We start from the raw sequence: 115,343 nt of genomic DNA, 5'->3' as shown, positions 1-115,343 counted from the left end.
CTCGCTGGAGGTCCACGCCGGGGAGATCACCTGTGTCCTCGGCGACAACGGCGCCGGCAAGTCGACACTGATCAAGACCATCGCCGGCCTGCACCGGCACGACGACGGCACGCTGCGCCTGGACGGCGTGGAGACCCGCCTGTCCTCCCCGCGCGAAGCCCTGGACCGCGGTATCGCCACGGTCTACCAGGACCTCGCGGTCGTCCCGCTCATGCCGGTGTGGCGCAACTTCTTCCTGGGCTCCGAGCCCCGCAAGGGCTCCGGCCCCCTCAAGCGCCTCGACATCGACCTCATGCGCCGCACCACCCGCGAGGCCCTGCTGCGCATGGGGATCGACCTCCGGGACGTCGACCAGCCCATCGGCACCCTCTCCGGCGGCGAACGCCAGTGCGTGGCCATCGCCCGGGCGGTCCATTTCGGCGCCAAGGTCCTGGTCCTGGACGAGCCGACGGCGGCACTGGGTGTGAAGCAGTCCGGTGTGGTGCTCAAATATGTGGCCGCGGCACGCGACGAGGGCTTGGGCGTTGTGCTGATCACCCACAACCCGCATCACGCGTACCTCGTCGGCGATCGTTTCGTACTGCTGCGACGTGGCGCGATGGTGGGCAACCACACACGGGACGAGATCACGCTCGACGAACTGACCCGGCAGATGGCGGGCGGCTCCGACTTGGACGCGCTGCGCCACGAACTGCGGCGGGCCTGAGGCGCGGCGGACCCCGAACCGCGGCGGACCCCGAACCGCGGCGGAGCCCGGACTGCGGCGGAGCCCGGACTGCAACGGACCCCGAACTGCGGCGGGCCCGAAGCTGCCGGGGCCGGCCGGGAGCGGGCCGTGGGGAGCGGGGCCGTGCCGACCGGCGGCTCCGCCGCGTGGGTGCGGTCCGCCACCGCGCACTCGCGTCCGGCGGCGGTCGCGCACCGGAGCCCTGCGGCAGTCGTGCACCCGGGCCCGGTGACGGTCCCGCACCCCCTCTCCCGCCCCGTACAGCACCGCTATCCCGGGTGAGGCAGAATCGACGCCGATGAGCACCTACCGCGACCTCACCGCCCCCATCGGCTCCCGTCGAGCCCCTGTGCTCCGTACGGTCGGGACAAGGGAACGCCGATCCCATCTGACCGCACCCCGGGTGCCGACGGTGGGCATCGACATCGGCGGCACCAAGGTCATGGCGGGCGTCGTGGACGCCGACGGCAACATCCTGGAGAAGCTCCGCACGGAGACCCCGGACAAGTCCAAGAGCCCCAAGGTCGTCGAGGACACCATCGCCGAGCTGGTCCTGGACCTCTCCGACCGGCACGACGTGCACGCGGTCGGCATCGGCGCGGCCGGCTGGGTCGACGCCGACCGCAACCGCGTCCTGTTCGCCCCCCACCTGTCCTGGCGCAACGAACCACTCCGGGACCGCCTCGCCAGCCGCCTGTCCGTGCCGGTCCTGGTGGACAACGACGCCAACACCGCCGCCTGGGCCGAGTGGCGCTTCGGCGCCGGCCGCGGCGAGGACCACCTCGTGATGATCACCCTCGGCACCGGCATCGGCGGCGCCATCCTGGAGGACGGCCAGGTCAAGCGCGGCAAGTTCGGCGTCGCCGGTGAGTTCGGCCATATGCAGGTCGTGCCCGGCGGCCACCGCTGCCCGTGCGGCAACCGCGGCTGCTGGGAGCAGTACAGCTCCGGCAACGCCCTCGTCCGGGAGGCCCGGGAGCTGGCCGCCGCCGACTCCCCGGTGGCCTACGGGATCATCGAGCGAGTCAAGGGCAACATCGGCGACATCACCGGCCCGCTGATCACCGAGCTGGCCCGCGAGGGCGACGCCATGTGCGTGGAGCTGCTCCAGGACATCGGTCAGTGGCTCGGCGTCGGCATCGCCAACCTCGCCGCCGCCCTCGACCCCTCCTGCTTCGTCATCGGCGGTGGCGTCAGCGCCGCGGACGACCTGCTCATCGGCCCCGCCCGCGACGCCTTCAAGCGTCACCTCACCGGCCGCGGCTACCGCCCCGAGGCCCGCGTCACCCGCGCCCAGCTCGGCCCCGAGGCCGGCATGGTGGGCGCGGCCGATCTGGCCCGGCTGGTCGCCCGCCGCTTCCGCCGGGCCAAGCGGCGCCGGGTGGAGCGGTACGAGCGCTACGAGCGGTACACCCAGGCCCGCCGCGACCAGGACAGCGCATGACGCCCTCGCTGCCCCACCAGGGCGGTCCACCCGACGAGCCGCGACGGCCCGCCGAGGACCCGAGACACAAGGCCAGGCGCCGGGCGCTCACCCTGCTGATCATCGGCCTGCTCATCGGCGTGCCGGCCGGATACCTGGTGATCTCCGCGAACCAGAGCCGCAACAGCGGCAAGGACAAGGAGGCGAAGTACTCCGCGACCGGCCTCACCCAGGGCTGGCCGTCCAAGGTGCAGCGCCGCCTGTACCAGGTGAGCGTCCCGCATCCCGCCGAGGACATCGCCTACTACGAGACGAACAACTGGAAGACCAGCCGCCTCTACGTCCAGTTCCGCACCAACGCGGCCGGCCTGGACGGCTTCCTCGAGACCATGGGCGCCCGCCGGGACGAGCTGAAGAAGGACGACATCGCCATCGGTGACCGCGACCAGAAGGTCAGCGGCTGGGACTTCACGGGCCCCGGCCCGTGGCTGGGCCTCACCCACCAGCAGAAGAACCCGGCGCCCACCCAGGACGTGGTCGTGAACCTGTCCGACGTCAACCGGCCGATGGTGTTCGTCGTCTCCCGTACGGTGCCGTGAGCCCCGCCCCCGGCCGCGCCCCGGCCGGTCCCCGGAGCCGACTGTCAGACCCCGCCCGTAGAGTCGAAGACGGCTGATCCGACACACGGGCGGGAGGTGGCAGGACGTATGAGCGGCGGCACGGCTGCGGCGACACAGCGCACGCAGGAGCCCCGGCGGACCGGCGACGCCGTCCCGGTGCGCCTCGCGTCCGTCTACCTGCCCGCGCCCCTCCCGCGCGCGGGCCGCATCGCCTTCTGGGATCCCGACGGCGACGCCCCGCCCTCCGGGGGCGCCGGGGAGGGCGACCCCGCCGAGCTGACGGTCGTACGACGGCACGGCGCCGGAGTGCGCCGCCGGCAGGTGCCCGCACTGACCCTGCCGCTCGCCGAGGCCCTGCCCCTGCTGGTCCGCGCCCGGCGCGACCCGGCCGCCCACCCCGCCACGGCCTGCTGGGGTGCCGCCGCCCAGCACGCCCTGCGTCTGGTCGCCCGCGGCCGCCTGCTGCCGGGCCTGACCCCGAGCGGCCACGACGCCTGGCGGGCCGGGCCGCTGGAACCGGACGACATCGCGCACCTGCGCGCGATCGCCGCCGCCCTCCCTCCCGAGGGCCACGCCGTGCCGCTGCCCGATCCCGGCCCGCTGCGGCTGCCCGAGCCGGAGGCCCTGATCCGCTCCTTCCTGGACGCGGTCGCCGACACCCTGCCCCGCACCCCCGCCGCCCCCTACACCTCCGGCCGGCCCTTCGCCGCCCGCGAGCCCCAGGCCCTGCCGCACGCCCACGAGTGGGCGGCCGAGGTCGCCGCCGGCATGGACGCGGGCGTGCGGATCTCACTCCGCCTCGACCTGTCCGCCTACGACGTCTTCGACGCGGGCGCGAGCGACGGCGCGCGTGCCGCGGGAGCGGCGATCGTGCAGGTGCACAGCCTCGCCGACCCCACCCTGATGGCCGACGCGGCGGCCCTGTGGGCGGGGGAGGCCGACCTGGCGTTCGGGCCCCGCGCGCGTGTCGACGCGGCTCTCGCCGTCCGCCGGGCGGCCCGCGTATGGCCGCCCCTGGACCGGCTCGCCGAACAGGACGTGCCCGACGTCCTCGCCCTGTCCGAGGAGGAGCTGGGCGAGTTGCTCGGCGCGGCGGCCGGCCGGCTCGCGGCCGCCGGAGTCGCCGTGCACTGGCCCCGGGACCTCGCTCGCGACCTGACGGCCGCGGCCGTGATCCGCCCCGCGCCCGGCTCGGCGACCGACGGCACCGGCTTCTTCGAGAGCGAGGACCTCCTCCAGTTCCGCTGGCAGCTGGCGCTCGGCGGTGAACCGCTCAGCGAGGCCGAGATGGACGCGCTCGCCGAGGCCCACCGCCCGGTCGTACGGCTCCGGGACCGCTGGGTGCTCGTCGACCCCGCCCTCGTCCGCAAGGCCCGCAAGCGCGAACTCGGCCTGCTCGACCCGGTCGACGCCCTGTCCGCGGCGCTCACCGGCGAGGCCGAGGTGGACGGCGAGACCGTCGACGCCGTCCCCGTCGGAGCCCTGGCCGCCCTCCGCGGCCGCCTCACGGCCGGCCTGCGTCCCGCCGATCCGCCCCCCGGCCTCGACGCCACCCTCCGCGACTACCAACTGCGGGGCCTCGCCTGGCTGGATCTGATGACCTCCCTCGGCCTCGGCGGCTGCCTCGCCGACGACATGGGCCTCGGCAAGACCGTCACGCTCATCGCCCTGCACCTGAAGCGGGCCCGCACCGAACCGACCCTCGTCGTCTGCCCGGCCTCCCTCCTCGGCAACTGGCAGCGGGAGATCACCCGGTTCGCGCCCGGCGTGCCCGTCCGCCGCTTCCACGGCCAGGGCCGCACCCTGGACGGCTTCGACGGCGGCTTCGTCCTGACCACCTACGGCACCATGCGCTCGACCGCCGCCCATCTCGCCGAGCAGCCCTGGGGCATGGTCGTCGCCGACGAGGCGCAGCACGTCAAGAACCCCTACTCGGCCACCGCCAAGGCGCTGCGCACCATTCCGGCTCCCGCGCGCGTGGCGCTCACCGGCACCCCCGTGGAGAACAACCTCTCCGAACTGTGGGCGCTGCTCGACTGGACCACCCCCGGGCTCCTCGGCCCCCTGAAATCCTTCCGGGCCCGCCACGCCCGCGCCGTGGAGAACGGCGAGGACCAGGAGGCGGTGGAGCGCCTGGCCCGTCTGGTGCGGCCGTTCCTCCTGCGCCGCAAGAAGTCCGACCCGGGCATCGTCCCCGAGCTGCCGCCCAAGACCGAGACGGACCACCCGGTGCCGCTCACCCGGGAACAGGCCGCGCTGTACGAGGCGGTGGTGCGCGAGTCGATGCTGGCCATCGAGACGGCGGAGGGCATCGGGCGCCGTGGCCTGGTGCTGAAGCTCCTGGGCGCGCTCAAGCAGATCTGCGACCACCCGGCGCTGTACCTGAAGGAGGACGCGCGCCTGGACCGGCCGGCGGCCCGTTCCGGTAAACTCGCCCTCCTCGACGAGCTGTTGGACACCGTGCTCGCCGAGGACGGCTCGGCGCTCGTCTTCACCCAGTACGTCGGCATGGCCCGTCTCATCACCGCCCATCTGTCCGCCCGCGCGATCCCCGTGGACCTCCTGCACGGCGGCACCGCGATCCCGGAGCGCGAGCGGATGGTCGACCGCTTCCAGAACGGCGAGACCCCCGTCCTGGTGCTGTCCCTGAAGGCGGCCGGCACCGGCCTGAACCTCACCCGCGCGGGCCACGTGGTGCACTTCGACCGCTGGTGGAACCCAGCGGTGGAGGAACAGGCCACCGACCGCGCCTACCGCATCGGCCAGACCCAGCCGGTCCAGGTCCACCGCCTGGTCACGGAGGGCACGGTCGAGGACCGTATCGCCGAGATGCTCACCGCCAAGCGCGCGCTGGCCGACGCCATCCTCGGCTCCGGCGAGGCGGCCCTCACCGAGCTGACCGACCGCGAACTGTCCGACCTGGTTTCCCTGCGGAGGACACCATGACGGACCCGCACCACCTCCGCCCCGCCGACGCCGCCCGCCAAGCCCTGCGAGCGGCCCGCAAGCGAGCGGAGACGGAACGCGGCGCCACGGACGGCGTGACGCCGAGCGGGGATCGGCCGACGCCGGGTGCGGCGCCGGCGATGCCGGGCACGGGCCGGAGGACATCGGACACGGACGAGGCGTCGGGTGCGGGGCGGGAGGCATCGGATGTGGATGGGGCGCCGGGTGCGGGGCGGGTCACGCCGGGGGCGGACGGGGCGGCGTCGGATGCCGATGTGATGGCGCAGTACGCGTCGGCGCAAGGTGCGGATCGGATGGCCCCGGGGGCGAACGGGGCGTCGCAGGGCGTGGATCGGACGACGCCCGGTGTCTCGGCGCCGACGGCCGACTCGGGTACGTCGACGGCTGCGGCCGATACCGGAACCGGGACGCCGAGGCCTGACGAGTCCGATACCGGAGCCGGGACGCCGAGGCCTGACGAGTCCGATACCGGAACCGGGACGCCCAAGGTCCCCGTCGGCGTCCCGTCAGCTGCGCCTGGTGCCGGCGCCGCGCCACCCGCGCCCGGTGCCTCCGCGCCCGATGACGCCCTGGAGCAGGCAGCCTCGGCTCCCGCGCCGGAGGCCGGACCCGGCGGGGCCGGGGGCGGTCGCCGCCCCGGTGACGTCGCCCGAGAGGCGCTCCGCGCGGCTCGGAAAGAGGCGGCGCTGCGTGCCGAGGCGGCAGAGCCCCGGCGCGAGCAGCGCGTAACCGGGCGACCCGGCGCCGGCGCGCCGCACCCCCGGTCCGCCGCCGGACAGGAGGCCCGGCCGGTCCGGGCCAAGGCCGCCCAGGAGATGCGGCACTACTTGGCGAACGCCTTCCGCATGCCCAGCTGGGCCGACACGTCGGACGCGAGCGAGGAGCCGAGCACCGACGCCGGCGCGGGCATGCCCACCGCCCCGCGTACGCCCGCCGACCTGCGTACGCCCGCCGCCCCGCGTACGCCCGCCGCCCCGCGTACGCCCGCCGACTCGCGTGCCCCGGTCGACCGGCACGCACCTACCGACCCCCGCCCATCACCCTCCGCCTCGCCGCCCTCGCCCACGGGGTCTCCGGCTCCGGCCTCCGGGCCCTCGGCTTCGCCGTCGGGTTCTTCGGCTTCGGTCTCCGGGTCTTCGGCTTCGCGGTCGGGTTCTTCGGCTTCGGTCTCCGGGCCCTCGGCTTCGCCGTCGGGTTCTTCGGCTTCGGTCTCCGGGTCTTCGGCTTCGCGGTCGGGTTCTCCGGCCCCGGCCCCGGCCCCTGAGCCTTCGGCTTCGCGGTCAGCGTCTCCAACTCCGGTTCCCGAGTCTCCGGCTGCGCGGTCGGTGTCTCCGACCCCCGTGTCCGAGGCGCCGTCTCCGGCCTCCGCGCGCCCCGACCCCGCGTCCTCCACCCCCGCGCGCCCCGACCCCGCGTCCTCCGACCCCGCGTCCTCCACCCCCGCGCGCCCGGCTTCCGTGCCCACGTCCATGGCCGCCCCCCACCGTGACTCCGAACTCCGGCGCACGTTCGCGGCGTTCGCGCCTCGTCGGGCCGGGGGTGGTGGGGTGTTCGCCGGGACCTGGTGGGGCAACGCATGGGTCGAGGCGTTGGAGGAGGGCGCGCTGGATCCGAAGCGGCTGGCGCGCGGACGCGGTTACGCGGAGCAGGGGCATGTCGACGCGATCACCGTCACCCCGGGACTGGTGCTGGCGTACGTTCGCGGGAGCCGGCCGCGCCCGTACCGCGTGCAGATGCGGGTGCGCACACTGGAGGACGAGGACTGGACGCGGTTCCTGGACGCGGCCGCCGACCGGCCGGGCCATATCGCCGCCCTGCTCGACAAGGAGTTGCCCCAGTCCCTCGCCGACTGCGGCGTCCCCCTGCTGCCCGGCCCCGGCGACCTCGCCCCCCGCTGCAGCTGCCCGGACTCCGGCCACCCCTGCAAGCACGCGGCCGCCCTCTGCTACCAGACGGCACGCCTGCTCGACGCCGACCCGTTCGTCCTGCTCCTGTTGCGCGGCCGGGGCGAGAAGGACCTGCTCGACGCGCTCTCCCGGCGCAGTGCCGCCCGAGCGGCCCGCGCCGCGCAGGAGCGGCAGCCGCAGTCCTTGCCCGGTGTACGCGCCACCGACGCCCTCGCTCCGCGGCAACTCCCGCCGCCGCCGGCGCCGTTGCCGGTGCCCGCGCACCCCGAGCAGCCGCCGGTGTATCCGGCGGCGCCCGGCGGCCCCGACCCCTTCGCGCTGGACCAGCTGGCGGCCGACGCCGCCACGCGAGCGCACGCGCTGCTCGGCACCGGGCGCGACCCGGTCGGCGAACTGACGCTCTGGCAGGACGCGGTGCGGCTCGCCGCGGCCCGCCCCGGTTCCGGCCTGACCGCTGCCACCCGCACGCTCTACTCCACGCTCGCGGCGGCCGTCGCGCGCACCCCGGCCGACCTCGCGCGTGCCGTCGCGGCCTGGCGGCAGGGCGGTCCGGAGGGGCTGGCCGTCCTGGAGGACCCATGGGATCCGCCCGCCGGGCGCTTCGACCGGGCCCGCCCGCTGCTGCTGGCCGCCGACCTCCCGGCGTTCCGCCCCTGGCGCAACCGTCTCACCCACCCGCGCGGTCACGTCCAGCTCCGCCTCGGCCGTGACGGCCTGTGGTACGGCTATGAGTCCGAGCCGGGACAGGACGACTGGTGGCCGCGCGGCACCCCCGACCTGGACCCGGTGGGCGCCCTCACCGGTCTCGGCGCTCCGGACGAGGTCTGAGCGTCACCCGTCACGGCCGGCCGACGCGTCAGCCGAGCCGGGAGTACGGAACGCCGGCTCGCAGCTTCCCGGCGCGGCCGACCTGCGGTCGGACCGGACGAGAGGGCTCGGGTGAGGAACGCGGGTCGCTGACGTGAGCGGCACTCCCGTCCGCACCGGAGCGAGTCCGGGGGGCGGGCCGATTCCCCCGGTGACCGCCACAGGCCCGTCGCCGCGCGCCGTGCTCAGTGGTGGAAGGGTCGCGGTCCGGTGTGGGCGGGCGCGATGCCGTGTTCGTGGCGGCTGGTTCGGCGTCCCTGTTCGTCGCCGCGCGCCGTGCTCAGTGGTGGAAGAGCCGCAGTCCGGTGTGGGCGAGCGCGATGCCGTGTTCGCGGCAGGCGGTCTCGACGTCGTCGGATCGGATGGAGCCGCCCGGCTCGGCGATGTAGGAGACGCCGTGCCGTTGCGCGTGGTCGACGTTGTCACGGAAGGGCAGCGCGCCGTCGGAGACGAAGGACACGCCGGTGAGGGTCCCCAGCCAGCGCGCACGCTCCTGCGGGCCGAGCGCGGTCGCCGGTGTGCCGAGCACCTCCGCCAGACGGTTCTCCTCGTCCGGGGTCAGATCGCCCTCGATGAACCGGACCTGCCAGTTGATGCGGTCCTGCCGTTTGACGCCGGGCCTGAAGTCCAGAGCGCGGACGACCGGGTGGCGTCGCAGCCACCAGGTGTCGGCCTTCGCCCCGGCCAGCCTGGTGCAGTCGACCCGGGACTGCTGGCCGGCACCGATGCCCAGGGTGACGCCGTCGCGCACGTAGCAGACGGAGTTGGACTGGGTGTAGCGCAGTACCGCGAGGCCGAGCAGCAGGTCGTCCGTCGCGGCGGCCGGCAGCTCGCCGTGCCGCAGGGTGAACAGGTCCCGGGTCAAAGGGACTTGGTCCCGGTCCTGGGACAACCGGAGCCCGAACACCTCGCGGCTCTCCCGCGGCGGTGGTGCGAACGTGCCGTCGGCCTCCAGGACCAGGAAGCGGCCGTTCTTCTTCTTGCCGAGTCTCTCGGCGGTGCCGGGGGCGTAGCCGGGCGCGATGACGCCGTCGCAGATCACCCGGGCCAGCACGTCGGCGAGTTCGTCGTCGACCGGGTGGGAGACGGCGGCGAAGTCCCCGTAGGAGGATTTGGGGTCGGCGTCACGGGCGCGCAGGTAGGCGCTGGCGAGTTCACCGACAGGGGCGTCCCCCAGGCCGTACAGCTCTCTGGTGGCCTCGTCGAGGGAGCCGGACACGGCAGCGCCCGCAGGCGACACGTGCTTGAAGGAGGCGGCGGCCGGCTTGCCGAGCGCGGTGCTCGCCTCACCGACGAGCTGCCAGGCGTTGAGCGCGTCCAGCATGTTGATGAAGGACGGTTCGCCGTTCAGCAGGCGGACGGGCCAGGCCCCGGGCCGTACCGGCGCCACCTCGGTGCGGCGCTGCTGCGGATTGATCCCATAGCGAAGCTCCACGTCATGACTCCCTCGTAAGGACATCGTTGACGGGAGCACCCAGGCGGGCGGCGCTCGCATCGGAGTGCTGGGGCCGCTCCCCGGTGGTTGTCCACCTGCGCCAGTTGCGACCGCCGGCAACTCTACAGCGGACACCGGGTAGTTGATCAAGGGGTTTGGCGGAGACTGTGATGTGTTCGACGTGGGCACGGGATCCCGCCGACCCCAAGAGACCTTCAAGTCCCCAGGTCCCCCAAGAGTCGACGCGCGTTGAAGATCGGCGCGACCGGCGTGCCCGGCGGGTCGGTGACAGCAGAAGGCACTTGACAATGACTCGAAATCCCGGGTTGGTTAGCGGTGGCCACGGCGCGGTTCGTACCCGGTGGCCCATGAGCTCGGTATGCGAACGACGGGGGAATGACGTGTTTGTGGTGAGTCCGAGATGATCCGGCAGAGCGGGATCCCGTCGGCGCAGAGACCGGCGAGCGCAGCCGCCTAAGCTCCTTCCGGCCCGGGGGAATGAACCGCCCGGGTAGCGACGTCATGCCATCTGGCTCCTTCCGCCGTCAATGTCGACGGCGGCTTCACCCTGCACTCCGCGCTGCGTGGATGCGGTGTTCCGGTACTCCATGCGGTGAGATTCCGGGCTGGTTCGGAAGACAGCAGGAGAGAAATGAGTACTTACGTTTTCCCTGGGCAGGGTTCGCAGCGCAAGGGCATGGGTCGTGCCCTGTTCGACGAGTTCCCGGATCTGACGGAACGTGCCGGCGAGATTCTCGGCTACTCGGTGAAGAAGCTGTGCACCGAGAATCCGAATCAACTGCTGAACGAGACGCAGTACACTCAGCCGGCCGTCTACGTCGTCAATGCCCTCACGTATCTGAAGCGCACGAAGGAAACGGGGCTTGTTCCGGAGTACGTCGCCGGGCACAGTCTCGGCGAGTACAACGCCCTGCACGCCGCCGGAGTCCTGGACTTCGAAACCGGGCTGCGATTGGTACGCAAACGCGGAGCGGCCATGGGCCGGATCGAGGGAGGTGGCATGGCGGCCGTCACCGGTCTGGATCGTGCAGAGGTCTCCAGGGTGCTCGACCAGCACGATCTGACCGATGTCGAGGTGGCGAACGACAATGCGCCGACCCAGGTGGTCGTGTCCGGCCTGAAAACCCGGATCACCGCGGCCCGAGAGGTTTTCGAGGCCCTGCCCGGGGGCGTCGCATTCACCGAACTGAAGACCAGCGGCGCCTTTCACAGCCGGCACATGGCTCCGGCGCAGGAGGAATTCGCCCAGTACCTGGCGGACGAGTCGCCACGATTCTCGGCGCCGTCGATCCCCGTGATCGCGAACGTGGACGCCAAGGAGTACGACCTCTCGCGGGTCGAGACGTGTCTGACCGAACAGATCACCCGGCCCGTCCGGTGGACGGAGACGGTCCGCTGTCTGCTCGCCGCCGGCCAGGAGGAGTTCGTCGAGGTGGGCACGGGCCGGGTGCTGACCTCGCTGATCGAGCGGATCCGTACGGCGGCCGAGAGTCACTGACCGGACCGGCGGCGGCCCCGGGGCCGAGCGGCTTGGACGAGAGAGGAAACCGATGAGGTCTGCTGGGATCGAAGCCATGAACGTCTTCGGCGGCACGGCGTATCTGGACGTCATGCAGCTCGTGGACCACCGCCGGCTGGACAGAGGGCGCTTCGAGAACCTGCTGATGAAGCAGAAGGCGGTGGCGCTGCCCTGCGAGGACCCCGTCACCTTCGCCGTCAATGCCGCCAAGCCGATCGTCGACGCGCTGACCGACGCGGAGCGGGCGCGTATCGAAATGGTCATCACCTGCACGGAGTCGGGCATCGACTTCGGCAAGTCGCTGAGCACCTATGTGCATCACCATCTCGGGCTGAGCCGCAACTGCCGCCTGTTCGAGATCAAGAACGCCTGCTACTCCGGGACGGCGGGCTTCCAGACGGCCGTCAACTTCGTGCTCGCGGCGGCCTCGCCCGGTGCGAAGGTACTGGTCGTCACCACCGACATCTCACGCTTCACCGTGGTGGACGGCGGAGACGCGCTCACCGAGGACTGGTCGTTCGCGGAGCCCAGCTCGGGCGCGGGCGCGGTCGCCATGCTCGTCGGTGACGCGCCGGCGATTTTCGAGGTGGATGCCGGGGCCAACGGCTATTACGGCCACGAGGTGATGGACACGTGCCGGCCCACGGCGGACAGCGAGGCCGGCGACGCGGACCTGTCCCTGCTCTCCTATCTCGACTGCTGCGAGCAGTCGTTCTTGGAGTACCGGCGCCGGGTGGCGGATGCCGACTACCGGGAAACCTTCCACCACCTGGCCTTCCACACGCCGTTCGGAGGAATGGTCAAGGGTGCCCATCGCACCATGATGCGGAAGATGACGAAGACTTCGCGAGCCGAGGTCGAGGCGGATTTCCAGGAACGGGTGGAGCCGGGCATCCGTTACTGCCAGCGCACCGGAAACATCATGGGCGGCACCGTGTTCCTCTCGCTGGCGAGCACGATCGACAACTGTTCCATCGATGCCCCGCGACGCGTCGGAGTCTTTTCCTACGGCTCCGGATGCTGTTCGGAGTTCTACAGCGGTGTCATCACGCCGGAGGGCCGGCAGCGGCTGCTCGGCATGGAGATCGCCAGGCATCTCGACGGGCGTCACGCGCTGACCATGGCGGAGTACGAGGAATTGCTGACCGGCGGCGGAGCGGTGGCTTTCGGCACCCGCGACTGGAAGCTCGACCCCGGCACACTGCCCGCCGGAATGGCGGACGGTCAGATGGCCGGCCAGCTGATTCTGCAGGAGATCAACGAGTTCCATCGAGAGTACGTCTGGGCCTGATCGGGCCGGCGGTGAACGAAGCAGGACGATGAGGGGATCAGAAGCCGTGCAGCAGGACGAGATTTTCGAAATGGTGAAGGCGCACATCTACGAGGTCCTGCCCGATCTGGAGGGTAAGGACATCAGCCGGGAGGACCGGCTGGCCGATCTCGGGGCGAATTCAGTGGACCGGGCCGAAGTGGCCATGCTCGCCATGGAATCCCTGTCTCTGCAGATGGCCCGGATCGAACTCGCGGGCGTGCGGAACATAGGTGATCTGGTCGATGTCCTGCATGCCAAATCGAATGCCTGACGGGCTCGCCATCACCGGCTGCGGTGTGGTCACGGCGGTCGGCACGGGAAAGAAGGATTTCGCGTCCGCGCTGTTCTCCGGCGCCGGGAACTTCGCCGCCATGAGCCGCCCCGGCAGGCGCGCGGATCAGGAGGTGCTCGGCGCCGAACTCCCGGAACTCGCCCTCCCGGAACGCTTCTCCAAGAAGCTGCTGCGCACCGTGTCCCTCTCGGGACGGGCCGCGCTCCTCGCCCTGGACGAGGCATGGGAGGACGCTCTGCTGGCGGGGGCCGACCCCGAGCGCGTGGGCCTGGTCGTAGGAGGCTCGAACGTCCAGCAGCGGGAGCTGGTGCTCAAGCAGGACGCGTACCGGGGCAGGACGGCCTACCTGCCGCCCTCGTACGCACTCTCCTTCATGGACAGCGACCTGTGCGGGCTGTGCAGCGAGCAGTTCGGCATCCGCGGTACGGCCTGCACCGTGGGCGGCGCCTCGGCCAGTGGGCAGATGGCGGTCATCCAGGCGGCGCAGGCCGTGCGTTCCGGCGCCGTGGACGTGTGCGTCGCGATCGGGGCGCTGGCCGACCTCTCGTACTGGGAGTGCCAGGCGCTGCGGTCGATCGGCGCCATGGGATCCGACCGCTACGCCGGCCGACCGGACCTGGCGTGCAGGCCGTTCGACGCACTGAGCGACGGTTTCATCTACGGGGAGGCGTGCGGCGCGGTGGTCGTCGAACGGGCCGCGACCGCGGCTGAGCGAGGAGCGCGCCCGTACGCCGCGCTGACCGGATGGGCCGTGGCGCTCGACGCCAACCGGAACCCGGACCCCTCCGTCACGGGTGAGAGCCGGGCGATCCGGCAGGCTCTGGCGCAGGCCGGCTGGGAGCCGGGAGACATCGACTACGTCAACCCGCACGGCACGGGATCCGGCGTCGGTGACCCGGTGGAGCTGTCGGCGCTGCGCGCCTGCGGACTGGCCGGGGCGTACCTGAACGCGACCAAGTCGATCACCGGACACGGTCTGAGCGCGGCGGGCACCGTGGAGATCATCGCCACGCTGCTGCAGATGGAGGCCGCCACCCTGCACCCGACGCGGAATCTGCAATCCCCGATCGACCCGGAGATGAACTGGGTGCGGGAGCGGGCGGTGCCCCGGCAGGTCGGCCGCGCGCTGACGTTGAGCATGGGGTTCGGCGGCGTGAACACCGCGCTGTGCCTGCAGAACACGAACGGCTGAGGGGGAGAGGGAATGGACACGGTTCCCGTCGGCATAGAAGCACTCAACATCTTCGGGGGCAGCGCCTGCGTCGACGTCGCGGAGCTGTTCGAGCACCGGCGCCTGGACTCGGCGAAGTTGAGCGAACTGATGGTGCACCAGAAGACGGTCGCGCTGCCGTTCGAGGACCCGGTGACGTTCGGGGTCAACGCCGCCAAGCCGCTCGTGGACGCGCTCGGCGAGGCCGAACGGGACCGTATCGAGATGCTCGTCACCTGCACCGAATCGGGCCTCGACTTCGGCAAGTCGATCAGTACCTACCTCCATCACCACCTGGGACTCAACCGCAACTGCCGGCTGTTCGAGGTGAAGGGCGCCTGCTACGCCGGTACCGCCGGACTGCAGACGGCCGTCGACTTCGTCCGGTCCCGTACCTCACCGGGGGCCAAGGCACTGGTGATCGCCACCGACGTGGCGCGCCACCCGGTCCCGGAGGACGCCGGGGCCCTCACCATGGACTGGGCCTTCATGGAGCCGACGTCCGGGGCCGGTGCCGCCGCCGTACTGGTCGGTGACGACCCCCGGGTGCTCCACCTCGACGCCGGCGCGTACGGCGCCTACGGCTACGAGGTGATGGACACCTGCCGTCCGACGCCCGACGGGGAGGCCGGGGACCCCGATCTGGGGCTGCTGTCCTACCTGGACTGCTGCGAGCAGACCTTCCTGGCCTACCGGGGCCGGGTCCCGCAGGCGCACTACCGTGACACCTTCGACTACCTGTCCTTCCACACGCCCTTCGGCGGCATGGTGAAGAGCGCCCATCGCACCATGATGCGGAAGTTCGCCAAGGCCGCACGCGCCGACATCGAGGCCGACTTCGAGGCGCGGGTCAGGCCCGGCCTGCGCTATGCCCGATACACGGGCAACATGATGGGCGCCGGCGTCTTCGCCTCACTGGCCGCCACCATCGAGCACGGCGGCTTCGACGAGCCACGCAGGATCGGCTGCTTCTCCTACGGATCCGGCTGCTGCGCGGAGTTCTACAGCGGAGTGGCCACCTCTCAGGGCCGGGACGCCCTGCGTGAACTCGGTGTGGAACGGGCCCTGCGGCGGCGGTCCGTGCTGCCGATGGACGCGTACGACCAGGTGCTGCGGGACAGCGCTGCCGTGGCGTTCGGCACCCGCAACGTCCAGCTCGATCCCCAGCGCTACGCCGAGGAACTCGGCGCCGGGCAGGGCACACCCGGCCTGGTCCTGGAGCGTGTCAGCGAGTTCCATCGCGAGTACGGATGGACGGCATGAACTATCGGACGATCAAGGTCGAGACCACCGGCACCGTCTGCCGCATCCGCCTGGACCGGCCGAGCGCGAAGAACTCCATCAACGCGGTTCTCGTCGCGGAGTGCCTGGACGCGCTGGACCGGTGCCAGGACCACGTCACGGTGGTGGTCCTCGAAGGACTGCCCGACTACTTCTGCTTCGGCGCCGACTTCCAGGAACTCACCGCGACCCTCGCCGAGGGCGAGCAGGCGGAGCAACGCCCCGAGGCGCTGTACGAGTTGTTCCTGCGGCTGGCGACCGGCCCCTTCGTCACGGTCTCGCACGTACGCGGAGTCGCCAACGCCGGCGGCGTGGGCCTCGTGGCGGCCAGCGACATCGTCATCGCCGACGCCACCGCGCGGTTCAGTCTCTCGGAACTGCTCTTCGGGCTCTACCCGGCCTGCGTGCTGCCTTTCCTCATCCGGCGCTGCGGCTTCCAGAAGGCCCATTACATGACGCTGATGACGATGCCGTTCGACGCGTCCGCGGCGGTCGCCTCCGGGCTCGTGGACGTGACGGGCGAGAACAGCGAGGCACTGCTGCGCAGACACCTCGCCCGGCTGAAGTGCCTGCCCAAGACGGGGATCGCGCGCTACAAGCGCTATCTGCACGCGCTGGACGACGGGCTGACCGCGGCGCTGCCGACCGCCTCGGCGGGGAATCGGGAGGTCTTCTCCGACGAGCGGAACCTCACCCTGATCCGCCGCTACACCGAGGAAGGCGTCCTGCCATGGGAAGCGTGACCGGACCGGTCGTCGACCTCCGCGAGGCCGGCCCGGGCATCGCCCTGCTGACCATGCGGGACCCGACGCACAAGAACGCCTTCACCGAGGAGATGGTGGACGGGCTGCAGCACGCGTTCGCGGCGGTGGGCCGTGACGACACCTGCAAGGTCGTCGTCATGACCGGGTACGACAGCTACTTCTCCTCCGGGGGCACCCAGGACGGTCTCCTCGCCATTCACGAGGGCCGCAGCCGTTTCACCGACCTGAACCTGTACAGCCTGGCCCTCGCGTGCGAGGTGCCCGTCATCTCGGCGATGCAGGGGCACGGAATCGGCGGCGGCTTCGTCATGGGGCTGTACGCGGACTTCGTCGTGCTGAGCCGCGAGAGCGTCTACACCGCCAACTTCATGCGGTACGGCTTCACCCCCGGCATGGGCGCCACCTGCATCCTGCCCCGGAAACTGGGTCTGCCGCTGGCCCAGGAGATGCTGCTGAACGGCGCCGGCCACCAGGGCGGTGAACTCGCCGCCCGGGGCGTGCCGTTCCCCGTCCTGCCGCGCAAGGACGTCCTGCCCGAGGCACTGCGGCTGGCCAGGGAGCTGGCCGACAAACCGGCCGTGTCCCTGCGGGCGCTGAAGCAGCATCTCGTGGCCCCGATCCGCGAGGAACTGCCGGGCGTCATCGAGGCGGAACTCGCCATGCACGAGTTGACCTTTCACCGCGAGGAAGTCCGGCAGCGGGTCACCGATCTGTTCGGAGAGTGAGAGAGATGCGGACCAAAGACCTTCTGCTGGCTCTGCAGTCCGGCAAGATCGGCCTCGACGAGGCCCGGGACGTCCTGACGTCTCAGCCGGGCGGTGCCGGCCCTGCCGGGGAACCCCTCGCCCCGCCGGAGGCGGTCGCACCAGGACCGGCGACGCCCCGGGGGGCCTACGCCGTCATCGGTATGTCCGGCCGCTATCCCGGCGCCGAGGACCTCGGCCGGTACTGGCGGAACCTGCGCGCCGGGAAGTCGTCGGTCGCAGAGGTGCCCGCCGGACGCTGGGACACCGGCGCGTACTACGACCCACGGCGCCGGCAGCCCGGCAGGACCGACTGCAAGTGGCTCGGAGCGCTTTCGGACGTCGACGCCTTCGATGCGGCGTTCTTCGGCATCCCGCAGGCCGAGGCACACGCGATGGACCCGCAGCACCGGCTCTTCCTCCAGGAGGCGTTCCACGCCTTCGAGGACGCCGGTTACGGCCGCGAGCGGCTCGACGGCCACGAGTGCGGCGTCTACCTCGGGCTCGCCAGCCACGAGTACGAGAGCCTGCTCGCGCGGCACGCCCCGGGAGCGGTCGGCGCGACCGGTACCAACGGGGCCATCGCGGCCGCCCGCATCGCCTACCACCTCGGTCTGACCGGCCCGGCCATGGCGGTGGACGCGGCCTGCACCTCGTCCCTCGTCGCCGTGCACCTGGCGTGCCAGGCACTCGGCTCGGGTGAGACCGATCTGGCCCTGGCCGGTGGCGTGAGCCTCTACCTCGGCCCCGACCGGTACGTGAGCATGAGCGCCGCGGGGATGCTGTCCCCGACCGGGCAGTGCCGTCCCTTCGACGCCCGGGCCGACGGCTTCGTACCCGGTGAGGGCGTCGGCGCGCTCGTGCTCAAGCGCCTCGACGACGCCGAGCGGGACGGCGATGCCATCCACGGCGTCATCCTCGCGACGGCCGTCAACCAGAACGGCAGCACCAACGGCATCACCGCACCCAGCAGACGCAGCCAGGCCCGGCTGATCGGACGGCTGTACGCGGCCCGCGGCATCGATCCCGCCGGTATCGGCTACGTGGAGGCCCACGCCACCGGTACGACGATGGGCGACTTCATCGAACTCGACGCCCTGTCCTCCGTGTTCAGGAAGAGCACCGAGGAGCGCCAGTTCTGCGCGGTGGGCTCGGTCAAGGGCAACATCGGCCACGCGACCGCTGCCGCGGGCGTCGCGGGGCTGCACAAGGTCCTGCTCTCCCTGCGGCACCGCACGCTGGTGCCCACGCTCCACGTGGAAGAGCCCAACCAGCACTTCGACTTCGCCTCCTCCCCCTTCTACCTGAACACGCGGACCCGGCCCTGGGACGCCCCCGCCGCACACCCCCGCCGGGCCTGCGTCAGCGCCTTCGGCTTCAGCGGCAGCAACGCCCACATCGTGCTGGAGGAGTACGTCCCCGCCCCCGCACCGCGGCACCGCGGCACCGCCGGCGGCCGGCACCTGTTCGTGCTGTCCGCCAGGACGCCGGACGCGCTGACCCGGCAGGCCGGCCGGCTGCGCGACCACCTGGCCGAGGCACCCGGGGCCGACGTCGCGGCCACGGCCCACACCCTTCAGACCGGGCGCGAGGCCATGGACGCGCGGGTGGCGTTCACCGCCGCCTCCCACGAGGAACTGCTCCGGGCGCTGGACGCGTATCTGCGGGCGCCCGAGGGCGAGCCCGGCGCCGCGGCCGACGGGGTGTTCCGCCCCGCCCCGGCCGGCGGACGCCGGCTCGTGCCGGAGCACGAACGGCATCGGTGGGCGGCGCGGGCCACACTGCCGGAGCTGGCCCAGGCCTGGGTGGACGGCGCGGACTTCTCGGCCGGCGAGTGGTCCCGGCTTCACGACGGCACACCACGCCGCGCCCACCTTCCCGGCTATCCCTTCGCGCAGGAGAAGTACTGGTACACCGCCATCGCCCCGGCTCACAAGCACCGGCCCGCCCACGACTCCGGCACGAGCCGGGCCGCGGAGGAGCCCGGCACGTACCGGGGCGCGGAGGAGCCGGGCGCGAGCCGGGCCGCGGAGGAGCGCCGCACGAGCCGGGGCGCGGAGGAGCGGGGCGCGGCCGGTGACAGCTCGCACTTCCGCTCCGAGGACCCGTACGTGCGCGACCACACCGTGGCCGGCGTGCCGACGTTGATCGGCATGACCCATGCGAGCCTGGCGCTGGACTGGTTCTTCGACCGGTTCCCGCAGCACGACGCGGCCCGGCTGAGCAAGCTGACCTTCCTGCGCGCGGTGGAGGTGCCCGCGGGCACCCGGGCCGAGGTCCGGTTGGAGACCGAAGAGGCCGCGCCGGGAGCGGATGTCCACGTCCGCGCCGTATACCGTCACGGTCCGCACGAGCCGTGGGTCGCGGCCGCCGAGTGCCGCCTGCGGGAGGCCGGGCCCGAGCCGGCGACGCCCGGCGGCACGGCGGGGCCGGCCGGTCTCCCGCCGGTGGACCCGGAGCTGCTGTACGGACGGAACCCGGCGATCGGGATCGGAGACACCTTCAGGACCTTCGCCGAGCTGTACGCCGGCGAGGGGACGGTGGTGGCGGCCGTGGACACCACGGGTGACGGTGCACGGGGCCGGGCCCTGGACCCGTTGCTCGTGTACAGCGCCTTCCAGGCGGCGCTGCTCTTCCTCGGCGAGGACGGTGCCGCCGCGGGCTCGGCCGGATACCTGCCCTTCGGCATCGAGGAAGTGCATGCCCGGCGGGCCGCGGCGACCGGCCGGGTGTGGCTGGCCGTTCGGCTGCGCCGCGACTCGGGTGAACTGATCGTCTTCGACGCCGACCTGACCGACGACAGCTCCCAGGTGGTGGCCCGGCTGACCGGCTGTTCCATGAAGCGCATCCGCACCGCGCCGGACGCCGCCCCCACGCACGGTGATCTGCTGCCCGGTATCCGGCGCTATCTGACCGACAAGCTGGTGGCGCTGCTCGACGACCCGGCACACGAGGTGGACCCCCGGGTCAACCTGATGGACCTCGGCGCCACTTCGGCCCAACTGGTCGCACTGACCAAGGACATCGAACAGGACACCGGCCTGGACCTGAGCCCCGCGCTGTTCTTCGAGTACCCGAGCCTGGCGCAGCTCGCCGACCACTTCCACCGGGACCACCGGGAGGTGTTCGCGGCCCGGCTGGACCGGGCGCGAACACCGGCGGGGACCGCCCCTGCGCACCCGTCCCGGGTTCCCGCCCCGGCGGACACCGGGCACGAAGCCGTCGCACATGAAGCGGTCGGACATGAAGCCGACGGGCACGAAGCCGCCGGGCGCAGAGCCGTCGGACATGAAGCCGACGGGCACGAAGCCGCCGGATACGAAGCCGCCGGGCGCAGAGCCGTCGGACACGAAGCCGGCGGGCACGAGGACATCGCCGTCATCGGGATGCACGCGATGCTGCCCGGCGCCTCGAACCTCGACGAGTTCTGGCGGAACCTGGTCGACCGCACCGACGTGATCAGCGAGATCCCGCGGGACCACTGGGACTACCGCCCGTGGTTCGACGCGACGGAGGGCGCCCGCGACAAGACGTACTGCAAGTGGGGCGGGTTCATCGAGGACGTCGACGCCTTCGACGCGGAGTTCTTCCGTGTCTCGCCCCGCGAGGCCGAATGGATGGACCCGCAGCTGCGCCTGCTGCTCCAGAGCGTCTACGCGACGGCCGAGGACGCGGGCGCCGCCGCACGGCTCCGCGGCAGTGACACCGGCGTGTTCGTCGGGGTCTGCTGCCACGACTACCTCGACGTGATCAACGAGCGGCGGCTGCCCGTCGAGCCCTACGCCGGCCTGGGCAACCACCACACGGTCCTCGCCAACCGGGTCTCCTTCGCCTTCGACCTGCACGGCCCGAGCGTTGCCGTGGACACCGCGTGCTCCTCCTCGCTGGTGGCACTGCACCAGGCCTGTCAGGCGCTGCGCGGCGGGGAGTGCGAGACGGCGTTCGTCGGCGGAGTGAACCTGCTGCTGTCGTCGTACCACTACCGCTTCTTCAGCAGTGTCGGGGCGCTCTCGCCGACCGGCCGCTGCCACACCTTCGACGAGACGGCCGACGGTTACGTACCGGGCGAGTGCATCGCCAGTGTGCTGCTCAAGCCGTTGAGCCGGGCGGTGGCGGACGGCGACCGGATCCACGCGGTGATCAAGGGCTCGGCGGTCCGGCACGGCGGATACACCCCCTCCTTCACGGCACCCAGCGTCGAAGGCGAGGAGAACGCGGTCGTCAGGGCCTGGCAGGACGCCGGGGTCCCGCCGGAGACCATCAGCTACATCGAGGCGCACGGCACCGGCACCAAGCTCGGCGACCCCATCGAGATCACCGCGCTGAACCGGGCCTTCAGGCGCTACACCGAGCGCGAGCGGTTCTGCACCGTGGGATCGGTCAAGGCGAACATCGGGCACACCGAAGGCGCGGCCGGCCTCGCCGGCCTGCTGAAGGTGATCCTGCAGCTGCGCCACCGGCAGATACCCCCGCTGCCCCGGCTGCGTCAGCACAACCCGCTGATCAAGTGGGACGGTGGCGCGCTGCGGGTGAACCCCGGGACACAGGACTGGGTCGCCCCCGACGGGGCTCCCCTGCGGGCAGGCATCAGCTCGTTCGGTATCTCGGGCGCCTACGCGCACGTGGTCGTCGAGGAGCATGTGCCGGCCGCGGGCGACCGGCCCCGGCCCGCGGCACCCGCGGGTGCGGTCCTGCCGGTGGCCGTGGTGCTCTCCGCACGGGACGAGGACCGGCTCCGGGAGCGGGCTCGGCAGCTGGCCGGCGCCCTGCGCGACACCCCGCTGACCGACGCGGACCTGCCCGACCTCGCGTACACCCTGCAGACGGGACGGGAGGCGCTGCGCGAGCGCATGGGCTGTGTCGTCTCCTCGGTCGGCGAACTGGCGGCGATCCTGGACGGGTTCGCCGCGGGCCACGCCGACGGGAGGGTCCATCGGGGCCGGGCCGCCGCCGGCGCCGGGTACGGCGCCGTGGCCGGCCGGGTGACGGCCGGAACGCCGTCCCCGCAGGAGTACGCGGCGCTGCTGGAGACGTGGGTAGGGGGTGGAGCGTACGACTGGGAGTCGCTCCACCGGGAATCCCGGCCACGGCTCATCGGCCTGCCGACGTATCCGTTCGCCCGTGACCGCTACTGGCTCGCGGACGCGGTGGACGCGGCGGAGTCGGCGGAGTCGGCTCATCCGGCGAACGCGGCCGACCCGGTGGGCACCGCGGAGCCGGCGGACACCGCGGCCGTCGGCCCGGTTCCGGACGGACCCGGCGCGGACCACCCGATGCTGCCCGCCGCGGACCCGGACAGCGGGCACGGAAGGTTCCGCCCGGAGTTCGCCGGCACCGAGTTCTTCCTTGCCGATCACCGGGTGCTCGGACGCAGGATCCTGCCCGGGGCCGCACACCTGGAGCTGGCCCGGGCCGCCGTGCACCGGCACCGGAGAGCCGCCGGACCGCAGGACCGTCGCCTGCGCCTCGCGGACGTGGCCTGGACGGCGCCCGCCGTCGCCGAGGAGGGACCGCTGCGCCTGGAGGTGACGCTGACGCCCGGGCCCGACGGCGGCACCGGTTTCGCCGTGCACGGAGCGCCCGCCGCGCCCGGCGCGACCCCCGTCCTGCACTGCCGCGGCCGGGCGGTGCCGCTGACCGACCGGGAGGCCGTACCGGACACGCTCGACCTGGCCGCGGTCCGCACGGCCTGCTCGGTCCGCCGGCTGACGGCCGAACAGTGCTACGACGCGTTCGGCCGGGCGGGAATGGAGTACGGACCCGCGTTCCGCGGCATCGAACACATCGACGTGGGCACCGCCCAGGCCCTGGCCCGGCTCCGGCTGCCCGACGAGGTGCGCGACACCGCCGCCGCGTACGAACTGCATCCGAGTCTCGTCGACTCGGCGCTGCAGGCGGTCGTCGGCCTGATGCTGCCGTCCGACGGGACCGCCGCGGACCTCGACGGGCCCGCCCTGCCGTTCTCCGTGGACGAGGTCGACGTACTCGCCCCGAGCCGCACCGCCCGCTGGGCCCGGGTACGGGAGCGATCCGGCACGAAGGCGCTGCGGACGTTCGATGTCGACGTCTGCGACGAGGACGGGGTGGTGTGCGTCCGCATCCGGGGTGCGGCCTGCCGCACCCTGCGGGAGCCGGCGTCCGCCGCACCCGACCGACCCGGCGACGAGGCGCCGATGGAGACCGTCCTCGCCGCCCCGGTGTGGGACGCGGTGACGCTCGACGACGGCGTCCCGGCGGCACCCGTCGAGGGCCGCACAGTACTCGCCTGCGCGGACCGGGCGACCAGGCAGGCGCTCGCGGCCGAGTTCCCGGACGCCACCGCACTGGAGATCCCGGCGGACGCGTCGGTGGCCGCGCTGCGCGAACTGCTCCGCGGATGCGGGCCCGTCGGCCATCTCGTCTGGGTGGCGCCCCTCGGCACGGTCGCGGCGGACGGCTGGGGCACCGTGCCGCCGGCGCAGCGCGAAGGCACCCTCCAGCTGTTCCGCCTGATCAAGGCGGCACTCGAACTGGACTACGCTCAGCGCGAGTTGACATGGACCGTGGTGACCCGGCAGAGCGAGCCGTGCGGACCGTACGACACCGTCGATCCGACTCACGCGGGCGTGCACGGGCTGGCCGGCTCGCTCGCCGACGAGCAGCCCGGCTGGCGGGTGCGGACCGTCGACCTGCCGGCCGACGGCCGGTGGCCCGACGGCGCGCTGCTCCGGCTGCCCCCGGAGACGGGGGCGGACGTGCTGGCCCTGCGGTCCGGCGCCTGGCACCGCCGCAGGCTCATCCCCGTCACCGGCGGGGCGCCGGGAGCGCGCACCGGCTACCGGCACGGCGGCGTCTACCTCGTGATCGGCGGGGCCGGGGGGCTGGGCGACACCTGGTCCGAGTACCTGGTCAGGACCTACCGGGCCCAAATCGTCTGGATCGGCAGGCGGCCCCAGGACGCGGACATCACCCGGAAACTCGACCGGCTCGCGCGCCTCGGCCCACGGCCCCTCTACCTGCAGGCGGACGCCACCGACGAGGAACAGCTGAGCCGCGCCCGCCGGGTCACGCTCGATCGCTTCGGCGCCCTGCACGGAGTGGTGCACGCGGCGATCTCCCTCCTCGACCGGAGCCTGGCGCAGATGTCCGAGGAACGCTTCCGCGCCGGATACGCGGCGAAGCTGGACGTCGGGGTGGCCATGGCGCGGGTCTTCGGCGGCCTGCCGCTCGACTTCGTCCTGTTCTTCTCGTCCATGGCCTCCTTCGTCAAGGGCGCGGGACAGGCCAACTACGCGGCCGGCTGCGCCTTCAAGGACGCCCTCGCCCACCGGCTCGCACAGGACTGGCCCTGCGCGGTGAAGGTCGTCAACTGGGGCTACTGGGGCAGTGTCGGGGTCGTGGCGTCCGCCGCGTACCGCGAGCGGATGGCACGGGAAGGGATCGGTTCCATCGAACCGGCCGAGGGCATGGCGGCCCTGGAGTTCCTGCTGTCGTCGCCCTTCGACCGGCTCGCCCTGCTGAAGGTGGCCGATCCGGGCCGTGTCGGCGCACTCGACATGACGCAGTGCCTGACCGCGACGCCGGTGGAGGAGGGACCCGCGGCCCCGCCCGGCCCCGAGTCCGTCCTCGAGGAGCTGCGCGAGCTGGCCGGTGCCCGGATCGGGGAACGGATCCAGGCGCCGGACGACGCGCGGGAGCTGACCGCGTACGGCTTCGGGCCGGCGCAGCTGACCGAGCTGGCCGAGCGGATCGGCGAACGCTACCGAATGCACCTGACCCAGGCGGCATTCATCGACCACCCGACTCTCCCCGAGCTGGCCCGGCACATCGCCGGCCGGTCGACGGGACACGCCGCGGCCACGTCAGTGGACGCTTCCACCGGAGGGGTGACGCAGTGAGTTCGACGCCAGGTCCGCAGCAGCACATGGAACGGCTGCTGCGGCGACTGCTGCGGGCCCAGCTGGCGGAGCTGGGCGCCCCGGACGGGGCACAGCTCGACGACGTCATGACGGGTACGGCCATCGAACCGGCCTACCGTGAGTGGACGCGAGAGACCCTGCGGGTCATCTCCGCGCCGGGCGACGGCGACGGCGGCGCGGGGCCGGGAGCCGCGGCCGGCCCGTGGCAGGAGTGGGACCGGTCCCTGCCCCGCTGGGCCGCCCTACCTCAGCTGCGGGGACGGGCCGCGCTGCTCGACCGCACGGTGCGCGCGCTGCCGGACATCCTCACCGGACGGGTGCCGGCCACCGAAGTGCTCTTCCCCGACTCCTCACTGCATCTCGTGGAGGCGGTCTACAAGGACGACCCGGCCGCCGACGCGGGACGGGAGGCGCTGGCCGCCGAGGCCGCCGCCCGGGTGGCGGGACTGGTGGCCCGGCGGCCCGGCGCGCCCGTGCGCATCCTGGAGATCGGCGCCGGGACCGGCGCGACGAGCGAGGCCGTACTGGGCCGGCTCGCGCCCTTCGCCGACCGGATCGCGGAATACACGTACACCGATGTCTCCCCGGCCTTCCTGACCCGTGCGGAACGGGCGTACGGCGCGGACCGTCCGTTCCTCGTCTGCCGGACCTTCGACGTGGAGCGGCCACCGGAGGAACAGGGTCTGGCCGCCGGCGGGCACGACCTGGTGATCGCGGCGAACGTGCTGCACGCGACCACCTCCGTGCGCGCGGCTCTGCGGCACGCCAAGGCGCTGCTGAGGCCCGGTGGTCTGCTGCTCGTCAACGAACTGACCGGCAACACCCTGTTCGCCCATCTCACCTTCGGGCTGCTGGAGGGGTGGTGGCGGTACGAGGATCCGGAGCTGCGGCTGCCCGGCTGCCCGGGCCTGAGCGTGGACACCTGGAAGCGGGTGCTGGCGGAGGAGGGACTGAAGCTCGTGCTGTCCCCGGACGTCCCCGGTGCGGAAGCCGGACAGCAGCTGCTGGGCGCCGAGAGCGACGGCTTCGTACGGCGCGGAGGTCCGCCGGCGGAGCGGAGCGGGCGGCGGGAGCCCGTACGGATCGCACCCGGCCCCTCGACGGCGGACGCGGCCCCCGGGCCGGACGCCACGGACGTCGCACCGGGCGCGGACACCGTGGAGGTCGCACCGGGCGCGGACACCCCTGGCGTCGCGCACCGTGCGGAGGCGGCGGACGCGGCGGCGAGCCTGGTGACGCGGTATCTGACGACACTGGTCGCCCAGGCGCTCAAGTACCCGGTGCACAAGATCGACCCCACCGAGCCGCTCCAGAGCTACGGCATGGACTCGCTCGTCGTGACCCAGCTCGGCGCCGAACTGCGCGGCCGGCTCGGCAAGGTGAGCAGCACCGTGTTCTTCGAGTACCAGACGATCGAGGAGCTGGCCGGGCACTTCCTCGCGGTGCACGGCGCCGGGCTCCCCGCCCTGCTCGGCCTGACCGAACCCGCGGCCGCCCCCGACCGGCCGCGGGAACGGCCGCGGCCGGAGCGCGCCCGCGAACCAGCGCCGGGGACCGCCCGGCCGGCGGACCTCGACCCGCAGGACATCGCGGTGATCGGCTTCGCGGGCCGGTACCCCGGCGCCGAAGACGTCCACGCGTTCTGGCGCAACCTGCGCGACGGCCGCAGCAGCATCTCCGAGATACCGCGCGAGCGCTGGGACTGGCGGGAGTACTACAGCGCCGAGCGCGGCGCCCCCGGCACCATGTACACGAAGTGGGGCGGTTTCCTCACCGACATCGACGCCTTCGACCCGCTCTTCTTCCGTATATCGCCCGCGGAGGCGGAGCGGATGGACCCGCAGGAGCGGCTGTTCCTCGAGACCGCGTACACGGCCGTCGAGGACGCCGGGTACACCCCCGCCGGGCTCTCCCGCAGCCGCCGCGTCGGTGTGTTCGTGGGCGTCATGAACGGCAACTACGCCACCGGCGCCCACTACTGGTCCGTGGCGAACCGGGTCTCCCACACGCTCGACTTCCGCGGCCCGAGCCTGGCCGTGGACACCGCGTGCTCCTCCTCGCTCACCGCCGTCCACCTCGCCGTCGAGAGCCTGCGCGGCGGCGGCTGCGAGGCCGCCGTCGTCGGTGGCGTCAACCTGATCGTCGACCCGGTGCACTATCTGCGTCTCAGCTCTCTGACGATGCTCTCCGCGGACGAACGGTGCAGGGCGTTCGGGGACCAGGCCGACGGGTTCGTCGACGGGGAGGGCGTCGGAGCCCTCGTACTGAAGCCGCTCGCGGCCGCCGTGGCCGCCGGCGACACCGTCCACGGCGTCATCAAGGCCAGCAGCCTCAACGCGGGTGGCCGCACCAGCGGTTACACCGTGCCCGACCCGCGGGCCCAGGCCGAGGTCGTGGCGGAGTGCCTGGAACGCGCCGGGCGCGACGCCCGCGCCGTCAGCTACGTGGAAGCCCACGGTACCGGCACGGCGCTCGGCGACCCCATCGAAGTCGCCGGCCTCACCAGGGCGTTCGAGCAGCACACCACGGACCGCCGGTACTGCGCGATCGGCTCGGTGAAGTCGAACATCGGACACCTGGAGAGCGCGGCCGGGATCGCCGGCGTCACCAAGGTCCTGCTGCAGCTGCGGCACGGACGCATCGCGCCGTCCCTGCACGCGCGGACACCGAACCCCGAGATCGACTTCGCCGGCACGCCCTTCGTCCTCCAGCAGGAGGCCGGTGTGTGGCAGCGGCCCGTGCTGGAGGGCGGCGAGCATCCGCGGCTCGCGGGTGTCTCGTCGTTCGGAGCGGGCGGGGCCAACGCCCACGTGCTGATCGAGGAGTTCATCGCGCCGTCCGTCTCCGGCCCGGACACCACCACCGCACCGCCCCCGCACGCCCGGTTCGCCGTCGTCCTCTCCGCCGCCGACGGCGACCGGCTGCGGGAGAGGGCCCGAGCGCTGCTGGCCGCGCTGCGCGACCCCGACCGGGGTTACACCGACGGCGACCTGCCCGGTGTGGCGTACACCCTGGGGACCGGCCGGGAGGCCCTGGCGGCACGGCTCGCCTTCATGACCGGGTCCCTGGACGAACTCGCCCGTACGCTGCAGTGCTTCCTGGACGGGGACGAGCAGCCGGGGCTCCACCAGGGCTTCCGCCCCGCGTACGAGGACAGGGAGGACCACGGCTCCTCCGGCAGGGGCGTCGAGCGACTGATGGAGGCGGGGGAGCACGACGCGGCGCTGGCGAAGTGGGTGCGGGGAGCCGACGCCGACTGGGAGCGCTGCTTCCCGGAGCCCCGGCCCCGGCGGATCTCGCTGCCCGGCTACCCGTTCGCCCGCGGCAGGTACTGGATCTCGAGGCGCGAGGAGACCGCACCGCCCGTACCGGGCCCGGTCCCCGCCGCACCGCCCGGGCCGGCCGCCGCGTCCGGGACCGCCGTGACACCGGGACCGGCCGTGGTGTCCGAGCCGGCCGGGGACCCGGCGTTGCTGCTCGTCCCGGACTGGACCGCCAGGGCGGCCGGGGCAGACCCCGGCACGGAGCGGTTCGCGCACCATGTCGTCGTCCTCTGCGGGGACGGTCTGCCCGGCACCCTTGCGGACCACCGGGGGGTGCGGGACGGGAGCGTACGGCTGACCGTGCTGCGCTCCGCCGAACAGCGGACCGACCGGCGCTTCGAGGACCTCACGGTGCAGCTGGCCCGGACCCTGCAGGACGTGCTGCGCCGTGCGCTGGGCGGCCGGTCCCTGGTCCAGCTCGTGATCCCCGGCGAGGGGCGGGACGCCGCGCTGTGCGCGCTCTCCGGGATGCTGCGGTCCGTCACGCTGGAGAACCCGAGGGTGGTCACCCAGCTGATCGAGGCGGGCGACCGGGCGGACCGGCTGAGCGTGATCCTCGGAGAGAACGCGGCGTGCGCCGGGGACCGCCACGTCCGCTACGCCGACGGGCAGCGGTGGGTGATCGGGTACCGGCAGCCCGACGAACCGGCCACCGTCCCGGTGCCGTGGAAGGACCACGGCGTCTATGTGATCACCGGTGGTGCGGGCGGGATCGGGCTTCATCTGGCCCGGGAGATCGCCCGGCGCACGAGCGGGCCGCGGATCGTGCTCACCGGACGTTCGGACCCCGACGGGACCCGGCCGCGGGACGCGCTGCGGGAGCTGCGGGCGCTCGGCGCGGACGCCGACTACCGGAGGGCCGACATCACGGACCGGGAGCAGACCGCCCGGCTGACGGCCGAGGTGCGCACCCGGTTCGGCGGCCTGGACGGAGTGATCCACTGCGCCGGAGTCCTCGGCGACGGATTCCTCCTCGGGCGGACGGACGCCGAGGTGCGCCGCGTCCTGGCCCCGAAGGTGACCGGCCTGGTCAACCTGGACGAGAGCACGAGGGACGACACCCTCGACGTCTTCCTGGCCTTCTCGTCGGGTGCCGCCGTCCTCGGCAACGCGGGACAGGCGGACTACGCCGCCGCCAACGGCTTCATGGGGCACTACGCCGCCCACCGCAACCGGCTGGCCGCCGCCGGGGAACGGCACGGCCGCGCGCTGTGCGTCGACTGGCCGCTGTGGCGCGACGGCGGCATGCGCATGGACGAAGAGACACAGGAGCGGCTGCGCGCCTCGACGGGGGTGGCCGCGCTGGAGACCGAGAGCGCTCTGCAGGCGCTGTACCGAGGACTGGCCGCGGGATGCGAGCGGCTGGCCGTGTTCGCGGGAGCCCGGGACAAGATCATGGACCATGTGAACGACACCGCCCCGCGGAGCCCGCGGGCGGAGAGGACCGCCGGCGGGCAGGGCGCGTTGCGCGAGGCGGTGGTGCGGCGGTTGAAACAGCAGTTTGGTGACATCGTCAAGCTGGCCGGCGAGGACATCGACGCACGGGCGCCCCTCGAGACGTACGGCATCGACTCCGTGATGATCACCCGGTGGAACCGGATGCTCGAGGACGCCTTCCCCGACCTGCCCAAGACACTGTTCTTCGAGCGCCGTACCGTGGCGCTCGCCGCCGACTACCTGCTCGCGGAGTTCCCCGCACAGTGCGCCGCCTGGACGGACACTGCACCGCCGGCCCCGGCCCCGGCCCCGGCCCCGGCCCCGGCCCCCGCCCCCGCCCCCGACGGAGTCCGCGCGTCCGCCCCCGCCGGCGTGCCGGAGGCGGCCGGTGAGCCCGTCACCCGGCCGGCGCCCGCTGTCCCCGCCCGTGCCGCGGCGCGGGAGCCGATCGCCATCGTCGGTATCTCCGGCCGGTATCCGCGGGCGGACGATCTGCGGGAGTTCTGGGAGCGACTGGCCGCGGGCGACGACTGCGTCACCGAGGTCCCCGCCGACCGCTGGCCGTTGGAGGGCTTCTACCACCCGGACCCGCAGGACGCGGTGGCCCGGGGCATGAGCTACGGCAAGTGGGGCGGCTTCCTCGACGGGTTCGCCGAATTCGATCCGCTGTTCTTCCAGATGTCCCCGCGCGAGGCCCGTCTGATGGACCCGCAGGAGCGGCTGTTCGTCACCGCGGTCTGGGAGGCGATGGAGGACGCCGGATGCACGCGGGAGCAGCTGGCCCGCCGCTACGAGCGCAGCGTCGGCGTGTTCGTCGGCATCACCAAGACCGGCTACAACCTGTACGGCCCCGCGGCACGCGCCGCCGGTTGGCGCGGGGAGCTGCACAGCTCCTTCGCCTCGGTGGCCAACCGCGTCTCGTACCTCCTGGACGTGCAGGGGCCGAGCATGCCGATCGACACCATGTGCTCCTCCTCGCTCACGGCCCTGCACGAGGCCTGTGAGCACATCCTCCGGGAGGAGTGCCGCATGGCCGTCGCCGGCGGCGTCAACCTCTATCTGCATCCGTCCACCTACGTCGGCATGTCGGCTCACCGGATGTTGTCCACCGACGGCCGCTGCAAGAGCTTCGGCGCCGGCGCCGACGGTTTCGTGCCGGGCGAGGGCGTCGGCGCCGTCATCCTCAAGCGTCTGTCGGACGCGCTCGCGGACCACGACCACATCCATGCGCTGATCCCCGCCACGGCCATCAACCACGGCGGCCGTACGCACGGCTACACCGTGCCCAACCCCACCGCGCAGAGCGCCCTCGTCCGCAGGACGCTCGACAAGGCGGGGATCGACGCCCGGTCCGTCAGCTACGTCGAGGCGCACGGCACCGGCACGGCACTCGGCGACCCGATCGAGCTGGCGGGGCTCACCGAGGCGTTCCGGAGGGACACCCCGGACGACGGCTTCTGCGCGATCGGCTCGGTGAAGTCCGCCATCGGTCACCTGGAGGCCGCGGCCGGGATGGCGGGTCTGACCAAGGTCGTCCTGCAACTGCGGCACGGTGCCCTGGCGCCCAGCCTGCACGCCGAGCGGATCAACCCCGACCTGCGCTTCGAGCAGACCCCGTTCACCCTGCAGCGGGAACTCGGGGAGTGGAAGCGGCCCACCGTCGTGCGCGACGGCGACGTCGTGACCGTGCCCCGGATCGCGGGGGTGTCCTCCTTCGGCGCGGGTGGGGCGAACGCGCACGTGCTGATCGAGGAGTACATCCCGCGGGACGGACAGGACGGACAGGACGGACAGGACGGGCAGAACGGGGTGGACGGGCCGGGCCGTCGTCCCGTCCACCGTGCCACGCGCGAACGCCCGGCGCTCGTCGTCCTGTCCGCCCGCACCCCCGAGCAACTGGACGCCATGGCGGGCCGGCTGGCGCAGGCCGTCCTCGACGGCGACGTCACGGACGACCGGCTGGTCGACGCCGCGTTCACGCTGCAGAGCGGCCGCGAGGAGATGGAGGAGAGGCTCGCCGTGATCGCGGCGAGCGCGGCCGAACTGGAGAGCCGGCTGCGGTCCTACCTGACGGACGGGCCGGGCGCCGTCGCGGGTGTGTACCGGGGGCGTACCCGGCGGCATTCGGAACTCCTCGACCTGCTGCTCGACGACGACGGCATCGGCGCGGCCGTCGCGGCGCTGGCCACCAAGGGGAACTACGGCAAGCTGCTCTCGCTGTGGACCATGGGCATGAAGGTGGAGTGGGAACAGCTCTACGCGGACGGCCTGCCGTACCGGATGGGCCTGCCCACCTATCCGTTCGCCAAGGACCGGTACTGGATCCGCGACGAACCCGGAGCCGTGGCGCCGGCCGCCACGGCCGCCCCGATCGTGACCGACGTGCCGGCCGCCCCGATCGTGACCGACGTGCCGGCCGCACCGGTGGTGCCGCACCGTCCGGTGGTGCCGGCCGCGCAGGCGCCCGTGACCGCGGAGCACCCACCTGTCACCTCTGCGGACCGGGGCGAACGGCCGCCTCGCATCCGGCTGTCGGTGCTGCCCCAGCCCCCGCGCCCGGCCGCCACCTCGCCGCTGCCGACCGAACTCCCCTCCCTGGCGGAGTCCTTGACCGCCGGGAGCGTCCAGGCCGCACCGGCCGTTCCCGGCCCCGCTCCGGTTCCCACCGTGCCCCTGACCGCCGACGTTCCGGCGCCCGTGGCACCGCGGCCCGCCGGGGCGCCCGAGCCTGCGGCGTCCGCCGCGGAGGCGACGCAGGCCCGGGCCGGGATCACCGACGAGCGGCTGGAGGAGGAACTGGCGGCCGGACTGTCGGAGATCCTGGCCGTCCCGCGCGAGGAGATCGACGCGGACAGGAGCTTCGCCGACCTCGGGCTCGACTCGATCGTGGGCGTCGAGTGGGTGCAGTGGGTGAATGCCACCTACGGCCTGTCCGTCACGGCATCGAAGATCTACGACCATCCGACCGTCCGCGAGTTCCGTGACCTGCTGAAGCCCCTGCTCGGCCAGGCGCCGACGGTTCCGGAGCCGGGGCTCCACGCCCTGGTCCAGAGTGTCCGGAGCGGCGAACTGGACGTGGACGCGGCTCAGCGGCTGTTCCGGAACCTCGACAAGGAGTCTGGGCGGTGACCGCACAGGAGATCTTCGCCGCCCTGAAGAACGGCGAACTCACCCCGGAGGCCGCCGAGAGACGGCTGCGCGCCCTGATGACACCGGCAGCGGTCCCCGACCGGCGGCGGGGGCCCGAGCCGAGCGGGCCCACGAGCGGTGAGGACGAGGACGTCGTCCGCTGGCGCCATGTCGAACCGGGGATCGCGCTGGTGGTGATGGAGGACCGCGCCCACAAGAACACCTTCTCCCCGGCGCTGGTCTCCGGGCTCACCCGTGCCTTCGCGGAGATGGACGCCGACGAGAGCGTCCGTGTCGTCGTGCTCACCGGCTACGACAGCTACTTCGCCTCCGGCGGGACGAAGGAGGGGCTGCTGGCCATTCAGGAGGGCCGCGTCAAGTTCACCGACCTGGCGCTCTACCACCTCCCGCTGGACTGCCGGCTGCCCGTCGTCGCCGCGCTGCAGGGGCACGGGATCGGCGCGGGCTGGTCCATGGGCATGTTCTGCGACTTCGCGGTGTTCAGCAGCGAGAGCTACTACACCAGCAACTACATGAAGTACGGGTTCACGCCGGGGGCCGGAGCCACGCTGATCTTTCCCGAGCGGTTCGGCGGCCCGCTGGCCCGGGAGATCCTCTTCGCGGGTCGCTCGTACCGGGGCTCGGAGCTGGCCGAACGCGGCGTGCCGTTCCCGGTGGTTCCCCGGTCCCAGGTCCGCGAGACGGCGCTGGAACTGGCACGGGAACTCGCCCAGGCGCCGCGCGAGGCCCTCATCGGCCTGAAGAGCCTGCTCGCCGACTCCCTCCGCGGTCGCGTGGCGAGCACCCTGGAGCACGAACTGGGCATGCACGAGCGGACGTTCGTGAACCAGCCGGAGGTGCGCGACCGCATCGAGGCACACTTCGGCGACGGCGCACCCACACCCGTCGGCGCGCCCGCGTCCCTCGGTGCGCCCGCGTCGACCGGTGCGGCCCCGCCCGTCGGCACCCCCGCGTCCCTCGGTGCGGCTGTGACCGCAGGCGGGGAACGTCCGGAGCCGGTGGCGGCCGTGGCCGGCGCCCGGACGGACACCGGCCGGGCGATCGCCGTGATCGGGATGGCCGGTCGGTTCCCGATGGCCCCCGACCTCGACACGTTCTGGGACAACCTGGCCGCCGGACGGGACTGCGTGTCCGAGGTCCCCGACAGCCGCTGGCCGTCGGAGCGGTACTTCGACCCCGACCCGAAGGCGCCCGGCAGGACGTACAGCAAGTGGATGGGGACGCTGGAGACCGCGGACTCCTTCGACCCGCTGTTCTTCAACATCTCGCCGGTCGAGGCCGAGCACATGGATCCCCAGCAGCGGATCTTCCTGGCCGGCAGCTGGCACTGCATCGAGGACGCGGGCATCGCGCCGTCGGCCCTGTCCGGCACCCGGTGCGGCGTGTTCGTCGGCTGCGGACCCAGCGAGTACGGGCAGTTCCTGATGAAGAAGAGCGACAACCCGCAAGGGTTCACCGGCGCCGCGTCCTCCATCCTGAGCGCCCGGATCGCCTATCTGCTCAATCTCAAGGGACCGAGCCTGGCCATCGACACGGCGTGCTCCTCCTCGCTCGTCGCCATCGCCCAGGCGTGCGACAGCCTGCTCCTCGGCAACAGCGACCTGGCGCTGGCCGGCGGCGTCTCGGTGCTCTCCGGGCCGTCGATGCACGTCATGACGAGCAAGGCGGGAATGCTGTCCAAGGACGGGCGGTGCAAGACCTTCGACGCCGCCGCCGACGGCTTCGTCCCGGGGGAGGGGGTCGGTGTCGTCCTGCTGAAGCGGCTGGACGACGCGCTGCGCGACGGCGACCCGATCCGCGGTGTGCTCCGCGGCTGGGGTGTCAACCAGGACGGCCGGACGAACGGCATGACGGCGCCGAGCGCCGTCTCCCAGGCGCGGCTCGAACGGGAGGTGTACGACGGTTTCGGCGTCGATCCCGGCACGATCACCATGGTCGAGGCGCACGGCACGGGCACGAAACTCGGCGACCCCATCGAGGTCGAGGCGCTGACCGAGTCGTTCCGCGCCTACACCGACCGTACGGCGTTCTGCTCGCTGGGCTCCGTGAAAAGCAACATCGGCCATCTGCTGACGGCGGCAGGCATCGCCGGAGTCCTGAAGGTGCTGCTCTCGCTGCGGCACGGCATGCGGCCCCCGACACTGCACCTGGACACGGTCAACGAGCACATCGCACTGGAGCGGAGCCCGTTCTACCTGAACACCGAGCTCGAGCCCTGGGACTCGCCCGACGGCGTCCCACGCCGGGCGGCGGTGAGTTCCTTCGGCTTCAGCGGCACGAACGCACATCTGGTCGTCGAGGAGTACGTGCCCGAGCCGGCCGCCGGCACCGGCCGTCGCGCCCCCGGGGAGGGGCGGCAGCCCGCGCTGGTGGTCCTGTCCGCCAAGACCGAGGGCCGACTGCGCGCGTACGCCTCCCGGTTCCGGGCCGCGTTGGCCGCGGAGCCCGCCGCCGACCTGGCCGACTGGGCCTACACGACCCAGGTGGGCCGGGACCCGATGAAGCACCGGCTGGCGGTGGCGGCGACGTCCCGTACGGAACTGCTCACCGCGCTGGCCGACTTCGTCGAGGGAGGCGCTCCCGGAGCGTGGGCGACGCGACCGGGGGAGCTGACCGTCGCGGGTGTGCGGCCCGGGGCGCCGGCGCGCGCGGCCGACGAGTGGCTGTCCGGCGGCCGGCCGGACTGGGAGCTGCTGTACCGGGAGCTGGACGGCGAGGACCGCCCCCGCCGGGTCCACCTGCCGGGATATCCGTTCGCCGACGAGCGGTACTGGCTCGCAGGAGTCCGCGACTCCTTCGGCCCTGCCTCCGCCCCTGGGACCACGAGCGCCCCTGCCCCTGCGCCTGCGACCGCCGCCGGGCCACCGGCACCGGACGACAGCGCCACCGGGCCGCTGCCCGGCGTCGGCGCCCCCGGACCGCGTTCGGGTGAACCTGCCGACGGACCGCTCCCGGACGACACGGCCGAACTGCTCACCGGAGAGCTGTCGCGGCTGCTGAACATCGACCGGCGGCGGCTGTCCGCCGAGACGGCCTTCCACGAGATCGGCGTCGACTCGCTCGCCGTGCAACGGCTGCTCGACCGTCTGCGGGACGTCTTCGGAGAGGTCCCCGCCGAGGCGTTCTTCACGCACAAGACGATCGGCGCGCTGGCCGGGTTCCTGGCCGGCCGGGGGCCGGCGCGGCCGAGGGGCGCACGACCGGCCCGACAGGACACCGCCACCGGGAGCGCCGCCCGCGTCGCGGCCCCCCGTCCGCCGGCCGCCGGGGACATCGCCGTCGTCGGGGTGAGCGGCCGTTACCCCAAGGCGGACACGCTGCAGGACTTCTGGACCAATCTGGAGTTCGCCCGCGACTGCGTGGTCGAGATACCGAAGGAGCGCTGGGACCACCGCGACTACGGCTCGGGGACCGGCGCCCGGCGCGCCAAGGGCGAGGGCATGTACTGCAGGTGGGGCGGCTTCCTGCCCGACGTGGACCGGTTCGACGCGGACTTCTTCGGCATCTCGCCGCTCGAGGCCAAGCACATGGACCCGCAGGAGCGGCTGTTCCTGGAGACCGCGGCCGCCTGCCTGGAGGACGCCGGATACTCACGGGCGCGGCTGCACGATCCCACCGCCGCGGACGGTCGTGCCTCGATGGGGGTGTTCGTCGGAGCCACGTTCAACAACTACCAGCTGCATCAGGCGGACTCGTACCGGGACGGACGCTTCGGCCCCGTCAACTCCCAGCTGTACTCGATCGCCAACCGTGTCTCCTACCTGTACAACCTGCGCGGGCCGAGCCTGTGCGTGGACACCGCGTGCTCGTCCTCGCTGCTGGCCGTCCACCTCGCCTGCGAGAGCATCCGCAGCGGCGAGTCCGAGACGGCCCTGGCCGGCGGGGTGAACCTCTCGCTGCACCCGAGCAAGTACGTGTCGCTGTGCGCCGGGCGGTTCGCCGCCAGCGACGGCCGGTGCCGGTCGTTCGGCAAGGACGGCGACGGCTATGTGCCCGGCGAGGGGGTCGGTGCCGTGCTGCTGAAGCCGCTGGCGGCGGCCGAGCGGGACGGCGATCACGTCTACGGCGTCATCAAGGCGACCGCGGTCAACAACGACGGCAGGACCTTCGGCTACAGCGTGCCCAACCCCACGGCACAGGCCGAGGTGATCGGCCGGGCACTGGAGAAGGCCGGTGTCGACGCCCGCACCATCAGCTACGTGGAGGCGCACGGCACAGGGACCAAGCTCGGTGACCCGGTGGAGATCTCCGGACTGAGCCAGGCGTACGCCAGGGACACGTCGGACACCCAGTTCTGCGCCATCGGCTCCGTCAAGTCCGGCATCGGCCACCTGGAGGCGGCGGCCGGCATCGCCCAGCTCACCAAGGTGCTGCTCCAGCTGAAGCACCGCCGACTGGCCGCGTCGCTCACCCACTCCGAGGAACTGAACCCGCACATCGACTTCGCGGCCACGCCCTTCTACGTGCAGCGGGCCACGGGCGAGTGGCGGCGGCCCGTCGTCACGTCCGGCGACGGCACGGCGCGAGAGGTGCCCCGGCGGGCCGGGATCAGCTCCTTCGGCGCCGGGGGTGTCAACGTCCACGCCATCGTCGAGGAGTACACGCCCGCGCTCACGGCTGCCGGGCAGGACGCACCCGTGGTCGTCCCGCTCTCCGCGAGGACGGCGTCCGCGCTCCGTGCCCGCGCGCGATCGCTGCGCGCCCACCTCGCGTCGGCCGAGGAGCGGCCGGGAGGACTCGTGGCGGTGGCCCACACCTTGCAGACGGGCCGGGACGCCCACGAACACCGGCTCGCCTTCGTGGCGCCGGACCGGGAGAGCGCGGTCCGCGTCCTGGACGCCTACCTCGAAGACGGCGAGAGCGGCGGGCGCTGGTACGCCGGCCAGGTCACCGGGGCCGGGACGGTGGCCACGGCTCCCGGTCCGGGGTCCGGCGACGCCTCGGACCCCGTCCGGCTCGAGGAGGTCGCGCGTGCCTGGACCGAGGGCGCGCCGGTCGACTGGCCGGCGTACCAGGAGGGCCCCCGGCCGACGCGGGTGCCGCTGCCGACGTACCCCTTCGCGGGGGGCCGTTTCTGGACCGGGCGCGCCGGATCCGGCACCGGCGCCCTGACCCGGCCCCCGGCGGGACGGACGCCGTCACCGGCCGGCCCGTCGAAGCCGACCCCCCTGGCCTCGGCCCCCCTGGCCTCGGCCCCGAACCCCCTGACCCCGGCCCCTGCGGCCCCGCCCCCTGCGACCCCGAGTCCGTCGCCCGGCCCGGCGCCGGAAGAGTCGTACGGCTCCGAGCGGCCCGTCGCTCCGCCGGCCGGGCCCGAACGGGACGTCGCGCCGCGACCTGGCTCCGAGCCCTCCGCCGCTCCGCCGACGCCCGGCCCCGAGCGGCCCGACGTGCCGCCGCCCGGGACGTCGGCACTGCTGAACTCGCTCAGCGAGGCGACGGAGTTCGAGCGTGAGGCCCTGCTGACGGCCCTCCTGCGGGAGCGGCTCGCCGAGCTGCTCGACTACGCGCCCCCGGAGCTGCCCGACCCGGACCGCGGCTTCTTCGACCTGGGGATGGAATCCGTCATGGTCGAGAAGTTCCGCCTGACCCTGGAAGCCGAACTCGGCGTCGCCGTACCGGAAACCGCGATCTTCGAGCACTCCACGGTCGTGGCGCTCACGGGGTACCTGCGGGAGCTGATCCCGTGGGACGACATCGAACAGGCGGCCGCCGTACCGGACGCAGCCGCGAGCGATTCCCCGGAGCTGGCGGACATAGCCGCCCAGTTGCGGCAGGAACTGCTTGAACTCGGCGCGATCACCTAGCTGGTGGAGAGGCGGCATGACCGTGGAAGTGAAGACGGACGACTACAAGACGCTCCTCTCGGAGTCGCTGCGCACCATCAGGCGGCTGCGGCAGGAGGCCCGGCAGGGCGGCCGGACGCGGGAACCCGTGGCCATCGTCGGCATGGGCTGCCGGTTCCCCGGCGGCAGCGATACCCCGGAGGCCTTCTGGGAGTTCCTCAGCGGCGGCGGCGACGGCGTCGTCGACGTGCCCGCCGACCGGTGGGACATCGAGGAGCTGTACGATCCCGAACCCGGCAGGCCGGGCAAGGTGTACCTCCGGCAGGGCGGATTCCTGCGGGAGGACGTCCGCGGTTTCGATGCCCACTTCTTCGGCATCTCGCCCCTCGAAGCGGCCGAGATGGACCCCCAGCAGCGGCTCCTTCTCGAGGTGACCTGGGAGGCGCTCGAGCGGGCGGGCATCCCCGCCCACAGCCTCAAGGGCACCAGGACAGGCGTGTTCGTCGGGGTGATCGGCTCCGAGTACGCCGGGCTGCCGCGGGCCGAGCGATTCGGCAACCCGTACACGCTGACCGGCGCGATGTCCGCCATCATGTCCGGCCGCGTCTCCTACGTCCTCGGCACCCAGGGCCCCTCGCTCTCCGTCGACACCGCCTGTTCGTCCTCGCTCGTCTCCGTTCACCTCGCCCGCGAGAGCCTGCTCAGGGGAGAGTCCGACACAGCGCTCGCCGGCGGGGTCAACCTGCTGCTGTCGGCCACCGGCTTCGCCTCGCTGTGCGACCTGGGGGCGCTGTCCAGGGACGGGCGGTGCAAGTCGTTCGACGCGAGCGGGGACGGTTACGGCCGGGGCGAGGGCTGCGGTGTCGTCGTCCTGAAGCGGCTGTCCGACGCGCTGCGCGACGGCGACCCGGTACTCGCCGTCATCAGGGCCAGCGGCGTCAACCAGGACGGACCCGGCAGCGGCCTGACCGTGCCCAACGGCTCGGCACAGCGCGACCTGATCCGCCGCACCCTGTCCGAGGCCGGCGTGGCCCCCACCGACATCGGCTACTTCGAGGCCCACGGCACCGGCACGGCGCTGGGCGACCCCATCGAGGTCCAGGCGATCAAGGACGTGTTCGCGGGCGACCCCGCCCGCCGCGCGCCGCTGCGCATCGGCTCGGTGAAGAGCAACATCGGCCACCTGGAGGCGGCGGCCGGTGTCGCGGGCCTCATCAAGCTCGTGCTCTGTCTGCAGCACGGCAGGATCCCGCCCAACCTCCACCTGAACACGCTGAACCCGAAGATCCGGCTGGCCGACATCCCCGCGACCGTCCCACAGGTGTGCGAGGAATGGGAGGCGGACACGGGCGTGCGGACCGCCGCCATCAGCTCGTACGGGTTCAGCGGCACCAACGCCCACGCCGTCCTCGCCGAGGCCCCCCGGCCCGCCCGGACCCGGCCGGAGCACGACGACCGCCCGCTGCACGTACTGACGCTCTCGGCCAGGAACAAGGGCGCGCTGGGCGACCTCGCCGAGGCGTACCTGCGCTTCCTGGCGACCGGAGAACCCCCCGCGCTGGGCGATGTGTGCCACACGGCGAACGCCGGGCGCAGCCACTTCGCCCACCGCCTCGCCGTGGTCGCCGGGGACGTCGCCCAACTGCGGCGGCGGCTGCGGGAACGGGCCGCGCAGCCCACGGCCGGCCCGCGCTCCGGCACCGGCCCCCGAGTGGCGTTCGTCTTCCCGGGGCGCTACGACGAAGGGCTCGCCCGGGAGCTGTACGCCACCCAGCCCGCGTTCCGGAACGCGCTACGGGAGTGCGACGAGGCCGTACGCGGCCGTGGCGGAGCCGGGGTGGTGGCCGGCCTCGCCGCCGCCCCCGAGCGGACCCCGGCCGGCCCCGGCCCCGGCCCACGACACGACATCGTCGCGGCGTTCTGCCTGGAGTACGCGCTGGACCGGATGTGGGCGTCCTGGGGTGTGCGCCCGCAGGCCGTCCTGGGCCGGGGCGGCGGGCAGTTCGCCGCCGCCTGCGCGGCCGGTGTCATGGACCTCGGCACCGCACTGGCCTTTCTGCTGCCGGGGACGGCACCCGCGCCCGGCGACGGGGTGCCGTTGCGCCGGCCGACGGCCCGGGTGCTCTCGGGTGCGACGGGCGACGCCGTGGACCGCCGGACCCTGCTGTCCACCGCCTACTGGGCGGGTGCCGGCACGGACCACCCCGAGCCGTTCGGCCCCGTCGTGGACCGGCTCGCGGCGGATCACGACCACTGCGTGGCGGTGACCCCGCTCGACATGCCGGACGATCCGCCGGGCCGGCCGGCGGCCGGCGTGCACACGCCGGCCGTCGACTCGGCGAGCCGCGCGGGCGCGTGGCACGGGCTGGGCACGACGCTCGGCGCGCTGTACGAGGCCGGGGTGCCCGTCGACTGGGCGGGTTTCGACCGCGACTACGGCCGCCGGAAGGTCCTGCTGCCGACGTACCCCTTCCAGCGCAAGCCCTTCTGGACGCGGGAAGCGCGACCGGGAACGGCCCCGGAGCGCCCTGCCACGCGCCGCGACGGCCTGGAGGGAAGCCTCGTACACACGCCGTTCGGCCCCGACCAGGTCGGCTTCGAGGTGCCGATGACCGCGGTGCCCGACGTCCGCGCCACCCACGGGGTGCTGCACGTCGGCTACTACCTGGAACTGCTGGCCCGCGCCCAGCGGCTGACCGGCGACGGCGAGGCCTTCACCGTCCGGTCCATACGCTTCACCCATGCCCTGGTCCTGGATGAGGACCGCGGCAACCGCCTGGTGGTCGATGTGGAGGGACGCCCGGACGGCACACACGGATTCAGCGTCCACGGCCAGGGCGAACACCGAACGGACTGGACGCGGCACGCCGAGGGTGTGCTGGTGCCCGCCCGGGACCGGCCCGCCGACGAGCACCCGCACCCCGTGTGGGACGGCGGACCGCGCGCCCACGGCTTCCACGGCCCGTCGTCCGGCGGCGACTTCTACGCCCGGGCCGCGAGCCGGCGCCGGCTGACCCTGGGCGAGGACGTGCGGTGGCTGTCCGAGGTGTGGACGCGCGAGGGCGAGGCGGTGGCCCGGCTCGTGCCACCGAGGGGCCTGGACACCGGCGGCACCTACCTGGTGGGCGTCCACCCCGGCGTCTTCGACGCGTGCGCACAGCTCTTCCACGCGGCGCTGCCCCCGTCCGTCCCCGCCGACCTCAAGTTCATGGTCACCGAGTGCCGCGAGATGCGGTTCGAAGACGCCGCGGACACCGGTGACCTGTGGTGCCGGGTCGAGGTGGCGGAGTACGACGGGGACTCCGGCGAGCTGCACGGCTCCTTCGAACTCGTCGATGGGCGGGGCAGGCCCGTGGCGAGCGCGCGCGGCGTCACGATGAAGGGCATCGGCGCCGAACACGAACAGGTCTTCCGGGACATGTCCGAGCGCGCCGGCGGCGCCGGTCAGGACGCCGGACCCGCACGGATTCTGCTGGAGCTGGCGGACGCGGCCGAGGAACGCCGCCCGGCGCTCCTGGAGGAACATCTGCGGGGGCTGTTCGCCGGGCTGCTGCGCATCGAGCACGAGGACCTGGACCCCGCAGAACGGCTCTCGGACCTGGGCATGGACTCCCTGGTCGGGGTCAAGGCCAAGGCCCTCATCGAGGAGGACCTGCGGATACGGCTGCCGATCGAGACCCTGATCGAGGGGCCCTCGGTGCGGGAACTCGCCGCCGCCGTACGGCCCAGCGTGAACATCGCGGGGATCCGTGCACCACGCACCCCGCACGAGCCGCCCGGGGCAGGGGCGCCCGGCGGCGCCGGGGCGGCGCGGTGGATCGCGCATCGCGCGCCCAACCCGCAGGCTCGGATACGGCTCTTCTGCCTCCCGTACGGCAGCGGTGGCGGGGCGTCGGTGTACCGCGACTGGCAGCGGGCGCTCCCCGACCACGTGGAGGTCTGCCCCGTCCAGCTGCCGGGCAAGGAGAACCGGATCAAGGAACCGGCCTTCGAGGACGCCGAGACGGCGGTCGACGCGTTGTGCGAGGCGCTCCTGCCCGAACTCGATCGCCCCTACGCCTTCTACGGGCACAGCATGGGGGCGCTCCTCGCATACCGGCTGGCCCATCGGCTGTGGCGGACGCACGAGGTCAAGCCGGACCACCTCGTCGTGGGCGCGTACTCGGCGCCCAGCGTGCAGCCGAACCCGCTGGTGGCCTTCACCCGGGAGAAGTTCGCCGCGATCGGGTACGACGAGATTCCCGACCCGGCGGCCCTGTCCACCGCCACACCCGCCGAACGCGAGGCCATCCTCGGGGTGCTCACCTCCGAGGCCGACGTCAGCGAGGAACTGGCCCGGGCCCTGCTGCCGACCCGGCTCGCGGAACTGAAGCTGGTGCGCGACTACCGCGAGCCCGACGAACCCGGGTTCGACGTGCCCGTCACCGCGGTGCACGGATTGCGGGACGACAAGGTCACCGAGTCCGACATGGCCGCGTGGCAGAAGGTGACCAGCGGCACCTTCGCACTCCACGTGGTCTCCGGCGACCACCTGTTCCTGCGCGAGGACCAGGACCGGCGACTGCTGCTCCGGCACATCGCGCACGCTCTGAAGACCTGAGTGTTCCTCCACCCCGCCCCAGGCACGGCATCACAAGGAGAAGCAATGAAGCGACGGCATCTGTTCGAGTTCGAGGACCTCACGTGGTTTCCCGACGTCTTCCGGCGCGGCACCACCGACTTCCTCTCGTTCGTCTTTTCCAAGACCAACAGGTACGCGCCCGTCGTGCCGCTGGTCGCGGAGGCGCTGGACGGGAAGGACCCGGTGCGGATCGTGGACCTGTGCTCGGGCGGCGGCGGTGGCATCGCCAACCTGCAGCGTGACCTGTCCGCGCTGCTCGACCGGAAGGTCACGGTCACCCTCACCGACAAGTACCCGAATCTCGAGGCGTTCGAGAAGATCAAGCAGAGCTGCGAGGGCATCGAGTACGAGACCGGCCCGGTCGACGCCACCGACGTGCCGGAACAGCTCGACGGCTTCCGGACCATCTTCACCGCCTTCCACCACTTCAAGCCGGACATGGCCGAGGCGATCCTGCGCGACGCGGTGGAGAAGAAGGTGCCGATCGGGGTCTTCGAACTCGGCAACAAGGGCTCCAAGGCCATTGCCAAGCTCATCGTCACCGTCCCCGTCGGTCTCGCGCTGGTGACGCCGTTCCTGCGGCCGTTCCGCATGTCCCGGATTCTCTTCACCTACCTTCTGCCGGTGATTCCACTGGCCACCATCTGGGACGGCGTCGTCTCCATTCTCCGGGTCTACACACCGGACCAGCTGCGCGAGATCACCGAGAGAATAGAGTCGACGGACTACGAGTGGAAGATCGGCACCGCGGTGCACGACGAAGGCGTCGGCAAGGGTGAGGTCATCTACCTCATCGGCGCGCCGGTCGAATAGCCGCTGTGGACAGCGAGCGGTATCCGCTTCGGGAACACGGAGAAATGGATTTTTTCGAGGAGTTGCACCGGCACGGGGACCGGACGGCCGTCGTCGACGACGGCCGCCGGCGATTCTCCTACCGTGAACTGCACGAGATGGCACGCGCGTTCGGTGACCGGCTGCCCGGGGGAGAGCGGGCGCTGATCCTGCTGCGGACCCGGAACCGCATCGAGTCGCTCGTCGGATACCTCGGCGGCATCGCGAGCGGCCACGTGGTGCTCCCGGTGGACCACGGCCTCGACGACACACTGGCCGCCCGGCTCATGGACGCGTACCGGCCCGAGTACGTGTGGGGCCCGCACCAGGCCCCCGGGCCCGCGCTGTTCACCATGGGCGACCACGCCCTGACCCGGACGTCCTACCCGCCGGGGGCGCCGCTCCACCCGGACCTGAGCGTCGTGCTGCTCACCTCGGGATCGACCGGCTCCCCCAAGGGCGTACGGCTGACCCGGCGGAACATCGTGGCGAACGCCCGCTCCATCGCCGAGTACCTCGGTCTCGACGCCACCGAACGGCCCGTCACCAGCCTGCCGATGAGCTACTCGTACGGCCTGTCGGTGATCACCAGCCATCTCCACGCCGGGGCGACCCTGCTGCTCACGGACGCCTCCCTGGTACGCGGCGAGTTCTGGGACTTCTTCCGCGAGCAGGAGGCGACCTCCTTCTCGGGGGTGCCGTACACCTACGAAATGCTGGACACGCTGCGTTTCGCGTCGATGGAACTGCCGAGCCTGCGGTACTTCACGCAGGCGGGCGGCCGGCTGCCCGCGGAACGGGTCGCACACTACGCCGCCGAGGCGGAGCGCAGAGGGGCCCGCTTCTACGTCATGTACGGGCAGACGGAGGCGACCGCCCGCATCGCCTATCTGGACCCCGGACTGCTGCCGGCCAAGAGCGGCAGCATCGGCCGGGCCGTCCCCGGCGGGACGCTCTATCTCAAGGACGAGCACGGAGCGCGGATCGCCGCCCCGGGGCGGACCGGACACCTCTACTACGAAGGCCCGAACGTGATGCAGGGCCATGCACGCGGACGGTCCGACCTGGCCGCCGGGGACCGGCTCGGCGGCGTGCTCGACACCGGTGACCTCGCCCACGTCGACGAGGACGGCTGCTTCTACATCGCCGGGCGGCGCGGCCGCTTCGTGAAGCTGTCCGGCATCCGCTACGACCTCGACGAACTCGAACTGCAACTCACCAGGAGCGGTATCGCCTGCGCGTGCGGCGGCAGCGACGACCGGCTGGCGGTGGCCGTCGAGGACGCCACGCTCGCCCGGCAGGTGAAACAGCACCTGCGCCGCACCTTCCGGGTGGACCCGACGCAGGTGCGCGTGGTCGAGGTGGAGCGGATCAGCAGGACGACCACCGGAAAGATCGCCTACGCGCACATATTCGGGAACGGGGAGTGAGAACCGTGAGCACCAACAGAGCCGTCATCGAGCAGTTCGACGAAGGTGCGGAGCACTTCGACGTCTGGCCGGTCACCCGGGACGAGCGAATGCTCCGCGGACTCGCCGAGTTCTGCGAGCTGGACGCACACGACGACCTGCTGGACGTGGCGTGCGGCACCGGTGCGCTGGCGCTGCACGGCGCCCCGCTGGTGCGCTCGGTCACGGGAGTGGACATATCGGAGGGGATGATCACGGTCGCCCGCCGGAACGCGGCCGAACGCGGTCTGTCCAACGCCTCCTTCGAGTGCCGCAACGTGGAGGAACTCGGCCTGGAGAGCGACCGGTACTCGGTCGTCGTCTCCCGGTCGGCCTTCCACCACATGGCCCGGTACCGGGACGTGTTCGCGGAGATGGTGCGCTGCTGCCGCCCGGGCGGACTGCTGTGCCTCCAGGACGTCATGGCGTACGGGGACCGGAAGAAGGACCGGTACTTCGAGGAGATGGAGCGGCTCATCGACCGGAGCCACCACATCACGTACGGCAAACGCGAGTTCTTCGACCTTTTCAAGGACAACGGCGTCAAGGTGACCGCTCTCTTCGAGTCCGAGTCGCTCCTCGACTTCCACGACTACGTGGACCACGTCGCCCAGACGGCGGCCGGCCGGGCCGAGATCGAACGGCTCCTGACGGCCGGGCTCGCCGACGCGGACATCGCCACCGAATTCACCGAGCGGGACGGCAGGCTGCTGTGGCGCCGCAAGGTCTGCACCATTCGGGGGCGCAAGGCCGACCAGGCGTAGCCCGCCCCCGTACACGCACACGAGAACGACGTTTCACAGCTAAGGACACCATGGTGATGGACGCAGTGCGGCAGCAGATCAGGCAGTTCATGGAGGAGACCCTCCTGGTGAACTTCGACGAGGAGATCACCGAGGACACGGATCTCTTCAAGGCGGGAGTCATCGAGTCGCGGGACTACCTCAGCATCCTCCGGTTCCTCCAGCAGGACCTGAAGGTCGAGATGACCGACGAGGACCTGTTCATGAACGTGCTGGTGTCCCTTTCGGGCATCACCGAGTTCGTTCACCAGAAGCAGGGCGGCGTCAGGCCGGTCTGAGAGAACGGGGGCAGTGGTTATGACACGTGTGGATGACGGCTCCGGGGACAGCGGAAGCGCCCGGGCCGAAGGGATCGCCATAGTCGGTGCGAGCCTGCGGTTCCCCGGCGCGGAGTCGATGGACGAGTTCTGGCGGCTGCTGGAAGAGGGCCGCTGCGTGATCGGCGATCTGCCGGCCGACCGGCGAGAGGCGGGACGCGGCGACCCCGAGGCGGAAGCGGGTGACGAGCCCGTCGTACGCGGTGGCTTCCTGGCCGACGCCGACGCGTTCGACGCCACCTTCTTCAACATCTCGCCGCGCGAGGCGATGTTCATGGACCCGCAGCAGCGGTTCGCCATGGAACTCGCCTGGCAGGCCATCGAGGACGCCGGGTACCGGGCGGACGCCCTGAAGGGGTCCCGGACCGGTGTCTTCATGGGCGTCGCCAACTCCGACTACACCGAGCTGGCCGAGGCTCGGGGCGGTGCGCCCGACGCATACCTGCCGACCGGAACCTCGGCCGCGATCATCGCCAACCGGATCTCCTACTGGTTCGACCTGCTCGGGCCCAGCATGACCATCGACACGGCGTGCGCCGGTTCACTGGTGGCCGTGCATCAGGCGGTCCGCGCGCTGGAACACGGTGACTGCGAGTACGCGCTGGCCGGTGGAGTGAACCTGTGCTGGTCGGGCCGCCGGTTCACGGCGCTGGGCCGCAACGGCATGCTCTCCGGCGACGGCCTGTGCCGGGCCTTCGACAGCCGGGCGGACGGATACGTACGGGCCGAGGGCGGATCGGTCGTCCTGCTGAAGCCGCTGGCCGCCGCGATCGCCGACGGCGACGCCGTGCACGCGGTGATCCGCGGCATCGGGACGAACCACGGCGGACGGACGAACTCACTGACCATCACCAACCCGAAGGCGCACGCCGACCTGGTCAGCGGCGTCTACGCGCAGGCCGGTGTCGGGCCCGAGACGGTCGGCTACATCGAGGCGCACGGCCCCGGCACGCCGCTCGGCGATCCCATCGAGGTGCACGGGCTCAAGTCCGCCTTCGGACGCCTGGCCGAGCGACAGGGCACGCGGCTGCTGCCGCAGACCTGCGGGCTCGGCTCGGTCAAGTCGAACATCGGCCACCTGGAGTCGGCGGCCGGCATGGCCGGGATGCTCAAGGTCGTGGCGGCGCTGAAACATCGGACACTGCCGGCCACGCTGCACTTCGAGAACCCCAATCCGCTGGTCAAGCTGGAGGACAGCCCCTTCTACGTGGTGGACCGGGCACGGCCCTGGGAAGCCGTCGACGGCGCCGACGGGCATGTGCTCCCACGCCGTGCGGGGGTGAGCTCGTTCGGCTTCGGCGGCAGCAACGCGCATGTCCTGCTGGAGGAGTACGTACCGGTCGGGGCCGCCGCGGAGCACGAGGCGGGCGCCGCGACCGGCACCCGTCAGCTGATACCGATGTCGGCCAGGACGGCCGGGCAGCTGCGGACGATGGCGCGGAACCTGCTGGGTGCGGTCGAGGCGGCGGGTACCGAACCCGGCCGCGGGGGCGACCCGGTGCTGCGGGACATCGCCCACACCCTCCAGACCGGCCGGACGGAGATGCCGCAGCGGGTGGCCTTCGTCGTGGCGGACCTCGACGAACTCGCCGCCGAGCTGCGCGCGTTCGTCGGAGAGGAGGACCGGGCCCCGCGCTGCCGGCAGGGCACCGTCGAGGACGACGGGCTCCTGGCGGTGCTGGGCGGGGACGAGGACGCCGCGACGATGCTGCGCGGCTGGGCTGCCAAGGGGAAACTGGACAAGGTCGCCGAACTGTGGACACTCGGCTGCCCCATCGAGTGGGACCTGCTGCGGGTGGACGGTCCGGCGCGCCGGGCCCATCTGCCGACCTACCCCTTCCAGCGGCGCCGGTACTGGCTGCCGGACCCGGTGCACGAGGCGACGGCCCGCGGCACGGCCGCCACACCGGCCCCGGCCCACGCACCGGCCGTGATAACGCCCCCGGCGACAACGGCGACAACGGCGACAACGGCGACAACGGCGACAACGGCGACAACGGCGACAACGGCGACAACGGCGACAACGGCGACAACGGCGACAACGGCCACGGGCCCGGTACCGGCCGCGGCATCGGCGCATGCATCGGCCGCGGCCGCGGCCCCGGCATCGCCGTCGTCCCCGGTCCCGGGATCCTCACCGGCCCCGGCACCGGTCGATCCGGCACCGGCCGGGGCCGGCGGCATCACGCTCACCGCGACCGCCTCGTACGTCCGGCCGGGGCCGGCGATGCCGCGGTCCGGTGCGGCCAAGCCGCGGGGCATGGCGCTGCGTGAGCTGTCCGGACCCTCCGCGGGCACTCCGCGGTCCGCGCCGCAACCGCCCTCCCCGGCCCCCTCCGCATTCTCGTTCCCGGCGCCCTCCTCGTCTCCGGCTCCCTCCGGCCGGCCGGCGGCGCCCGCGCCGGGTACGGCGGACCGCGCGCCGGGTACGGCGGACCGCGCGCTGCTCGAGCGGCAACTGGCCGAGTGCCTCGGCGAGGTGCTGTACCTGGAACCGGGCGAGGTGAGCGTCGACCGCAAGTTCATCGACATCGGCCTGGACTCGGTCGTCGCCGTCGAATGGGTGCGCGCGGTCAACCGCCGCTTCGGCTCCTCTCTGGAGACGGCCGACGTGTACGAGTTCCCGACGATCCGCGAGCTGGCGGCCGAGCTGGCGGCCGCTGAGGCGGTGTCCGCCGCCCCGGAGGGCGACCGGCACTCGGCGTGGCTCCCCGGGATCCCTGCGGCGGAGCCTGTCCCGGAGCGCGCCCCTGCGGACGTGTCCGCGCTGGTGGGCGAACTGACGGACAGCCTCGCCGACGTGCTCTACATCCCCGTCGAGGAGCTGGGCAGCGACGACAAGTTCATCGACATCGGTCTCGACTCCGTCATCGCCGTGGAATGGATGCGCGCGGTCAACCAGCGGTACGGCACCGATCTGCCGGTGGCCGTCATCTACGAGTACCCGACGCTCCGGGAGTTCGCCGCCCACCTGGCCGGTCAGGTGGCGCAGGACCAGGGCGGACCGCAGGTGGAGGAGGTGCTTCGCCAGGTGATGGCCGGGAGCCTGGAGATCGAACAGGCGGAGCGGCTGCTGGAGTCACGGGTCCATGTCGCCTGAGACGGACGCGGTGGGCAGCCCGGAGAGGCTGCCCGCCGTCTTCATGTTCTCCGGGCAGGGCTCGCAGTACCACCAGATGGGGCGCGAGCTGTTCGAGGCGGACGCGGTCTTCCGCGCGGCGCTGATCCGCCATGACGCCGTGGTCGCCGAGGAGTCGGGCGAGTCCGTGCTGGAGCGGGTCTTCGATCCGGCGAAGCGGAAGTCGGACCCGTTCGTCGACACCCGCTTCACCCATCCCGCGATCGTCATGTTCCAACTGGCGCTCGCGGAGGCGGTGCAGGCCGCCGGGGTCCGGCCTCGGTATGTGCTCGGTGCCAGCCTGGGGGAGTACGCGGCCGCCGCGGTGGCCGGCGCCGTCGAGCCGGCTCAGTGCCTGCGCCTGGTGGTGCGTCAGGCCGCTCTGCTGCGCGACGAGGTGCCCGGCGGGATGCTCGCCGTCCTCGCCGACACCACGGTCTTCGACGACGTGCCCGTCCTGCACGGCACCGACGTGGCGGCGCGGAACTACCCGGGGCACCTCGTCGTCGCCGGTACGACGGACGTGCTCGACCGCGCCGCCGCGCAACTGCGCGCGGCCGGTGTGCCGCACCAGCGGGTGCCGGTGGAACACGGCTTCCACTCCTACCTCATGGACGACGTACGGGAGCGGTTCGCCGACTGCTTCGAGGGCGTGGCGCTGACCACGCCCCGTGTTCCCTGGGTGAGTTGCGTGGACGGCCGGCTGGTCGAACGGCCCTCGGCCGGGCACTTCTGGCGGGTGGCCCGCCGGCCGATCGAGTTCGGGGACACCATGGGGGCGATGCAGGCCCGCGGGGACTTCCTGTACGTCGACCTGGGGCCGTCCGGCACGCTGCACGGGTTTGCGGCCAACAACCTTGCCCGGGGCAGCCGTTCGCGGTCCATGGCACTGCTCAGCCCCTTCGGGCAGGACCCGGACGCGCCGGCCCGGATCCGCGCGGCCGCCGGCGGCACGGCCTGACCCGCGGGGGCGGGGCGCCATTTCATCCCGATTTCAAAACGGACCGCCCCCTTTCGTGCACATCACCGAACTCGCGGCAGTACGGACATTCCAAGCCAGGTTCGCGGCCATCGGGCCTGGTCACGGCGGGGACAAGCGCTTGTTTCCGCAGATCACTTGTGAGTCGCGTTACTTGACAGTGCTTGGCAAGCAAACTTCTGGACAATCGCTCAGGTGATCACGTAGCTTCGATCCGGGACACGATGACCAGTCACGAGCTTTGTTCGACATTCAAATGATCGCGGGGGCGATTTCGTCGACGTAGCCCGGCTGGTCGCAGAGTGTCAGGTGCGCAAGGAAACGGGGGCTGTTGAGTTGGAGCACCGCGACGGGCAGGCGACCGCCATTCGAGGGAGTCGGAGAACTCCTGGCCGCCGGCGACCGTGAACCCCCCTCATGTCTCGCCGAGAGTCATCGGCGAATTCTTTCCGAATTCTTACTGACGGGTCAGGGTTCACGGCTTTATGCCGCTTTCCACAAGAAAAGCGCGCGCGCCGGAACTGCACATCAATTCTCAAGCCCGTAGACACGATCAAAACGGGACAAGGACAGGACTCCATGCTCACGCATAAAGCGCTGCCCAAATTCAGCCGGACCGAGGACGAGGACCACCTGCACCACGGGGAGGTCAAGGTCGCGATCCTGGCCAGCCGGGCCCTGACACGCGTCGCGCTCCGCACGGTCATGGCGGACGCACCGGGCCTGCGGATAGTCGCCGAGGCGACCACTCCCTACCAGCTGAACCACGCGGTGGCGGCTCGCCGCCCCCACACCCTGCTGCTCGACGACGCCGATCCCGCCTGGGACACCGCGGAGGTGCTGCGCGGTCTGCGCGAGGACACCGGACGGCGAATGGGCGTGGTCATCCTCGCCGACGCCGGTGCGCTGGACGACGCGCTGACGTACCTCTGCGAGGGCGCTGACGGAGTGGTGCTCAACGACGGCGCGCCGGCCGAGGTGGCGACGGCGGTCCGCGCGGTCGCCGAGGGGCACGCCGTGGTGCCCCCGCCACTCGCGCGCCGACTCGTCGACCTCCTCGGTGTGCGCATGCCGGCGATGCCCGCACGCGACCAGCTCGACACGCTCACCACGCGCGAGCAGGAGATCTTCGAACTGGTCATCAAGGGCATGTCCAACCAGGAAGTCGCGGACACCCTCGTGCTCAGCGAGCGCACCATCAAGTTCCACGTGTCCAACCTGCTCCGCAAGCTCGGCGTGCGGAACCGCACGCAGGCCATCGTCTACGCGCGGGACCGCCGCCTTCTGCGGAGCACGGCCTCCTGAGTCACTCCGTGAGGATCTGGAGCTCGGCCATCGACCGCCGGCAGCGGTCGATGGCGTCCGTGGTGTCGTCGCCGCTGCTCGCCACATGACCGAGCCCGTCCCACTGACCGTCGAAGGGCCGGACCACATCACCAGGTCCCACCCACAGATCGACGCCCACGGTGTCCGGCTTCGCCAGTATCGCCTCCAGGCCCCGGATCTCACGCACCTTCCCGGGTTCCGTGACGACGAGCCAACTGGCGCTGCCGCCGCGGGGCTCGGGGCGCTCCCGCAGCGCCTGCGCCTCGCCCAGCGGCCAGCTGAACGCCAGTTCCTGCAGGTCCACCCCGTACACGCTCTCCATGAGGTCCCCGAGCAACGCCCCGCCGACCCGGGCCTGGGACTCGATGACCACCGGCCCTCGAGGGGTCAGCTTGAACTCCGTGTGCGAGGCGCCGTCGCGGTATCCCATCGCGTCCAGGAAGCTCGCCGTCACCCGCACCACGTCCGCCTCGACGGCCGGGCTGATCCGGGCCGGTACGGCATGCCCGACGTGCACGTGATTGCTGTCCTCGGTGATGGCCTCGGTGACCGTCACGACCACGTGGTGACCGGCGAAGCTGAAGGTCTCGGCGCTGCAGAGCGGTCCGTCGATGTACTCCTCCATGATGAACTCGCCCAGGTCGTAGGCGTGGACGAGCGGGTGGTCGGAGGAGCGCAGCCGGCCGATCTCCTGCCAGGCCGCCTCCGTCCGGTCCTCCCCGTCGACCTTCAGCACCCCGAAGCTGGCCGTGCCGCAGGTCGGCTTCACGATGAACGGGTAACCGTGCGCGGCACCGAACCGGCGCAGGCTTTCGTGGTCCTCGACCAGGGCGGAGGCGACGATCCGTACCCCGGGCGCCGCCGTCTCCTCCAGGTGGCGGCGCATCAGGTACTTGTCGGTGAACCGGTGCGCGACCTCGTAACCGGTGCCCGTGAGCCCCAGCAGGTCGTTCACCCGGGCCGCGGGATCGAGGCCGGGCTCGGTGAGCGACACCGCGGCGTCGAACGGCCGCTCGGCGTGTGCCTTCGACGCCAGACGGCCCAGCGTCTCCTCGTCCGCGTAATCGGCGCGGACGACCTCGACGCCGCGTTCGGCGTCGGCCGGCCCGACCTCGTCCGGCATACGGATCCAGACGATGTCGGCCCCGCTGGCCCGGGCCTTGGACAGATGGGTGGCCGAACCGCCCACGAGGAGCAGGCGCTTGGCTGGCGTCATGGCATGCATCGCTTTCTCACTGCGGATCCGGTGATCCGTGGTCGGGTGGTGCCGGGTCAGGGCCGTTGCTCCCCGAACAGGTCCGGGAAGTAGTAGATGTCCGCGGTGACGGCGTCGAGCATCTGCCCGATGGGTTCCCCGCCCCGGCCGCCCAGCAGATCGTCGTTGAGCCGCAGGGTGCGCCGCGAGAAGGGCAGGGACCCTGCGGACAGGTATCTGATCGCGCCGTCCCGGTCCCGGCCGGGAATGATCTGCGAGCGGGCGTGGCGGCTCGCGCTGAACGGGATGTCCAGCGTCCCCTCGGCGAACGCGTCGACGATGGCCGCCTTCAGGTCGCCGCCCCGGCCGAGCACCGGCGCGACGAGTTCGTCGACCTCGGCCAGGACACGGTCGCGTTCGGCGCCGACCCGGTCCTCGTCCACCGTCACGAAGCCCAGCAACGGGGAGTTGGCGCGGTCCGCCAGCCGGAGCCCCTCGACGTTGGCCCGGGTGTCCGGGATGCCCGCGGCCTCCTGGTGGGTCTTGGTGATCACCTTCCACGCTCCGCCCAGGCGGGCCACGAGCGCACCGTAGAGGATGAGGTCCTCCGCGTGCCGGCGCAGCCGCGGGAAGACGCCCATGAACTCGTGGAGGACCGCGGGCACCAGTACGTCCGGCCCCAGATATCTCGCCGCCAGCTCGGGAATCGCCCGGAGCGCCGCGACGTCCTGGATCAGGTGCCCCCCTTGCGGGTAGGCGATCGAGACGCAGCGCACGCCCGCCCGCACCGCCAGAACGGCTTCCAGTACGCTGACGGCCAGGCTGATGGACGGCGGGACCAGCACGGCGGTCAGGGTCCCGAACAGTTCCCGGTCGATCACCACCCCCAGATCCGCCAGCTCACCGCAGCGCCGGTCGACCGCCTCCCATGCCGCCAGCGACTCGGCCAGCGGAACCGCCTTGGAGTAGGGCAGGTTGTAGGAGATGCCGCCGCCCTCGAACGAGGTGATGCCGGACGCCACGGCCACCTCGAACAGCAGCCGGGCGTCGGGCGAGCCGTGCCGCACCTCCAACGGTGCGGACACGGCCTCGTTGAGGTCCCGGCCGCGACGCCAGCCGTGGGTCACCAGCGGGTATCCGTTGAGGTCCGCCGGATTCTCCCGCAGCGCGCGCCGGGCCTGCCCGAACCGCAGCAGGCGGGTGTGCGAGTCGATCGTGACGGTGAGGATGTCGGGCCCGGCCTCCGCTTCCAGTGCCGTCAGCAGCCGCTTCATCTCCCGGTGCCCGCCCACGCCGCAGCGCGGCTGGATCGCGACCCGGCCGGTGTCGTGCGCCTGCCGCAGCACCTGTTCCGCGGTGGGTTTGCCGAGCTGCCCGAGGTACGCCGCCGACTCGCGGAGCGAGGGCAGCGCCGGGCCCCCGGACAGGGCGGCGTCCAGCGGGAGCACGCCGTTCACGCGGCACCCAGCCCGTCCTGCCGCGGGGCGGGAGCCGCCGAACCGGCCCCGGCGGCGCGCAGTTCGTCGAGGACGGCCGGCAGCAGGGAAGGGTCGGTGACGATGCGGTCCACGCCGAGCGACAGGAGCCGCTCGGTCGCGGACGCGTCCTTGGTGCTGCCCACCGACAGGTTGCCACCGAGGACCACCGGGCACGCGATCGCTCCCGACGCGCGGGCCGCGGGCAGTTCCCTGAGGTCTTCGTAGGCATGCCCGTTCATGCTGCCGATGAGCACCGCCTCCGCCTCGGGGTGTTCCCGGCACGCCGCCGCGAACTCCTGGACCGGTGTACACGTCCCCAGGTTCACCACGTCGAAGCCGTGCGCGCGCAGGCCGTGGGCGATGAGGTGGTTGGCGACGGCGTGGCTGTCGCTCGCGGCCACACCGAGGATGACCAGCCTGCCTGCCGAGCCCGCGGCGCTACGGTGCGTCCGGTGTGCGGGATCTGTCACGGTCGCTCCTTCTGTGGGCATGGCGGAAGAGGAACAGACCCTCAGACGAGCTGCCCCGTGCAGGCGTCGTCCAGGTAGGCCTGCTTGGCGGCGGCGTCACGGGAGGACTGCAGATAGCGGGACCAGCCCCGGCGCTCGTGGGAGGTGGCGTCGAGCTCGACGACCTCCTGCGTGGCGCGCAGGGTGCCCGGCGCGGCCTGGTAGGGGCCGTAGCCCGACTCGTCCCGGGCGTAGATCGCCTGGCACATCTCGTTCTTGTTGCGCCAGACACACACGATCATGAAGTACTTGTCGCCGCACCGGTGGTTCAGGACGAACCCGAACTCCTTGCGGAACTCCAGCCGGCCCTCGGCCGCCTCGGTGCGCAGGAACGCGCGCGCCTCCTCGGTGACCTCGGGGGTGGCCTCCTGGTCCACGGCCCGGATGTCGTACCACTTCAGGCAGGCGTCCGGCAGGCCGAGGTGCTCGCCCGGGTGGATGCGCTTCTCGGTGTGCTTCCAGTCGGCGGGGTACTCGGCCAGCCGGTCCAGGTTCTCGACGGACATCGTCTCGACGGACATCTCTTCAGGCTCCTCGGTAAAGGGACGGAATGGGTGAACGGGTGCCGGTCAGCGGGCGTCGGCCGCGGTGGGCACCGGTGCCTCGTACAGGCCGGCGCGTTCCAGCTCCCGCAGCCGCCGGTAGTCGGCCTCGACCTGGCCGGCGTCCGGTGCGCTCAGGTAGACGTAGCCGGGCGAGCTGCCCAGGTCCACGGTGGGGTGGACGGCGGCGCCCTCCGGCGCGGCCAGGACCAGCTCGGTGAAGGACGGCAGGGCACGTACCGGGGCGAGCCGCCCGGCGTCGGGGATCACACCCTCGACCTCGCTGATCAGCGACACATAGCGCAACGGCCGGTCGATCCGGTACCGCGGCAGGGTGCCGTCCGTCAGGTCGCCGGGCCGGGCGATCACCTGGGCGAGCAGGTCGATCTGATTGGTGCCCAGGCAGCGGGAGACCACCTCCGGCGCGTGCGCGCCGCCGGGCCGGGCCGCGCACTCGACGAGTACCGGTCCGCCGGCAGTGAGCATGACCTCGGTGTGCGCCGCCCCGTTGTGGATCTCCAGCGCGTCCAGCACGGCCAGCGCGTACTCGGTGACCTGCTGGACACCCGGCGCGCCGGGCGGCACGGGCTCCTCGTAGTCGTACATCGGGACGGTGCCGGCGATCAGGGACTTGTGGTAGCGCCACACCTCCACCACATGGTGGGCACCGCCACGGCTGACGGTGTTCACGAAGTACTCCTCGCCGCGCAGGTACTGCTGGGCGAGCACCGTCGTGTTGCGGCCGCCGTAGCGGTCGGTGGCGGCGCTGATGCCGGCGAAGGCGGCGTCCAGCTGCTCGGCGGAGTGGCAGAAGTGCACCTGGTCCGTGCCGGCGCTGGCCCGCGGCTTGAGTACCACGGGCCACTCGCCCCTGCCGTGCACCCAGTCCCGCAGCTCGGGCAGCGAGCCGGTCACGAGCGACGCCGCCGTGGCCAGGCCCGCGGCGGCCACGGCCTGCGCCATCGCGTACTTGTCGCGGCGGGCGGCAGGCCGGGCCATGCCGTTCCCCGGAGTCCCGAGCGCGGCGGAGAGGGCGTCGGCCAGCAGCACGCCGGACTCGGTGCCCGCGACGACGAAGTCGACGCCGTGCTCGCGCAGCGCCTCCGCGGTGGCCGTCACGTCACCCGTGTGCACGAGGTCCGCCCCGCCCCCTCCCGCGCCGTCGGAGAAGACGCCGTCCGGGGTGTCGGAGCGTACGACGACACTGCCCAGACCCTGCCGGGCCAGCGCGCCGGGAAGGTGGGCGCCGATGCCGTCGGCGTCGACGACGGCGACCGTGCGGGAAGGGATCATCCCAGGTCCAGCCGCGGAATGCCGTCGGCCGCGTCGGCCAGCAGCGCCTCGTCCGGACGGTCGTCGGCCAGCGTGCCGGCGAAGTAGCGCTCGTAGGCGGCGAGGTCGAAGTGACCGTGGCCGGAGAGGCCGAACAGGATCGTCTTGGCGGTGCCCTCCTCGCGGCAGCGCAGCGCCTCGTCGATCGCCACCCGGACGGCGTGCGTGGACTCGGGGGCCGGGACGATGCCCTCGCTGCGGGCGAACTGCACGCCGGCCTCGAAGCACGCGGTCTGCGGCACCGCCGTCGCCTCCATCAGGCCGTCCTCCACGCATCGGCTGACCAGCGGGCCGATGCCGTGGGCGCGCAGTCCGCCCGCGTGCACGGCCGGGGGCACGAACCCGTGTCCCAGCGTGTGCATCCGGAACAGCGGGCCCAGCCGGCCGGTGTCCGCGTAGTCGTAGGCGATGGTGCCCTGGGTGAGGGTCGGGCAGGCGGCCGGCTCCACGGCGATGACCCGCACCTTGCGGCCGCCGCGCAGCTGCTCGCCGAGGAACGGGAACGACAGGCCGGCCAGGTTGCTGCCGCCGCCGGAGCAGCCCACGACGATGTCGGGGTAGTCCTCGGCCAGCTCCATCTGCCGGATGGCCTCCTGGCCGATGACCGTCTGGTGCAGCAGGACGTGATTGGCCGCGCTGCCGAGGACGTAACCGAGGGAGGGATCCTGGGCGAAGGCCTCCAGCGCCTCCGAGGTGGCGATGCCCAGGCTGCCCGGGCAGTCGGGGTCGTCGGCCAGGATCTTCCGGCCGACCTCGGTCTCCGTGCTGGGGCTGGCCACACACTCGCCGCCGTAGGTCTCCATCAGGGCCCGGCGGTACGGCTTCTGCTCGAAGCTCACCTTGACCATGTAGACCTTGGCGGTCATCCCGAAGAACGAGGCGGCCAGCGCGGTGGCGCTGCCCCACTGCCCGGCACCGGTCTCGGTGACCAGCCCGGTCTTTCCGGCGAGCTTGTTGTAGTAGGCCTGCGGAATGGCGGTGTTCGGCTTGTGGCTGCCGGTCGGGGCTCCGCCCTCGTACTTGTAGTAGATGCGGGCCGGAGTGCCCAGTTCGCGCTCCAGCCGGCGGGCGCGGAAGAGCGGTGCGGGCCGCCACAGCGCGTACAGCTCCCGGACCGCCTCCGGGATCTCGATCTCACGCTCGGTGCTCAGCTCCTGCTCGATGAGCGGCTCCGGCATCGTGTGCGCCATCTCCGCGCGCGTCAGCGGCTGATGCGTCCGCGGGTTGAGCGGCGCCGCCACCGCGGGCCCCGGCAGGTCCGCCGCCAGGTTGTACCACGTCGTCGGGGCCTCGTTCTCGGCGAGCGAGAACCGCGTCCTGTCCATGCTGGAATTCCTTTTCAGAGCGTCGGACCGGCCGCCTCGGCGACCAGGGATCCGGAAGCGGTGGTGTGCGAGCCGGCGAACAGCCTGGGATGGGCGGTCCTGATCCCCTCGTACACGAGGTCGTAGGGCACGTCGTCGAACTCGCCGTGGACGTGGAGGAACTCCATGTGCCGCCGGTTCTGTTCGTCGAAGGGGTGGTAGAGGCTGTCGCTGCGCCCGTCGAACTCGAGCGGCTTGATGCCGTACAGCTTGCAGAGCATCTTGTTGAACACCGGGGTGGCCTTGACCCAGCGGCCGCCGAGCCGTACCACGGCGAGGCTGTGGAAGCGGAAGACGTCCCCGCCGACCAGTTCGCGCAGCCGGGGAGAGGCCAGGTGGTTGCGCACGTCCCCGTAGTAGAGCCGGCTGGGGACGCCCACCGACCGCACGGCGGCCGCGTAGAGGATGGACTTGTGGACGCAGAAGCCGTAGCCGCGGTCGAGCACACCGCTCGCGCTCAGACCGGTACGGGTCAGGTCGGCGCCGTACACCTCGTACGGGATGGTGTCACGGACGGCGTAGTACAGCGCGACCGCGTTGCGCCGGGCGCGTTCGGCGTCGTCGTCGACGCCCTCGCCCTCGGGTACGTCCCCTGCGGGAAGCACCTGTTCGACGAATGCGCGGACCACGGGTGACGTGTGGTCCAGGAATTCCGTCGGCGCCAGCGGCGCGTCCAGGGTCTCTGCCATGTCTGCCCCTTCCTAGTTCCGGGTGAGGGGACGGTCGAGCCCCATGAGGACGGCGAGTCGCTCGCGCTGGATCTCCGACGTTCCGGAGTAGATCGTGCCGCCCACGGCGTCCCGCAGTTCCTTCTCCAGGCCGTACTCGGTCGTGTAGCCGTAGCCGCCGAAGATCTGGACCGCCGCCAGTGCCGATCGCACGTTCCCCTCGCTGACGATCAGCTTGGTGGTGGCGATGTCGGCGGCCACGTCCTCGCGGGACTGTGCCTTCAGTGCGGTGTCGTGGACCCACTTGCGGGCGGTCTCCACGTCGATGTGCAGGTCCACGAGCTTGTGGGAGACGGCCTGGTGGGAGCCGATGTGGGTGCCGAACTGCCGTCGGCTGCGGGCGTACCGGACGCACCGCTCCAGGCGCCTGCGCATCTCGCCCGTCGTGACGGCGAACCCGCAGAGGATCTCCCACTGCATCACGTGGTCGAACACCAGGAAGCCCGCGCCGACTCCGCCGATCACGTGGTCGCGGGGCACCCGGACGTCGTCCAGGAACACCTCGGCCAGCGGTGACGTCCGCAGGCCCAGCTTCCCGACCGGCTGTCCGACCGACAGGCCGGGGCTGTCCCGGCGCACCAGGAACGCCGAGAGGCCGCCGATGTCACCGGGTTCGCCGGTGCGTGCGTAGACCACGATCACGTCGGCGATGGGCCCGTTGCTGACGAACGCCTTGCTGCCGTTGAGTACGAAGTCGTCGCCGTCCACGACGGCGCTCGTCCGCATGCTCGTCATGTCCGACCCGCCGCCGGGCTCGGTGATGGCATGCGCGCCGATCGTGGTGCCGGCACAGATCCCGGGCATGTAACGGGACTTGAGCGCGGCCGAGCCGAACCTCTGCAGCGGGACGCCGGTGCTCACGAGGTGGGTGGTGGCGGAGAAGCTCAGTCCCGCGTCGTGGCAGCCGTACCCGAGTTCCTCCAGGACGGCGACCGTGGTGACCAGGTCCTTGCCCAGACCGCCCCACTCGGTGGTGAACGGCAGCCCGAACAGGCCTACGCCGGCGAGTCGTTGCCAGCCGTCCGTGTCGAACGTACCGGTGCTGTCGCGCTCGATGTGTCCGGTGCCGACGGATCCGGACACCTCACGGATCGCGCGGCGCAGTTCTTGTTGCTCGTCGTTCCAGGGCATCGCCGTCTCCTCAGTAGTGGGAGAAGCCGTCGGAGTCGAGGTCGTGCCGCTCGTCCCCTCGCAGTGGCGGGTTGAAGACGCTGATCAGCTCCAGGTCGCCCTCGGGGTCGGCGATCAGGTAGTGGGCGTCGTGCCGGTCGAGCGCGTACAGCGCGCCGGGCCGGATGTCGTGCCCGACACTGCCGTCGGCGGCCTCCACCCGGCCGGAGCCGGCGATGCAGTAGCAGGCCTCCAGGTGACGCCGGTACTCCAGCATCGACTTGGTGCCCGCCTTCACGATGGTGTGGCAGACGGTGAAGCCCATCCGGTCGTTCTCCACCACCATGCGGTAGCTGAGGCCGTTGCCCCACTCGACCGGCTGGACGTCGTTCTTCTCACGTACGAACACGTGCTTTCCCCGTTGCTCTCGAATCAGTTGGCCGGAAGGGATGACGCGGCGGCGGACTGGCGGTGCCGCTCGATCAGCGCGACGATCGCCGCCACCGAACGGAAGTCGTCCGGGGTGACGTCCAGGTCCCCGAAGGGGATGTCGTAGCGGTTGCCGAGCCAGGTGATGAGCCTGAGCAGTTGCAGGCTGGACACCACTCCGTTGCGCAGCAGGTCGTAGGAGTCCTCCAGCTCCTCGGGAGGAGTGCCGGGCAGGTACTCGTCCACGATGTGCTGGGTGATCTCACGGTTCAGACTCATGTCACATGCTCCTGGAGACGGCGACGGTCCACCTTTCCGGTCGGCCCCACGGGCAGCGGACCGGCGATCAGATGGAAGCGGCTGGGGATCGCCACCCGGTTGAGCCGGGCGGCGCAGAGGGTGCGCAGCTTCAGGCCGGTCACCTCGTCGCTGCTGGGACGTACGAAGGCGTGCAGGACCACGCCCGCCTCCGGATCGGGGAGGGCGACGACGGCCGACTCGCCGACTCCGGGACAGCCGGCGAGCACCCGCTCGACCTCCTCCACGTTCACGCGGACGCCGCGCACCTTGACCTGGAAGTCGGTGCGGCCCACGAGCCGGAGCCGGCCGTCGGCTCCGCGCTCGACGAGGTCGCCGGTCCGGTACCAGGTGCGGCCGTCGCGTCGCAGGAACCGCTCGGACCCCGCGGGCTCGGCGAGGTAGCCCGGTGTCTGGAACGGCGTCGACACGATCAGTTCGCCGCTGCCCGGGCCGGTGACGTCCCGGTCGCCGTCCAGCACCGCGATCAGGGTGCCCGGGACCGGCTCTCCCAGGGGCAGCACCTCCGCTTCCGCCTCCTCGGCGGGGGCGAAGGAGTGGAGCATGCTGTCGTTGGTCTCGGTGCAGCCGTAGACGTTGTGCAGCCGTGCGCGCGGGAAGAGCCGCGGCAGTTGCCGGCGCACCGCCCGGGCCAGGTGGTCGCCGGTGAGCAGAACGTGCCGGACGTCGTCGGAGCAGGTGTCCTCGCCCGCCTCGGCGAGCAGCCGGAACAGCAGTGGCACCCCCTGCACGACGTGCGGACGTCCCTCTCGCACGAGGCGCGCCAGATACCCGCCGTCGGCGGCACGCGCGGGGTCGACCGGGAGCACACGGCCGCCGTGCCGCAGGGTGGCCCAGACGTCCAGCAGGCACAGGTCGAAGTTGAGCGGCGCGTGGTTGAGCACCCGGCTGTCGCCGTCCAGGCCGAAGCACGAGCCCGCCCACGCGGTGAAGGCGTCGAGCGCCGCCGCCGTCAGCGGGACGAGTTTGGGCACCCCGGTCGATCCGGAGGTGGTGAGGATCAGGGCGGTGTCCCCCGGCACGGCCGCGGGGGCCTCCGCCGCGGCCGGCAGCCGCGTCCACACCGTCCGGTCACCGGTCACCGTGGCCAGTGCCTGGGCCCCGGCGCGCCGCAGCAGGGTGGACGCGGTGGCCTCGCCGAGGTCCGCGGAGATCACCAGCAGCGGGCGGCCGGTCGCCAGGCAGGCCAGGATCAGGGCGATCGAGGCGGGTGTCTTGGCCGCCGCGGCCAGGGCCAGCGGGCGGTCCGCGGCGAACATGGAGTCGAGCGTGGCCGCGGTGTGTTCCGTCAGCGCCGCGAGTTCGCCGTAGGTGACGTCCGCACCCTCGGCGGCCGCGCCCGCCAGGGCCACCGCGCCGGGGCGCAGCGCTGCCACGGCGAGAATGTCACTCGCGAGTCTTCCCGACACGTTTCCCCCGGTCAGTTCGGTACCTGTGCGGTGGCGAAGGGCGGTCCGGTGAGCCGTGCCCCGGTCCTTGTGCACCGTCGCCGAGGAGTCTGCGGCCTCCCGCCGCGCCCCGTCTTCCGACCGGTGGCGGGGCCGGTACCTGTACTCCCGGTCGGGTCGGCGCGGCCGTGAGCTGGACCTGGATCCGAAGACGGCGCACCGGCACGCCGTCAGACTGCACGTGATGCGCACCCGTCGCCGTCGAGGAGGAATCACCATCGTGACCAGTGCGGATACTTCCCCTCAGAGCTTCCCGTTCGCCCCGGGTCCGACGGGCGAGCCGCCCGCGGAGCTGGGCGGCCTGCGGGCCCGGTGCCCGGTCAGCCGGGTACGGCTGCCCAGCGGGGACGAGGCCTGGGCGGTGACGGGTTACGACGAGGTGATGGCCGCCCTCTCCGACGGCCGCCTGTCCAGAGCCGCGCTCCGGGAACCGGGCGCGGTGCGGGTCGTGAACGGCCCGGACTTCGGTGACAACCCGTTCAGTCTCTTCAACCTGGAGGGCCCCGACCACGCCCGGCTGCGCAGGCTGATCGGCCAGGCGTTCTCGCCGCGGCGGGCGGCCGAGATCCGGCCGCGGGTCCAGGAGATCGCCGACGAGCTCGTCGACCGGCTCCTGGGGCTGCCGCAACCGGTCGATCTGTACGCCGAGTTCTGCGCCCTGCTGCCGATCTGGGTGGTCTGCGAGATCGTCGGGGCGCCGGTGGCCGACCGGGAGCGGATCAAGGACTGGACGGAGACGCTCATGAGCGTCACCTCGAACGAGCGCCGGCTGGCCGCCCGGGAGGCGTTCACCGGCTACGTCGGGGGACTGGTGGCCGCGAGGCGCGAGGAGCCCCGCGACGACCTGCTCAGCACGCTGGTGCAGGCCCGGGACGACAACGACCGCCTCACCGAGGGGGAGTTGACCTGGCTGGGCGCGGAACTGCTGCTGGCGGGGCACGACACCACGGTCAACACCCTGGGCCGGGGCGTCTTCCAGCTGCTGCGCCACCGCGAGCAGTGGGAGCTGCTCACGGCCCGGCCCGACGAACTGACCCCGTCGGCCACCGAGGAGGTCTTCCGTTACGCACCGCCCTCGGACGCGGGTCTGCTGCGCATCGCGGTCGAGGACCTGGAACTGGGCGGAACCCGGATCGGCAAGGGCGAGGGCGTCATCCCGCTGATGCACGCGTCGTCCCGTGACGAGCGGCGGTTCGCCGACCCGGACCGTTTCGACATCACCCGCACCGACAATCGCCACCTGGTGTTCGGCTACGGCCCCCACCACTGCCCGGCGGCCGGCGTGGGGCGCATGGAGGTCCAGGTCGCCCTGGGCACGCTGGCCCGGCGGCTGCCCGGCCTCGCACTCGCGGTGGAGCCGGACGCGGTCCGGTGGCGGGGCGGCCACATCACCCTGCGGCCCGACGCGGTGCCGGTGACCTTCTGATCCGAGCGGCCGGTGATCGGCAGACCGACGACCCGGTCACCGGCCGACCGGCCACCTGGTGATCGGCTGACCGGCCACCTGGTGATCGGCAAACTCCGCATCTCGGAAGATACTGCCGAATGATCGCGCGAAAGACCGAAGAACCTTTCGCCGTGGACTCGTTCTGTGCGTAATCTTGCGGTGCTGAACCGCTTTTGGAGGATGGAGGATCTCATGGCCCCCTTGGCCCTCGGTGAGCCCTTGCGGGCCGGCGACCGCCGTGGACCGCTGCTCGTCGGCATCGTCAACATCACGGAGGACTCGTTCTCCGACGGCGGCCGCTACCTGGACGCCGAGGCGGCCGTCCGGCAGGCGCTGCACCTGCGGACGCAGGGGGCCGACATCGTCGAGCTCGGTCCCGCGGCCAGCAACCCGGACTCCGCACGCGTCCCGGCGCAGGAGGAGTGCGGACGCCTGGCCCCCGTACTGGACCGGCTGGCCGCCGAGAACATACCGACCTCGGTCGACTCGTTCCTCCCCGAGACACAGCGCTTCGCCCTCACCCGCGGGGTCTCCTACCTGAACGACATCCAGGGCTTCCCCCACCCGGAGGCGTACGAGGCACTGGCGGCGGCGCGCTGCGGGCTGGTCGTCATGCACTCGGTGCAGCGACTGGGACCCGCCACCCGGGTACCGACGGACCCGGCCGAAGTCTGGGACGGCATCCTGGAGTTCTTCACCGAGCGCCTGGCCGCCCTGCAGGCCGCTGGTGTCGCCCGCGACCGGCTGGTCGTCGATCCGGGGCTCGGCTACTTCCTGGGCAGCAACCCGGAGACGTCGTTCGCCGTGCTGAGCGGAGTCCGGCTGCTCAAGGAGCAGTTCGCGCTGCCCGTCATGATCTCCGCGTCACGCAAGTCGTTCCTGCGGTCGGTGACCGGACGTGGGATCGCCCAGAGCGGGCCGGCGACCCTGGCCGCCGAGATGCACGCGGCCCTGGACGGGGCGGACTTCATCCGCACCCATGACGTCGGCGCGCTGCACGACGCCCTGACCGTCTTCGGCGCGGTCGCCGAACACGCCTCCGTGCTGCGGGCACGATGAGCACGGGGGAACAGGCAGTGGCGACCCGCACGCTCCTCATCGACAACTACGACTCCTTCACCTACAACCTCCATCAGCTCCTGACGGAGGTGAACGGACAGGAGCCGGTGGTCGTCCGCAACGACGCCGACTGGTCGGTCCTGGACCTGCGGGACTTCGACAACGTCGTGATCTCGCCCGGGCCGGGCCGGCCGGACCGGCACCAGGACTTCGGCATCTGCGCCCAGGCGGTCCTGGAGTGGGACCTTCCGCTCCTCGGGGTGTGTCTGGGCCACCAGGGCATCTGCCATCTCCTGGGCGCCGAGGTGCGGCAGGCACCGGAGCCCCGCCACGGCCGCCTCTCCCAGGTCGCCCACACCGGCCGTGACCTCTTCGCGGGCCTGCCGTCACCCTTCTCCGTGGTGCGCTACCACTCCCTGGCCGTCACCTCGACGCCCGAGGAGCTGGAGGAACTGGCCTGGTCCGAGGACGGCGTGCTCATGGGCGTCCGCCACCGCACCCGGCCGCTGTGGGGCGTGCAGTTCCACCCGGAGTCCATCAGCACGGAGTACGGCCGGGAACTGCTGGCCAACTTCCGCGACCTCTCGCACAGCTGGAACCGCAGCCACGGACGCCCCCGGGCGGCGGGCCCGGCGACGGACCGTGACCTGCCGTACCACCTGCACGTCCGCAGCCTGCCCTGGGCGCCCGATACGGAGGCCGCCTACACCGCGCTCTTCGCCGACGCCCCGCACGGCTTCTGGCTGGACAGCGGCGGCGGCGCCCGGCAGGGTGCGCGCTTCTCCGTGATGGGTGACGGCTCCGGGCCGCTCGGCGAGTACGTCACCTACCGGGCCGCGGACCGGCTCGTCGAGGTGGAGCGCACCGGCCGGCCCACGCGGCGGGTGCGCAGTACGTTCTTCGAGTACCTCGACGCCGAGCTGCGTGCCCGGCACATCGACACCGGTACCGGCCTGCCCTTCGGCTTCCGGCTCGGCTATGTCGGCTACCTCGGCTACGAACTCAAGGCCGACCTCGGCATGCGCACCACGCACACCGCCGAGACCCCCGACGCCGCCCTGGTCTTCGCCGACCGGGCGCTGGTCGTCGACCACGCCGAGCAGACCTGTCACCTGCTCAGGCTCAGCCGTCACGAGGCCGACGCGGAGGTGGACGAGTGGTTCGGCACGGCCGCCGAACGGCTGCGCGCCCTGCCGTACGCGCCCGGCGAGGACGACGGCACACCGCAGGCGGCCCGGTCCGCCGTGGACGTGGAGCTGCGCCACGCCAAGGGCGCCTACCTCAGGATGATCGGGGAGTGCCTGGAGGAGCTGCGTCACGGCGAGTCCTACGAGATCTGCCTGTCGAACATGGCGGTCGCCGAGACCGACGTCGATCCGCTGCACACCTACTCCACGCTGCGGCGCATCAGTCCGGTGCCCTACGGGGCGCTGCTCGACTTCCCGGGCGTGGCCGTGCTCAGCGCCTCGCCGGAGAGATTCGTGACCGTCGATCCCGACGGCTCCGTCACCTCGGGGCCGATCAAGGGGACGCGTCCGCGGGGGACCACCGAGGCGGAGGACGCGCGGCTGCGGGACGGTCTGGCGGGCAGCGAGAAGGACCGGGCCGAGAACCTGATGATCGTGGACCTGGTCCGCAACGACCTGAACGTCGTCTGCCGGCCCGGCTCGGTCCACGTGCCCGTGCTGTGCGGGGTGGAGAGCTTCCCGCAGGTGCACCATCTCGTCTCCACCGTCCGCGGCACCCTGCGCGACGGGCTGTCGGCGGTGGACTGCGTGCGGGCGGCCTTCCCCGCCGGCTCCATGACCGGCGCGCCCAAGCTGCGGACCATGGAGATCATCGACCGGCTCGAACAGGGCCCCCGCGGCGTGTACTCGGGTGCGGTCGGCTGGTTCTCGCTCGGCGGCGGCTGCGATCTCAGTGTCGTCAACCGCACCATCGTGGCCACGGCCGGCGCCGTCAGCTACGGCGTGGGCGGCGCCGTCGTGGCGCTGTCCGACCCGGTGGAGGAGTTCGACGAGACGATGGTGAAGGCACGCGCGATGGTGGCGGCGCTCGCGACCGGGCGGCCACAACTGCCCGACGCCCTCGCCCCCGTGTGCGGGAAGTAGACGGTGCGCAAACCTCTCGGGTGAGGGCCCCCGCCGGCCGGCCCGGCCGGCGGGGGCCCTCACCCGCGGCCGGCCGGATCGCCGAAGGACCCGACGCGGCACCGCGGACCTCGGCCCCGGGTACGCCTCTCGGCCCTGCCCCGGGTCCGGCCCCGCCCCGGCCGCTCAGCCGCCCGTCAGCAGGTCGCCGACCGCGGCGATGCCGGCGCTGATGGCACGTTCCCCGACATTGCCGAAGCCGAGGACGAGTTGGGCCGGTGCGGGCGACTGCGACGTACGGCAGGCGCTCATGCCGTACAGGCCGACCGAACGGGCCCGGGCGGCGGCGGTCACCGTCCGCTCGTCGGCGCCCTCTCCCAGGTGGGCGACGGCATGGAAGCCCGCGGCGAGGCCCGTCACGGCCACGCCCGGGGCGTGTTCCCGAAGCGCCGTGACCAGCGCTGTGCGCCGTGCCGAGTACGTCGTCCGCATGCGGCGCAGATGCCGGTCGAACCGGCCGGACTCGATCATCCTGGCGAGGGCGAGCTGGTCGAGGACGGGTGAGCCGCGGTCGCTGACGTGCTTGACCGACACGAGGGTCTCGGTGAGCGCCGGCGGGCACAGCAGCCAGCCGATGCGCAGGGCCGGTGCCAGGGACTTGCTGACGGTGCTGATGGAGACGACCCGGTCCGCCGCGAGCCCCTGCAGAGCCCCGACCGGTTCACGGTCGTAGCGGAACTCGGCGTCGTAGTCGTCCTCGATGACGAACGCGTCGTGGCCGGCCGCCCACTCGATCAGGGCCAGCCGCCGCTCGGGACCGAGCACCACGCCGGTCGGCCACTGGTGTGCCGGGGTGACGACGACGGCCCGCGCCCCGGTGGCGGCCAACGCCCCTACGTCGATGCCGCGTTCGTCCACGGGCACCGGCACCGTCTCCAGCCCCGCCGCCGCGGCGGCCGCGCGGACGGAGGCGGGCGAGCCGGGGTCCTCGTAGGCGACGGACCGCACACCGCCCCGTGCGAGGGCCTGCAGGGCCAGCGACAGGCCCTGGGCGTACCCCGAGCAGATCACGGTGTGCTCGGGGTCGGCAGCGGCGGCACGCAACCGGCGTGCGTAGCCCGCGACGACCTCACGGAGCACCGCGCTGCCGCGGGGGTCGCCGTAGTCCAGGTCCGCCACGGGCATCCGACGGCCCGCCTCCCGCACGGCCCACAGCCAGTCGGCGAGGGGAAACGCACTCAGGTCCGGTACGCCCCAGCGGAAGTCGGCCGGCAGGCGCGGCGGCGTCCCGGCCGGCGGTGGCGGCGGCGCGGCCGGGGGACAGGCTCCGGCGGCCACGCGGGTGCCTGAGCCCACGCGCGCCGTCAGATAGCCCTCGGCGCGCAGCTGGGCGTAGGCCTCCTGCACCAGCCCCCTCGACAACCCCAGTGTGCCGGCCAGTTCACGGGACGGCGGAAGCCGCTCGCCGACCCGCAGCCGGCGGGTGCGGATCGCCTCGCGCACCTGGCGTTCCAACTGGGAGCGCAGGGGTTCGTCACTCGCGCGGTCGAGGACGACGGGCAGGTCCGGCGACACATTGGCCCACTCAGGTGACATGGAATTGGAGCTTACCGGTGAGCTTCCTGACGCCTACGTTCCTGCCATGACCACCACCGACGCACCGAACCCGTCACCGCCCACGGCACCGCCGCAGGCCCGGCCGCCGCTGGTGACACGCCCGCTGATGCTCCGCTTCGTCAGCGTGATCGGCGCGTCGGCGAGCTTCTACCTCCTGCTGTCGGTCGTTCCCCTGTACGCGAAGGAATCGGGGGCGGGCGGCAACGGCGCCGGAGCCACCACCGGCGCCCTGATGCTGGCCACGGTCCTCGGTGAACTCGCGGCGCCGCGGTTCGTGGCACGCTTCGGGTACCGGCTGACCCTGGGGACAGGGCTGCTGCTGCTCGGCGCGCCGGCGCTGGCGCTGACGGCGTTCTCCGGCATCGGCTGGATCACGGTGGTCTGCCTGCTGCGCGGTGTGGGCTTCGCGCTGACGGTCGTCGCGGGCGGGGCGCTGACCGCGTCACTGATCCCCGCCGAGCGGCGCGGGGAGGGGCTGGCCGTGGTCGGCATCGTCTCCGGCGTGCCCTCGCTGCTGGGGCTGCCCCTGGGCGTCTGGCTGGCCTCCGAGGTGGGGTACACGACGGTGGGCGTGGCCGCCGGTGTGTGCGCGCTGGCCGCGATCCTGTCGATACCGGGTCTGCCGGAGAGGGAGACCATGGCCGGTCCGCGCATCGGCATCCTCGACGGCGTGCGCAATCCGGCCCTTCTCCGGCCCGCCGTCCTGTTCGCGGTCACCGCGGTGGCCGCCGGGATCGTGGTCACCTTCCTGCCGCTCGCCGTTCCCTCGGCGTCCGCGGAACTGGTGGCCGTGGCCCTGTTCGTGCAGCCCGCGGGGGCCTCCGTGGCCCGCTGGGTGGCCGGCCGCATGGGCGACCGCACGGGTTCGTCCCGGCTGGTCGTACCCGGTCTCGCCCTGTCGGCGGCGGGCATGCTCGTCACGGCGTACACGCACAGCGCCGTCGCCGTCGTCACCGGCGTGGCCCTGTTCGGCATCGGCTTCGGCGTCACCCAGAACGCCACGCTGACCCTGATGTACGCGCGGGTGCCCGCGTCGGGCTACGGCACGGTGAGCGCACTGTGGAACATCGCCTACGACGCGGGCATGGGCGTCGGCGCGGTCTGCTTCGGCCTGCTCGTCCAGCAGACCGGCTACCCGTGGGGCTTCGTGTGCACGAGCGCGCTGATCGTGCTCGCGCTGCTCCCGGCCTGGCGGGACCGCCCTGCCCGGCCGGACCGGAGCGCGGTGAAGTCCGCGTCCTGATCCCCCGGCCCCGGGCTCCGACGCCCCGCCCGGGACCGCCCGCGCCCTGATCCACGCGGCCCCGTCCGCCGGTTCAGAGGGCGGCCGTCAGGTGGTCCCGCAGGACCGCGGTCAGCTCCCGTGCCTCGGCGGGTGAACCGGTCAGGTGCCCGGAGCCGACCGTCACCAGCCGGGCCCCCGGGATCCCGGCCGCCAGCTCCTCGGCATGGCTCGCCGGGGTCGCCACGTCACGGGCTCCGGTGACGACCAGCGTGGGCGCCGTGACGCGCGGCAGGTCGAGGACGAGGTCGCAGCTCGCGACGGCGTCGCAGCAGGCCGCGTACCCCGTCGGGTCGGCGCCGGCGAGGTCTCCCAGCAGGGCGGCGCCGCGCGGGGTGGCGGCGGCCCCCGCGTCGGCGAACCAGCGCCCGGGAGAGTCCGCGAGGAGGTGCCCGGTGCCCCGTGCGCGGACCTCGGCGGCCCTGGCGTGCCACCGGCCCGGGTCGCCGAAGGTGGCCGAACTGCCCACCAGGGCGAGCGAGGCGACCCGCTCCGGGTGCAGGGCCGCGAGTGCCGTCCCGATCGCACCGCCGAGCGAGATGCCCGCGTAGTGGAAGCGCCGCCGGCCGTACCGGTCGGCGAGGTCCAGGACCAGCCGCGCCAGATCGTCCATCGTCGTGCCGCCCGGTGACGGATCGCGCAGCACGCCCGGGCCCGACCCGCCGTGCCCCGGCAGATCGAAGCGCAGCAGCCGGAAGTCCGCGGCAAGCTCCCGCAGATGGGGCTCCCACACGGCGGCGGACGTGCCGAGGGACGGTCCGAGGACCAGCAGCGGCGCGTCACCCGGCCCCTCGGTCAGGTGGTGCAGAGCCGTGCCGGTATGCGCCGCCCGCCGGGCGGACTCGGTCGGTGGTGGGGCGTCCATCGCCTCTTCTTCCTCTCCGGGCGCGGCAGGGCGGCCGGCCGACGGCGAAGGATCCTATGCCGCCGCCGGGCGCGCCGGGCCCGCCCGACGGACAGGTGCGCAACAGGCCGTAGGACCGAAGACCGGGCGCCACGAGGTCGGGGAGGCTGACCACCACCACCCGTCCGGCCGGAAAGGTAACGAGGTGTCAGGCATACCCTTCACACCTACCGCCCAGGGGCTCGCGCTCGACGGCGCCTCACTCTCACCCCGACATGTGGCCCGGGCCGCCCGCGGTGGCGATCCGCCGGTACGGGTCACGCTCTCCGCACAGGCCCGGGAACGCATGCGCGCGTCCGTGGACCTGAAGCTGTCCCTGATGGCCGAGGAGATCCCGATCTACGGCGTCACCACCGGTTTCGGTGACAGCTGCACCCGGCAGGTCTCGCCGGACAAGGCGCGTGACCTCCAGCGCAACCTGATCCTGTACCACCTCAACGGCGTCGGCCCGGCCGCGGAACCGGCGGTCGCCAGGGCGACGATGCTGATCCGGGCCAACGCGCTCTCCCGTGGCCCCTCCGCCGTCCGCCCCGAGGTCGTGGACCGGCTGCTGCAGTGTCTGGAACGCGACATCCTGCCGCTGATCCCCGAGCGCGGATCGCTCGGCGCCAGCGGCGACCTGGTCCCGCTGTGCTACCTGGCCGCCGCGCTCATCGGCGAGGGCGAGGTGAGCCACCGGGGCCGGGTCCGGCCCGCGCTGGACGCGCTGCTGGCCGAGGGACTGGAGCCCCTGCTGCTGGAGCCCAAGGAGGGCATCGGGCTCATCAACGGCACGTCCTTCACCGCCGCCTACGCGGTGCTGGCCGCCTGGGACGCCCGGGAACTCGCCTTCGTGGCGGAGCTGACCACCGCGATGACACTGGAGGCCCTGCGCGGCAACGCCTCGGCGATGCACGCCTTCGTGCACGAGAACAAACCGCATCCCGGCCAGGTCACGAGCGCCGCGTCCGTCCGCGCGCTGCTCACCGGCTCGCGGCTCGCGACCTCCTTCGAGGAGATACTGCTGCGCCGTGAGCGGCTGACCGGCCGCGGATACGTCCAGCTCGACGAGCCGGTCCAGGAGAAGTACTCGGTGCGGTGCGCCCCGCACATCATCGGAGTCGTGCACGACACCCTGGAGTGGGCGGAGCGCTGGCTCGGCGTCGAGATCAACTCCTCGAGCGACAACCCGCTCTTCGACGCCCGGGAGGGCGGACTCCACCTCGGGGGCAACTTCTACGCGGGCCATGTCGGCCAGGCCATGGACTCCCTGAAGACGGCCGTGGCCGGACTCGCCGACCTCCTCGACCGCCAGCTGGCCCTCGTCGTGGACGAGAAGTTCAACAACGGCCTGCCTCCCAACCTCGTCGTCGCCCGCGACCCGGACGATCCGCAGGCCGGCCTGCACCACGGCTTCAAGGGCATGCAGATCGCCGCGTCGGCCGTCACCGCCGAAGCCCTCAAACAGGCCAACCCCGCCTCGGTGTTCTCCCGGTCCACCGAGGCCCACAACCAGGACAAGGTGAGCATGGGCACCATCGCGGCCCGTGACGCCCGGACCATCAACGGCCTGGTCCGGGAGACCGCCGCGATCCACCTGCTCGCCCTCGCCCAGGCGATCGAGCTGCGCGGGGTCGAGCAGTCGTCCCCCGCGATCCGGGCGGTCCATGCGCTGATCCGCGAGCACTCCGCGTTCGTGGACCGCGACCGCAGGCTCGACCGCGACATCAGCGCGGTCATCCACCTGATCGGATCCGGCGCGCTGCGACGCGCGGCCGGTCTCGACGACTCCGCCTTCACGGCGGGAGGGACGCTGGCAGATGTTGTTGCTGCGTGACGAAGAGCGCGGCGCGGCCCTCGGCCGCCTCGCGGAACGGCACACCCGGCTGGTCCGGCAGACGCACGAAGGGGAGGCGGAGCTGCCGGCGGTGCACGCCGCCAAGCTCACGGCCACACTGGCGGCGGCCTCCCGCAGCGCGCTGTACCGCCACACCTACGACGAGGAGCTGCGCACGGCCCTGTGGGGCGGGCAGCCGCCGGACCCGCGGACGGCGCTGGAGGAGGTCTTCCCCAAGCTGCCGTTGCTCGCCAAGAGCGAACTCGCCCGGCACGGCAACGAGGCGTTCACCCGGCCGCTCCCGGAGTTCCTGCACTACTACGAGTCCTCCGGTACCACCGGCGATCCGGTGGCCGCGCCCAAGGCCGTCGACGACCTGCTGATCAACACGATCAACATCGGCACGCTGTGGGCGCAGGTGCTGCGGCCCGGGGACGTCGCGCTCATCCTGATCAACGCCCCGTTCGCCCCGGCCGCCTACCAGTTCGAGAAGGTGCTGGAGTACCTCGGGGTGATGTCCCTGCGTCCGTGGGTGGACAACATCACCGGCGACTACCGCAGGGTGCTGCGGCTGGTCGGCTCCCTGGCCGCCAACGTCTTCGTGGGGCCGCCGTCGCGCCTGCTGGAGATGATCCAGTTCGCCCACCGGCACGGCCTGGCGACGCCGAAGTTCGAGCGTCTGCTGCTGATGGCCGAGCAGACCGGACCGAGCTTCGTACGGCATCTGGAACGCCTCACCGGCGGCACCGCGTACGTGTCCTCCTACGGCTCGTCCGAAACCGGCACGACCGCGGTGACCTGCGCCGAGCGCGGTCTGCACCTGCAGACGCAGAGCTATCTCCTGGAACTCGCCGACGACTCCGGGATCCGGCCGGTGGACGGCTCGCCGGACCGGGGCGAACTCGTGGTCACCACCCTCGACCTGCTCTCCCGGCCCCTGCTGCGCTACCGGACCGGTGACCGCGTCGAGATCGTCGCCGACCCGTGCCCGTGCGGCGTGCGCACCCCGGTGCTGCGCACCCTCGGCCGGGAGCAGGACGTCGTGACGCTCGCCGGCAACGGCATCCGGCAGAACGACCTCGAGGCGGCCCTGTGGTCGGCACCGCTGCCCGACCACACCGTCTTCAACTACATGCTCGTGGTGCGCGACCGTTCGGTGGTGCTGCTGGTGGCGACCGACGGCGAGCCGGACACGGCCTGGTGCGAGGGACTCGCCCGGCGCCTGGGACCCCTGTTCACGGGCCTGACGGTCACCGTCCGGGCGGTCGAGACCCTGCCTCCCCTGGCCTCGCTCGGCCAGTACCTCGGCTGGAAGCTCGCCCGCGTCCTGGACCTGAACGACGAGGCCAACTGGGGCCGTCTGCCGGAGCCGGTCGACGCGCTGGTGGCCGAGTCCCTGCGCCGAGTGGAGGAGGGCGCCGCCGACGCCCGCCGGGACGGGGGAGCCGCCTGATGTGTGGCATCACCGGATGGATCGACCGGGCCCGGCCGATGGCCGACGAGACCCGAACGGTGGCGTCCATGGCCTCGTCGATGGCCTGCGCCGGTCAGGACGCCACCGCGACATGGGCCTCGGCACACGTGGTGCTGGGACGCTGCGGACACGTCACCGGCCCCGACGGCGCACCGCGCTGGTCCGACGTCGCCGGGTCGGCCGTGAGCAGGTCCGGCGACGTCGTGGTGGCGTTCGACGGCGAGATCCACAACCGCGGCGAGCTGCGGGAGCACCTGCGGCACGGAGGCCGCCTGCCGCAGACCGGTTCGGACGCCGAGCTGGTGCTGGCGGCCTACCTGGAGCACGGCGAAGCGGCACTCGACCGGCTCGCCGGCATGTACGCCTTCGCCGTGTGGGACGCCCGCCGCGACACGCTGCTGCTCGTGCGGGACCGGCTCGGGATCAAGCCGCTGTACTGGACCCGGTGCGACGGCGGGACACTCTTCGGCTCCGAGCCCAAGGCCGTCCTGGCCCATCCGCTCTTCCCCGCCGAGGTGGACGCCGAGGGCCTCGCCGCGCTCTTCACCGTGGCCATCAAGCCCCCGGGCGCCGGCGTCTACCGCAATCTGCGCGAGGTACGCCCCGGGCACCTGGTGCGCGTCGACGGGACCGGCGCCCACGAACACCGGTACTGGCAGGTGCGCACGGCACCGCACACCGACGACCTGCCCACCACGGTCCAGCAGGTCCGCCGGCTGCTGGGCCGGGCGGTCGGCGAGCAGCTCGTCTCCGACGTGCCGCTCGTCGCCCTGCTGTCCGGCGGGATCGACTCCAGCGCGATCGTCGGCCTGGCCGCGCGCACACTGGCGGACGAGGGCCGCGAACTGGCGACGTACTCCCTCGACTTCGCCGGCGCGGAGGAGGACTTCCGGGCGGACGCCCTGCACCTGAGCCGGGACGCGCCCTTCGTCCGGCTGGTGGCCGACCACGTGGGGACCCGGCACAGCGAGGTCGTCGTCGCCGCGCCCTCGCTTCTGGAGGAACTGGACACCACCCTGCGCGCCCGGGACATGCCGGGCGTCGGCGACCTCGACGCGTCGTTGCTGCTGCTCTTCCGGCAGGTCCGCAAGCAGGCCGCGGTGGCCCTGTCCGGCGAGGGTGCCGACGATCTCTTCGGCGGGTACCCGTGGTTCCTGGCCGAGTCCGGGCAACCCACGCACAACTTCCCCTGGTCGGCCGGTGTGAGCAACCGCAACGCCCAGCTCTCGCCGGAACTGCGCGCCGTGCTCGACCTGGACGCCTACGTGGCCGACACCTACGCGGACGCGCTGGCCGAGGTCCCGCACCTCGACGGCGAGAGCGGCGCCGACCGCAGGCTGCGCGAGGTGTCCCACCTCCAGCTCACCCGGTTCCTGCCCTTCCTGCTCGACCGCAAGGACCGGATGAGCCGCGCCAACGGCCTGGAGGTACGGCTGCCGTTCTGCGACCACCGGCTGGTGGAGTACCTGTGGAACGTGCCGTGGGCCTACCGGCGAACGGGCGGGCAGGAGAAGGGCCTGCTGCGCGCGGCGGTCGCCGACCTGCTGCCGCCGGCCGTGGTGAACCGGCCCAAGAGCGGCTTCCCGTTCGGCCAGAGCCCCGCCTACCTGGAGGCGATCCGCCGCACGGTACGGGACATCGTCGACGACCCGTCGTCCCCGGCGCTCGGACTCGTCGACGTCGGGTCCGTACGGGCCATGCTGGACAGCGACGCCTGGTTCAGCGGCACGTTCACACCCCCGCCCTGGCTGCCGCGCGTCATCCAACTCGACCACTGGCTGCGCGAGTACCGGGTCTCCGTCGTGCTCTAGCCGGACCATCCACCAACCACGCCCCGGGCCGGTGACCGAGTGCCGGGGCGGCACAGTGAGGAGAAGACTGCGATGTCGCAGGTGCACGTCGAGCGGTGGGGCAGCGGTGACCGGGTGGCCGTGCTGGTGCACGGGATCACCGCCGACTCGGGCAGTTGGTGGCGCACCGGGCCCGAGCTGGCGAACCACGGCTACCACGTCCTGGCCGTCGACCTTCCCGGCCACGGCCGCAGCCCGCGGTGGGACGCCTACACCCTCCGGACCATGGCCGACGCCCTGGTCGAAGCCGTACCGGCCCGGCCGGCGCTCGCCCTCGGGCACTCGCTCGGCGGGCTGCTGCTGGCCCTCGCCGTGCCGCGCCTGCGGCCGGACCGGGCGGTGTACGTCGATCCCGCGTGGGCGGCGGCGCCCCCGGACGGCGGGGCCATGGCGCAGGCACTGCGGGCCCAGAAGGACTGGGACCTGGAGCAGATACGGCAGGCGCTGCCCCACTGGGCGGCCGAGGCCCAGGAACACAAGCTCACCGCGCTGGACCGGTGGGACCCGGCCACGCTCGCCTCCTTCGAGGGCTTCGCCGGCCACACGCCCGGCAAGCCGGCCGAGCCGTCCCTGATCGTGCTCGCCGACCCCAGCCACAACATCCCCCCGCAGCGCGCGGAGGAACTGAGGGCGGACGGATTCGAGGTGCGGACGGTGCCCGGCACCGGGCACGTGGTGCACAACGAGGACTTCGAGGGCTTCCTGTCGGCCCTGCGGGACTGGTACTGAGCACACGCCCGCCACGCGCCGGGAGCCCGGTCCGTACAGCCGCCCAAGGCTGTACGGACCGGGCTCCCCGTCGTTTCCCCCTGTCCCGCATGTCGCCCGTGACCGCCGCGCCGCGGCCGGCCGCCGGTCAGGACCGGGGGCGGGGCCTCCGGCGGGTGGCCCCGCGGCCCAGCCCCTCGTAAGCCGGCGCCGGCAGTGCCGCACGATCGCACTTGCCGTTGGCGGTGAGCGGCAGCGCGGCCAGCGGGACGATCGCCGAGGGCACGCACTGCTCCGCCAGCCGCGCCGCGAGATGGGCGCGTACGGCGACCACGGAACCCGCGTCCAGAAGGGGCGTCACGTACAGCACCAGCCGGGGATCGGTGCCCCCGTCGCGGCGCACCACGGCCACGGCGGAACGTACCTCCGGGTGCTCGCAGGCGACCGACTCCACCTCGCCCGGCTCCAGGCGCAGCCCACGGAGCTTGACCTGGTGGTCGCGGCGGCCGTGGAACTCCAGCGCACCCTCCTCGTTCCAGCGCACCAGGTCACCGGTGCGGTAGAGCCGTTCCCCCGGGGAGTCCGGGTCCTCGACGAAGCTCGCCGCGGTCAGGTCCGGCCTGGCCAGGTACCCCCGCGCCAGGCACACCCCGCCCAGGAACAGTTCGCCGACCGTGCCGGCCGGGACGCCGTGGCCCGACTCGTCCCGGACCGACAGGCGCACCCCGCGGATCGGCCGGCCGATCGGGACCGTCGGCCCCGGCTCCGGCCTGCGGCACGTCCAGTGGGTCACGTCGATCGACGCCTCGGTCGGACCGTACAGGTTGTGCAGCGAGGCGGCGTGGGAATCCGCGAAGCGGTTCGCCGTCGCGGGGCTCAACGCCTCGCCGCTGGCGATGACATGGCGCAGCGACGGACAGGAGAAGGGTTCGGCGTGGGCGAGGAAGACGTCGAGCATCGACGGCACGAAGTGGACGACGTCGATGGACTCCCGCCGGATCGTCTCGGCCAGGTACTCCGGGTCCCGGTGGCCGCCGGGACGCGCCATCACCAGTCTCGCACCGGCGGTCAGCGGCCACAGGAACTCCCACACCGAGACGTCGAACGTGTACGGGGTCTTCTGGAGCACCGCGTCACCGACGGCGAGGGGAAAACGCTCCTGCATCCAGCGGATCCGGTTGACCAGCCCGCGGTGCGGGACGGCGACCCCCTTCGGCCGGCCGGTGGAGCCCGAGGTGTACATCACGTAGGCGAGGTCACCGTCGCCGGGGCCGCCGTCGCCGGGGCCGCCGTGCTCCGGCCGCCCGCCGGGACGTTCCGGAGCGAGGGGAGCGCCGTCGAGTCCCACGACGCTCATCCCCGCGAGGGCCGGGAGACCGGTCGCGGCGGCGCCCTCCTGGACCATCGACACCCGGGGCCTCGCCTCACCGAGGATGTGCCCGACCCGGTCCGCGGGCCAGGAGGGGTCCAGCGGCAGATAGGCGCCGTCCGCGAGCAGCACCGCCACGATCGCCACGGCCAGGCCCACGGACCGTTCGGCGAGCAGCGCCACGGGGACGTCCCGGGTGACGCCGAGGCCGCGCAGGCGCTCGGCGAGCGCCTGCGCCCGCCGCGCCAGTTCGCCGTACGTGAGGGTCTCGTGCTCGTCCGAGACGGCCGGATCGTGCTCGTTGCTCTCGAACCGGTGCCGCAGCAGGTCCGTGATCCGGGCTCCGTCCCCGGCCGCCGGCTCACCCACGGCGACGCCCGTTCCCGGCCCGACGCCGCCGGTCATCAGCCGCTCCAGCAGCGGCCCGGTCGCCGCGTCCGCCAGCAGGGCACCCGTCGGCAGCGCGAGCCGCTCGACCCTGACGCGGTCCGCCGGCCAGTCGGGGTGGAGGAAGCGCTGCCCGTCGTCGCCCAGGACGACGGCATCGGGCAGGATCCCCGCGGGGACGGGCGTGCCGAGTGTCCGCAGGAGAAAGCCGAACCAGGCGCGGTATCGATCCGTCAGGTGGGGCAGGCAGAACTCGATGTCCGCCTCGGGTACGGCGTCCGCGCGGAGTTTCTCCGTCAGCGCCGCCCGCAGCCGGCGCAGGATCGCCTCCTCCGACAGTTCCCCGCCGTACTCCTCGACCGGCCCGCCGGCGAGCTTGGCGCACAGCGCCGCGACATCTTCCCCGATGATCTCCGGCGTCATCCAGCTGGGCTCGACCAGGATCGTCCTGGGGAGCCGGCCCCCGTCCCCGCCGGCCAGGGCCCGCGCGAGGTGCAGGGCCAGCGTGGCCGCGCTGCAGTAGCCGAGCACGACGTCCGGGCGCACCTCCATGCGGTTCAGCTCGGCCGCGTAGGCGTCGGCGAGTTCGGCGATGCCGCGGCCGGTGCCGGCGGCCGGGCCGTTGACCGCGTCGATGCGGAAGAGGGCCCTGTCCGAGCCGGTTTCCGACACCAGTTCCGAAAGGGTCCTGCGCGCCGTGAACTCGTTGAAGTCGACGACCACGACGGGGCGGCCGGTGCCGGGACGCAGTGTGGCGACCCGGACGTCCTGTGGCTCACTGTTCATGGCTCGTGGCGGTCCTTGTCTCGTCCGTGCCGCGGTGCGCCGAGGCGTCCAGCAGCCTGTTGATGTGCTCCACCTGCGCGGAGAAGGTGGGACGTTCGAGCACGTCCCGCAGACTCATCTCCACGCCGTGCTCGCGGTGCAGGAGACCGATGAGCCGGACGGAGAGCAGGGAGTCCGCGCCCAGGCCGAAGAAGTCGGAGTCCGGCAGGATCGGCACGGGGCCGAGCAGCCGCTGCCAGACGGCCCGCACGGCCGCCTCGACCCCGCCGTCGTTCCCCGGCCCGGAGACGTCGTGACCGGCCTGGTCACCCGCCCCGGGTCCGGACACGCCGGCACCGGCCTCGTCACCGCTTCCCGCTCCGGACGTGCCGTGACCGGCCTCGTCACCGCTTCCCGCTCCGGACGTGCCGTCTCCGGCCCGCTGGGTGGCGGCGGGGCCGGACGCCCCGGGTGGCGGGGCGGAGTCGATCCAGTGCCTGCGCCGCTCGAACGGGTAGGCGGGCAGCGAGACCTTGCCGGCCGGTGCCGGATCGAAGGCCCGCCAGTCCACCGCCACACCCGCCGACCACGCCTCGCCGATCGCCGCGACCAGGGTGGCGCGGGGATCCTCGCGGTCGCCGCCGCGCGGCATCGTCGCGACGGCGCACGCCTTCGCGCCGCTCTCGTGCGACCGGACCATGCTGGTCAGGGACCGCCCGGGCCCCACCTCCAGCAGTACCGGGTCGCTCATGGCGAGCATCCGGTCCAGCCCGTCGGAGAAGCGCACGGTGCTGCGCAGATGCTCGGTCCAGTAATCGGCGGAGAACTCCCGGACGAGGTCTCCGGTCAGGTTGGACACGACACGCAGTCGCGGGCTCCGGTAGGTGAGGGAGGAGGCCGCACGGTGGAACTCCGCGAGGCAGGGCTCCATCAGCCGGCTGTGGAAGGCGTGCGAGACCCGCAGCGGGCGTGCGCCGATGCCCCGGGCCGCCAGCACGGCCGCGAACTCAGCCACCTCCGCGGAGGTTCCGGCGACCACGACCGCCTGCGCCCCGTTGACCGCCGCGATCGACAGGGTCCCGCTCAGCAGCGGGGCCACGGTCCGCTCCGCCGCCAGCACCGCCAGCATGCTCCCGGCCGGCAGCGCGTCCATGAGCCGTCCGCGCACCGCGACCAGCCGCAGAGCGTCGGGCAGTTCGACGGCCGAGGCAAGGCACGCCGCGGTGTACTCGCCGACACTGTGGCCGAGCAGCATCCTGGGCCTGAGTCCCCAGTCCTGCAACTGCCGCGCCAGCGCGTACTCGGTGACGAACAGCGCGGGCTGCGCCAGTCGCGTCGTCCGCAGGAGCGCCGCCGAGTCCCCGTCACCGGGCCCCAGCAGAAGGGACCGAAGCTCTCGCCCCGTGTCCGCCAGCAGCTCACAGCACTCGTCGAACACCTCCCGGAAGCCGGGCAGAGCCCGGTGCAGCCCCGCCGCCATCCCCGGATACTGGGCGCCCTGACCGGGAAAGAGGAAGCCGAGTCCCGCACCGCGGGCCGCCCGGCGCGGAACCGCCCGTACGATGCGCTCGCCCAGTTCGGCCGCCCCCGCGGCCACCGCCGTCGCCCGCCAGGGCAGGGCGGCGCGGCCGGTGCGCAGCGTGTGACAGGTGTCCGCCGCCTCCACCGCGGGCGCGGACGCCACATGAGCCGACAGGGACCGCGTGACGGACCGCAGAGCCTGCTCCGTGTGGGCCGAGGCGACCATCAGGAGAGGACCGGCGTCCGGTGCCCGCCGGGGCTCGGCCGGCGGCGCCTGCTCCACGATCACGTGGGCGTTCGTACCACCGAGGCCGAACGCGCTGACGCCCGCGCGACGCGGTGCGGTGCCGTCGGGCCACTCGGTCAGGGAGGTGTTCACGTAGAACGGCGTGTTCGCCCAGTCGATCTCGGGGTTGGGCTCCACGCAGTTGATGCTCGGCGGGATCAGTCCCTCGCGCACCGCCAGGACGGCCTTCACCAGGCCGGTGACGCCGGCGGCCGCGTCAAGGTGCCCCAGGTTCGCCTTGACGCTGCCGAGGGCGCAGTACCCGCTCTCCCCGGTGAACTCGCGGAAGGCCTCGGTGAGTGCGGCGACCTCGATGCCGTCGCCGAGTTCCGTACCGGTGCCGTGGGCCTCGACGTAGCCGATGGTCGCCGCGTCCACCTGTGCGGCGCGCAGCGCCTCCCTGACGACCTCGGCCTGGCCGGTCACGCTCGGCGCGGTGTACCCGATCTTGCGCGCACCGTCGTTGTTGACCGCGGAGGCGCGGATCACCGCGTGCACGTGGTCGCCGTCGGCGAGCGCGTCGTCGAGCCGGCGGAGGACGACCAGCCCGACGCCGCCGCCCACCACCGTCCCACGGGCGTCACGGTCGAACGGGCGGCACCGGCCGTCCGGTGAGAGGATCCCGTGCCTGCTGTACAGATAGCCGGACTCCTGCGGCAGTTGCACCGACGCGCCGCCCGCCAGAGCGAGGTCGCACTCACCGCGCAGCAGGCTCTGGCACGCGAGGTGCACCGCGACCAGCGAGGTCGAGCAGGCGGTCTGCACGGTCAGCGCCGGGCCGGTCAGACGCAGCTTGTACGCGATGCGCGTGGCCGCGTGGTCCTTCTCGTTGCCCAGCAGCACCTGCAGCGCCTCGGCCGGGTCCCGGTCGCGGGGGCCGGCCAGTACGTGCCGCAGGAGGTAGGTGTTCGGGCTCGTACCGGCGAAGACACCCGCCCTGCCCTCGAAGCCGCCGTGGCCGGCCTCGTCCAGTGCCTCCCAGGCGCACTCGAGGAGCAACCGCTGCTGCGGGTCGATGAGTTCGGCCTCCCGCGCCGAGTACCCGAACAGCTCGGCGTCGAAGAGGCCGACGCCGTCGAGCACGCCGCGCACCGGCACGTAGTCCGGGTGGGTCCGGTCGGCGGCCGGCACCCCGGCGGCCTCCAGCTCGTCGTCGCCCAGCCGGGTCAGGGACTCCTTCCCGGCGAGGAGCCCGGCCCACAGCCCGGCGATCCCGTCGGCGCCGGGGAACCGTCCGGCCAGGCCGACCACCGCGACGGGCGGTGTCGGAGAAGCGTCGGCCGTCGGACGGCCGGGGGGCGTCATCATGCTGTGTCCGTCATCTTCCCGTGTACGAAGGCTGCCAGTTGAGCGATGGTGGGGTACCGGAACAACTCGGTGAGCCTGATGTCGCAGGAGGGGTAGGCCCCGAGCAGCAGCGTGCGGATGCGGGGGAGTGCCAGCGAGTTGCCGCCGACGTCGGCGAAACGGTCGTCGTAGCCGAAGTCGCTGGTGCCGAGGACGTCCTCCCATATCTCGGCGATCCGGTCCTCGATCTCCTCCGCGGTCACCCGCGTGCCGGCCGGGCCCTCGGTGTGCGCGGCCGGCCGTTCCGGTACGCCGTCGTCGGTGCCCGGCGCCGCGGTACCGAGGGCGAGCGCGGTCAGCGCCGCGACGTCGACCTTTCCGTTGGCCGTCGTGGGCAGGCTGCGGCACACGGCCCACAGCGCCGGGACGGCGTGGCCGGGGAGGCGTGCGGCGGCCATCCTGCGGAGCGCGGCCGGGTCCGGACCGGGCTCCGCGGTCACGATTCCGGCGACGAGCCGGGCCTCTGCCCGATCGTCACCGGTGGCGGCCACCACCGCGTCCGTCACCCCGGGCAGGCGGCCGAGTTCCGCGGCGATGCCGTCGAGTTCGAGCCGGAAGCCGCGGATCTTCACCTGGCGGTCGCGACGGCCCAGTATGCGCAGGTTCCCGTCCGCGTCCCAGCGGACGAGGTCGCCGGTCCGGTAGTAGCGCCGCCCCTCGGGATCGTGACCGAAGGCGCGCTCCGTCTCTGCGGGGTCGTCCAGGTAGTCGACGGCCAGACCGGACCCGGCCGTGCAGAGTTCACCGGTCGCGCCGCGCGGGACGGCCTGTCCCGACGAGTCCAGGACCGTCACGGACGTGCCCGCGACCGGCCGGCCGATCGGCAGGGTCGCACCCACCTCGGCCGCGTCGTCGACATGGTGGACCGTGGTGAAGGTCGTGTTCTCCGTCGGGCCGTACCCGTTCGTCACCCGCAGTCCCGGGCAGGCGGCGAGGACCCGGCGCACCTGCGCCGCCGGAACGGTGTCCCCGCCGGTCAGCAACTGGTCGACGCCGCGGAAGGCCCAGGGCGCGTGGTCGGCGACGAGCCGGAACAGCCCCGCGGTCAGCCACAGCCCCGTCACCGCGTGCGCGGCCAGGAAGCCGGCCAGTTCCCCGGGCGTCGGATGCCGGTCCGGATGGACGACGACGGCGCCGCCGGCGGCCAGCGGGGCGAACAGCTCCAGGGTCGAGGCGTCGAAGGACAACGGGGCCAGCCGGACGAAGCGCCGGGATGCCGCCCGGCGCACCACGCCGTCGTCGGCCACCAGCCGGCACACGGCCCGGTGCGGGATCCGCACGGCTTTGGGCCGGCCGGTGGAGCCCGAGGTGAAGGCGATGTAGGCGACGCGTCCGGGATCCGGATCGGCCGCCGGCACGGCCGCGTCGGCCACCGTCGGCGCCCACGGGTCGAGCGGGTGCAGCACGGGGACGTCGAGGCCGGCGTCGTGCAGCTCCACCGCGCGCCCCGGGTCGGCCAGCACCAGCGCCGGGCGCGCGAGGCCGAACACCCGGTGCAGGAAGTGTTCCGGCAGACCGGGCTCCAGACCGACGTAGGCGGCGCCCGACCGCAGTACCGCCAGTACCGACACCACCTCGCGTGCGGAGCGGGGCACGGCGACGATCACATGGTCACCGGCTTCGACACCGGCCGTGCGCAGAGACGCCGACTGTGCCTCCACGGCCCGGACGAGTTCCCGGTACGTCAGGGGGCGGGCCTGGGCGGCGGGGTCCACGACGGCGGGGGCGTCGGGATGCAGGCGCGCTACGGTCTCGACCAGCCGCCACACGTCGGTGTGGCCCGGGCGGCTCTCGGCGCCACCCGGAGCGGGACCGGCCGGCCGTTCCACGAGGAGCCCTTCACGGACCGGCTCTTCACGGACCGGCCCTTCGCGCACCGGCCTTTCACGGACCGGGCCTTCCCCGACCGGGCCTTCGCGGAAGAGCCGGTCACTGAACGGTCCGTCGCTGAACGGTCCGTCACTGAACGGCCGCTCCCGGTGCAGCTCGGTGACCCGGCGGTCGGCGTTCGCGCCGTCGACCAGTTCGCCGAGCACACCGCGGAAGTCGGCGACGAGCTGTGCCGCCTCCCACGGTGTGAACGCCGAAGTGGCGTACTCCACGCACAACCTGGGCCGGTCCGCCCAGCGCTGCACGTAGAGCAGGGCGTCGAAGATCGCGCCGCCGCAGTGCCCCTCGTGGATCCGGACGCCCAGACCGGGAACGTCCAGAGCCGCCGGCACCATTTCGTCGTGCGCCGCGAACGCCACCTGGATCAGGGCGTTCCGGGCGGTGTCCGCCGTGACCCCCAGGCCGGCCGTCAGCCTCTCGAACGGCACCTGCCGAGCCTGGAGCGCCGCACGGACCGCCTGCCCGACGTCCGCCACCCGCTCGCTCACGGTGCGCTCGGCTCCGGCCCGGCAACGGACCGGCAACAGCGTCGTCAGCAGCCCGACGAACCGCTGCTCCCGCGCGCTGTCGCGGCCGGCCCAGGTGAGGCCCACCAGGAGGTCCTCGGTTCCCAGACGCCGGGCGGCCGTGACGGACCAGGCCGTGAGAAGGACGGTGTTGCGGGTCACCCCGCAGCGCCGCGCCAGCGCCTCGACCCCGTCCCGGACGGCCGGGTCGAGGTCGACCGGCAGCCGGACACCCCTGTGGTCGAACTCCGTGGCGCCCGGCAGATCACCGGGGAACCGGACGACCGTCGGCGCCCCGGCCAGCTCCGCGGTGCGGCGCGCGGCCAGGGCGTCGATCCGTTCGGGATCCGGGAGGGGGACCGGCAGCGGGGCGGCGCCGGTGCTCGCGCCCCGGTAGTGGCCGAAGATCTCGCGCCAGAGCACGCCGATGCTCCAGCCGTCGGCCAGGACGTGATGGATCAGCAGGCTGAGCACATGCCGGCCGCCCCCCGACCGGGTCAGCACGAAGACGACGGCCGGACGCTCGAACGGCGCCAGGAGCCGCGTCGAGGCCGACGCCAGCATCGTGTGGACCAGACCGACGCCGGCGTCGCCCGGGGGCAGGTCGACCGACTGCTGCAGAAGCCGCGGTCTCCAGCCGGGGATCACCCGGGCGCGCAGCCCGTCCGGTCGCCGCGTGAACACCGTCCGCATGGCGTCGTGCCGGTCGGTGACCGCCTGCAGGGCGCCGCCCAGCCGGGCGACGTCGAGCGGTCCGTCCAGGTCCGCGCTGAACATCAGATGCCAGGCGGACCCGGATCCGGCTTCCTCGCTCAGCAGCATCGCCGCCTCGGCCGGCGACGCGTCCCGCTCCCGCCGCGGCGCCTCGTCCGTCCGCACCGGGCCCGGCGTGTGCGCCTGCGCGGCGTGCAGCACGGCGGCGAGGGGCTCCTCGCCGAGCAGCCGTGGCAGGTCGAGCGCGGCGCCCGCGTGTTCGGCCCGGGCGACCAGGTCGACGGCCCGCAGCGAGGTGCCGCCCAGGGAGACGAAGGACAGATGCGCGGCGTGCGACGCCACCTGGTCCCGCGTCTGCCCGAGGGCGTGGGCCGCCAGCACGATCAGCTCCGCTGTCGTCGCGGACCCCGGCGCCGCAGCCTCCGTCGGCGGATTCATCGGCCCTGCCCTTCTGTCGTGTCGATCGGGACTCCGTCGTCGGGGACTCCGTCGTCCGGGGCGTCGTCGTCCGGGACGCCGTGGCCCGAGGCGGCGGGCTTCGCGTCGGGCTCGGGCGCGGTCCCGCGGGTGCGCTCGGCCCAGGAGATCGCCGGCCCGTTCACGGCCAGGCCGACGAGGAAGACGAGCGCCAGGGCCAGCCAGCCGGCCGTGCCGAACCGCCCGGTCAGAAAGGTGACCAGGACGGGGGCCGCGGCGACCGGCAGGGAGCTGCTGAAGACGTACATGCCGCTGTACGCGCCGTGGGCGTCGGAGTCGGCGAGCCCGTAACGGAACGACCAGTTGGCGCTCTCGCCCCACAGTTCGCCCAGCGTGAGCAGCCCGACGGCGACCAGCAGTGCCGCCGCCGCGGCGACCGTGCCGAAGACGCGCGTCAGCGGTGCCACCGCGCACGCGCCGGCCAGCACCACGAAGGCACGGCGTTGCATACGCCGGGCACCGTCGGTCGTCGCGCTGCCCCGGGCGGTGCGCACCTGCAACAGGATCACCAGCACGGTGTTGCCGAGGATCATCCAGGCCGCGAGCGGACGCGGGAGCGACGTCTCGTCGATGATCCACAGCGGCAGGCCCACGGTGAGCACCGTGTGGCCGATCAGCGCCAGACCGCCCACGAAGGACACCGCCATGTAGGGGATGTCGTAGCGCGAGCGCGTGCGCCGGCCGGCGTCCGCCTTCGCGCGGGCCGGCGGGATGCGGGGCAGGCGCAGGCTCGACAGGCCCGCCAGGAAGCAGGTCACGGCCATGCCGAGGATCAGACAGGAGTACGCCGCCGTGGTGCCGATGCCGATGACCGTGCCCGCGATGATCACACCGACCGAGAAGCCGATGTTGGTCAGTACCCGGGTGACGGCGGCGAGATGGACCCGCGTGTCCTTCGGCAGGATCGCCCCCGTGACCGCCCCACGCGCCACGGTCGTGCCGGTCTCGGCGCACCCGATGGCCATGATGACGGCGAGGAAGCCCAGGTAGGAGTCGACGAAGACGGCCGCGAGAAGCAGGCTGACGAGAACCGCGGAGAACCCGAGGAACACCTCCCTGGGACCCCACCGGTCGGCCAGCCGGCCCGCCCACAGGCTGAGCAGCAGCCCGAGGAGCCCGGCCAGCGAGAAACCGAGACCGACCCTGGTCTGGGACAGGCCCGTCACCTGTACGAAGAACAGCGCGCCGCCGGATATGTAGAGCCCGTAGCCGGTGCTCGCGATCAGGGTGTTCGTCTGCAGCACCCGGATCGGGCCGGGCGGTGGAACGGCCTGGGCGATACGGCGCCTCAGCGACGGCCGGGTCGGTGCGGACTTTTCGGTTGATCCCTTGCCGGGACCGGCTTCCATCACGTTTCCTTCGTTCGTCCCGCCACCGTCACCGTCCGGGCGGGGCGAGTTCGCCGGTCCAGGTCCACAGCGTTCGCTCGACGGTCTCCCACAGCTGCCGGACCGCGTCGGTCGGGTACCAGTCGACGCGGTGGTGGACGATCACGGAGATGCCGCTCGGCCGCTCCACGGGCAGGATGGCCACGGCGGCGTCCAGGGTGAGACCGGGGGGCGGCACGGGTTCCGACACGCAGTGCGCGAAGTCGTGGTCGTCGAGCAGCCGGTTCATGCTCAACGGCTGCGGGTTGAACGACAGATACGGCACGCTGCTGGGCCCCCCGAAGGACTCCGGCTCCATCCGGGCTATGACGCTGCCCCACGGGACGGAGGCACTGACGTCCAGGGCGCGCAGGGCCGACCGGTTGAAGTGCTGGAGGAACGTCGCGGTGTCGGAGGTGGCCGTGCGGTCCGTGGCGAGGACGACTCGTCCCGACAGAAATCCCACGGTCTTGCGCACGCCGGGGTCCTCCCGGTTGGCCGTCACGAGGGTGGTTCCCACCGCGGGCTGGTCACCCAGCTCGTACAGCGCGCGGTGCACGGCCGCGTGGATCCAGTTCCACTTGCTCATCCGGGTCCTGCGGGCCGCCGCCGTCACCGCGGCGGCCAGTTCGTCGGGCATCGCCGAGCGGAAGACGCCCGGGTTCACGTAACCGGCCGTGGCGGCACCGGTGAAGCCCGCGTAGCGCAGTTGCGGGATGGGGCCGACCTTGTCCAGGTGGGCCGCCAGATCGTCCAGGGTCTTGCGGCCGGCGTCGGAGGCGAGAACGGCGTTCTGCGCGCGGACGTGCTCCGGGAAGCCGATCGATGCGTCGGGCCGGAGGTCGACGGCCAGGCCCAGCTCCTGCCGGTAGAAGGTGGTCAGGTCCTCCATCAGGACGAAGACCGACCACAGGTCGCTGACGAGGTGGTCCGTGACCAGCGAGAACACATGGCCGTCGGTCGTCTCGGCGAGGAGCAGCCGGGCCAGCGGGCCGTGTTCCAGGTCGAAGGGGGCGTCCGCCGCCTCGGCGGCGATCCGCGCCCAGTCCGGCTCGGCGGTACCGGGAGCGGTGTCGGCGCGGAGCATGCTGATCGGAGCCGGCTCCGCGGGCCGGTCGAGCCGCCAGCGGTGGCTGTCCAGGTCGAACCCGCACCGCAGGACGTGATGTGTCGTCTGGAGCCTGCGCCAGGCCCTGTCCAGTGCCGCCACGTCCAAGGGGCCCCGGATGCGGAGCGTCGTCGTGGGATGGCTGGGCCGATTGATCCCGGCTGCCGTGTCGCCCGCGATCTGGCCCAGGCGATGGCGCTGGGCCCAGGAGGCGTCTTGTTCTGCGTACATCTCGTCACGTGTCATGGCAGCTGTCACAACCGATCGGCCCTCGAGCACAGGGTCCCGCCGCCGAGTCGGCGGGACTCGCCGTAACCCTCGTGCATGGCGCCGCCGTCGGCTTCGGCCCTCGGGCCTGTGTGCGACCTGTCCTTGGGACGGGCACGTGCCGGCGGGGTCGCCCACTAGCATCGGCCCAAGTCGCCCGGGGGACACGCGGACCCGGGAGGTACGGAGGGGGACACACCGATGGCCGCAGGGGTGAGCACGGTGGACGAGGCGTTGGTGATCCTGCGCCGCATATGGGAAGACGTGCTGGGAGTGCCCGTGGAGAACGCGGAGCGGGACTTCTTCGAACTCGGCGGTGACTCCCTGCTCGCCCTGATGGTGGCGAGCCGGGCGGGGCAGGCGGGCCTGGAGATGCCGCCCTCGGGCGTCCTCCGGCAGCCGACGCTGCGCGGCCTGGCCGAGGCGGTCCTCGACCCGGCCCGCTTCGAGAACTGGTGACGGCGACCGGCCTCCCGGGCATGACCCGGACATCGGCGTTGGGCAACGCACGGACTCCCAGCGGGGGTTGACACAGCCCCCGCTCAACGGCCGTGTCGCGCACCGGATTCCGCAGCACCTCCTCGCCGACGACGAACGACAACGCGATGCCGTAAGGGGCCGCCGGGACGTGGCGGGTCCCCAGCACGCCGCCGCCTCGGCGAAGGCTTCCTCAGGCGGCCGACTCCGCATCTCCCGCGCCTCTCGCGGTCCGGTTCCGGTCCTCGGCCTGCAGGACGAACCACATGGTCTTGCCGGTGGCTGTCCGAGTGTTTCCCCAGGCGTCCGCGAGCAGGTCGAGGAGTTCGATGCCCCGGCCGCCCTCCGCGTCCGGATCGGCGGCGTTGCGCACAGGGCCCAGGGTCTCGGTGTCCTCGACCTCACACAGCAGGCGGTTCTGGCGCAGCCGCAGATTGAGCCTGAGCGGGCCCCGCGTGTGACGCAACGCGTTGGTGACCAGCTCGCTGACCAGAAGCGCGGCGGTGTCGGCCAGGTCGTCCACAGCCCACTCGCCCAGCTGCGCGGTCACCGACCGCCGGGCCCGGCGCACCGACGTCGGGTCCCGCTGCAGGGGCCAGGAGGCGTCCCATGCCGTGGCGCGGCCGCGTGGCGCGTCCAGCGGTCGCAGCGGTGTGAGGCTGCGGGACCAGAGAGCCTGCTGCTTCGCGGCCCACGAAGGCGCAGCGGCACGAGAGGACCGGCACTCCCGGCGACGGGTGAGGAGGCGGCAGGCGGCTCGGATGACCATGGGGGGTCGGTCCCTTCTGAACTCGCTACGGACGGGCCGCCGGGGTACCTGCGGGCTTGGGTCGGGGTCATAGACGTAGCAGTCGCTACACTCAAAAATATACATGTAGCGGGTGCTACGGTAAAGACCAGGACGAAAGTCACCGAAACCGACAACCGGGAGTTGTCCCCCTCTCGCGCGTCCGGGAGCCCGCATGCCCCGCCCACCCGATCCGGCCAAGCGAGGAGACCTCCTCGACCAGGTCCGCGACTACCTGCTGCAGAACGGCCTCGCAGACCTCTCCCTGCGCCCGCTGGCCAAGGCCCTGGGCACCAGCGACCGCATGCTCCTGTACTACTTCGGCACCAAGGAACGGATGGTCGCCGAGGCGCTCGCCGCCTACGAGAGGCGGCCCCTCCTGCGTGTACGCGAGCTTCTGGAGGTCGTCGGCCCGCCCGCGGACGCCGGGGGCGTGCGCCGCTTTCTGGAGGAGATGTGGCGACGCTTCGGCGAGCCCGACGTACGCGCCGCGCTCCCCCTGTACCTGGAGATCATGAGTGTCGGCGTACTCCACCCGGACCGCTACGGGCCCGTCATGCGCGACATCCTGACCGCATGGACCGACCTGCTCACCTCCGTCCTCCGTGACGTCGGCCTGGACCGGGACCGGGCCCGTACGCAGGCGACTCTCCTGACCGACGCTTCGCTCGGCCTCCTGATGGCCCCCCTGGCGGACGGCCACTGGGAGCGGGCCGGCGAAGCCTTCCGCGCCCTCCTCGACGGCCTGGAACCGGGGTGGCGCCCCGCGGTGTGACGAGCGAACCGGATACCTGCCTCGCCATCGACGGGTGAGCCCTTTTGCGTCCCGGGTGAAGCAATATCTGTACTCGCGAAGTGAGGGTTTGACGGACCATGTAGTGAGAGTTCTTGCCGCGCTGACCGGAGTGGAATTATGTAACGTGCACGGACTGTTCCGGCGTGCTACTGTCGATCCCAGTTGCAGTTGTGGTTCCCGAAACTTCAAGTGCCCCTTCCGGTTCCCGCCGGTCGGAGCACTTTTGTATGACCGGTCATTTCCGGGCGGGGTAATCATTGCGGCGACACGGCATCCGTACAGTACGGATGCCGATGTACTGCCCCGAAGGAGATATGACATGGCTACCGGTACCGTGAAGTGGTTCAACGCGGAAAAGGGATTCGGCTTCATCGAGCAGGACGGTGGCGGCCCCGACGTGTTCGCCCACTACTCGAACATCGCCGCCCAGGGCTTTCGCGAGCTGCTCGAGGGCCAGAAGGTGACCTTCGACATCGCGCAGGGCCAGAAGGGCCCGACGGCCGAGAACATCGTTCCGGCCTGACGCTGACGCACATTTCGTAGCTGGGGCCCGCATCCTCCGGGGTGCGGGCCCCAGCTGCACGCATTTCCCGCAGCGTTTCACCTGCGGGACGACGCGGAGGAATCCGCGGTCCCGGCGCGCGCGGTTCTCTCCGGATGCAGGAGCATCCGGAAGGCTGCACCGCGGTCGACGCCCGGATCCTGCGTCCTCATCGCGTCACCTATTTCAGCACCTGCGCCCCCGGATAGTTCCGCCGGCCAGATCTGCTTTCTTTTTTCATCGGTCCATACTCGTAATTCTCCATGCCGCTCATCGCTGCGGGAATTCCTTGATATGTGCCACATCGAGGAAGGTTCCGCATGAACCGCGCATTCAAGAACGACAGCTCCGGCCGCGCACGTAATGGCCGTGCCGACGCCGGAAAGGGCGGCAGTCGCTTCGGCTCACCGGCGCCGCGCCGCTCCGGCGGGGCAGCCCGTTCGGGTGGTCACGGCCGCCGGCCCGCCGCAGTGCAGGGCGAGTTCGCGCTGCCCAGGACGATCACCCCGGCGCTGCCCGCCGTCGGGGCGTTCGCCGATCTCGGCATGCCCGACCAGCTCCTGGCCGAACTCGGCAGGCAGGGTCTGACCGTACCGTTCCCGATCCAGGGAGCGACGCTGCCGAACTCCCTGGCGGGCCGTGACGTACTGGGCCGTGGACGCACCGGGTCCGGCAAGACCCTCGCCTTCGGCCTCGCCCTGCTCGCCCGCACCGCCGGGCGGCGTGCCGAGCCCCGCCAGCCGCTGGGGCTGATCCTCGTACCGACGCGTGAGCTGGCGCAGCAGGTGACCGACGCGCTCACGCCGTACGCCCGCTCCGTCAAGCTGCGGCTGGCCACGGTGGTGGGCGGGATGTCCATCGGCCGGCAGGTCGGCGCGCTGCGAGGCGGAGCCGAGGTCGTGGTCGCGACCCCGGGCCGGCTCAAGGACCTCATCGACCGCGGTGACTGCCGACTGGACCAGGTGGGCATCACCGTGCTGGACGAGGCCGACCAGATGGCCGACATGGGGTTCATGCCGCAGGTCACCGCGTTGCTCGACCAGGTGCGTCCCGAGGGGCAGCGCATGCTGTTCTCCGCCACCCTGGACCGTAACGTCGACCTGCTGGTGCGCCGCTATCTGACCGACCCCGTCGTGCACTCGGTCGACCCGTCGGCCGGGGCGGTCACGACGATGGAGCACCACGTCCTGCACGTCCACGGCACCGACAAGCACGCCGCCACGACCGAGATCGCCGCCCGCGACGGCCGCGTCATCATGTTCCTGGACACCAAGCACGCCGTCGACCGGCTGACCCAGGACCTGCTCCACAGCGGGGTACGGGCCGCGGCCCTGCACGGCGGCAAGTCGCAGCCGCAGCGCACCCGCACCCTCGCGCAGTTCAAGACGGGGCACGTGACCGTGCTGGTGGCGACCAACGTCGCGGCGCGCGGCATCCACGTCGACAACCTCGACCTCGTCGTCAACGTCGACCCGCCGACCGACCACAAGGACTACCTCCACCGCGGAGGCCGTACCGCCCGCGCCGGTGAGTCCGGCAGTGTCGTCACCCTCGTCACACCGAACCAGCGCCGAGGCATGCTCCGCCTCATGGCGGACGCCGGAATCCGGCCGCAGACCACCCAGATCCGCTCGGGTGACGAGGCCCTGAGCCGGATCACCGGTGCCCAGGCCCCGTCCGGCATCCCGGTCGTCATCACCGCACCGGTCGCCGAACGCCCCAAGCGCAGCGCCTCCTCCTCCCGGGGCCGACGCCGCTCCTCCTCGGCGAGCCGGCGCACCCCCGCACGCCAGGCCGTCAACACCACGGTGGCCTAGCACCCCCGCGATCAGGAAGCCGGCCCATCTCTCCAGGAGGCACCTTGTGACGCTGGTTCAGACGCAGCCCCGCCCGGCACACTCCGGCCCCGTGCACAGGACGGCGGTGGAGGTCATGGACGCGGCCGGACCGCGGGTCTGTGACGACATGAGCGTCGAGGTCGCGCTGGCCGTCATGGCCGCCGCCCGCACGGTCCGACTGGTCGTCTGCGACCAGGACGACCAGCGCACCGGCCTGGTCACCCGAGCCGACCTCGTCGCCGTCCGCGACAGCCCCGCCTACACGGACCGCGTCCGGCTGCGCGGCATCCTCCTTCGGGCTTGATGCCCTTCATCGGCCCGCTCCCGCTAGCCTGCGCGCCCGGCACCCCCGGGTCCGCCCGGCCGACGGGACAGGCACGAGCAGTCACCTGAACAGCAGTGTGGGCCCGACCGGCGTTCCGGTCGGGCCCACACGCGTATACCGGGCCGCCACCGCGGTGATCGCCCGGCGACGGAGCGGCCGACGTCGCCCACCTTGGTCGAGACGGGTTACGTCATCTCCGACGACGAGAAAATCTGTACCCGTCAGAGTAGACATTGGTCAGCGGTGTGGTTATGGTTTCTCTTGTAGCCGAGATCGAGCGAGGCCCGGCAGAGATGAACTGCCGGGCAGCCTTACACGCAGTACGCAGGACGGTGCGGTCGTGGAGTTTCGAAGCCAGGGTTGTCGCAGGACGGTGACGGGACTGACGACCGGACCGGGTGGCCCGCGGTGATCAGGGGCCGCCGAGAGCAGTACCGCAGTGGCGGTACCTGCTCGGCAAGTGATGGATCCAGAGGGAAGAACGGAGGAGTCGAAGCGCCATCAGGATCGCCCGGGCGGAAGCCTTGAGTCCGGGTACCGCAGGACATCGATTGTGAGGTGGTCTCCGGTCGAGCAACCGCGATCCCCGCGCACCCGACAGCGTCTCGGTCGGGTCGGCGGACACAGAAGGCCGGTGCAGCGCTGGAGCCGGCAGATGGTGTAGTAGTTCCTTCGGGGCCCTGGTGCCGGTACGGCACCGGGGCCCCTCCGCGCGTTCCGCAGAGAGGCGAGATGACAGCAGACGATTCCTTCGGCCGGCTCGACGACGACAACTACCCCGCCTACACCATGGGCCGGGCCGCGGCGATGCTCGGCACCACCCCCGGCTTCCTCCGCGCCATCGGTGAGGCCCGGCTGATCACCCCGCTCCGCTCGGAGGGCGGCCACCGCCGCTACTCCCGGTACCAGCTGCGCATCGCGGCCCGCGCCCGGGAACTCGTCGACCAGGGCACCCCCATCGAGGCGGCCTGCCGCATCGTCATTCTCGAGGACCAGCTGGAAGAAGCGCAGCGCATCAATGCCGAACACCGCCGCGCTGCCGCATCACCCCACCCCCCGGCCGCGACGTGAGACGAGCGCGCCCGCCGGCGCCGGCGGCCCCCTCCTCACGCTACCGGTGCGCGGCGCGATCATTTGCTGTGGTCACGCGGTGTGCGGGCGTGTAGCGTCTGCGTCAGATGTCGTGGTTCGGAATCTCCCTGTGCCCACGCCTTGGCGTGGGCGTTCTGCTGTGCTGTGCCGCAGGAACCAGGACGATCACTTCTGCCTTCCACATGGGGTGGGAGGCGTTCATCGACTGGAAGGCATGACTGTGGCTACAGGAACCGTGAAGTGGTTCAACGCGGAGAAGGGTTTCGGCTTCATCGCCCAGGACGGTGGTGGTCCGGACGTCTTCGCGCACTACTCCGCGATCAACTCCTCGGGCTTTCGTGAGCTCACCGAGGGCCAGCTCGTGACGTTCGACGTCACCCAGGGCCAGAAGGGCCCGCAGGCCGAGAACATCAACCCGGCCTGACGTCGCGGCTCTGCCCCGGGCGACGCGATCACCCGGGGCGGAGCGGCTCAGCGCGCGGAGTGCGCGCAGTGCGTTGCCGCCCCGGCCCGCTCGGGCGACCGCTGCCCCCGCGCCCGCCTCGATGCCCCCGGCGCCGCGACCGGAACCGGGGGACCGTGCTGCCGGGCCGCGGCTCAGGCGTCGATGATGACGGGGATGATGAGGGGCTTGCGGCGGTGGGTGCGGAACGCCCAGTTCGCCACGGCGCGGGCGAGGAGCTGTTCGAGCTGGCGCGCGTCGCCGACGCCCTCCTCGGCCGCGGTGGCCAGGGTCTTCTCGATCACGGGGATGACCGGCTCGAAGGTGGCGTCGTCGTGGACGAAGCCCCGGGCCAGGAAGTCGGGGGCCTCGGCGAGCGCGCCGGTGTCCGCGTCGACGATCGCCACCACCGTGACCACGCCTTCGGCGGCGAGGGTGAGGCGGTCCTTGAGGGACGCTTCGGTGGCGCCGCCGACCTCCATGCCGTCCACGTAGACGTTGCCGGCCGGGACCTTGCCGGTGATGGACGCGCGCCCGTCGACGAGGTCGACGACGACGCCGTCCTCCGCGATGACGACCCGGTCGGGGTCGACACCGGTACGGATGGCGAGGTCGCCGTTGGCCCGCAGATGGCGCCATTCGCCGTGCACGGGCATGACGTTGCGGGGTTTGACGATGTTGTAGCAGTAGACCAGTTCGCCGGCGCTGGCGTGCCCGGAGACGTGCACCTTGGCGTTGCCCTTGTGGACCACGTGGGCGCCCCACCGGGTGAGTCCGTTGATCACCCGGTAGATGGCGTTCTCGTTGCCGGGGATGAGGGAGCTGGCGAGCAGGACGGTGTCGCCCTTGCCGATGCGGATCGCGTGGTCGCGGTTCGCCATCCGGGACAGCGCGGCCAACGGTTCGCCCTGCGAGCCGGTGCACACCAGAGTGATCTTGTGGTCCGGGAGCTTCTCCAGCTCCTTCGTGCTCACGACCAGACCGGAGGGGATCTTCAGATAGCCCAGGTCACGGGCGATGCCCATGTTGCGGACCATCGACCGGCCGACGAAGGCGACCTTGCGGCCGTGCTGGTGGGCGGCGTCCAGGACCTGCTGGATGCGGTGCACGTGGCTGGCGAAGCTGGAGACGATGACCCGCCGCGGCGCGGTGCGCATCACCTGCTCGATCGCCGGGTTCAGCTCGCGCTCGGAGGTGGTGAAGCCGGGAACCTCGGCGTTGGTGGAGTCGGTGAGGAACAGGTCGACGCCCTCCTCGCCGAGGCGGGCGAAGGCGCGCAGGTCGGTGATGCGGTCGTCGAGCGGGAACTGGTCCATCTTGAAGTCGCCGGTGTGCAGCACCATCCCGGCCCGGGTGCGGATCGCGACCGCGAGGCCGTCGGGGATGGAGTGGTTGACCGCCACGAACTCGCAGTCGAAGGGCCCGAAACCACGCCGGTCGCCCTCCCGCACCCGCACCGTGCGCGGCCGGATGCCGTGTTCCTTGAGCTTGGCCTCCAGGAACGCCAGGGTCAGCTTGGAGCCGACGACGGGAATGTCGGACCGCTCGCGCAGCAGGTACGGCACGCCGCCGATGTGGTCCTCGTGGCCATGGGTGAGTACCACGGCCACGATGTCGTCGAGCCGGTCCCGGATCGAGCTGAAGTCCGGCAGGATCACGTCCACACCGGGCTGGGTCTCCTCGGGGAACAGCACGCCGCAGTCGACGATGAGCAGTTTGCCGGCGTGCTCGAAGACGGTCATGTTGCGGCCGATCTCACCCAGGCCGCCCAGGGCGATGACCCGCAGCCCTCCCTCGGGAAGAGGCGGGGCGGCTTTCAGCTCGGGGTGCGGATGACTCATACTCCGACGTTACCCGGAGAGGGGGACGGGATGATCCATCGCCCCCGTGTTCTCTTCCTCCCGACGCGCCGGAGCACCCGCACTCCGGTGCCCCGAACCCGAGAGCCCGTGCTCTCCCGGGGAGCTGATCCCCAAGGACCGACTGCCGCACCTCGACCGCACGCACGACGAACTGTACCCGGTGGTCGCCTCCCGCCACCGGAGTGACCCACCCGCGCACACGGTGCCCGGGAACGCCTGCCCGAGCAGTCGACCCGCCGCACGAAGGCGCTCCCCGGTGCGGAATACTCTCCCGATGAGTTCACGCACCTCCCCGGCCGGCCAGCCGATCACCATACGGAGGGCCGTCGCGCGGGATGCCAGACGGCTCACGCGGCTCGTGCGTGGCTCAGGCGCCTACCAGGGCAAGTACGCAACCGCGGTCGCGGGCTACCGGGTCGGTCCCGACTACATCGAGGCCCACCGCGCCTTCGTGGCCGTCGGCGCCGACGAGCACGAAGGCCGGGTCCTCGGGTTCTACTCGCTCGTCCTCGATCCACCGGAGCTCGACCTGCTGTTCGTCGCCGACGAGGTGCAGGGCCGGGGTATCGGACGGCTGCTCGTCGCGCACATGCGGTCCGAGGCCCGGGCCGCCGGGCTCGACCGTCTCAAGGTCGTGTCGCACCTTCCCGCCGCGGACTTCTACCACCGCGTCGGTGCGGTGCGGACCGGGACCGCGTTCGCGAACCCGCCCGCCGTGCCATGGGACCGCCCCGAATTCGAGTTCCGCATTTCCCAGGAGTGACGCGGTGTGCCGGTTCGCGGGGCACCGGCTTCGCCTGCAACGGCTCGCAGGGGCGGCTCCCGCCTGGTCATCGGCCGGTACACCGACGCCGGTGACACCCGGCTCGGTCCGCCGAGTGCCGGACGCGCCGCCGGCACGCCGAGGTGAGCTCGCGGGGCCGTGGCCCGGGACGGCGGACCCCGGGGCTCATTCGTCCGCCCGCAGGCGGCGCAGGGCGTCCTCGGAGTCCCGGTCGTCGGGCAGGTAGGCCAGGAAGTGGTGACCGGGCTCGTCCACGGCGGCCAGCTTCACGTACCGCAGGCGCAGGTCGCCCACGGCCGGGTGCCGGAAACGGCGCACCGAGGGCTGGAAACCGGCGGTCTCCCGGCGCTCGTACCAGCGGGCCGCGTCGCCGTCGGACAGAAGCTCGGCGACGAGTTCGGCGAACCGCGGATCGCCCGGCCGGCGAGCCGCCCGGGACCGGAACTGGCCGAGCAGGGCGCGGGCCTCCCGTTCCCAGTCGGCGAGCAGGGTGCGGGCCGGCGGCCAGCGGAACACCAGCCAGAGGAGATTGCGCTGCTTGGGGTGCAGCCGTGCCGGATCGGTCAGCAGAGCCGCGTACCCGGCGTTCCATGCCAGCAGGTCCCAGTGCGGGTCGAGCACCACGGCGGGGTGTGGTGTCATGGCCCGCACCAGGCTGAGCAGGTTGCGCGACACCCAGGTGGGGGCGTCGGCCGGCGGCCCGCTCTCCTCCACGAACGACAGCACGTGCGCGGTTTCCGCGGCGTCCAGCCGCAGCACCCGCGACACGGCGCGCAGCACCTGCTCCGAAGTGCGCACCCGGCCCTGCTCCAGCCAGGTGTACCAGGAGACGCTGATGCCGGCGAGCGCCGCGACCTCGGCCCGCCGCAGCCCCGGTGTCCGGCGGCCGGCGGCGTCCGGCAGGCCCACGTCCTTCGGTGTCAGCCGTTCACGGCGGGACCGCACGAAGGCCCCCAGTTCCCGGCGGAGGGACTCGCCCGGCGGTGTGGGCGCGGTACTCACCGACCACCGCGCCCGCGGTCGGCCGTGACCGGCGAGGGACCGTGGCCGGCGGTGGGCGGTGCGCAGGTGTCCAGGGGCGACGGCCTGCCGCGCGTCATGGTGCCTCTCCTCCGGCCGGCGGGCGTCCGCCCGACCGCGGGCGCACTCCTGTGATGCTGCCGTCACCGGGCGCGATGCCGAAGCGGCAGGCTGTGAGTGATGGTAATAGCCGGCCGTCTCCACCCCGGGGGGCCCGGTGCTGAACTGGTGGCGGACCGCATCCGCCCAGGTCGGTCCTTCCCCGTCACCCGTTCTCGTCGAACCCTTCCGGAAGGGAGAGCCCACCCGTGACCACCACCGCGTCGACACCGGTGGCGACCTTGCCCGCGTCCTCGTTACGGCTGCTGCGCACCGCGGGATTCGTCAGCAACTTCGACCGCTTCTGCATCGCGCCCATGCTGGTTCTCATCGGCCTCCGGCTGGGGGCCCCACTCCCCACCGTGGTGCTGGCCGCGAGCGGCTACCACCTCGCCTATGGGCTGATGCAACCGGTGTGGGGGGTGGCCAGCGACCGATGGGGCCGCGTGCGGGTGATGCGGGTCTCGCTCATCGGCGCGGCCCTCGCCGCCCTGGCCTCGGCCCTCGCGCCCGACGCTCCCGTGCTCATCGGGGCCCGCGCCCTGGCCGGCGCGTTCTTCGCCGCCTCCATCGCCGCCTCCTTGACGTACGTGGGCGACACGGTGCCCGCCGCGATACGGCAACGGCCGCTCAGCGAGCTGATGACCGCGTTCGCGCTGGGCACCGCGGTGGCCACGGTCGTCGCCGGGGCACTGGCGCACTACCTCACATGGCGGCTGGTGTTCGCGCTGCCCGGCGTGCTCGCCGCCTATCTGGCGGTGGCCCTGCGCCGCCTGCCCGAGCCCGAGCGGCCCCCCACCGGACCCCTGCCGGCGGCCTTCCGCCTGGTCCTGTCATCGCCGTGGCAGTGGTACGTGATGGCGGTGGCGATGCTGGAGGGGGCGGTGCTCCTCGGCTTCCTGATCTACCTGGCCCCGGCCCTGGAGGCGCGTGGCGTACCCCCCACCCTGGCCGGCGCGGTCGCCGCCCTGTACGGGGTCGGTTCCATGGCGGCGGCGCAGGTGGTCAAGCGGCTCGTCGGGCAGTGGTCCCCGGTGGGCCTGATCGTGGCCGGCGGGGTGCAGACGGCTGTGGCGTACCTGCTCGCCGGGTACAGCCGGTCCACCGGGGCGCTCGTCGTGGTCGCCCTGCTCCTCGGGGGTGGCTGGTCCTTCATGCACTCCACGATCCAGTCGTGGGCGACGGCGCTGTCCCCGACGGCCCGCGCCACGGGCGTGGCCATGTTCGGGGCCGCGCTGTACGTGGGCAGCGCCGTGGCCGGCGGGCTGGCGGCCTCGACCGCTCAGGCACACGACTACCGGCCCCTGTTCTGGCTGGCGGCGCTCCTGACCGTGCCCCTGACGGTGGCCGCGGCGGTGGGCCGGGCACGCTACCGCTGAGGAGGACGCCGCCGCCACCGTCAGCGGTGCCACCCGGATCAGTCCCAGGTGCCGATGTGCGGCCGGGCCGGCAGGGCGTTCGCCCGGCCCTCCGAGCCCGTGCGTGCGCGGAAGGCCGTTTCAGGGGGACCATGGAAGCCGATGCACTCCGTAGGTACGGGGCAGGCCACGGACACGGGGCAGACCACGGGCTGGCGTGAGCTGTGGGCGCATGGAAGGAGTGCCGTGTGAGCGCAGCTGATGGGCGGCCGGCCGACACCGGCCATCCGGAGGAGCGGTCGCCGCAGCCGAGTGGGCTGATGGACCTTCTCGGCGTCGCCGCGGTGCTGCTGGATGCCGAGGGGCGGATCGTCTTGTGGAGCCCGGAGGCCGAGGACCTCTTCGGCTATACCGCTGAGGAGGCCCTGGGGCGGTACGCGGCGCCGCTGCTCGTCCACGAACAGCACTGGGAGCTGATGGTCAAGCTGTTCGCCGAGGTCATGGGCACGGGGGAGAGGTGGGCCGGGGCGTTCCCCATCCGGCACAAGGACGGCCGCACCCGCTTGGTGGAGTTCCGCAACATGCGGCTCCTGGACGACCGCGGCGACTTCTACGCCCTGGGCCTGGCCACCGACGGATCACGGCTTCGGGAGGTCGAACGGGACCTCGCCCTGTCCACCCGGCTGATCTCCCAGTCGCCCATCGGGCTGGCGACCCTCGACACCGATCTGCGGTACGTGGCCGTGAACCCCGCTCTGGAGCGGATGCACGGCATCCCCGCGGAGGAGCATCTGGGCCGGCACTACCGCGAGATCATGACGTCGGCGAAGTTCGAGGCGACGGAGGCCGGGATGCGGCAGGTCCTCAGGACCGGCGCCCCCCTGGTCGACGAGTACACCATCGTCGGCCACACGCCCGCCGACCCGCACCTGCACGCCTGGTCGATCTCGCTGTACCGGCTCGAGGACCCGCAGGGGCGGGTTCTCGGCGTGGCCGACCTCGTGGTGGATGTCACGGACCGTTATCAGGCGGCCACGGAGGCCGCCGAGGCCCGTCGGCGACTGGCGCTGATCGCCGACGGCTCGGCGCGCATCGGCACCACCCTGGAGGTGGAGCAGACCGCCCGCGAGCTGGCCGGCGTCACCGTTCCCGAGCTGGCCGACATGGCCACCGTCGACGTCCTCGACTCCGTCCTCGACGAGCACCGCCCGCCCCTGGGCGAGGGCCCCGCGCGCTTCCGCGCCCTCGCGGTACAGGCCGCCTATGACACCGAGGCCGTCCGGGCCGCCGCCCGGCCCGGCGAGATCGCCGTCTACGACGCCGACCGCGTGCCCACCGAAGGCGTACGCTCCGGCCGGCCGATCCTGGTCTCCCACGTGGACGCCGCCGCCCTGGCCCGCATCGCCCGCGACGACCGCGCCGCCACGCTGCTGGCCCGCGCCGGCGTGCACTCCTACATGCTGGTCCCGCTCACCGCCCGCGGCCAGATCCTCGGTGTCCTGGGGCTGAGCCGCGCCCGCAACCCGCAGCCCTTCGGCGAGGACGATCTCGCCCTCGCCGGTGAGCTGGCCTCCCGCGCGGCCGTGTGCATCGACAACGCCCGCTCGCACCAGAGCGTGCGCAACGCCTCCGAGATCCTTCAGCGCAGCCTGCTCCCGGATCACCCACCCCGCCTCCCCGGCCTGGAGGTCGCCTCTCGCTACCGGCCCGCACAGGCCGCCTACGAGGTCGGTGGCGACTGGTACGACGTCCTGCCGCTCGAGGGCGGCAAGACCGCACTGGCCGTGGGCGATGTCATGGGCAGTGGCATCGACGCCGCCGTCACCATGGGCCGTCTGCGCACCGGCACCAGCGACTTCGCCGACCTCGACCTGGCTCCTGCCCAGGTCCTCCGCCACCTTGACAAGATCACTTCAGGGCTCGAGCAGTACATAGCCACCTGCGTCTATGCCGTCTACGACCCTCACCGCGCGGAGTGCCACATCTCCGTCGCCGGTCATCTGCCCCCTGTCCTGGTCCGCTACGGCGAGCACCCGGAACTGCTCGACCTTCCGACGGGCACCCCGCTCGGGGTCGGCGGCGTCCCCTTCGTGACCACGACCCTTCCCGTCGGCTCCGGCGATCGGCTGGTTCTGTACACCGACGGACTCGTCGAGGTCCGTCACCATCCCATCGACGAACGCCTCGACACCCTCCTGGACCTGCTCGACGCACCCGATCGCACCCTGGAGGAAACCTGCGACCGGCTCCTTCGCGAACTCCGGCGTCCCGCTGACCCGGATGACGTCGCCATCCTCATCGCACGTATGCAACCCTTCGCGTCCGACGCATGATCCCGGCCCGCACCCAGGCGATCAGCCGGCTCAGGGCCGTCCTCGCCGGCGCTGACCCGAACCTCGGAGGAACCGGCCGGACCGAACAGTGCACATCTCCTCCCCACCCGCGCTCGCCGACGACAGCAGGCCGGTACGGTCAGAACACGTGGCATGGGTGCGGGATGAGGGGGTAGACGGCATGTCGTCCGCCGTTTCGGCGGGCGGCAACGGTTGGCTCGACCTTTGGGAGGGGAACATTATGGCGCTCATGAGCACCCCGGTAGTGGACGCTCAGACGACCCGGTTGCCGGAGGTCGCCGATCCCTCCCGGGTGGCACCGAAGGACGCCCGCGAGCTGTCGCGGGTGTTCTTCGATCAGCTGGCGGTGCTGGAGGAGGGAACGCCCGAGTACAGCTACGCTCGCAACACGCTGATCGAGATGAACATGTCCCTGGTCCGTTACGCGGCCGGCCGTTTTCGCAGCCGGGGCGCGGAGGAGATGGAGGACATCGTCCAGGTCGGCATGATCGGCCTGATCAAGGCGATCGACCGGTTCGAGCTGACGCGCGAGGTGGAGTTCACCTCCTTCGCGATCCCCTACATCGTGGGGGAGATCAAGCGGTTCTTCCGCGACACCACGTGGGCCGTGCATGTGCCGCGCCGGCTGCAGGAAGCCCGCGTCCAGCTGGCCCGCGCCACGGAGGAGCTGCGCAGCCGCCTCGGCCGTACGCCGACGGTCAAGGAACTGTCGGAGCTGATGAGCCTGCCCGAGGACGAGGTGCGGGAGGCCCGCCTGGCCGCCAACGGCTACAACTCCTCCTCTCTGGACGCCGCCCTCAGCGGCGGCGAGGACGGCGAGAGCGCCCTGCAGGACTTCATCGGCAGCGAGGACCAGGCGCTGGAACTGGTCGAGGACTTCCACGCCCTGGCCCCGCTGATCGCCGAACTCGGCGAGCGGGACCGGCAGATCATCCACATGCGGTTCGTGGAGGAACTCACCCAGGCCCAGATCGGGGAACACCTCGGCGTCTCCCAGATGCACGTCTCCCGGCTCCTGTCGCGCACCCTCGCCCGGCTGCGTGAAGGCATGCTCACCCACCACTGAGCCCGACGGCCGCCGCCTCCTGTGAAGCCCGCCGCACACGCGGCGGGCTTCATCACGCCCGGCTGCCCCCCTCGCCGGCACGACGGTCGCGCCCTTGCCGCGCTGCATCGACGTCGACTCACCCGTAGGCCGGTCTGCCGGACGGCAGAAGGCACCTACCTGCCGAAAGCCGGCATGTGAAGGCGTCGGATGGAACGTGGAGGAATAGGGGCCTTTTCGGAAGAACGGGCGGAGCCTGAGAGACTCGCGGTATGGACATAGCGCAGAGGAACAACGTCACCGTCACCGGCAACCCACAGGGGAGGACGGTGGTGCTGGCGCACGGGTTCGGCTGCGACCAGAACATGTGGCGGCTCACGTTGCCCGCCTTGATCGAGGACTACCGGGTCGTGCTGTTCGACTACGTCGGCTCCGGGCGCTCGGACGGGACCGCTTTCTCCGAGGACCGGTACGCCTCCCTGGAGGGCTACGCCCGGGACGTGGTGGAGGTCTGCGAGGCGCTCGATCTGCGCGACACGGTGTTCGTGGGCCACTCCGTCAGCGCGATGATCGGCGTGCTGGCCGCCGGCATCGCCCCGGAGCGGATCGGAGCACAGGTGATGGTCGCCCCGTCCCCGCGGTACATCGACGACGACGGCTACCGCGGCGGGTTCAGCGCCGATGACATCGACGAGCTCCTGGCGTCACTGGAGTCCAACTATCTGGGCTGGTCGGCGGCGATGGCACCGGTGATCATGGGGAACGCGGACCGCCCCGAACTCGGCGAGGAACTCAAGAACAGCTTCTGCGCCACCGACCCCGACATGGCCCGGGTCTTCGCCCGCACCACCTTCCTCTCGGACTCGCGCGACGACCTCAAGAGCGTCACCGTGCCGACCCTGGTGCTGGAGTGCACCCAGGACGTGATCGCCCCGCGCGAGGTCGGTGCCTTCGTCCACCAGGCGATTCCCGGCTCGACGCTGGTCACTCTCGATGCGACGGGACACTGCCCGCACCTGTCCGCGCCCGAAGCCACCAACGAGGCGATACGAGGCTTCCTGGCGGACTTGCGATGATGAGCCGCACAGGCCAGCATCCCGACCCACACGAGGCCGACGGCGAGCAAACCGCCAGTGCGGCGTTCGCCGCACTGCTGGAGGACAGCGCCGAGGAGCTGTACGACAACGCGCCATGCGGATATCTGTCCACACTCATGGACGGCGTCATCGCGAAGATCAACACCACGCTGCTGAAGTGGCTCGGCCTGCAGCGCGAGGCGGTGGTGGGCCGGATGCGGTTCACCGACCTGCTGACCGTGGGCGGCAAGCTGTACCACGAGACGCACTTCGCGCCGCTGCTGCGCATGCAGGGCGAGATCAACGGCATCGCCCTGGAGATCAAGCAGACCGGCGGCGGCCGGATACCGGTACTGGTCTCCTCCGTGGTCAAGCACAGCCCTGCCGGTGAGCCCCTGCTGATCCGCACCACCGTCTTCGACGCCCGGGACCGCCGCGCCTACGAGGAAGAACTCCTGCACCGCCGAAAGGCGGCCGAAGAAGCACGCAAGCAGGCGGAGGCCGACCGGGCCCGGTTGCAGGACGCCCTCGCCGTACTCCAGCAGTCACTGCTGCCCGACACCCTCCCGCCGGTCCCCGGAGTGGAGACGGCCGCCTACTACCACACCGCACATCCCGACCGGCTCGGCGGCGACTTCTACGACGTCTTCCCCCTCGACGGCAAACGCTTCGGGTTCTTCCTCGGCGATGTGTGCGGCAAGGGCCCCCAGGCCGCCGCGGTCACCTCACTGACCCGCTACACCCTGCGCGCCGCCGCCCTGTACGACCCCGACCCCATCTCCGCCCTGGTCACCCTGAACAAGGTGCTCCACGAGCGTTACGCCGGGAGCGGGGATGCGCGCTACTGCACCGCCGTCTTCGGCATCCTCGAGCCCGACACCGAGCCCGGGCACATCGCCGTCCGTCTCGCGTCAGGCGGTCACCCTCCGGTCATCGTCGTGCGTGCCGACGGTACGGCCGACTTCCTGCCCACCCCAGGCGGCCTGCTCGTCGGCGTCCTGCCCTCCGCCCGCTTCGCCACCGCCTCGACCGTCCTCGCCCCCGGCGACACCCTCCTGCTCTACACCGACGGCATCACCGAGGCCCGCACCGGCGACAACCGCACCGCCCTGTTCGGGGACGAGGCGCTGCTCGCGTTCGCCGCCGGCCATGCCGGCAAGCCTCCCCCCGCCCTGATCGCGGCACTGACCGGCCTGCTCCAGACCTTCGGAGACGGCCTCGACGACGACACCGCCCTGCTCGCCCTCGGCGCCCCAGCCCCCGACCCACAGACGAGAAGCAGCGAATGAGCCCACTGAAGATCACCGCCCGAGACGCTGCCACCGGTCCCGTTCTGGAAATCTTCGGCGAGCTCGACTACTTCACCGCCGGCGAGCTGCGTGAACTCATCCCCACGATCACCCTCCAGCCCGGCCAGCGCCTCGTCGTGGACCTGAGGGGCATGGAATTCTGCGATTCCAGTGGCCTCAGTGCGCTGATAGCCGCCCACAACCACGCCTCCGCCGCACGGGCGGACATGGCACTCGCAGCCGTACCCGCCCACACGCTGCGCACCCTGCGCATCGTCGGCCTCGACCAGATCTTCCCCATCCACCCCGACAGCGACACCGCCACCCAGCCCCGACCACAGGACCTCTGACCACGAGCCGGTGCACTCGTGTCAGCGACGAAGATCGCGCGGCTGATTCTCCGTGACGGTGGCACGGCCTGACGGCCGTCTTCGGTGAACCGGACCTCACACGGGCCGCGGACCTCGCGTCGCCTGAACCACGGCGGCGACCGGCAAGCCAACACCGCTCCGCACGGGATCGTGCGGACCCGCCTGCGCGCCGACCCGCGCACCGGGACCACCGGGGACGGCGGGGACGTCCCTGTTGCGTGGCCAGGCGTTGGGTTCGCCGTCGCCCTTCATGAGCAGGCCGAGGTCGTCGGCACTTCCCGTCAGTCCGCCGGGCGGGGCGACCTGGGGTTCGAGACCGGCGACGCGGACGCCACCCAGCAGTTCTGTCCATCCGCCGGTGCCCCGCACGGCCCTCACGGTGGCGCCCCCGCCACCGAAAGCGCGCCACCGGTGAGGGCGCCGTAGAGCGCGGCCTGGCGTACCTCGTCGAGGTTGAGGCCCCTGCTCTCGCCCAGGGCGACGGACATCGGCTGGGTGAGGGCCAGGTCGACGGTGACAGACTCGATGCCCGCGAAGGTGGCGGTGCCGAGGGTCGTACCGGCGATGGTGGCGATCTCGGTGGAGACCGTGACGCCGAGGGTCGCGGCGAGTTCCACGATGGTGGCCGTGGCCGCCGTCGCGGCGGCCTCGGAGATGCCGAAGGTGAAGACGGCCAGTGCCGTGCCGGCGATGATCATTGCGCCGACGATCTCCAGCTCGTGCCTGACGGCGGCCTGGACGACGTACCTGAACCGGATTCTGGACGGCGACGCCTTCTATATGGAGATCACCAACTAGTCGAAGGGCGGCGGCAGCGTGGAACTGCTTCAGGAGTACAACTGCAAGGCGAAACCGGCCCGATGCTGTGTGGAGGTCATGGATGCCGAGGCTGATCTCTACGATGAGGATGCCGCGACTGCTGCCCGCAGTCAGGTGGTAGCCGGCAACGGCTACCACGTGTACATCCATACCTTGCAAGCCGACATCGACGTCGCAGTCACCCTTCGCGTCTGGGATGCCCCGCCGACCGCCCCCGCACAGGCAGAAGGCAGTGTCCCCGTCAGCATCGAGTCGGAAACCGCAATTCTCGTCATCTACCAGCTGGAATACGGACCCGCCGGTCAGATGACCCTGCCCCGACCCGGCGTCTATGAAGGTCACGCCTGGTGGGAGAACCGGCAAGCAACGGCCGACTATTACGAGACGACTCTCGACCACCCCCCTGGCGACACATTCGAAAACCACCTTGACCAGGCATGGAAGAACTGTCCAGTCATCGAGCGCTACGTCCTTGATCTCGCCTACACCGGAGAACCCGCACCTACCGACGATGACCTGTGATGTTCGAACTTGCGGGCCGTGGCCCTGTTGCAGGCAGGGCCTTGATCCGGCGCTGACGCGGTCGAGATAGCTACCGTCCCGGCAGTCGGTCCTCGACGTGTCGCCTTGGTGAGGAACGGCGGTACCAGCACCTCGGTACCGGTCTGCAAGGTGGCTGGCTTTGCGTGGGAGTCGGAGTCGTCGCCGTCTGAGCTTTGGCGCCTGCAGCCAGCACGGCCCGGTAGGGCTCCAAGGGTTCCCACGTCGGCGGCATTCGCCGTTCCTCTCGTCGGTCCGCCGCGGCGAGCGCGGCTGACCGGCTCATGCCCGCCATCATGGCAAATTCTTTTCCGGGGATGCCGAGTTCACCGGAAATGCCGCCGGTTCTGTCGCGGCACCCCGCCTCGTCGGCAAGATGGATGATCATTCGTGCCAGGCGGGCCGGCGGCGGCGGATGGCAAGGTCGGCGCTCAGACGCTCCGTTGCATCCAGTTCGCAGCAGAGGCGGGTCTGCGATCGCCGGAAGGCGGGCGATTTCGTTAGGGCGTGACGACCGGGGCACACCTGATGCCGACACCCCCGATGCAGCGCCCCCGGCTTGTCACGCCCGCCCTCACAGCCGACCAGCGTCACCGTGAAGGAAGCGGCGCAGCGAACAGGACCGAACCTGCTCATTCGGTGGTTTGGCCGGGGCGGCGGGCGGGGCCTCCGGCCCCGTCGCCTGATCAGGTCGCCCAGCAGGAAAAGATCAAGGTGCTGGTCGAGCACTTCACCCTGCAACGCGCGAACGAGGCTTACCAGCTCCTGCACGAAGCTTCCACCGCACCAGCGTGCCCTGGTCGCCCTGGTGTGCCTGCGCAAGCACGACACCCTCGCCCAGGTCGCGGCGGTCTCGGGATGTGGGTCGGGAGCCCACGCCCACACCACAACGGTGATCCGCGAACGACCAGCCAGGCTGGCGGGGGCATGACCTCCCGCCCGGTCACTGCTTGCGTCTGGTCGTTTCAGGCGAGCGCCGGTGTGGGAGCGGGCAGGTAGGGGGTGATGTTGCGCCACGCGCGCTCGATGTATTCCTCCTTCTCGCCGACCGGGGCGACATAGTGGAGTGCGCTTTCGGCGGCGTCGTTGCCCTCCAGGCGGGCGATGATCCAGCCGGCGAGATAGTGCGAGGCGAGGCAGCCGCCGGCGGTGGCGATGTTGTCCTTGGCGTAGAAGGGCTGGTTGAGCACCTCGACGCCGGCGGCGACGACCCAGGGCTTGGTGGTCAGGTCGGTGCAGGCGGGGACGTCGTTCAGCAGGCCGAGCCTGGCCAGCACGAGCGCGCCGGAGCACTGCGCGGCGATGAGTTGGCGCGAGGGGTCCAGGCCGCGCAGGATGTTCATGATCGCCTGGTCTTCGACGACCTCGCGGGTGGCGATGCCACTGCCGACGATGACCGCGTCAGCGCCGCACGCTTCCTCAAGCGTGGACATCTGCTCGATGGTCACCCCGTTCATCGACGTCACCTTGGGGCTGGGGGTGGCGATGGTGACGCGCCAGCCGTCGGTCTTGACGCGGTTGAGCACGCCGAGCGCGATCAGGGAGTCGAGCTCGTTGTAGCCCTCGAAGGTGAGGATGGCGATGTGCACGGCGGCTGTCCTTCCGGGTGAGTGGATCTTGACGGTAGGGACCCGCGAACGGGACAGTCAAAGAATTGTCATGGATACAATCCGGTGCATGGCAGCCTCGCGGTACAAGATCCTGGTCGACGCGCTCGCGTCCGACATCCGGACAGGCCGGCTCGCCGCAGGCGTGCGGCTGCCGACACACCGCGGTCTCGCCGCCCGCGAAGGCATCTCCTTGGTGACCGCGACCCGGGTGTACGCCGAGCTGGAAGCGATGGGCTTGGTGAGCCGGGAACAGGGCCGCGGCACGTTCGTGCGTGACATCGCGGTTCCCGCTGGCCACGGCATCGATCTGCAATTCGTCGCCACGGACGTGGTCGATCTCAACTTCAACTATCCGTCGCTGCCCGGCCAGGCCGATCTCCTACGGCAGACTCTGCGAGAGGTGGCCACCTCCGGCGAAATCGACTCGCTGCTGCGCTACCAACCCCATAGGGGACGTCCCCAGGACAGAGCCTCGATCGCACGGCACCTGAGGCGTCGAGGGATCACTCCTGACGCGGACCGGATCCTCATCGTCAACGGTGCGCAGCACGGCCTGGCCATCACCGTCATGGCCGCGCTCAACGCCGGCGACGTCGTCGCGGTCGACGCACTCACCTACCCGGGTTTCAAGGTGCTCGCGCATGCCTTTCATCTCGACCTGGAGCCCATACCCACAACCACCGACGGGCCGGATCTCGATGCCCTCGAGAAGCTGTGCGCGACCCGCCCGGTGCGCGCTGTCTACGCCATGCCAACCCTGCACAATCCTCTGGGGTGGGTCATGCCGGCAACCGACCGCACCCGTCTGATCGAGATCGCTCGGCGGCACGGTCCGCTCATCATCGAAGACGCCGCGTACGCCTACCTGGTCGAGGACCCTCCACCGCCTCTGGCCGCAAGTGCACCGGACATCACCGTCTACGTCTCGACACTGTCCAAGAGCGTCGCCACCGGCCTCCGGGTCGGCTTCGTCGTCGCCCCGCCGTCCAGGGTGCCGTCGCTGGAACGCGCGATTCGGGCGACCACCTGGAACACCCCGGCCCTCACCACCGCGATCGCCTGCCGCTGGCTCGAGGACGGCACGGTGGACCAGTTGGAAGCGCAGAAACGCGACGACGCCAAGGCCCGCCAGGCACTCGCCGGACGAGAACTGGCCGGCCTCCCCCTCATCGGACACCCCTCGTCCTACTTCACATGGCTGACCCTGCCCGACGACGCACGCGCCGATCGCCTGACCGCCACCCTCGCGCGTCAGCACATCTCGGTCAGCACGGCGGAGCCCTTCACCACCACGAAACACACGCCACAGGCGCTCCGCCTCGCTCTCGGCTCGACCGATATGGACAGTCTCCGGTCGACGCTGCGCACAGTACGACGAGTCGCCCTCGAGGACGCCTACGCCTGAACCCCACTCGCCGGGCCGACTCCCGCGGCCCGGCGCGGACGGGGAGCCGTCGGCGCTGGTGTGCGGCCGGTCGGCCCGGGATCTGAGTGCCGGTGTCGGAAAAGGCCGCCCGCGCGCAGTTGAACGTTCATGCTGACCGTCCCGTTCGGGCACACCATGAGTGGCCTGACCATGGTGCTCGGCGATGTCGAGAAGGTCACCGCTGTCACCGCCACCCGCCACCGAGAAGTCAAGGACCGCAGTCCGGCCGGGTCTACCGGCCCGACGTCGCCGACCAGGTGGTGTCCGGCGGCGTGCTCTCCTCCGGCGCCGTGGCCTCTGTCCACTACCGCGGCGGCATCTCCCGCGGCACCAACTTCCACTGGGAGATCAACGGAACGGACGGCGACCTGGTCGTCACCGGCGACACCGGACACCTTCAGTTGGGCGAGTTCGCCATCGAAGGGGCGCACGGATCCGGCGCCGAGCTCAGCCGGCTCACCGTACCCGAGCGGTACTTCGACCCCGAACTCCAGGAGCTGCGCGGCACCCCCGCATACAACATCGGCGCCGCCTACGCGCAGATCCGGCGTGACCTGACGCACGGCGGATCCGAGGTGCCCGACTTCGCCCACGGAGCCCGACACCACCGACTGCTCGACCGGATCGAGCGCGCGGCGGAGCACGCCTGCCCCTCAGCAAGGCGGCTTCGCCACGCGGCGGGAATCCGGGGCGCTTCCGGCATGGCCCATGCGTGGACAGACACCATCCCGTGGGCAAGCCAGAAGAGCCCTGAGCTGCTGGAACGCTCAAGACCCAAGGAGACTCCGAAAGCCGCGGGCGCGGGCGATCTCCATCGCTGGGCCTGGCACCGGCTTGACTGCTGCAGCTGCAACCGGCTTCAGCCACGGACGCGGCGTCGCCGCACAGACTGCGGTCGGTTTCCGGGACCGTACAAGAGTCCCACTGTCTGCGGATACGTCTGAGTCCGAAGAAGCGGCACGTGCCGGCCGAGGGCGAAGTCGCAGGTAAACGGATCCGCCGCGATAGCGCCCGCCAACTCGGCTTCGGACGGGGCACCCACGGCTGCGTCCTCTGACAGGGCATCACCTGGATGGTCGCGCAGGTCATGCTAGGTGAGGGGCGCACCCCACAGGCTGTCCTGACCGTCGCCTCAACCGCGGCGGCGACCGACAAGCGAACGCGGCCCTGCACCGGATCGTGCAGACCCGCCTGCGCGTCGATCCGCGTATCCAGGACTACTACGAACGCCGCAGCAAGGAGGGCAAAACCCGGCGCGAGATAGTCCGAAGCCTCAAGCGCTACGCGGCCCGGGAGGTCTTCCACCTGGTCAGACCTGTGCACTCGCAACCCTCGTTATAGGGGCAGTCGTGAGACGTGAGAGGGTCTGGGGCGTGAGTGAGACACCCCCGAACACCCTGCAATACCGCTTTGACGGGCCAGAAGACGCTCCGGTCCTGATCTTGGGTCCCTCACTGGGTACCACATGGCACATGTGGGACCGGCAGGTTCCCGAGCTGATGAAGCAGTGGCGGGTCTTCCGGTTCGACCTGCCGGGGCACGGCGGCGCCCCCGCCCATCCGGCCGCCTCGGTGACCGAGCTGACGGCCCGCCTGCTGGGCACGCTGGACTCGCTCGGCGTGCAGCGCTTCGGCTACGCGGGCTGCGCGCTGGGCGGCGCCGTCGGCATCGAGCTGGCGCTGCGCCACCCGGAGCGGCTCGCCTCGCTCGCGCTGGTCGCCGCCTCGCCGCGGTTCGGCACCGCCGACGAGTTCCGGCAGCGCGGGGTGATCGTCCGCACGAACGGGCTCGACCCGATCGCCCGGACCGCGCCCGACCGCTGGTTCACCGGCGGGTTCGCGGCGGCCCAGCCCGCGATCACCGAGTGGGCGGTGCAGATGGTGCGCACCACCGACCCGGGCTGCTACATCGCCGCCTGCGAGGCCCTCGCCACGTTCGACGTGCGCGGCGAGGTGGGCCGCGTCGGTGTGCCCACTCTCGTGCTGGTCGGCTCGGACGACCAGGTCACCGGCCCGGCGGAGGCCCGCACGCTGGTCGCCGGCATTCCCGACGCCCGGCTCGCCGTGGTCCCCGGCGCCTCCCACCTGGTGCCGGTCGAGCAGCCCGCCGCCGTCACCGACCTGCTGGTGCGCCATTTCTCCACGGCCTGGCAGCAGTCCTACGACACCGGCCAGACGGTGCTGCCGGGCGTCCAGCCCGCCGCCCCGGCCCCGCTCGTGCCGCCGCAGGCCGCTCCGGTCGCGGAGATCGCACCGGCCGCCGGACCGGCGCAGCCCGCCGCGCAGCCCGACCGGCACGAGACCGGGATGAAGATCCGACGGGAGGTGCTGGGCGACGCGCACGTCGAGCAGACCCTGGCGCAGGCCGGCGAGTTCTGCGGGGACTTCCAGGAGTTCGTCACCCGCTACGCCTGGGGCGAGATCTGGGACCGGCCGGGCCTGGACCGCCGCACCCGCAGCTGCATCACGCTGACCGCGCTGGTCGCGGGCGGCCACCTGGAGGAGCTCGGCGTCCACATCCGGGCGGCCCTGCGCAACGGGCTCACCCCGGACGAGATCAAGGAAGTGCTGCTGCAGACGTCCGTGTACTGCGGGGTGCCGGCGGCCGGCCGCGCCTTCCAGGTGGCCCAGCGGATCATCCGCGAGGAGACCACGCCCGCCGAGTGAGGCCCCACGGCGCGAAGTGAGGCTCGAAGGGCACCGAGTGCGGCCCGATGCCGGCCGTGTGGGGCCTACGGCGCGAAGTGAGGCTCGAAGGGCACCGAGTGCGGCCCGGTGCCGGTCGTGTGGGGCTCTACGGCGCCGAAGTGAGGCCCGGCGGGCACCGAGTGCCGCCCCCATACCGGCCGAGTGAGGCCCCGTATCCGCCGGCGACGGCCGACGAGTGAGGCCCCACGCCCGCCGAGCGAAACCCCCGCGGCGCCGCGTGCGTCCCCGCGGGGCCCGAGGCGGCAGGATGGGGAGACATGAAGCTCACGAAGAAGTCCCACGCCTGTGTGCGCCTGGAGAAGGACGGCCGCACGCTCGTCATCGATCCCGGCGGGTTCAGCGAGCAGGACGCGGCGGCCGGCGCGGACGCGATCCTGGTCACGCACGAGCACGCCGACCACTTCGACGAGGGCCGGCTGCGGGCGGCCCTGGAAGGCAACCCGGCGGCGGAGATCTGGACGCTGAAGTCCGTCGCCGATCAGCTCACCGCGGCCTTCCCGGGGCGCGTGCACACCGTCGGCCACGGCGACACCTTCGCCGCCGCGGGCTTCGAGGTGCAGGTTCACGGCGAACTGCACGCGGTGATCCACCCGGACATCCCGCGCATCACCAACGTCGGTTATCTGATCGACGGAGGCAGGGTCTTCCACCCGGGCGACGCGCTGACCGTCCCGGACCACCCGGTGGAGACGCTGCTGCTCCCGGTCATGGCCCCCTGGAACAAGATCGCCGAGGTGATCGACTACGTCCGCGAGGTCGCACCGCAGCGCGCCTACGACGTCCACGACGCCCTGCTCACCGACCTCGCCCGCCCGATCTACGACCGGCAGATCGGCGGGCTCGGCGGCACGGACCACCAGCGGCTCACCCCCGGGGCGTCCGCGCAGGTGTGAGCGGGCCCGGCGTTGTCACACCCGCCGGGTAGGTTGTGAGGCATGCGCATCGCCACCTGGAACGTGAACTCGATCACCGCCCGCCTGCCCCGGCTGCTGGCCTGGCTGGAGAGCAGCGGCACCGACGTGCTGTGCCTTCAGGAGGCCAAGGTCGCCGAGGAGCAGTTCCCGTCGGAGCAGCTGCGCGAGCTGGGCTATGAGTCGGCGGTCCACGCCACCGGCCGGTGGAACGGCGTGGCGGTGCTCTCGAGGGTGGGCCTGGAGGACGTCGTCAAGGGCCTGCCCGGCGACCCGGGCTACGACGGCGTGACCGAGCCGCGCGCGATCTCGGCGACCTGCGGCCCGGTCCGCGTCTGGTCGGTGTACGTGCCGAACGGCCGCGAGGTCGGCCACCCGCACTACGCGTACAAGCTGCAGTGGTTCGAGGCTCTGAAGGCGGCCGTGTACGGCGACGCGCAGGGAAGCCGCCCGTTCGCCGTCCTGGGTGACTACAACGTGGCGCCGACCGACGACGACGTCTTCGACGTCGCCGCCTTCGAGGGCGCCACGCACGTCACCGTCGCCGAGCGGGCCGCCCTGGCCGCCCTGCGCGAGGCCGGTCTGGACGACGTGGTGCCGCGCCCCCTGAAGTACGAGCACCCCTTCACGTACTGGGACTACCGCCAGCTGTGCTTCCCGAAGAACCGCGGCATGCGCATCGACCTGGTGTACGGCAACCAGCCCTTCGCCGGGGCGGTCAAGGACGCCTACGTCGACCGTGAGGAACGCAAGGGCAAGGGCGCCTCCGACCACGCGCCGGTGGTGGTCGACCTCGACGTCTGATGCCACGCTGGGTCCATGAACATTCCGTTCCTGGGCCACCGGCACAAGAAGAACGGTCCCGCGGTGCTCTTCGCCGACCCCGAGTCGGTCGCCGCGCTGTTGTCCGAGTGTGAACTGCTCCGCTCGCAGGCGGCCCAGGC

General features: G+C 72.2%; 76 protein-coding genes, 2 pseudogenes and 1 riboswitch (2 of these 79 cut by a window edge). Of the genes and pseudogenes, 53 read left to right on the top strand and 25 right to left on the bottom strand.

The features are described from left to right. From ACGFT2_RS21045 to ACGFT2_RS21025, 5 genes are all read left to right on the top strand, one after another. On the top strand, positions 1-706 hold the 3' portion of the coding sequence (locus ACGFT2_RS21045) for an ATP-binding cassette domain-containing protein (protein WP_393280958.1). It extends 59 nt beyond the left edge of the window; 706 of the gene's 765 nt are visible here — the last part of the coding sequence; the start codon falls outside the window, past its left edge; it ends in the stop codon at positions 704-706. A gap of 319 nt (positions 707-1,025) precedes the next feature. After that, a complete protein-coding gene (locus tag ACGFT2_RS21040; protein WP_393280361.1) occupies positions 1,026-2,171 on the top strand; it encodes an ROK family glucokinase in 1,146 nt (381 codons plus the stop codon). Further along, on the top strand, positions 2,168-2,749 hold the full coding sequence (locus ACGFT2_RS21035) for a sugar kinase (RefSeq protein ID WP_393280358.1): 582 nt from the start codon (positions 2,168-2,170) through the stop codon (positions 2,747-2,749). The genes ACGFT2_RS21040 and ACGFT2_RS21035 overlap by 4 nt, the downstream gene beginning before the upstream one ends. Positions 2,750-2,857: 108 nt before the next feature. Next, positions 2,858-5,716 (top strand): SNF2-related protein, encoded by a 2,859-nt coding sequence (locus ACGFT2_RS21030; protein ID WP_393280355.1) that lies wholly within the window; start codon positions 2,858-2,860, stop codon positions 5,714-5,716. A gap of 836 nt (positions 5,717-6,552) precedes the next feature. Continuing rightward, the gene (locus tag ACGFT2_RS21025; RefSeq protein ID WP_393280353.1) at positions 6,553-8,472 is read left to right on the top strand and encodes an SWIM zinc finger family protein; all 1,920 of its coding nucleotides are present in this window, start codon (positions 6,553-6,555) and stop codon (positions 8,470-8,472) included. Between the two features lie 319 nt (positions 8,473-8,791). Here the strand turns inward: ACGFT2_RS21025 and ACGFT2_RS21020 are convergent, their stop codons facing one another. Beyond that, a complete protein-coding gene (locus ACGFT2_RS21020) occupies positions 8,792-9,970 on the bottom strand; it encodes a phosphoribosylaminoimidazolecarboxamide formyltransferase (protein WP_393280350.1) in 1,179 nt (392 codons plus the stop codon). A 6-nt stretch (positions 9,971-9,976) separates the two neighbouring features. Then, positions 9,977-10,064: riboswitch (ZMP/ZTP riboswitch) on the bottom strand. A gap of 534 nt (positions 10,065-10,598) precedes the next feature. Here ACGFT2_RS21020 and fabD point away from each other — a divergent pair. From fabD to ACGFT2_RS20930, 18 genes are all read left to right on the top strand, one after another. Then, the gene (gene fabD / locus ACGFT2_RS21015) at positions 10,599-11,465 is read left to right on the top strand and encodes an ACP S-malonyltransferase (protein WP_393280347.1); all 867 of its coding nucleotides are present in this window, start codon (positions 10,599-10,601) and stop codon (positions 11,463-11,465) included. Between the two features lie 52 nt (positions 11,466-11,517). Then, positions 11,518-12,777: a hydroxymethylglutaryl-CoA synthase family protein gene (locus ACGFT2_RS21010; protein WP_393280344.1), complete on the top strand. Its 1,260-nt coding sequence runs from the start codon at positions 11,518-11,520 to the stop codon at positions 12,775-12,777. 46 nt (positions 12,778-12,823) lie between these two features. Next, positions 12,824-13,069: an acyl carrier protein gene (locus ACGFT2_RS21005; protein ID WP_393280342.1), complete on the top strand. Its 246-nt coding sequence runs from the start codon at positions 12,824-12,826 to the stop codon at positions 13,067-13,069. Then, positions 13,062-14,282, top strand: coding sequence for a beta-ketoacyl synthase N-terminal-like domain-containing protein (locus ACGFT2_RS21000; RefSeq protein WP_393280339.1), 1,221 nt, complete (start codon positions 13,062-13,064; stop codon positions 14,280-14,282). The genes ACGFT2_RS21005 and ACGFT2_RS21000 overlap by 8 nt, the downstream gene beginning before the upstream one ends. A gap of 12 nt (positions 14,283-14,294) precedes the next feature. Continuing rightward, positions 14,295-15,563 carry a hydroxymethylglutaryl-CoA synthase family protein gene (locus ACGFT2_RS20995; protein ID WP_393280336.1) on the top strand — a complete coding sequence of 423 codons (1,269 nt, stop codon included), beginning with the start codon at positions 14,295-14,297 and terminating at the stop codon, positions 15,561-15,563. Next, positions 15,560-16,324 carry an enoyl-CoA hydratase/isomerase gene (locus ACGFT2_RS20990; protein WP_393280334.1) on the top strand — a complete coding sequence of 255 codons (765 nt, stop codon included), beginning with the start codon at positions 15,560-15,562 and terminating at the stop codon, positions 16,322-16,324. Before ACGFT2_RS20995 ends, ACGFT2_RS20990 begins: the two co-directional genes overlap by 4 nt. Next, entirely contained in the window at positions 16,312-17,070 is a 759-nt protein-coding gene (locus tag ACGFT2_RS20985) for a polyketide synthase (RefSeq protein WP_393280332.1), read from the top strand. Before ACGFT2_RS20990 ends, ACGFT2_RS20985 begins: the two co-directional genes overlap by 13 nt. Positions 17,071-17,075: 5 nt before the next feature. Continuing rightward, a complete protein-coding gene (locus ACGFT2_RS20980; protein WP_393280329.1) occupies positions 17,076-24,965 on the top strand; it encodes an SDR family NAD(P)-dependent oxidoreductase in 7,890 nt (2,629 codons plus the stop codon). Further along, positions 24,962-32,875 (top strand): SDR family NAD(P)-dependent oxidoreductase, encoded by a 7,914-nt coding sequence (locus tag ACGFT2_RS20975; protein WP_393280325.1) that lies wholly within the window; start codon positions 24,962-24,964, stop codon positions 32,873-32,875. Before ACGFT2_RS20980 ends, ACGFT2_RS20975 begins: the two co-directional genes overlap by 4 nt. Beyond that, on the top strand, positions 32,872-38,703 hold the full coding sequence (locus ACGFT2_RS20970) for a beta-ketoacyl synthase N-terminal-like domain-containing protein (protein ID WP_393280323.1): 5,832 nt from the start codon (positions 32,872-32,874) through the stop codon (positions 38,701-38,703). The genes ACGFT2_RS20975 and ACGFT2_RS20970 overlap by 4 nt, the downstream gene beginning before the upstream one ends. 16 nt (positions 38,704-38,719) lie before the next feature. Then, on the top strand, positions 38,720-43,282 hold the full coding sequence (locus ACGFT2_RS20965) for a beta-ketoacyl synthase N-terminal-like domain-containing protein (RefSeq protein ID WP_393280320.1): 4,563 nt from the start codon (positions 38,720-38,722) through the stop codon (positions 43,280-43,282). A 45-nt stretch (positions 43,283-43,327) separates the two neighbouring features. Beyond that, on the top strand, positions 43,328-44,116 hold the full coding sequence (locus tag ACGFT2_RS20960; protein WP_393280318.1) for a hypothetical protein: 789 nt from the start codon (positions 43,328-43,330) through the stop codon (positions 44,114-44,116). Between the two features lie 44 nt (positions 44,117-44,160). Beyond that, positions 44,161-45,564: an AMP-binding protein gene (locus ACGFT2_RS20955; protein ID WP_393280316.1), complete on the top strand. Its 1,404-nt coding sequence runs from the start codon at positions 44,161-44,163 to the stop codon at positions 45,562-45,564. 5 nt (positions 45,565-45,569) lie between these two features. Continuing rightward, the gene (locus ACGFT2_RS20950; protein WP_393280313.1) at positions 45,570-46,346 is read left to right on the top strand and encodes a class I SAM-dependent methyltransferase; all 777 of its coding nucleotides are present in this window, start codon (positions 45,570-45,572) and stop codon (positions 46,344-46,346) included. A 56-nt stretch (positions 46,347-46,402) separates the two neighbouring features. After that, positions 46,403-46,663, top strand: a complete 261-nt coding sequence (locus ACGFT2_RS20945; RefSeq protein WP_393280310.1) for a phosphopantetheine-binding protein — start codon at positions 46,403-46,405, stop codon at positions 46,661-46,663. Between the two features lie 19 nt (positions 46,664-46,682). Beyond that, positions 46,683-49,802 (top strand): beta-ketoacyl synthase N-terminal-like domain-containing protein, encoded by a 3,120-nt coding sequence (locus ACGFT2_RS20940; protein ID WP_393280307.1) that lies wholly within the window; start codon positions 46,683-46,685, stop codon positions 49,800-49,802. Further along, positions 49,792-50,781 carry an acyltransferase domain-containing protein gene (locus ACGFT2_RS20935; RefSeq protein WP_393280305.1) on the top strand — a complete coding sequence of 330 codons (990 nt, stop codon included), beginning with the start codon at positions 49,792-49,794 and terminating at the stop codon, positions 50,779-50,781. The genes ACGFT2_RS20940 and ACGFT2_RS20935 overlap by 11 nt, the downstream gene beginning before the upstream one ends. Positions 50,782-51,378: 597 nt before the next feature. Then, on the top strand, positions 51,379-52,104 hold the full coding sequence (locus tag ACGFT2_RS20930) for a LuxR C-terminal-related transcriptional regulator (RefSeq protein ID WP_393280302.1): 726 nt from the start codon (positions 51,379-51,381) through the stop codon (positions 52,102-52,104). Between the two features lies 1 nt (position 52,105). Here ACGFT2_RS20930 and ACGFT2_RS20925 read toward each other — a convergent pair whose 3' ends face one another. The 11 genes from ACGFT2_RS20925 to ACGFT2_RS20875 are packed head-to-tail and all read right to left on the bottom strand — an operon-like array spanning position 52,106 to position 62,506. Beyond that, positions 52,106-53,341, bottom strand: coding sequence for an ATP-grasp domain-containing protein (locus ACGFT2_RS20925; protein ID WP_393280299.1), 1,236 nt, complete (start codon positions 53,339-53,341; stop codon positions 52,106-52,108). Positions 53,342-53,397: 56 nt separating this feature from the next. After that, positions 53,398-54,777 carry a methylaspartate mutase gene (locus ACGFT2_RS20920; protein ID WP_393280297.1) on the bottom strand — a complete coding sequence of 460 codons (1,380 nt, stop codon included), beginning with the start codon at positions 54,775-54,777 and terminating at the stop codon, positions 53,398-53,400. Next, positions 54,774-55,268, bottom strand: coding sequence for a cobalamin-dependent protein (locus tag ACGFT2_RS20915; RefSeq protein WP_393280294.1), 495 nt, complete (start codon positions 55,266-55,268; stop codon positions 54,774-54,776). Before ACGFT2_RS20915 ends, ACGFT2_RS20920 begins: the two co-directional genes overlap by 4 nt. Before the next feature lie 41 nt (positions 55,269-55,309). Further along, entirely contained in the window at positions 55,310-55,828 is a 519-nt protein-coding gene (locus tag ACGFT2_RS20910; RefSeq protein ID WP_393280292.1) for a hypothetical protein, read from the bottom strand. A 48-nt stretch (positions 55,829-55,876) separates the two neighbouring features. Continuing rightward, positions 55,877-57,142 carry an ATP-grasp domain-containing protein gene (locus ACGFT2_RS20905; protein WP_393280289.1) on the bottom strand — a complete coding sequence of 422 codons (1,266 nt, stop codon included), beginning with the start codon at positions 57,140-57,142 and terminating at the stop codon, positions 55,877-55,879. Next, the gene (locus ACGFT2_RS20900) at positions 57,139-58,506 is read right to left on the bottom strand and encodes a TrpB-like pyridoxal phosphate-dependent enzyme (protein ID WP_393280287.1); all 1,368 of its coding nucleotides are present in this window, start codon (positions 58,504-58,506) and stop codon (positions 57,139-57,141) included. Before ACGFT2_RS20900 ends, ACGFT2_RS20905 begins: the two co-directional genes overlap by 4 nt. 14 nt (positions 58,507-58,520) lie before the next feature. Continuing rightward, complete coding sequence (locus ACGFT2_RS20895) at positions 58,521-59,234, bottom strand: transglutaminase family protein (protein WP_393280284.1); 714 nt, start codon at positions 59,232-59,234, stop codon at positions 58,521-58,523. A 12-nt stretch (positions 59,235-59,246) separates the two neighbouring features. Beyond that, positions 59,247-60,404, bottom strand: a complete 1,158-nt coding sequence (locus ACGFT2_RS20890; RefSeq protein WP_393280282.1) for an acyl-CoA dehydrogenase family protein — start codon at positions 60,402-60,404, stop codon at positions 59,247-59,249. Between the two features lie 10 nt (positions 60,405-60,414). Beyond that, positions 60,415-60,792: an ectoine synthase gene (locus ACGFT2_RS20885; protein ID WP_393280279.1), complete on the bottom strand. Its 378-nt coding sequence runs from the start codon at positions 60,790-60,792 to the stop codon at positions 60,415-60,417. Between the two features lie 23 nt (positions 60,793-60,815). After that, positions 60,816-61,091 carry an acyl carrier protein gene (locus ACGFT2_RS20880; RefSeq protein ID WP_393280277.1) on the bottom strand — a complete coding sequence of 92 codons (276 nt, stop codon included), beginning with the start codon at positions 61,089-61,091 and terminating at the stop codon, positions 60,816-60,818. Beyond that, positions 61,088-62,506, bottom strand: a complete 1,419-nt coding sequence (locus tag ACGFT2_RS20875) for an AMP-binding protein (RefSeq protein WP_393280275.1) — start codon at positions 62,504-62,506, stop codon at positions 61,088-61,090. The genes ACGFT2_RS20880 and ACGFT2_RS20875 overlap by 4 nt, the downstream gene beginning before the upstream one ends. A gap of 292 nt (positions 62,507-62,798) precedes the next feature. Here ACGFT2_RS20875 and ACGFT2_RS20870 point away from each other — a divergent pair, with 292 nt between their 5' ends. From ACGFT2_RS20870 to pabB, 3 genes are all read left to right on the top strand, one after another. Beyond that, on the top strand, positions 62,799-64,004 hold the full coding sequence (locus ACGFT2_RS20870; RefSeq protein ID WP_393280272.1) for a cytochrome P450: 1,206 nt from the start codon (positions 62,799-62,801) through the stop codon (positions 64,002-64,004). Positions 64,005-64,217: 213 nt separating this feature from the next. Continuing rightward, positions 64,218-65,084 (top strand): dihydropteroate synthase, encoded by an 867-nt coding sequence (gene folP / locus ACGFT2_RS20865; protein ID WP_393280269.1) that lies wholly within the window; start codon positions 64,218-64,220, stop codon positions 65,082-65,084. A gap of 17 nt (positions 65,085-65,101) precedes the next feature. Continuing rightward, positions 65,102-67,195, top strand: coding sequence for an aminodeoxychorismate synthase component I (gene pabB / locus ACGFT2_RS20860; protein WP_393280267.1), 2,094 nt, complete (start codon positions 65,102-65,104; stop codon positions 67,193-67,195). Between the two features lie 165 nt (positions 67,196-67,360). On the opposite strand, the gene ACGFT2_RS20855 is transcribed toward pabB, so the two are convergent. Beyond that, positions 67,361-68,770, bottom strand: coding sequence for a PLP-dependent aminotransferase family protein (locus ACGFT2_RS20855; protein WP_393280265.1), 1,410 nt, complete (start codon positions 68,768-68,770; stop codon positions 67,361-67,363). A 46-nt stretch (positions 68,771-68,816) separates the two neighbouring features. On the opposite strand from ACGFT2_RS20855, the gene ACGFT2_RS20850 reads away from it, so the two are divergent. Further along, a complete protein-coding gene (locus tag ACGFT2_RS20850) occupies positions 68,817-70,034 on the top strand; it encodes an MFS transporter (protein ID WP_393280263.1) in 1,218 nt (405 codons plus the stop codon). Positions 70,035-70,107: 73 nt separating this feature from the next. Here ACGFT2_RS20850 and ACGFT2_RS20845 read toward each other — a convergent pair whose 3' ends face one another. Beyond that, on the bottom strand, positions 70,108-70,938 hold the full coding sequence (locus tag ACGFT2_RS20845; protein WP_393280261.1) for an alpha/beta fold hydrolase: 831 nt from the start codon (positions 70,936-70,938) through the stop codon (positions 70,108-70,110). A 184-nt stretch (positions 70,939-71,122) separates the two neighbouring features. On the opposite strand from ACGFT2_RS20845, the gene hutH reads away from it, so the two are divergent. From hutH to ACGFT2_RS20825, 4 genes are all read left to right on the top strand, one after another. Beyond that, entirely contained in the window at positions 71,123-72,793 is a 1,671-nt protein-coding gene (hutH, locus tag ACGFT2_RS20840) for a histidine ammonia-lyase (RefSeq protein ID WP_393280258.1), read from the top strand. Continuing rightward, entirely contained in the window at positions 72,777-74,246 is a 1,470-nt protein-coding gene (locus ACGFT2_RS20835) for a phenylacetate--CoA ligase family protein (protein WP_393280255.1), read from the top strand. Before hutH ends, ACGFT2_RS20835 begins: the two co-directional genes overlap by 17 nt. After that, complete coding sequence (gene asnB, locus ACGFT2_RS20830; RefSeq protein WP_393280253.1) at positions 74,246-76,078, top strand: asparagine synthase (glutamine-hydrolyzing); 1,833 nt, start codon at positions 74,246-74,248, stop codon at positions 76,076-76,078. Before ACGFT2_RS20835 ends, asnB begins: the two co-directional genes overlap by 1 nt. A gap of 72 nt (positions 76,079-76,150) precedes the next feature. Beyond that, positions 76,151-76,846, top strand: coding sequence for an alpha/beta fold hydrolase (locus ACGFT2_RS20825; RefSeq protein ID WP_393280251.1), 696 nt, complete (start codon positions 76,151-76,153; stop codon positions 76,844-76,846). 127 nt (positions 76,847-76,973) lie between these two features. Here the strand turns inward: ACGFT2_RS20825 and ACGFT2_RS20820 are convergent, their stop codons facing one another. Genes ACGFT2_RS20820 through ACGFT2_RS20800 form a run of 5 tightly spaced genes read right to left on the bottom strand, consistent with a single transcriptional unit; the run spans position 76,974 to position 88,793 of the window. After that, entirely contained in the window at positions 76,974-79,367 is a 2,394-nt protein-coding gene (locus ACGFT2_RS20820) for an amino acid adenylation domain-containing protein (RefSeq protein WP_393280249.1), read from the bottom strand. Beyond that, positions 79,357-82,461 (bottom strand): type I polyketide synthase, encoded by a 3,105-nt coding sequence (locus tag ACGFT2_RS20815; RefSeq protein WP_393280247.1) that lies wholly within the window; start codon positions 82,459-82,461, stop codon positions 79,357-79,359. Before ACGFT2_RS20815 ends, ACGFT2_RS20820 begins: the two co-directional genes overlap by 11 nt. After that, entirely contained in the window at positions 82,458-86,048 is a 3,591-nt protein-coding gene (locus tag ACGFT2_RS20810; RefSeq protein ID WP_393280245.1) for an amino acid adenylation domain-containing protein, read from the bottom strand. Before ACGFT2_RS20810 ends, ACGFT2_RS20815 begins: the two co-directional genes overlap by 4 nt. Next, on the bottom strand, positions 86,045-87,436 hold the full coding sequence (locus ACGFT2_RS20805) for an MFS transporter (RefSeq protein ID WP_393280243.1): 1,392 nt from the start codon (positions 87,434-87,436) through the stop codon (positions 86,045-86,047). The genes ACGFT2_RS20810 and ACGFT2_RS20805 overlap by 4 nt, the downstream gene beginning before the upstream one ends. A 28-nt stretch (positions 87,437-87,464) precedes the next feature. Beyond that, positions 87,465-88,793 (bottom strand): condensation domain-containing protein, encoded by a 1,329-nt coding sequence (locus ACGFT2_RS20800; RefSeq protein ID WP_393280241.1) that lies wholly within the window; start codon positions 88,791-88,793, stop codon positions 87,465-87,467. A gap of 237 nt (positions 88,794-89,030) precedes the next feature. On the opposite strand from ACGFT2_RS20800, the gene ACGFT2_RS20795 reads away from it, so the two are divergent. Next, positions 89,031-89,288: a phosphopantetheine-binding protein gene (locus ACGFT2_RS20795; RefSeq protein ID WP_393280238.1), complete on the top strand. Its 258-nt coding sequence runs from the start codon at positions 89,031-89,033 to the stop codon at positions 89,286-89,288. Between the two features lie 211 nt (positions 89,289-89,499). Here ACGFT2_RS20795 and ACGFT2_RS20790 read toward each other — a convergent pair whose 3' ends face one another. Then, the gene (locus ACGFT2_RS20790) at positions 89,500-90,075 is read right to left on the bottom strand and encodes an ATP-binding protein (protein WP_393280235.1); all 576 of its coding nucleotides are present in this window, start codon (positions 90,073-90,075) and stop codon (positions 89,500-89,502) included. A 193-nt stretch (positions 90,076-90,268) separates the two neighbouring features. Between ACGFT2_RS20790 and ACGFT2_RS20785 the strand changes: the two genes are divergently transcribed. The 6 genes and pseudogenes from ACGFT2_RS20785 to ACGFT2_RS20760 all read left to right on the top strand — a co-directional run bounded on the left by ACGFT2_RS20785 (position 90,269) and on the right by ACGFT2_RS20760 (position 95,109). Continuing rightward, positions 90,269-90,868 carry a TetR/AcrR family transcriptional regulator gene (locus ACGFT2_RS20785; RefSeq protein ID WP_393280232.1) on the top strand — a complete coding sequence of 200 codons (600 nt, stop codon included), beginning with the start codon at positions 90,269-90,271 and terminating at the stop codon, positions 90,866-90,868. Between the two features lie 340 nt (positions 90,869-91,208). Continuing rightward, positions 91,209-91,412 carry a cold-shock protein gene (locus ACGFT2_RS20780; protein WP_382724058.1) on the top strand — a complete coding sequence of 68 codons (204 nt, stop codon included), beginning with the start codon at positions 91,209-91,211 and terminating at the stop codon, positions 91,410-91,412. 338 nt (positions 91,413-91,750) lie between these two features. Beyond that, positions 91,751-93,247 carry a DEAD/DEAH box helicase gene (locus ACGFT2_RS20775; protein WP_393280229.1) on the top strand — a complete coding sequence of 499 codons (1,497 nt, stop codon included), beginning with the start codon at positions 91,751-91,753 and terminating at the stop codon, positions 93,245-93,247. Positions 93,248-93,293: 46 nt separating this feature from the next. Then, positions 93,294-93,560: pseudogene (locus tag ACGFT2_RS20770) on the top strand (hypothetical protein); the annotation flags it as partial. A gap of 765 nt (positions 93,561-94,325) precedes the next feature. Continuing rightward, complete coding sequence (locus tag ACGFT2_RS20765; RefSeq protein ID WP_393280227.1) at positions 94,326-94,664, top strand: MerR family transcriptional regulator; 339 nt, start codon at positions 94,326-94,328, stop codon at positions 94,662-94,664. A gap of 241 nt (positions 94,665-94,905) precedes the next feature. Next, positions 94,906-95,109 (top strand): cold-shock protein, encoded by a 204-nt coding sequence (locus ACGFT2_RS20760; protein WP_393280224.1) that lies wholly within the window; start codon positions 94,906-94,908, stop codon positions 95,107-95,109. A 173-nt stretch (positions 95,110-95,282) separates the two neighbouring features. On the opposite strand, the gene ACGFT2_RS20755 is transcribed toward ACGFT2_RS20760, so the two are convergent. Beyond that, positions 95,283-96,968, bottom strand: coding sequence for a ribonuclease J (locus tag ACGFT2_RS20755; RefSeq protein ID WP_393280221.1), 1,686 nt, complete (start codon positions 96,966-96,968; stop codon positions 95,283-95,285). Positions 96,969-97,263: 295 nt separating this feature from the next. Here ACGFT2_RS20755 and ACGFT2_RS20750 point away from each other — a divergent pair, with 295 nt between their 5' ends. After that, on the top strand, positions 97,264-97,752 hold the full coding sequence (locus ACGFT2_RS20750) for a GNAT family N-acetyltransferase (protein WP_393280218.1): 489 nt from the start codon (positions 97,264-97,266) through the stop codon (positions 97,750-97,752). A 186-nt stretch (positions 97,753-97,938) separates the two neighbouring features. Here the strand turns inward: ACGFT2_RS20750 and ACGFT2_RS20745 are convergent, their stop codons facing one another. After that, positions 97,939-98,775: a helix-turn-helix domain-containing protein gene (locus ACGFT2_RS20745; RefSeq protein WP_393280215.1), complete on the bottom strand. Its 837-nt coding sequence runs from the start codon at positions 98,773-98,775 to the stop codon at positions 97,939-97,941. Positions 98,776-99,101: 326 nt separating this feature from the next. On the opposite strand from ACGFT2_RS20745, the gene ACGFT2_RS20740 reads away from it, so the two are divergent. The 6 genes from ACGFT2_RS20740 to ACGFT2_RS20715 all read left to right on the top strand — a co-directional run bounded on the left by ACGFT2_RS20740 (position 99,102) and on the right by ACGFT2_RS20715 (position 106,364). Next, positions 99,102-100,271, top strand: a complete 1,170-nt coding sequence (locus tag ACGFT2_RS20740) for an MFS transporter (RefSeq protein WP_393280212.1) — start codon at positions 99,102-99,104, stop codon at positions 100,269-100,271. A gap of 227 nt (positions 100,272-100,498) precedes the next feature. After that, positions 100,499-102,583: a SpoIIE family protein phosphatase gene (locus ACGFT2_RS20735; protein ID WP_393280210.1), complete on the top strand. Its 2,085-nt coding sequence runs from the start codon at positions 100,499-100,501 to the stop codon at positions 102,581-102,583. A 241-nt stretch (positions 102,584-102,824) separates the two neighbouring features. Further along, on the top strand, positions 102,825-103,670 hold the full coding sequence (locus tag ACGFT2_RS20730) for an RNA polymerase sigma factor SigF (protein ID WP_393280207.1): 846 nt from the start codon (positions 102,825-102,827) through the stop codon (positions 103,668-103,670). Between the two features lie 251 nt (positions 103,671-103,921). Further along, complete coding sequence (locus tag ACGFT2_RS20725) at positions 103,922-104,725, top strand: alpha/beta fold hydrolase (RefSeq protein WP_393280205.1); 804 nt, start codon at positions 103,922-103,924, stop codon at positions 104,723-104,725. Next, complete coding sequence (locus ACGFT2_RS20720; RefSeq protein WP_393280955.1) at positions 104,725-106,014, top strand: PP2C family protein-serine/threonine phosphatase; 1,290 nt, start codon at positions 104,725-104,727, stop codon at positions 106,012-106,014. Before ACGFT2_RS20725 ends, ACGFT2_RS20720 begins: the two co-directional genes overlap by 1 nt. Continuing rightward, positions 106,011-106,364 (top strand): STAS domain-containing protein, encoded by a 354-nt coding sequence (locus tag ACGFT2_RS20715; RefSeq protein WP_393280203.1) that lies wholly within the window; start codon positions 106,011-106,013, stop codon positions 106,362-106,364. The genes ACGFT2_RS20720 and ACGFT2_RS20715 overlap by 4 nt, the downstream gene beginning before the upstream one ends. Before the next feature lie 395 nt (positions 106,365-106,759). Here ACGFT2_RS20715 and ACGFT2_RS20710 read toward each other — a convergent pair whose 3' ends face one another. After that, the gene (locus ACGFT2_RS20710; protein WP_393280201.1) at positions 106,760-107,083 is read right to left on the bottom strand and encodes a hypothetical protein; all 324 of its coding nucleotides are present in this window, start codon (positions 107,081-107,083) and stop codon (positions 106,760-106,762) included. Between the two features lie 118 nt (positions 107,084-107,201). On the opposite strand from ACGFT2_RS20710, the gene ACGFT2_RS20705 reads away from it, so the two are divergent. Next, positions 107,202-107,726: a hypothetical protein gene (locus tag ACGFT2_RS20705; protein ID WP_393280198.1), complete on the top strand. Its 525-nt coding sequence runs from the start codon at positions 107,202-107,204 to the stop codon at positions 107,724-107,726. On the opposite strand, the gene ACGFT2_RS20700 is transcribed toward ACGFT2_RS20705, so the two are convergent. After that, positions 107,687-107,968, bottom strand: a complete 282-nt coding sequence (locus tag ACGFT2_RS20700; protein ID WP_393280196.1) for a hypothetical protein — start codon at positions 107,966-107,968, stop codon at positions 107,687-107,689. The genes ACGFT2_RS20705 and ACGFT2_RS20700 overlap by 40 nt on opposite strands. Positions 107,969-108,516: 548 nt before the next feature. On the opposite strand from ACGFT2_RS20700, the pseudogene ACGFT2_RS20695 reads away from it, so the two are divergent. Next, positions 108,517-108,639 (top strand): annotated as a pseudogene (locus ACGFT2_RS20695) (IS5/IS1182 family transposase); the annotation flags it as partial. A 70-nt stretch (positions 108,640-108,709) separates the two neighbouring features. Here ACGFT2_RS20695 and ACGFT2_RS20690 read toward each other — a convergent pair. Next, positions 108,710-109,333, bottom strand: coding sequence for a DJ-1/PfpI family protein (locus ACGFT2_RS20690; RefSeq protein WP_393280194.1), 624 nt, complete (start codon positions 109,331-109,333; stop codon positions 108,710-108,712). Positions 109,334-109,421: 88 nt separating this feature from the next. Between ACGFT2_RS20690 and ACGFT2_RS20685 the strand changes: the two genes are divergently transcribed. The 6 genes from ACGFT2_RS20685 to ACGFT2_RS20660 all read left to right on the top strand — a co-directional run. Further along, a complete protein-coding gene (locus ACGFT2_RS20685; RefSeq protein ID WP_393280191.1) occupies positions 109,422-110,759 on the top strand; it encodes a PLP-dependent aminotransferase family protein in 1,338 nt (445 codons plus the stop codon). A 293-nt stretch (positions 110,760-111,052) separates the two neighbouring features. Continuing rightward, positions 111,053-111,724 carry a hypothetical protein gene (locus ACGFT2_RS20680; RefSeq protein WP_393280188.1) on the top strand — a complete coding sequence of 224 codons (672 nt, stop codon included), beginning with the start codon at positions 111,053-111,055 and terminating at the stop codon, positions 111,722-111,724. Positions 111,725-112,153: 429 nt separating this feature from the next. Next, positions 112,154-113,446, top strand: coding sequence for an alpha/beta fold hydrolase (locus ACGFT2_RS20675; protein WP_393280186.1), 1,293 nt, complete (start codon positions 112,154-112,156; stop codon positions 113,444-113,446). Positions 113,447-113,745: 299 nt separating this feature from the next. Further along, positions 113,746-114,381 (top strand): MBL fold metallo-hydrolase, encoded by a 636-nt coding sequence (locus tag ACGFT2_RS20670; protein ID WP_393280183.1) that lies wholly within the window; start codon positions 113,746-113,748, stop codon positions 114,379-114,381. A 42-nt stretch (positions 114,382-114,423) separates the two neighbouring features. Beyond that, positions 114,424-115,203: an exodeoxyribonuclease III gene (locus tag ACGFT2_RS20665; RefSeq protein WP_393280180.1), complete on the top strand. Its 780-nt coding sequence runs from the start codon at positions 114,424-114,426 to the stop codon at positions 115,201-115,203. 15 nt (positions 115,204-115,218) lie between these two features. Continuing rightward, positions 115,219-115,343 carry the start of a DUF6278 family protein gene (locus ACGFT2_RS20660; RefSeq protein WP_393280177.1) on the top strand. It continues 295 nt past the right edge of the window, so the window shows 125 of its 420 coding nt (coding positions 1-125); the start codon lies at positions 115,219-115,221; the stop codon falls past the right edge of the window.

The sequence above is a fragment of the Streptomyces sp. NPDC048514 genome (genome assembly GCF_043199955.1).
Taxonomy (GTDB): Bacteria; Actinomycetota; Actinomycetes; order Streptomycetales; family Streptomycetaceae; genus Streptomyces.
Note: the sequence above shows the minus strand (reverse complement) of the source record. Positions and strands in the feature narration are given on the sequence as shown.

What these genes read in the sequence shown, in the direction of transcription:
- ACGFT2_RS21040 (WP_393280361.1), top strand. Translation starts at nt 1,026, where the DNA reads ATGAGCACCTACCGCGACCTCACCGCCCCCATCGGCTCCCGTCGAGCC.
- ACGFT2_RS21035 (WP_393280358.1), top strand. Translation starts at nt 2,168, where the DNA reads ATGACGCCCTCGCTGCCCCACCAGGGCGGTCCACCCGACGAGCCGCGA.
- ACGFT2_RS21030 (WP_393280355.1), top strand. Translation starts at nt 2,858, where the DNA reads ATGAGCGGCGGCACGGCTGCGGCGACACAGCGCACGCAGGAGCCCCGG.
- ACGFT2_RS21025 (WP_393280353.1), top strand. Translation starts at nt 6,553, where the DNA reads ATGCGGCACTACTTGGCGAACGCCTTCCGCATGCCCAGCTGGGCCGAC.
- ACGFT2_RS21020 (WP_393280350.1), bottom strand. Translation starts at nt 9,970, where the DNA reads ATGTCCTTACGAGGGAGTCATGACGTGGAGCTTCGCTATGGGATCAAT.
- fabD (WP_393280347.1), top strand. Translation starts at nt 10,599, where the DNA reads ATGAGTACTTACGTTTTCCCTGGGCAGGGTTCGCAGCGCAAGGGCATG.
- ACGFT2_RS21010 (WP_393280344.1), top strand. Translation starts at nt 11,518, where the DNA reads ATGAGGTCTGCTGGGATCGAAGCCATGAACGTCTTCGGCGGCACGGCG.
- ACGFT2_RS21000 (WP_393280339.1), top strand. Translation starts at nt 13,062, where the DNA reads ATGCCTGACGGGCTCGCCATCACCGGCTGCGGTGTGGTCACGGCGGTC.
- ACGFT2_RS20995 (WP_393280336.1), top strand. Translation starts at nt 14,295, where the DNA reads ATGGACACGGTTCCCGTCGGCATAGAAGCACTCAACATCTTCGGGGGC.
- ACGFT2_RS20990 (WP_393280334.1), top strand. Translation starts at nt 15,560, where the DNA reads ATGAACTATCGGACGATCAAGGTCGAGACCACCGGCACCGTCTGCCGC.
- ACGFT2_RS20985 (WP_393280332.1), top strand. Translation starts at nt 16,312, where the DNA reads ATGGGAAGCGTGACCGGACCGGTCGTCGACCTCCGCGAGGCCGGCCCG.
- ACGFT2_RS20980 (WP_393280329.1), top strand. Translation starts at nt 17,076, where the DNA reads ATGCGGACCAAAGACCTTCTGCTGGCTCTGCAGTCCGGCAAGATCGGC.
- ACGFT2_RS20965 (WP_393280320.1), top strand. Translation starts at nt 38,720, where the DNA reads ATGACCGTGGAAGTGAAGACGGACGACTACAAGACGCTCCTCTCGGAG.
- ACGFT2_RS20960 (WP_393280318.1), top strand. Translation starts at nt 43,328, where the DNA reads ATGAAGCGACGGCATCTGTTCGAGTTCGAGGACCTCACGTGGTTTCCC.
- ACGFT2_RS20955 (WP_393280316.1), top strand. Translation starts at nt 44,161, where the DNA reads ATGGATTTTTTCGAGGAGTTGCACCGGCACGGGGACCGGACGGCCGTC.
- ACGFT2_RS20945 (WP_393280310.1), top strand. Translation starts at nt 46,403, where the DNA reads ATGGACGCAGTGCGGCAGCAGATCAGGCAGTTCATGGAGGAGACCCTC.
- ACGFT2_RS20940 (WP_393280307.1), top strand. Translation starts at nt 46,683, where the DNA reads ATGACACGTGTGGATGACGGCTCCGGGGACAGCGGAAGCGCCCGGGCC.
- ACGFT2_RS20935 (WP_393280305.1), top strand. Translation starts at nt 49,792, where the DNA reads ATGTCGCCTGAGACGGACGCGGTGGGCAGCCCGGAGAGGCTGCCCGCC.
- ACGFT2_RS20930 (WP_393280302.1), top strand. Translation starts at nt 51,379, where the DNA reads ATGCTCACGCATAAAGCGCTGCCCAAATTCAGCCGGACCGAGGACGAG.
- ACGFT2_RS20925 (WP_393280299.1), bottom strand. Translation starts at nt 53,341, where the DNA reads ATGACGCCAGCCAAGCGCCTGCTCCTCGTGGGCGGTTCGGCCACCCAT.
- ACGFT2_RS20910 (WP_393280292.1), bottom strand. Translation starts at nt 55,828, where the DNA reads ATGTCCGTCGAGACGATGTCCGTCGAGAACCTGGACCGGCTGGCCGAG.
- ACGFT2_RS20905 (WP_393280289.1), bottom strand. Translation starts at nt 57,142, where the DNA reads ATGATCCCTTCCCGCACGGTCGCCGTCGTCGACGCCGACGGCATCGGC.
- ACGFT2_RS20900 (WP_393280287.1), bottom strand. Translation starts at nt 58,506, where the DNA reads ATGGACAGGACGCGGTTCTCGCTCGCCGAGAACGAGGCCCCGACGACG.
- ACGFT2_RS20895 (WP_393280284.1), bottom strand. Translation starts at nt 59,234, where the DNA reads ATGGCAGAGACCCTGGACGCGCCGCTGGCGCCGACGGAATTCCTGGAC.
- ACGFT2_RS20890 (WP_393280282.1), bottom strand. Translation starts at nt 60,404, where the DNA reads ATGCCCTGGAACGACGAGCAACAAGAACTGCGCCGCGCGATCCGTGAG.
- ACGFT2_RS20880 (WP_393280277.1), bottom strand. Translation starts at nt 61,091, where the DNA reads ATGAGTCTGAACCGTGAGATCACCCAGCACATCGTGGACGAGTACCTG.
- folP (WP_393280269.1), top strand. Translation starts at nt 64,218, where the DNA reads ATGGCCCCCTTGGCCCTCGGTGAGCCCTTGCGGGCCGGCGACCGCCGT.
- ACGFT2_RS20855 (WP_393280265.1), bottom strand. Translation starts at nt 68,770, where the DNA reads ATGTCACCTGAGTGGGCCAATGTGTCGCCGGACCTGCCCGTCGTCCTC.
- ACGFT2_RS20850 (WP_393280263.1), top strand. Translation starts at nt 68,817, where the DNA reads ATGACCACCACCGACGCACCGAACCCGTCACCGCCCACGGCACCGCCG.
- ACGFT2_RS20845 (WP_393280261.1), bottom strand. Translation starts at nt 70,938, where the DNA reads ATGGACGCCCCACCACCGACCGAGTCCGCCCGGCGGGCGGCGCATACC.
- ACGFT2_RS20835 (WP_393280255.1), top strand. Translation starts at nt 72,777, where the DNA reads ATGTTGTTGCTGCGTGACGAAGAGCGCGGCGCGGCCCTCGGCCGCCTC.
- asnB (WP_393280253.1), top strand. Translation starts at nt 74,246, where the DNA reads ATGTGTGGCATCACCGGATGGATCGACCGGGCCCGGCCGATGGCCGAC.
- ACGFT2_RS20825 (WP_393280251.1), top strand. Translation starts at nt 76,151, where the DNA reads ATGTCGCAGGTGCACGTCGAGCGGTGGGGCAGCGGTGACCGGGTGGCC.
- ACGFT2_RS20820 (WP_393280249.1), bottom strand. Translation starts at nt 79,367, where the DNA reads ATGAACAGTGAGCCACAGGACGTCCGGGTCGCCACACTGCGTCCCGGC.
- ACGFT2_RS20815 (WP_393280247.1), bottom strand. Translation starts at nt 82,461, where the DNA reads ATGATGACGCCCCCCGGCCGTCCGACGGCCGACGCTTCTCCGACACCG.
- ACGFT2_RS20810 (WP_393280245.1), bottom strand. Translation starts at nt 86,048, where the DNA reads ATGAATCCGCCGACGGAGGCTGCGGCGCCGGGGTCCGCGACGACAGCG.
- ACGFT2_RS20805 (WP_393280243.1), bottom strand. Translation starts at nt 87,436, where the DNA reads ATGGAAGCCGGTCCCGGCAAGGGATCAACCGAAAAGTCCGCACCGACC.
- ACGFT2_RS20800 (WP_393280241.1), bottom strand. Translation starts at nt 88,793, where the DNA reads ATGTACGCAGAACAAGACGCCTCCTGGGCCCAGCGCCATCGCCTGGGC.
- ACGFT2_RS20795 (WP_393280238.1), top strand. Translation starts at nt 89,031, where the DNA reads ATGGCCGCAGGGGTGAGCACGGTGGACGAGGCGTTGGTGATCCTGCGC.
- ACGFT2_RS20790 (WP_393280235.1), bottom strand. Translation starts at nt 90,075, where the DNA reads ATGGTCATCCGAGCCGCCTGCCGCCTCCTCACCCGTCGCCGGGAGTGC.
- ACGFT2_RS20785 (WP_393280232.1), top strand. Translation starts at nt 90,269, where the DNA reads ATGCCCCGCCCACCCGATCCGGCCAAGCGAGGAGACCTCCTCGACCAG.
- ACGFT2_RS20780 (WP_382724058.1), top strand. Translation starts at nt 91,209, where the DNA reads ATGGCTACCGGTACCGTGAAGTGGTTCAACGCGGAAAAGGGATTCGGC.
- ACGFT2_RS20775 (WP_393280229.1), top strand. Translation starts at nt 91,751, where the DNA reads ATGAACCGCGCATTCAAGAACGACAGCTCCGGCCGCGCACGTAATGGC.
- ACGFT2_RS20765 (WP_393280227.1), top strand. Translation starts at nt 94,326, where the DNA reads ATGACAGCAGACGATTCCTTCGGCCGGCTCGACGACGACAACTACCCC.
- ACGFT2_RS20755 (WP_393280221.1), bottom strand. Translation starts at nt 96,968, where the DNA reads ATGAGTCATCCGCACCCCGAGCTGAAAGCCGCCCCGCCTCTTCCCGAG.
- ACGFT2_RS20750 (WP_393280218.1), top strand. Translation starts at nt 97,264, where the DNA reads ATGAGTTCACGCACCTCCCCGGCCGGCCAGCCGATCACCATACGGAGG.
- ACGFT2_RS20730 (WP_393280207.1), top strand. Translation starts at nt 102,825, where the DNA reads ATGGCGCTCATGAGCACCCCGGTAGTGGACGCTCAGACGACCCGGTTG.
- ACGFT2_RS20725 (WP_393280205.1), top strand. Translation starts at nt 103,922, where the DNA reads ATGGACATAGCGCAGAGGAACAACGTCACCGTCACCGGCAACCCACAG.
- ACGFT2_RS20720 (WP_393280955.1), top strand. Translation starts at nt 104,725, where the DNA reads ATGAGCCGCACAGGCCAGCATCCCGACCCACACGAGGCCGACGGCGAG.
- ACGFT2_RS20715 (WP_393280203.1), top strand. Translation starts at nt 106,011, where the DNA reads ATGAGCCCACTGAAGATCACCGCCCGAGACGCTGCCACCGGTCCCGTT.
- ACGFT2_RS20710 (WP_393280201.1), bottom strand. Translation starts at nt 107,083, where the DNA reads ATGATCATCGCCGGCACGGCACTGGCCGTCTTCACCTTCGGCATCTCC.
- ACGFT2_RS20685 (WP_393280191.1), top strand. Translation starts at nt 109,422, where the DNA reads ATGGCAGCCTCGCGGTACAAGATCCTGGTCGACGCGCTCGCGTCCGAC.
- ACGFT2_RS20670 (WP_393280183.1), top strand. Translation starts at nt 113,746, where the DNA reads ATGAAGCTCACGAAGAAGTCCCACGCCTGTGTGCGCCTGGAGAAGGAC.
- ACGFT2_RS20665 (WP_393280180.1), top strand. Translation starts at nt 114,424, where the DNA reads ATGCGCATCGCCACCTGGAACGTGAACTCGATCACCGCCCGCCTGCCC.